75 protein-coding genes and 12 pseudogenes are annotated in these 91,757 nt (G+C 60.7%); 51 read left to right on the top strand and 36 right to left on the bottom strand.

Going from position 1 to position 91,757, the window contains the following annotated elements:
• Positions 1–153 (bottom strand): annotated as a pseudogene (locus IB265_RS37130) (molybdate ABC transporter permease subunit); the annotation flags it as partial.
• A gap of 419 nt (positions 154–572) precedes the next feature.
• On the opposite strand from IB265_RS37130, the gene IB265_RS34375 reads away from it, so the two are divergent.
• Complete coding sequence (locus tag IB265_RS34375) at positions 573–1,184, top strand: alpha/beta hydrolase (RefSeq protein WP_057252129.1); 612 nt, start codon at positions 573–575, stop codon at positions 1,182–1,184.
• Between the two features lie 322 nt (positions 1,185–1,506).
• Entirely contained in the window at positions 1,507–2,913 is a 1,407-nt protein-coding gene (locus IB265_RS34370) for an FAD/NAD(P)-binding protein (protein ID WP_057252130.1), read from the top strand.
• Between the two features lie 25 nt (positions 2,914–2,938).
• Here the strand turns inward: IB265_RS34370 and IB265_RS34365 are convergent, their stop codons facing one another.
• The 4 genes from IB265_RS34365 to IB265_RS34350 form a co-directional block, all read right to left on the bottom strand.
• Positions 2,939–3,790 carry an ABC transporter permease subunit gene (locus tag IB265_RS34365; RefSeq protein WP_113133758.1) on the bottom strand — a complete coding sequence of 284 codons (852 nt, stop codon included), beginning with the start codon at positions 3,788–3,790 and terminating at the stop codon, positions 2,939–2,941.
• Positions 3,787–4,578, bottom strand: a complete 792-nt coding sequence (locus IB265_RS34360) for a taurine ABC transporter ATP-binding protein (RefSeq protein ID WP_112997242.1) — start codon at positions 4,576–4,578, stop codon at positions 3,787–3,789. The genes IB265_RS34365 and IB265_RS34360 overlap by 4 nt, the downstream gene beginning before the upstream one ends.
• A 79-nt stretch (positions 4,579–4,657) precedes the next feature.
• Positions 4,658–5,665 (bottom strand): taurine ABC transporter substrate-binding protein, encoded by a 1,008-nt coding sequence (gene tauA, locus IB265_RS34355; RefSeq protein WP_057252132.1) that lies wholly within the window; start codon positions 5,663–5,665, stop codon positions 4,658–4,660.
• A 180-nt stretch (positions 5,666–5,845) separates the two neighbouring features.
• Positions 5,846–6,394, bottom strand: coding sequence for a flavin reductase family protein (locus IB265_RS34350; RefSeq protein WP_082615924.1), 549 nt, complete (start codon positions 6,392–6,394; stop codon positions 5,846–5,848).
• A gap of 185 nt (positions 6,395–6,579) precedes the next feature.
• Here IB265_RS34350 and ssuD point away from each other — a divergent pair, with 185 nt between their 5' ends.
• Positions 6,580–7,761 carry an FMNH2-dependent alkanesulfonate monooxygenase gene (ssuD, locus tag IB265_RS34345; RefSeq protein WP_057252133.1) on the top strand — a complete coding sequence of 394 codons (1,182 nt, stop codon included), beginning with the start codon at positions 6,580–6,582 and terminating at the stop codon, positions 7,759–7,761.
• On the top strand, positions 7,758–9,242 hold the full coding sequence (locus IB265_RS34340; RefSeq protein ID WP_244495663.1) for an FAD/NAD(P)-binding protein: 1,485 nt from the start codon (positions 7,758–7,760) through the stop codon (positions 9,240–9,242). Before ssuD ends, IB265_RS34340 begins: the two co-directional genes overlap by 4 nt.
• On the opposite strand, the gene IB265_RS34335 is transcribed toward IB265_RS34340, so the two are convergent.
• From IB265_RS34335 to IB265_RS34315, 5 genes are all read right to left on the bottom strand, one after another.
• The gene (locus tag IB265_RS34335; RefSeq protein WP_057252134.1) at positions 9,232–9,945 is read right to left on the bottom strand and encodes an MOSC domain-containing protein; all 714 of its coding nucleotides are present in this window, start codon (positions 9,943–9,945) and stop codon (positions 9,232–9,234) included. The genes IB265_RS34340 and IB265_RS34335 overlap by 11 nt on opposite strands.
• Positions 9,938–10,645 carry a glutamine amidotransferase gene (locus IB265_RS34330; protein ID WP_057252135.1) on the bottom strand — a complete coding sequence of 236 codons (708 nt, stop codon included), beginning with the start codon at positions 10,643–10,645 and terminating at the stop codon, positions 9,938–9,940. The genes IB265_RS34335 and IB265_RS34330 overlap by 8 nt, the downstream gene beginning before the upstream one ends.
• Before the next feature lie 12 nt (positions 10,646–10,657).
• Positions 10,658–11,221, bottom strand: coding sequence for a redoxin domain-containing protein (locus IB265_RS34325; RefSeq protein ID WP_112997240.1), 564 nt, complete (start codon positions 11,219–11,221; stop codon positions 10,658–10,660).
• Positions 11,222–11,269: 48 nt separating this feature from the next.
• Positions 11,270–11,818, bottom strand: coding sequence for a carboxymuconolactone decarboxylase family protein (locus tag IB265_RS34320; protein WP_057252136.1), 549 nt, complete (start codon positions 11,816–11,818; stop codon positions 11,270–11,272).
• A 211-nt stretch (positions 11,819–12,029) separates the two neighbouring features.
• Positions 12,030–12,686, bottom strand: a complete 657-nt coding sequence (locus tag IB265_RS34315) for a MarR family winged helix-turn-helix transcriptional regulator (protein ID WP_057252137.1) — start codon at positions 12,684–12,686, stop codon at positions 12,030–12,032.
• Positions 12,687–12,838: 152 nt separating this feature from the next.
• Here IB265_RS34315 and IB265_RS34310 point away from each other — a divergent pair, with 152 nt between their 5' ends.
• From IB265_RS34310 to IB265_RS34295, 4 genes are all read left to right on the top strand, one after another.
• A complete protein-coding gene (locus IB265_RS34310; protein WP_082615927.1) occupies positions 12,839–13,285 on the top strand; it encodes a pseudoazurin in 447 nt (148 codons plus the stop codon).
• A gap of 115 nt (positions 13,286–13,400) precedes the next feature.
• Entirely contained in the window at positions 13,401–13,931 is a 531-nt protein-coding gene (locus IB265_RS34305; protein ID WP_192496014.1) for an MgtC/SapB family protein, read from the top strand.
• Between the two features lie 431 nt (positions 13,932–14,362).
• A complete protein-coding gene (locus IB265_RS34300; protein ID WP_162733741.1) occupies positions 14,363–16,243 on the top strand; it encodes a patatin-like phospholipase family protein in 1,881 nt (626 codons plus the stop codon).
• A 328-nt stretch (positions 16,244–16,571) separates the two neighbouring features.
• A complete protein-coding gene (locus tag IB265_RS34295) occupies positions 16,572–17,042 on the top strand; it encodes a hypothetical protein (protein ID WP_057252140.1) in 471 nt (156 codons plus the stop codon).
• Positions 17,043–17,263: 221 nt separating this feature from the next.
• Here IB265_RS34295 and ppk2 read toward each other — a convergent pair whose 3' ends face one another.
• From ppk2 to IB265_RS34245, 10 genes and pseudogenes are all read right to left on the bottom strand, one after another.
• A complete protein-coding gene (ppk2, locus tag IB265_RS34290) occupies positions 17,264–18,109 on the bottom strand; it encodes a polyphosphate kinase 2 (RefSeq protein ID WP_113133760.1) in 846 nt (281 codons plus the stop codon).
• On the bottom strand, positions 18,078–19,874 hold the full coding sequence (locus tag IB265_RS34285; protein ID WP_112997236.1) for a SulP family inorganic anion transporter: 1,797 nt from the start codon (positions 19,872–19,874) through the stop codon (positions 18,078–18,080). Before IB265_RS34285 ends, ppk2 begins: the two co-directional genes overlap by 32 nt.
• A 716-nt stretch (positions 19,875–20,590) precedes the next feature.
• The gene (locus IB265_RS34280) at positions 20,591–20,791 is read right to left on the bottom strand and encodes a hypothetical protein (protein WP_143033022.1); all 201 of its coding nucleotides are present in this window, start codon (positions 20,789–20,791) and stop codon (positions 20,591–20,593) included.
• Positions 20,792–20,856: 65 nt separating this feature from the next.
• On the bottom strand, positions 20,857–21,309 hold the full coding sequence (locus IB265_RS34275) for an amidohydrolase family protein (protein WP_057252142.1): 453 nt from the start codon (positions 21,307–21,309) through the stop codon (positions 20,857–20,859).
• A pseudogene (locus tag IB265_RS34270) lies at positions 21,305–21,550 on the bottom strand (transposase); the annotation flags it as partial. The pseudogene IB265_RS34270 and the gene IB265_RS34275, both read right to left, overlap by 5 nt.
• Positions 21,551–22,586: 1,036 nt before the next feature.
• Positions 22,587–22,880, bottom strand: a complete 294-nt coding sequence (locus IB265_RS37435; protein WP_309140582.1) for a glycosyltransferase — start codon at positions 22,878–22,880, stop codon at positions 22,587–22,589.
• A 55-nt stretch (positions 22,881–22,935) separates the two neighbouring features.
• Complete coding sequence (locus tag IB265_RS37900) at positions 22,936–23,091, bottom strand: glycosyltransferase (RefSeq protein WP_375293107.1); 156 nt, start codon at positions 23,089–23,091, stop codon at positions 22,936–22,938.
• Between the two features lie 356 nt (positions 23,092–23,447).
• On the bottom strand, positions 23,448–23,699 hold the full coding sequence (locus IB265_RS34255; RefSeq protein ID WP_113480109.1) for a hypothetical protein: 252 nt from the start codon (positions 23,697–23,699) through the stop codon (positions 23,448–23,450).
• 80 nt (positions 23,700–23,779) lie between these two features.
• The gene (locus tag IB265_RS34250) at positions 23,780–24,778 is read right to left on the bottom strand and encodes a nucleotidyltransferase family protein (protein ID WP_192496013.1); all 999 of its coding nucleotides are present in this window, start codon (positions 24,776–24,778) and stop codon (positions 23,780–23,782) included.
• On the bottom strand, positions 24,778–25,938 hold the full coding sequence (locus tag IB265_RS34245; RefSeq protein WP_192496012.1) for a PqqD family peptide modification chaperone: 1,161 nt from the start codon (positions 25,936–25,938) through the stop codon (positions 24,778–24,780). Before IB265_RS34245 ends, IB265_RS34250 begins: the two co-directional genes overlap by 1 nt.
• A 371-nt stretch (positions 25,939–26,309) precedes the next feature.
• On the opposite strand from IB265_RS34245, the gene IB265_RS34240 reads away from it, so the two are divergent.
• From IB265_RS34240 to IB265_RS34220, 5 genes and pseudogenes are all read left to right on the top strand, one after another.
• Positions 26,310–26,972 carry a transcription termination/antitermination protein NusG gene (locus tag IB265_RS34240; protein WP_244495610.1) on the top strand — a complete coding sequence of 221 codons (663 nt, stop codon included), beginning with the start codon at positions 26,310–26,312 and terminating at the stop codon, positions 26,970–26,972.
• A gap of 243 nt (positions 26,973–27,215) precedes the next feature.
• Positions 27,216–28,826: a hypothetical protein gene (locus IB265_RS34235; protein WP_057251176.1), complete on the top strand. Its 1,611-nt coding sequence runs from the start codon at positions 27,216–27,218 to the stop codon at positions 28,824–28,826.
• A 1,065-nt stretch (positions 28,827–29,891) separates the two neighbouring features.
• On the top strand, positions 29,892–31,643 hold the full coding sequence (locus IB265_RS34230; RefSeq protein ID WP_057251192.1) for a type I secretion system permease/ATPase: 1,752 nt from the start codon (positions 29,892–29,894) through the stop codon (positions 31,641–31,643).
• A gap of 28 nt (positions 31,644–31,671) precedes the next feature.
• Positions 31,672–32,985, top strand: coding sequence for an HlyD family type I secretion periplasmic adaptor subunit (locus IB265_RS34225; protein ID WP_057251175.1), 1,314 nt, complete (start codon positions 31,672–31,674; stop codon positions 32,983–32,985).
• 91 nt (positions 32,986–33,076) lie between these two features.
• Positions 33,077–33,374 (top strand): annotated as a pseudogene (locus tag IB265_RS34220) (transposase); the annotation flags it as partial.
• Positions 33,375–33,518: 144 nt separating this feature from the next.
• Here IB265_RS34220 and glmS read toward each other — a convergent pair.
• Positions 33,519–35,342 carry a glutamine--fructose-6-phosphate transaminase (isomerizing) gene (gene glmS, locus IB265_RS34215; RefSeq protein ID WP_057251173.1) on the bottom strand — a complete coding sequence of 608 codons (1,824 nt, stop codon included), beginning with the start codon at positions 35,340–35,342 and terminating at the stop codon, positions 33,519–33,521.
• Between the two features lie 902 nt (positions 35,343–36,244).
• Here glmS and IB265_RS34210 point away from each other — a divergent pair.
• From IB265_RS34210 to IB265_RS34200, 3 genes are all read left to right on the top strand, one after another.
• A complete protein-coding gene (locus tag IB265_RS34210; RefSeq protein ID WP_156414641.1) occupies positions 36,245–37,681 on the top strand; it encodes a right-handed parallel beta-helix repeat-containing protein in 1,437 nt (478 codons plus the stop codon).
• A 269-nt stretch (positions 37,682–37,950) separates the two neighbouring features.
• Positions 37,951–39,690, top strand: a complete 1,740-nt coding sequence (locus IB265_RS34205; protein WP_057251170.1) for a type I secretion system permease/ATPase — start codon at positions 37,951–37,953, stop codon at positions 39,688–39,690.
• Positions 39,687–41,129 (top strand): HlyD family type I secretion periplasmic adaptor subunit, encoded by a 1,443-nt coding sequence (locus tag IB265_RS34200; protein WP_113737423.1) that lies wholly within the window; start codon positions 39,687–39,689, stop codon positions 41,127–41,129. Before IB265_RS34205 ends, IB265_RS34200 begins: the two co-directional genes overlap by 4 nt.
• A 271-nt stretch (positions 41,130–41,400) precedes the next feature.
• Here the strand turns inward: IB265_RS34200 and IB265_RS34195 are convergent.
• Positions 41,401–41,571: pseudogene (locus tag IB265_RS34195) on the bottom strand (IS3 family transposase); the annotation flags it as partial.
• 24 nt (positions 41,572–41,595) lie between these two features.
• Between IB265_RS34195 and IB265_RS34190 the strand changes: the two are divergent.
• Positions 41,596–42,014 (top strand): annotated as a pseudogene (locus IB265_RS34190) (IS110 family transposase); the annotation flags it as partial.
• A 254-nt stretch (positions 42,015–42,268) separates the two neighbouring features.
• Here IB265_RS34190 and IB265_RS34185 read toward each other — a convergent pair.
• The gene (locus IB265_RS34185) at positions 42,269–44,434 is read right to left on the bottom strand and encodes a Wzz/FepE/Etk N-terminal domain-containing protein (protein WP_057251169.1); all 2,166 of its coding nucleotides are present in this window, start codon (positions 44,432–44,434) and stop codon (positions 42,269–42,271) included.
• A gap of 548 nt (positions 44,435–44,982) precedes the next feature.
• On the opposite strand from IB265_RS34185, the gene IB265_RS34180 reads away from it, so the two are divergent.
• Both IB265_RS34180 and IB265_RS37655 read left to right on the top strand, forming a co-directional pair.
• Entirely contained in the window at positions 44,983–46,314 is a 1,332-nt protein-coding gene (locus IB265_RS34180) for a polysaccharide biosynthesis/export family protein (protein ID WP_192496011.1), read from the top strand.
• A gap of 583 nt (positions 46,315–46,897) precedes the next feature.
• Positions 46,898–47,608 (top strand): response regulator transcription factor, encoded by a 711-nt coding sequence (locus tag IB265_RS37655; protein ID WP_057251166.1) that lies wholly within the window; start codon positions 46,898–46,900, stop codon positions 47,606–47,608.
• Between the two features lie 26 nt (positions 47,609–47,634).
• Here the strand turns inward: IB265_RS37655 and IB265_RS34170 are convergent.
• Positions 47,635–48,302, bottom strand: a pseudogene (locus IB265_RS34170) (IS5 family transposase).
• A gap of 284 nt (positions 48,303–48,586) precedes the next feature.
• Here IB265_RS34170 and IB265_RS34165 point away from each other — a divergent pair.
• The 5 genes from IB265_RS34165 (at position 48,587) to IB265_RS34145 (ending at position 54,783) form a co-directional block, all read left to right on the top strand.
• The gene (locus tag IB265_RS34165) at positions 48,587–49,306 is read left to right on the top strand and encodes a sugar phosphate nucleotidyltransferase (RefSeq protein WP_057251165.1); all 720 of its coding nucleotides are present in this window, start codon (positions 48,587–48,589) and stop codon (positions 49,304–49,306) included.
• Positions 49,266–50,498, top strand: coding sequence for a DegT/DnrJ/EryC1/StrS aminotransferase family protein (locus IB265_RS34160; protein ID WP_082615849.1), 1,233 nt, complete (start codon positions 49,266–49,268; stop codon positions 50,496–50,498). Before IB265_RS34165 ends, IB265_RS34160 begins: the two co-directional genes overlap by 41 nt.
• 34 nt (positions 50,499–50,532) lie before the next feature.
• Positions 50,533–51,285 carry a sugar transferase gene (locus IB265_RS34155; RefSeq protein WP_082615848.1) on the top strand — a complete coding sequence of 251 codons (753 nt, stop codon included), beginning with the start codon at positions 50,533–50,535 and terminating at the stop codon, positions 51,283–51,285.
• The gene (locus IB265_RS34150; RefSeq protein ID WP_112997145.1) at positions 51,282–52,244 is read left to right on the top strand and encodes an AAA family ATPase; all 963 of its coding nucleotides are present in this window, start codon (positions 51,282–51,284) and stop codon (positions 52,242–52,244) included. Before IB265_RS34155 ends, IB265_RS34150 begins: the two co-directional genes overlap by 4 nt.
• Positions 52,245–52,437: 193 nt before the next feature.
• Positions 52,438–54,783 carry a Calx-beta domain-containing protein gene (locus IB265_RS34145; RefSeq protein WP_192496010.1) on the top strand — a complete coding sequence of 782 codons (2,346 nt, stop codon included), beginning with the start codon at positions 52,438–52,440 and terminating at the stop codon, positions 54,781–54,783.
• Positions 54,784–55,189: 406 nt separating this feature from the next.
• Here the strand turns inward: IB265_RS34145 and IB265_RS34140 are convergent, their stop codons facing one another.
• The 4 genes from IB265_RS34140 to IB265_RS34125 form a co-directional block, all read right to left on the bottom strand.
• Positions 55,190–56,212 carry an SDR family NAD(P)-dependent oxidoreductase gene (locus IB265_RS34140; protein WP_057251161.1) on the bottom strand — a complete coding sequence of 341 codons (1,023 nt, stop codon included), beginning with the start codon at positions 56,210–56,212 and terminating at the stop codon, positions 55,190–55,192.
• 110 nt (positions 56,213–56,322) lie between these two features.
• Positions 56,323–57,480, bottom strand: a complete 1,158-nt coding sequence (locus IB265_RS34135; protein WP_057251160.1) for a glycosyltransferase family 4 protein — start codon at positions 57,478–57,480, stop codon at positions 56,323–56,325.
• Positions 57,481–57,504: 24 nt separating this feature from the next.
• Complete coding sequence (locus IB265_RS34130; protein WP_156414640.1) at positions 57,505–59,046, bottom strand: hypothetical protein; 1,542 nt, start codon at positions 59,044–59,046, stop codon at positions 57,505–57,507.
• Between the two features lie 605 nt (positions 59,047–59,651).
• Positions 59,652–60,914: an O-antigen ligase gene (locus IB265_RS34125; protein ID WP_192496009.1), complete on the bottom strand. Its 1,263-nt coding sequence runs from the start codon at positions 60,912–60,914 to the stop codon at positions 59,652–59,654.
• Positions 60,915–61,164: 250 nt separating this feature from the next.
• Here IB265_RS34125 and IB265_RS34120 point away from each other — a divergent pair, with 250 nt between their 5' ends.
• Together IB265_RS34120 and IB265_RS34115 are read left to right on the top strand one after the other, a co-directional pair.
• Positions 61,165–62,460, top strand: a complete 1,296-nt coding sequence (locus IB265_RS34120; protein WP_192496008.1) for a hypothetical protein — start codon at positions 61,165–61,167, stop codon at positions 62,458–62,460.
• A complete protein-coding gene (locus IB265_RS34115; protein WP_246806133.1) occupies positions 62,450–63,949 on the top strand; it encodes a lipopolysaccharide biosynthesis protein in 1,500 nt (499 codons plus the stop codon). Before IB265_RS34120 ends, IB265_RS34115 begins: the two co-directional genes overlap by 11 nt.
• Positions 63,950–64,539: 590 nt before the next feature.
• Here the strand turns inward: IB265_RS34115 and IB265_RS34110 are convergent.
• Positions 64,540–64,939, bottom strand: a pseudogene (locus tag IB265_RS34110) (transposase); the annotation flags it as partial.
• Positions 64,940–65,362: 423 nt separating this feature from the next.
• Here IB265_RS34110 and IB265_RS34105 point away from each other — a divergent pair.
• Both IB265_RS34105 and IB265_RS37895 read left to right on the top strand, forming a co-directional pair.
• Positions 65,363–66,220 carry a response regulator transcription factor gene (locus IB265_RS34105; protein ID WP_192496007.1) on the top strand — a complete coding sequence of 286 codons (858 nt, stop codon included), beginning with the start codon at positions 65,363–65,365 and terminating at the stop codon, positions 66,218–66,220.
• Positions 66,139–66,456: pseudogene (locus tag IB265_RS37895) on the top strand (hypothetical protein); the annotation flags it as partial. The gene IB265_RS34105 and the pseudogene IB265_RS37895, both read left to right, overlap by 82 nt.
• On the opposite strand, the pseudogene IB265_RS37890 reads toward IB265_RS37895, so the two are convergent.
• Positions 66,340–66,669 (bottom strand): annotated as a pseudogene (locus IB265_RS37890) (hypothetical protein); the annotation flags it as partial. The pseudogenes IB265_RS37895 and IB265_RS37890 overlap by 117 nt on opposite strands.
• A 258-nt stretch (positions 66,670–66,927) precedes the next feature.
• On the opposite strand from IB265_RS37890, the pseudogene IB265_RS34095 reads away from it, so the two are divergent.
• Positions 66,928–67,584, top strand: a pseudogene (locus tag IB265_RS34095) (aldehyde dehydrogenase family protein); the annotation flags it as partial.
• Between the two features lie 240 nt (positions 67,585–67,824).
• Here the strand turns inward: IB265_RS34095 and IB265_RS34085 are convergent.
• Positions 67,825–68,571: an SDR family NAD(P)-dependent oxidoreductase gene (locus IB265_RS34085; RefSeq protein ID WP_246806135.1), complete on the bottom strand. Its 747-nt coding sequence runs from the start codon at positions 68,569–68,571 to the stop codon at positions 67,825–67,827.
• Between the two features lie 107 nt (positions 68,572–68,678).
• A complete protein-coding gene (locus IB265_RS34080) occupies positions 68,679–69,719 on the bottom strand; it encodes a LacI family DNA-binding transcriptional regulator (RefSeq protein WP_112994744.1) in 1,041 nt (346 codons plus the stop codon).
• A gap of 252 nt (positions 69,720–69,971) precedes the next feature.
• On the opposite strand from IB265_RS34080, the gene IB265_RS34075 reads away from it, so the two are divergent.
• The 12 genes from IB265_RS34075 to IB265_RS34025 all read left to right on the top strand — a co-directional run bounded on the left by IB265_RS34075 (position 69,972) and on the right by IB265_RS34025 (position 80,039).
• Positions 69,972–71,255, top strand: coding sequence for an amino acid ABC transporter substrate-binding protein (locus tag IB265_RS34075; RefSeq protein ID WP_192496004.1), 1,284 nt, complete (start codon positions 69,972–69,974; stop codon positions 71,253–71,255).
• 97 nt (positions 71,256–71,352) lie between these two features.
• The gene (locus tag IB265_RS34070; protein ID WP_112994742.1) at positions 71,353–72,099 is read left to right on the top strand and encodes an ABC transporter ATP-binding protein; all 747 of its coding nucleotides are present in this window, start codon (positions 71,353–71,355) and stop codon (positions 72,097–72,099) included.
• On the top strand, positions 72,099–72,827 hold the full coding sequence (locus tag IB265_RS34065; RefSeq protein WP_112994741.1) for an ABC transporter ATP-binding protein: 729 nt from the start codon (positions 72,099–72,101) through the stop codon (positions 72,825–72,827). Before IB265_RS34070 ends, IB265_RS34065 begins: the two co-directional genes overlap by 1 nt.
• Positions 72,828–72,838: 11 nt before the next feature.
• Positions 72,839–73,717: a branched-chain amino acid ABC transporter permease gene (locus IB265_RS34060; RefSeq protein ID WP_057251151.1), complete on the top strand. Its 879-nt coding sequence runs from the start codon at positions 72,839–72,841 to the stop codon at positions 73,715–73,717.
• Complete coding sequence (locus tag IB265_RS34055; protein ID WP_192496003.1) at positions 73,717–74,760, top strand: branched-chain amino acid ABC transporter permease; 1,044 nt, start codon at positions 73,717–73,719, stop codon at positions 74,758–74,760. The genes IB265_RS34060 and IB265_RS34055 overlap by 1 nt, the downstream gene beginning before the upstream one ends.
• Positions 74,761–74,771: 11 nt before the next feature.
• Positions 74,772–75,545, top strand: a complete 774-nt coding sequence (locus tag IB265_RS34050; protein ID WP_192496002.1) for a glutathione S-transferase family protein — start codon at positions 74,772–74,774, stop codon at positions 75,543–75,545.
• 106 nt (positions 75,546–75,651) lie between these two features.
• Positions 75,652–75,861, top strand: a complete 210-nt coding sequence (locus IB265_RS37885) for a dioxygenase (RefSeq protein WP_200964178.1) — start codon at positions 75,652–75,654, stop codon at positions 75,859–75,861.
• Positions 75,816–76,520 (top strand): catechol 1,2-dioxygenase, encoded by a 705-nt coding sequence (locus IB265_RS34045; protein WP_210334677.1) that lies wholly within the window; start codon positions 75,816–75,818, stop codon positions 76,518–76,520. The genes IB265_RS37885 and IB265_RS34045 overlap by 46 nt, the downstream gene beginning before the upstream one ends.
• A gap of 39 nt (positions 76,521–76,559) precedes the next feature.
• The gene (locus IB265_RS34040) at positions 76,560–77,438 is read left to right on the top strand and encodes a 3-keto-5-aminohexanoate cleavage protein (protein ID WP_057251149.1); all 879 of its coding nucleotides are present in this window, start codon (positions 76,560–76,562) and stop codon (positions 77,436–77,438) included.
• 27 nt (positions 77,439–77,465) lie between these two features.
• Positions 77,466–78,470 (top strand): zinc-binding alcohol dehydrogenase family protein, encoded by a 1,005-nt coding sequence (locus IB265_RS34035; RefSeq protein ID WP_057251148.1) that lies wholly within the window; start codon positions 77,466–77,468, stop codon positions 78,468–78,470.
• 10 nt (positions 78,471–78,480) lie between these two features.
• The gene (locus IB265_RS34030) at positions 78,481–78,813 is read left to right on the top strand and encodes a cupin domain-containing protein (protein WP_057251147.1); all 333 of its coding nucleotides are present in this window, start codon (positions 78,481–78,483) and stop codon (positions 78,811–78,813) included.
• Positions 78,814–78,983: 170 nt separating this feature from the next.
• Complete coding sequence (locus IB265_RS34025; RefSeq protein ID WP_192496001.1) at positions 78,984–80,039, top strand: S9 family peptidase; 1,056 nt, start codon at positions 78,984–78,986, stop codon at positions 80,037–80,039.
• A 79-nt stretch (positions 80,040–80,118) separates the two neighbouring features.
• Here IB265_RS34025 and IB265_RS36545 read toward each other — a convergent pair whose 3' ends face one another.
• Positions 80,119–80,256, bottom strand: coding sequence for a hypothetical protein (locus IB265_RS36545; RefSeq protein WP_156414639.1), 138 nt, complete (start codon positions 80,254–80,256; stop codon positions 80,119–80,121).
• Between the two features lie 25 nt (positions 80,257–80,281).
• Positions 80,282–80,436 (bottom strand): annotated as a pseudogene (locus IB265_RS37880) (NAD/NADP octopine/nopaline dehydrogenase); the annotation flags it as partial.
• A gap of 260 nt (positions 80,437–80,696) precedes the next feature.
• Here IB265_RS37880 and IB265_RS34020 point away from each other — a divergent pair.
• The 9 genes from IB265_RS34020 (at position 80,697) to IB265_RS33980 (ending at position 89,756) form a co-directional block, all read left to right on the top strand.
• On the top strand, positions 80,697–81,731 hold the full coding sequence (locus tag IB265_RS34020) for a LysR family transcriptional regulator (protein ID WP_110881189.1): 1,035 nt from the start codon (positions 80,697–80,699) through the stop codon (positions 81,729–81,731).
• Between the two features lie 23 nt (positions 81,732–81,754).
• Positions 81,755–82,855: an extracellular solute-binding protein gene (locus tag IB265_RS34015; protein ID WP_112994736.1), complete on the top strand. Its 1,101-nt coding sequence runs from the start codon at positions 81,755–81,757 to the stop codon at positions 82,853–82,855.
• A 77-nt stretch (positions 82,856–82,932) separates the two neighbouring features.
• On the top strand, positions 82,933–83,913 hold the full coding sequence (locus IB265_RS34010; protein WP_082615841.1) for an ABC transporter permease: 981 nt from the start codon (positions 82,933–82,935) through the stop codon (positions 83,911–83,913).
• A 10-nt stretch (positions 83,914–83,923) separates the two neighbouring features.
• Positions 83,924–84,715, top strand: coding sequence for an ABC transporter permease (locus IB265_RS34005; RefSeq protein WP_057251144.1), 792 nt, complete (start codon positions 83,924–83,926; stop codon positions 84,713–84,715).
• A 5-nt stretch (positions 84,716–84,720) separates the two neighbouring features.
• Positions 84,721–85,791 (top strand): ABC transporter ATP-binding protein, encoded by a 1,071-nt coding sequence (locus IB265_RS34000; protein ID WP_112994734.1) that lies wholly within the window; start codon positions 84,721–84,723, stop codon positions 85,789–85,791.
• 13 nt (positions 85,792–85,804) lie between these two features.
• Positions 85,805–87,277, top strand: coding sequence for an NAD(P)-binding domain-containing protein (locus IB265_RS33995; RefSeq protein ID WP_057251142.1), 1,473 nt, complete (start codon positions 85,805–85,807; stop codon positions 87,275–87,277).
• Between the two features lie 33 nt (positions 87,278–87,310).
• Complete coding sequence (locus IB265_RS33990) at positions 87,311–87,817, top strand: CMD domain-containing protein (RefSeq protein WP_057251141.1); 507 nt, start codon at positions 87,311–87,313, stop codon at positions 87,815–87,817.
• A 1-nt stretch (position 87,818) separates the two neighbouring features.
• The gene (locus IB265_RS33985; protein ID WP_192496000.1) at positions 87,819–88,397 is read left to right on the top strand and encodes a peroxidase-related enzyme; all 579 of its coding nucleotides are present in this window, start codon (positions 87,819–87,821) and stop codon (positions 88,395–88,397) included.
• Positions 88,398–89,756 (top strand): MATE family efflux transporter, encoded by a 1,359-nt coding sequence (locus IB265_RS33980; protein WP_309140576.1) that lies wholly within the window; start codon positions 88,398–88,400, stop codon positions 89,754–89,756.
• Positions 89,757–89,878: 122 nt separating this feature from the next.
• On the opposite strand, the pseudogene IB265_RS33975 reads toward IB265_RS33980, so the two are convergent.
• Positions 89,879–90,354: pseudogene (locus IB265_RS33975) on the bottom strand (RidA family protein).
• A gap of 192 nt (positions 90,355–90,546) precedes the next feature.
• On the opposite strand from IB265_RS33975, the gene IB265_RS33970 reads away from it, so the two are divergent.
• The gene (locus IB265_RS33970) at positions 90,547–91,245 is read left to right on the top strand and encodes a TetR/AcrR family transcriptional regulator (protein WP_057251137.1); all 699 of its coding nucleotides are present in this window, start codon (positions 90,547–90,549) and stop codon (positions 91,243–91,245) included.
• Between the two features lie 165 nt (positions 91,246–91,410).
• On the opposite strand, the gene IB265_RS33965 is transcribed toward IB265_RS33970, so the two are convergent.
• On the bottom strand, positions 91,411–91,757 hold a 347-nt coding region (locus IB265_RS33965), incomplete at its 5' end, for an IS30 family transposase (RefSeq protein ID WP_192495999.1).

Below are 91,757 nucleotides of genomic sequence, written 5' to 3'. Positions count from 1 at the left end.
GCCGAGCCCGCTTGCCCGCCACACCAGCCCCGACAGCGGGATCAACACGATCAGCACCAGCCAACTCAGCGTGATCCCGAGCGACAGCCCAAAGCCAGGCAAAACACTCGGCTGGCGAAATCGCCAGCGGCTCCCATTGCGTCGGTCCGTCAAATTCCAGTCACCTTTTCAGCCCTGCAACCGCAAACGGTCGCGCCATCCCCTCATCCAAACCGATCATCAAGTCGCCGGTTGGCCGGCTTGTCAGAGCGCCGGTGTATTTCGGCGCCAAACTAACAATTTCACGGGCTCCAACAACGCAATTTTTTGACGCTGGGACGGGTCACAAGGAAACTGATTTCGCTTTTGAGCCGCGTCGATGGAAACACTCTACTGCGAATATAGTTCCATGCCGGATTGTCGATCGTGTGGACGTGAACTTCAGATAAGAAAATAAATACTATCGAATTTATAGATATTAGGCATTCCTTGCTTCTCCACCATCTGTCGCTTGCGCATAGTCGATCCAGAACCGGACCTGCTTGCAACGGGTCGTTGTAACTCCCGGATCGCCTTCGCAAGAGATTGATGTCATGGCAAAAACGCTCATCATTCCGGGATTGTTCGGGTCCGACGAGGGACACTGGCAACGCCATTGGTTGAGAGATCACCCGGATGCCGCACTGGTCGAACAGGTCGATTGGAACCGGCCGAGGCTCGATGATTGGCGCGATGCTCTCGAACGCGAAATCCTCCGGCATGGAATCGTCGACCTGGTGGCCCACAGCCTCGGCTCGGTTCTTGTTGCCAACCTGGCGCGGCGTCCCCTGGCAAGACATGTGCGCAGCGCACTGCTTGTTGCGCCCTGCGACCTTGACCCCACCGATCGCCTGCATCCCGGCGCCATCGATTTCGGCGCGATGCCCGACCTGCCGCTCCCTTTTTCCAGCCTCGTCGTCGGTAGCCTCAACGATCCCTATATGCCTTTCGATCGCCTGCGGCACGTTTCGACACGATGGGGGAGCCGTCTCGTCGACCTTGGCTATGCCGGCCATATCAATATCGCCAGTGGCTTCGGCCGCTGGTCGCATGGCTATGATCTGTTGCGCGTGCTGAACGGCATCGCGCGCCGGGAGCCGGCGCGTGCGCAACCGATCGAACTTGAGGTCATGGACCGCTCACCCGTGCCGAGCGGCCTGGCCTGAAGCCCTGTAAGGAGAGCTAGCCCGACGGGCTCTTCCACATGGCACTTGATGTTCAGATCGTTTCGCGCTCTAATAGCGCACTAACTTTATAGAGTATGCCGTCTAGGGATGACCATGCACCAAAGTGCCAGGCCAACCAGAACAACGGATACGGGCTCGGCCGCTGCCGCGGCGGGCGCTATGTTTTCCCGACCCCGCGACTATGTCGTATATCGAGACCTTGGTCGGCAATATTCACAATTCGGTCGGTGTCCGCGTTCCGAACCGAAACAGCCATGCATTTGAGACTTCGCCGGGGAGAACCGGCCATGGGAGAGTGCAGATGACTGTCCATGGATTGTTTGCGAAGGTCGCTCCCGAGGGAGCCGCTGCGAGAGCCAAACCGCATATCGCTATCATCGGCCGAGGCTTTTCCGGCGTGATGATGGCCATTGCGCTGATGAAGTCGGTGCGGACTGCGTTCCACGTCCACCTCTTCGATCCGCAGCCGACGATCAGCGGCGGGCAGGTGTTGGCCGCCGCCCAGAGTGGCGAGATCCTCAACAGCCGAGTGCGCGACCTTTCGGTCGCCGCCGGCCAGCCGGAGGATTTCAATGAGTGGCTGTTGGCGAATGCCGAATTCCGCGCGGCGGTTTCCGCCGCAATTCCCGGCTTTCAGCAGATCTTCGTGCCGAAGAGCATCTTCAGCGACTACGTCTATCAGCGCTTTTCCGAAGCGCTGACCCGCCGCCCCGATATTTCGATGCAGCTTTCCTGTCAGGCGGTACTGGGGCTGCGCAAGCAAGCCAATGGCCGCTTCCTGGTGGTGCAGGAGGAAGCAACGGTGGAGTGCGATGCCGTCGTGCTGGCAACCGGTTTCGGCCTGCGCCAGGGCGAGATGGAGATCGCCGAGGAGGAGAAGCCGCTGGTGCGCGCCCGCCGCCTCGTCGTGCCGCGTCATACGGTCCTGCTCGGTAGCGGCGTTCGGGTGGTCGACCGCCTGCTGCAATTGCGCGACAACGGCTTTGCCGGCGAGATCACCATTCTCTCCCGGCACGGCTTTCTGCCGCAGCCACACACGCGCCTCGCTGCGGCGCCGACCTTCCCTGTCGAGCCGATGCCGACCCGGCTCGGCGATATCGTTCGCTTCGTCCGGCAGGCTTGCGCGGAGGCGGAAGCTTCCGGCCTTGGTTGGCAGGCGGCCATGAACGGCCTGCGCAGGCGCGCTCGCTCTCTCTGGCAATCTTTGCCTGAGGAGGAAAAGCACCGGTTCAACCGGCACCTTCGGTCGATCTATGACAGCCACCGCAACCGCCTGCCGGCGCCCCTGCACCTGCGGCTCCAGCAGGAGCTTGCCGGCGGGCAAACCACCATTCGGAAGGGCTGGGCGGGCAAGCGCCGTCCTGATGGCTTGATGGTGCGCTGGGCGGGTGAGAGCGAGGAGACGTTGCTTTCCGCCGATCAGGTGATCGACTGTCGCTGCTCGGCGCCGGACCTTCGGGCACCGCTGATGCAGAGCCTTTTTGCCGGTGGCCTGGCGGAGCCGGACGAACTCAGTCTTGGGATTGCCGTCAGCCCGGCTGGCGAAGTTCTGGCCGCCGGGCAGCCGACGCGTAACCTCTATGCGATCGGACCGCTCGGCGTCGGCAGCCTGCCGGACATCGACCTGGTGCCCGAAATCGTGACTCAGACCTATGCGGCGGCGCGATTGATCGCCACCCGACATCGCGTGACGCTGAAAACCGGGTGACGGTACAACGCGATCTCCCGGGGCGTCAGCGTCGTGTCGCCCACGGTACCAGCCATCGCTCGAGCAGGCGCGCCGTTATCTCGAAGACGAAAGCGACGGCCGCGATAACGACAATGCCGGCGATCACCACATCGGTCACCAGAAACTGGGCAGCAGACTGGATCATGAAGCCGAGGCCGCGCGTTGCCGCGACAAGTTCGGCGGCCACCAGCGTCGACCAGCCTGCACCAAGCGCAATCCGGGTCCCGGTCAGGACCGAAGGCAGGGCGCTTGGCAGGATGACGTGGCGTAGCACCTGCAGCCGCGACGCGCCAAAGGCGCGGGCCGCGTTGATGTGATCGCTCGAGGTGGATTTGACGCCGGTCGCCGTGGACAGAATGATCGGCGGCAACATTGCGAGCGCAATGACCGCGATCTTGGAGGCCTCGCCGATTCCCAGCCAGATGATCACCAGCGGCAAATAGGCGAGCGGCGGCAGGGGGCGCAGGAATTCCACGATCGGATCGAGGATGCCTTTCCCGAGCCGGCTTGTGCCGATGGCAATACCGCCCGGCACGCCGAGGAGGATTGCGACTGCAAGAGCCCCGAAAATCCGCAGAAGGCTGGCGCCTACATGCTGGGCGAGGGTCGCGTCGACGAAGCCTGTGACGGCGAGGCTTTGCAGAGCCTTGTAGACGGCGAGCGGCGAGGGCAGGAAGAGCGTCGAGACGAGACCATAGCTTGAGGCAAGGCTCCAAAGGGCAAGCAACGCGACGATCGTCGCCAGGGATATCCAGGCGAGCGGTAGCGGCGATCTCGTCGTGCCCCGTTCCGGTTGCTCGACGATGCCCCGCGGTTGATGCGTCGTCGACGGGGCGCTTTCGATCGAGAGGCTCATGCGGCGATCCCTTCGTCTTCGGCATGGATGAGAGCGGTCAGTTCGTCATGCAAGCGCCGGAACGCAGGCGAACTGCGTATCTCGGCGAGCGATACACCGGTCAGAAGATCACGACCGAACGTGGTTGCGATCTCGCTGGCGATGCGCCCGGGATTAGGCGCGAGCACAATGATGCGGGTCGCGAGCAGAAGCGCTTCCTCGATACTATGGGTGATCAGGAGTGCGCCGACGCCGCTCTTCTGCCAGACATCGAGAAGAAACCCTTGCATCCGGCTGCGCGTGAGTGCGTCGAGTGCGCCGAGCGGTTCATCCATCAGCAGGAACTTCGGGTCTGAGGCAAGCGCCCTGGCGATACCGACCCGCTGGCGCATGCCGCCGGAGAGCTCCCAGACGTGTCGGTCCGCCGCATCGGGCAAACCGACCCGGTTGAGGAGGCTCCGCGCTCTCTCCAGCCGCTCCGGCCTCGCAACGCCGCGCAGGTGAAGCGGAAAGGCGACATTGTCGAGAGCGGTCAGCCACGGATAGAGCGCATCGTCCTGGAAAACCACGGCCCGATCTGCACCCGGACCCGCAACTGGCCGGCCATCGACGCAGACCTGACCGCTGCTTGCCGCCACGAAGCCAGCCGCCAGATTGAGAAGACTGGTCTTACCCGAGCCGGAGCGGCCGATGACGACAACGAATTCGTCGCGGGCGATCTTGAGGTCGATGGAAGCGAGAACAGGGGCGGCCCTGCTGTCGGAAGCTGCATAACGCAGCGTGACCTTTTCGAGGGAAAGAACGGACATCCTGCTGTTCCATATTGGGTGGCACGTCGGACACTCGCCCGGCTCTTTGAGACGGGCGAGCTATCGAACGGGGCGGGTCTCAGAACGAGAGCTTCGCTGCCTCCTGCGCCCATCGGGCGGAGACGTAGGGCGTGTAATCCGGAAGCACCGCGGGAATCTTGCCCTGCTCAAGCAGGAAGGCCGAGGTCTCGGCGATGGCCTTGGCCGTCGCTCCGCCCAAGAGATCGGAACCTGCCTGCTCTTCAAGCGAAGGGAAATAGTAGCCCTTGAGCAGGTTCGGCACCTCCTCAGGCTTTGCACCGGTGAGGCGGGCGATCTTCTCCACCTGCGGCGAACCGGCGTTCCAGCTTTCCGGCCTTGCGCGGTAATCCGCATAGGCGTCGCCGGTCACCTTGACGAAGCCGGTCACGACATCCGGATGCTCCTCGGCAAACTTCTTGCTGACGATCCAGGCATCGAAGGTAGGACCTCCCCATTTCGCCACGTCGCTCGAGGTCGCAAGCACGGTCGCGGTTTTCTTGATCTCGGAGAGCACCGGATCCCAGACATAGGCGCCGTCGATATCGCCGCGCTGCCAGGCAGCCGCGATTTCCGGGGGGCGAAGGTTGAGGATTTCGACCGACTTCGGATCGATGTTCCAGTGTTTCAGGGCCGTGAGCAGGCTGTAATGCGCCGTCGAAACGAAGGGGGTCGCGATCTTCTTGCCAGCAAGCTGCTCCGGCTTGTCGATGCCCTTGACTGCGAGGGCCTCGGCTTCGCTGATCAGTCCGACGACGAAGATGGTTTCGAGGGGGAGTTGCCGGCTGGCGGCAGCGGCGAGCGGCGACGAGCCGACATAGCCGATGTCGATCGACCCGGAGGCGAGCGCGGCGATCACGTCGGCGCCGCCATCAAACTTTTGCCAGGCGATCTTGGCTCCGGTGACCTTTTCGTAGGTGCCATCCGCCTGCGGCACCCGAGACGGCTCGACGATCGGTTGGTAACCGATTGTCAGCGTCGTTTCGGCGGCGTGAGCGGGGAAAGTGGCCTGGCTGGCCAGAAGCAGGGCCGCACTTGCGGCAAGAAGGGTGCGTCTGCGGATCGTCATTGTGTGCTCCTCAACGGTTGGGTCCTGGCCCCGCTGCGGAGCCTCATCACAATGCTGATTAAAAAGGTGGATTTTATATAGATAATTTATTTCCGCATTTCTCTGAACCGCAGTGGTCCCATTCCAAAATAGAGCCGTTTCGGCGCAGCTTCGTGCGCCTGCCGGGGCCTTGCCGAGAGGCTAGAGATCAAGGCCGCCGTAGCGGCCGTTGTGGTAGACGATCGGCTCGCCGGAGCCCGCGCTGATCGCCACGACCCGGCCGAGGATGATGGCGTGGCTGTGGCGCTCGATGATTTCCTCAACCTCGCAGTCGATCGCGGCCAATGCCCCGCTCAACGCTGACGCGCCGCTTGCCAGCCGAACCCAGTCGGCTCCCTCGTAGCGGGCAGGGCCCTTGGCTCCATCCAGGCCGGAGAAGCGCTCCGCCACCCTCTGGTGCTCTCGCGAGAGGACGTTGACGCAGAAATGCCGGTAGCGCTGGATGATCGGCCAGGTCGAAGACGTCCGGTTGATATTGACGATCATGGTCGGCGGGTCCACCGACAACGCCGTCGCCGAGGTGACGGTAGCTCCCGTCCGGTCGTCCCCGATGCCGGCAGTAATCACGGAGACGCCCCCTGAGAAATTGCGCATCGCCACCTTGAGGGCGGGCGCCGTGATCGGCTCGTAGCCGTTGCTGGTTGGAATACTTGCGTCGAATGCTGGAGATGCGGCGAGCGCGATCGTCATGGCCAGTCCCTCGAAAATTTCGCCTAATTCCCGATCGCAAACCGGCGATACGAGAAAAATTTTTCCTCGCATCAAAAATGATAGCCTGATTTTTGATTGTCAATAAATTTTATAGAGTTTATGTTTTTTGCAGTCGGCAAGGCGATCATGGCTGCCGAAACGAACTTACGAGGAGGCATTTGCCGATGAACACTGCGCCCGTAAAAATCCCCGAAAAGATCAATGTTCTCTGGTTTCTGCCGACCCATGGCGACAGCCGCTATCTCGGCACAGCGCGCGGCGGCCGCAATGTCGATATCAACTACCTGAAGCAGGTGGCTCAAGCGGCCGATTCGCTCGGCTACTACGGGGTTCTCATCCCGACGGGGCGCAGCTGCGAAGACAGCTGGGTGGTAGCCTCGGCACTAGCGCCGCTCACGGACAAACTGCGGTTTCTGATTGCGGTGCGGCCAGGCCTTCTATCACCGACGCTGGCGGCGCGCATGACGGCGACGCTCGACCGGCTCTCGAATGGGCGGCTTCTGATCAACGTCGTCACCGGTGGCGACCCGATCGAAAACAAGGGCGACGGTATCCACCTCTCGCACACCGAGCGCTACGAGCTGACCGAGGAGTTCCTCAACATCTACAAAGCCGTGCTTCGCGGCGAAGAAGTCGATTTCAAGGGAAACCACTTCGATATCGAGGGCGGGAAGCTCCTGTTCCAGCCGGTGCAGAAGCCGCATCCGCCGCTCTATTTCGGCGGCTCCTCAGGCAAGGGCCAGGAAGTGGCGGCGCGCACGATCGACAAGTACCTGACCTGGGGCGAGCCTGTCGAGGACGTTGCCAGGAAGATTGCCGAAGTTCGTGCGCTCGCCGATGCCGAGGGCAGGGACGTGACCTTCGGCATCCGCCTTCATGTGATCGTGCGCGAAACCGCCAAGGAGGCATGGCAGGCGGCTGACGAACTGATACAATATGTCGATGACGACACGATTGCCGCCGCACAGAAGGTGTTCGAGCGTATGGATTCGGTTGGTCAGAGCCGCATGAGCCGCCTGCATGGCGGCCGACGGGACAAACTTGAAGTCGCTCCGAATCTCTGGGCCGGGGTCGGCCTGGTGCGCGGCGGCGCGGGCACGGCCCTTGTCGGCGACCCCGACCAGGTGAAGGCTCGCATGGAGGAATACCGTCAGGCGGGCATCGATAGTTTCATCCTGTCCGGCTATCCGCATCTGGAGGAGGCCTATCGTTTCGGTGAACTGGTGCTGCCGAACCTGCCGCTTGCCCATGCGGTTCCGGCCCGCGAAGCGTCGATCAACACCGGGCCGTTTGGCGAGACGATTGCCGGCGATCATCGTCCGAAACTGAAGGTTTCCCAATCGTGACAGGACCGACGCGCCGAACCGTGATCGCAATCGTCGGCGGCGGCTTCACCGGTGCGGCGGTCGCTGCAAATCTCGCGCGGAACGCAGCAAGCGACGGCGCGAGCATCATCGTCTTCGAGCCGCGGGCGCGCCTCGGCGCGGGCCTCGCCTATGACACGGACAATCCTGCGCACCGTATCAATGTGCCGGCCGCGCGCATGAGCCTGATCCCCGATGATCCCGACGATTTCCTCAACTGGATGGCTGCAAAAGGTGAACCGCGCAGCGATCCCGAGGCTCTGGCGGTCGATGGCAATCTCTATCCGCGCCGAGCGGTCTTTGGTCGCTACGTCTGCGAGTTCGTCGCACCGTTCCTGAAAAGTGGAAGGGTCGAGCATCGGCGCGAACGTGTCGCGCATATCGAGCGCCACGGGGATCGTTGGCGTCTGAGTAGCTCAGCCGGCACCGAACTGCTGGCCGATATCGTCGTTATCGCCACCACCCATCCGGCGCCCTGTGCCCCCCGGCGCCTGGATCAGGCACTTGACGGCCACCCGCGCTATGTGACCGATTCCACGGTCGCAGGTGCCTTGGCTTGCATCCGCACCGATGATCACGTCCTTGTCGTCGGAAACGGGCTGACGGCAGCCGACGTGATTGCCTCGCTGGGGCTCGCCGACCATCGCGGGCCGGTCGTCGCCCTTTCACGCCGGGGCTTGCGGTCACGCGGCCATGCCGCAGTGCCCCAGGAGCCGTTCGGCGATTTCACCAGCGACCCGGTGCGAACCGCGCTCGAACTACTGAAGCGGGTCCGACGTGCCGTGCAGGACGCGGCAGACATCGGTACGAACTGGCATGGGGTTTTCGACGCGCTTCGCAGCCAGGGTGGCCAGATCTGGCGGGCCCTGCCGGTGGCGGAGCGCCGCCGCCTCGTGCGCCATCTGCGTCCCTTCTGGGACGTTCACCGTTTTCGCGTGGCGCCGCAGATCGATGGAAGGATCCTGCATGGGCTGGAGCAAGGGCGGCTCCGAATTCTCGGAGCTTCGATCGAGGAGGTGGAGAGACGCGGTCATGTCATCGCCGTCGATATCCGTCACCGACACACCGGTCACCGGGAGCGCCTGCTGTTCGATGCCTGTGTGGTGACGACCGGCCCGGCCCATACCGGCATCCTCTCGAGCCAGGGCTGGCTTGCAGACCTTGCTTCACAGGGATGGCTACGTTTGGATGACGTGGGTTTGGGGCTCGCCTGCGACGAGGCAAGCCGCGCGATCGGGGTGAACGGCACGGCTGAGCCATCGCTGATCGTTGCCGGACCGCTGGCGCGCGGTACCTTCGGTGAACTCATGGGCCTGCCACAGGTCAACGATCACGCGATTTTCGTCGCCGAAGAGATTGCAGGCATGCTGCTGAAGCCTGAGCGAAGCGGCCGACGTGTCGCTTCCGTGGCAAAAATCCAGCGAAGGCCGGTAACGACCGTCCGCGGCGCTGCTAGCCATTGACCGGCGTGGTTTCACCATCGAGACGCCGCGACCAGTCCTCGACCATGCGCGTCTGCAGGCGCTTGGCCGCATAGTCCCGCCAACTAGACGGGAGAATGGCAAGATTGGCGATCTCTTCAAGCGCGTGGCGATTGAGCGTATCGACGTAGAGAAAGTGCCAGAGCCGGGCGATCGTCCACTCGGGATGACGGCGCTCGACGAGGTGCATTCGCTCGCCGGCCGAAACCAGTCCGGCTTCGATGACGCGATAGTACCAGCCGGTGCGGCTGGATTGCTGAAGGCGCCGCGCCATGTCGGGCAAGCCGAAGCGACGGTTCAGTTTCCAGCAGGGCTGCCGGCCCTGGCTCACTTCCAGAAGGGCGCCGCCGAGGCGAAACCGATCTCCGACCGCGACATCGCCCTCCGTCAGGCCCAGGGTCGAGAGATTTTCGCCGAAGGCGCCCGGCTGTTTTAACAGCGGTATGAAGCCGATTTCGTCCGTCCAGGCCCGATAATGATCCCGCGGGTAGTGATGTACGGCCTTGTCGACACCGCCGTGCCTTTTGAGATCGCCCTGATGATCGCCGGAAAAGCCAGTGGCACAGAGCTCAACGGCGCCGTCCAGCGGATGTTTGTCGATACCGCTCAGGGTTCCCCGATCGTCGATCGGCGCGAGGCTGCCGACGAGCAAGGCGTCGAGCGTGATCGGCTGCCGATCAATCATCGATCTGCTCCAGCCAATCGCCAATCATCGCTGCGGCGGCGCGCTTCAGACCGGGGCCGAAGCGCTGGGCATCGGCACGAAGATCCGGCACGCTCAATCCTGCTGCCGCCAATTCGCAGGCATGGCCGACCAACCAGCGTTCGAAGGCAGCACCCGTTTCAGCCTCAGGATGAAACTGCAGGCCGAGGACCTTCCGTCCACGCATGAAAGCCTGCTGTGCGATCTGCGGCGTCGACGCCAGCAAGTCAGCGCCGGGCGGCAGGTCATAGGTGTCGCCATGCCAGTGCAACACGGAAATGTCGGCGAGATGACGGAGAGGTGAGGCGAGGCCTGAAGCAGAGAGGCTCAGCGGCGAAAAGCCGATCTCCTTGATGCCGGAGGAATAGACGCGAGCATCGAGCGCTCGAGCGATCAGTTGCGCACCCAGGCAAATGCCAACGGTCGGCCGATCGGCAGCAAGACGCGCTTGCAGCATCGCGACCTCGTCCGCAACGAAAGGATAGGTCGTATCCTCATAGACGCCGATCGGGCCACCGAGCACGATGAGAAGGTCCGGTTCGGGCGGATCGAACGAAAGATAGTCTGCATCGCCGACATCTCGATACTCGATATCAAACCCTGCCGCGTGCAGCGGAGCCGCAAAGGTGCCAAGGTCTTCGAAATGCACGTGCCGCACGGCAACGGCCTTCTTTGCAGTCATCATCCGTCTCCTCTAGCGGCGTCCATCATGCGTGTCGGGGACCGAGCAGCCGTCGCTCGTGCACCCGAGCGTTTCCGGACCTGCTGCGGCGAAATTCGGGATCGGCGCGGCGAGCAACGTGGCAAGGCGGGCGCCGATGACCATGTCGTCTTCGATCCCGAAGCGATGATGTTCAACGTGACCGTCACGGCCGATGATGATCGCTGTTGGCGTGCCGCGCATGCCGTAGCGCTCCATCGTCTTCGGTATTGGCCCTTCATCCGATGGTTGATCGACGGCGATCGGGAAGGTTAGGCGGTATTCGTGAATGAAGGCCTTGAGCGCGTCCGGCGTCATGACCGCGTGATGCTCGAACACGGAATGCAGGCCGATGACCTGCAGGTCGGTCTCGCGAAAGACGGTCTTGACGCGCTGAGTCTGCGGCAGGCCGTGCGATACACAGGCGGGGCAGAGCATCTGAAAGGCATGGAGGAAAACGACCCGGCCGCGCAGCCGTTCGAGGCTGAAGGGCGCAGGCGTATTGAACCAGGTCGAAACGGCGAGTTCCGGGGCGGCGATCCGATAGTTGCTGTTCATTGTCATCTCCGGAGATGGCCGGACGGGCGCTGCCGTCCGGCCGCCTTGTCAGGCCGCTTCGCGAACGAGCTTCACACCGGGGAAATCGACCGGTACGGCAAGCGCGACGTTGATGTAGTTCGTGAAGAGATTGAGCGCGACATGGGCGATGATCTCGACGACATCCTGATCGTCGTAACCGGCATCACGCAGCGCCCGCACTTCGGCATCAGTGATGTGGCCGCGTGCTTCGACGAGTTTTTGGGCGAAGGTCAACGCCGCCGCCGTCTTCGGGTCGGACGACTTGCCCCGTTGCGCATTCGCCATTTCTTCCGCGGTCGCCCCGGCCTTGCGGCCAAGCGCGGTATGGGCGGCCAGGCAATAGTGGCAATCGTTGCGGTCGGCGACGGCAACGGCGATCTGCTCGCCGAGCTTGGCGCCGAGACGGCCGTTTCCGAGCGCGCCGAAAGAACCCCACATGCTGGCAAGGGCAGCCGGCGAGTTGGCGACCGCCCGGAACATGTTGGGGGCGATGCCGAAGGCGGAGCGGATCTCGCCAAGCAACTCGCCACTGGCGCCGGTTGCCGAATTGGGGTCAACTAGATTAATTCTGCTCATGGTTTTCTCTTTCTATTTGCGTGGAGGGAGAAAATTGCCGGTCCGCCGATGGCAGTCGTCGGACCGGCGCCGACATCATCGGCACCCGCTCGCGGTACTGAGAACGGTGCTCGCGGGCTCCGATGTTGAAGCTGGTGGCGAGAGCATGGCCGCTCGCTCGGTCTTGCGCCGGGCTCGGCTGCCGGCGCGTGTGTTTCCTTTCATTCTCATTTCAGGCCGCGCCGCGGTTGAAAACCCGCCAGGCAGCGTCCCGGTCCGCATCGTCGGCGCTTTCAAATTCACCGCAGTCGACGCGTAACTCCGCCGGCCCGAATGCGGCATCGACGAAGGCGCAATGGTGCGGTGCCTTCGGATCGTCGTAGACATGGGGGCGGAAGTAGCGACAGTTGACGCACATGCGCTGTTCCGGAATGGCGCCAGCCGACTGCAGGCGGCGGATGATCCTGACGAGATGCATCAGCAGGTCCTCCTGCTCAAGCTTGGAGAGGCTCGCGATGGCGTCCTCCGTGGCCGATGCCAGTTGACCGGCCTGGCGAACCGCGGCCTCGCCCTGCAGCGTCACGGCCACTGAAAGGGCCCGCGCGTCGTTGGGGTCGGCCCGTTTCTCGACAAGCCCCTTGCGCAGGAGCGCATTGACCGAATCCGTCGTCGTCGGCTGGCTGACGCCGAGATAGGCGGCGATCTGTTTGACGCGCATACCGCTCCGGTCGCGGGCGACGAGAAAGGTAAGTATCTGCAATTGCGTCGGATTGAGGCCGATCGCCTCGGCGGCCGTCCAGGCCTCGCTGCGCATGGCCGTTGCCACGCGCGATAGCCCGTCACCAATCCGGCCGACCAAGGTGGGTGTATTGCCAGGTTCGTTGCTCATGGTGTCATTAGTATAGGAATCCTATGTATTGTCAACGAGCGTTAGAAAAGCGCTGCGAATTTGACGCGCATCAAAGTAGAGGGGGCAGCGCGGGCCTATTTCTCTGCTCGAACAACCCGAGCCACGGGCTGGTCGCTCAAATGGAGAAGACGATGTTGAATGCAATCAAGAGCGGATTGGGTATCGCCATCGCGGCAATGCTTGTCGCAGCACCTGCAGCCGCCGCAGACTTCGAAGTGCACATGCTGAACAAGGGCAAGGACGGTGCGATGGTGTTCGAGCCGGCGTCGCTGAAAGTTGCGCCCGGCGACACGGTCACCTTCATCCCGACCGACAAGGGGCACAATGTCGAATCCATCAAGGGCATGATCCCGGATGGCGCCGAAGCTTTCAAAAGCAAGATCAATGAAAACTACAAGGTGACCTTTACCGCTCCCGGGGTCTACGCCGTCAAATGCACGCCGCACTACGGCATGGGCATGATCGGCGTTGTCCAGGTCGGCGACGCTCCTGCCAACCTTGACGCCGTGAAGGCTGCCAAGAATCCGAAGAAGGCGCAGGAGCGCCTGGATGCCGCCTTGGCGGCGCTCGGAAACTAAGCGCCTGGCTACGCTTCGGAGCGGGGTGGGGACAGGCCGCTCCTGGCGACCGCGCACTGGGTGAGGCGCGACGCCATCATGCGGAACCAATGCGAAGGCTTCGCGTTGGTTCCGCATGGATCAGATCACTGCCGAGTTGTTCCCGCCTTCACAGATTCCCTATCCCGTCATATTTGCGCGCATCCTCGGTGCGCTGTTTTTAGGTGCCGTCATCGGCTTCGAGCGCGAGGCAAAGGCGCGGCCGGCGGGGCTCAAGACCCATATGCTCGTCTGCCTTGCCGCCTGCACCTTCGGCATCATCTCGCTCGAAAGCGTCCGTCTCGGGGGTTTCTTCGACGATCGCGTCCGCCTCGATCCGTTGCGGGTTGTGGAAGCGGTGACGGCGGGCGTCGCCTTTCTCGCCGCCGGTACCATCGTGCTTTCCAGGGGTGAAGTTCAGGGGATAACGACTGGCGCCAGCCTGTGGCTCGCGGGGGCCATCGGTCTTGCGGTGGGCTTCGGTCAGTGGGTTGTTGCCGGTTTTGCAGTTGCCTCCGCCTTCTCTGTCCTCTTCGTCATCGGCTCCATCGAGGCGCGGGCCATGCCCCACCAAAGGCCGGACGTCGAACCACGGGACGAGGCGAGCAATACCCAGGCCAGGCGTTAGGATTGACCTTCACGCGATTTGATCGAGCGCCCGGTCATCTCGAAAAGTTATCAATTTGCATGAGTTAACGACGATACTATTCTGATGTTTATAGATATTATCGATTGCTGTACGAGATCGTTATCCCAGCTCATTCTCGTCAAATCCCAGGCCGACAGAGCGTTATGCAGGGAAAGATTCTGGCGCGCCGGAAGCGTGCTGCTTCTCGTCCGCATGGCAGCGATCGGCCTCACCGAAAAATAGAATATACCTATCTAAACAATATATTGCGCCATTTATCTCATCTAATTTGTGGCACGATGGCCGAACGCGCCGCGCGTGGACGGTTTGAGCACAGCGCGCTCCTGGTCGATGGCGGATCGCACCAAATCTGTTCGGCAATTCCTGCCGAAACCGCTAAAGTCGACAGACGCTGTATCAAGGAAGGTTCGATGGACTCCACCGGTTCCCTTGCTGCCAAATTGCTATCGGCGACGCTGTTGTTCGACCAGACGTCTTTGTCCGCATTGGAGGCTTTGGCCGCCAACTCCGATCGCAGGATCTTGCGCCGCGGCGAAGTTCTCGTTCGTGAGGGAGACCGCTCGGACCGGTTCTTCGTCGTTCTGTCGGGCCGCTTCACGGTGCACCGGGAGGGAACTGCCCAGCCTGTCGCCGAGATCGGCCAGGGCGAGCTTGTCGGTGAGGTCGGCTTCTTTGCCGCGCTGCCCCGTATTGCCACCGTGATTGCAGCGCGTGATTCCATCGTACTCGAGATTCGCGACGACCAGTTCGAGAGGGCTGCCAAGGCGTTGCCCAGCCTGCGCCAGTCGGTGACGACGTTTCTCGCGCGCCGGTTCGCCATGCAGTCTCCAGCGCCGGCGCATACCAAGCATCCCTGCAGGCTTCGGACGCTGGCGATCGTTCCTGCGGGCAGCAGTCGTATTTCCCCTGATTTCATCGCACAGCTCCGTACCGCATTTGCTGCGGACAAGCGGGCCGTGTTCCTGACGCGAAGGGATCTCGAAGACCGCTTCGCCAGGCTTCCGATCGACGATCAGCCGGTGCTCGACTGGCTGAACCATCTCGAGATCAAGGCGGATATCATCGTTTATGTCGCCGATGACGAGCCAAGCGACTGGACGCGTGTGTGTATCCGCCAGGCTGACAACGTCCTGCTGTTTGCCGATGCATCCGACCCGCCGGGCCTCAGCCCCTGCGAGGCGTTGGCGCTCTCGGTCCATACGCCGTCCAACCTTCGGCTTGTGCTTGTTCACCGGACGCGCGCGGCAACGGTTACCGGAACTGCCGCCTGGCTCGACGCACGGCCCGGCGTTCGCCAGCATCACCACGTTTCGCTGGAAGATCGGTTGGATGTCGAACGTCTGGCCCGTTTCCTCTCAGGTAAGGCCAGGGGCTTTGTCGCTGCCGGCGGGGGCTCGCTCGGCTGCGCGCATATCGGTGTCTACAAGGCATTCGTCGAGGCGGGTGCGTCCTTCGACTATCTTGGCGGCACCAGTTCCGGAGCCGCTATCATGGCTGGCTTCGCCAGCGGATTGGACGCCGACGCCATCGATCGGGGAACACACCTCATCTTCGTCAAGAGCCGCGCGTTTCGTCGCCTCACCTTGCCGCAATATGCGCTGCTCGATCACAAGGTGCTCGACCGCACGCTGCACGCGGAATATGGCGACGTTCTGATCGAGGACCTCTGGCTTCCGTTCTTCGCTCTATCGACCAATCTCAGCAGCCGGCAGGCGCATGTCCATCGCCGGGGAAAACTTTGGCAGGCTGTCAGGGCGTCAGGCTCGATCCCCGGCGTCCTGCCGCCGTTCTTTACGGCCGAAGGCGATATGCTTGTCGATGGGGCCATCATGAACAATCTGCCGCTGGAGCAGATGAAAGAACTCAAAACCGGCCCCAATGTGGTCGCGAGCCTGGGATCCGACGGACCACGGAAGCATCATGTCGACTATGACAGTATTCCGGGAGCGTCCGAACTGGCGGTGCGGATGCTCACACCCTTCGGTCGTGCCAACCTGCCGAAGGTCCCGAGCGTGATCCAGGTGATCACGGCGAGCGTGCTGGCCCACAGGCCGGAAGAAGTCATGCTCGGTGAATGCGACCTGCTCGTCTCCCCGCCAATTTCGAGCGCAATCGGGTTCATGGACTGGAGCCGGCATTCCGAGCTCTACGTCGAAGCTTACGACTGGACGAAACGATGGATCGAGGGCCGCCTCAGCGAGAGCGACCCGAAGCTGCTGCAGATACTTGGCATTCCGTCTGGGCACGAGCTATCGCAGGCAATCGGTAGCAGGGGCGTATTCGGTGGTTGAAAATGTGGCGGTGAAACGTGATTGTCTTGGAGTTCCGCGTGAATATCATCGCTCATTCCGAATTGTCACCGTCCTCTTGCGGTTGTAGTATTTTAGGATAGCCTTGTGGGGGATTGGCCCGCATCGGCTATTCCGTTTGGTGGTGAGAAAGATCAATAAATAGAGAGCCCTCGGACAGGCAGCGGCTCGAATTCGAAATGCTTCGTCCCCGGATTGGTATGCCGATCGGGTTCCCTTGGATGTACCTGCGGGACGTCTTTGGCATACGGCGCACGGCAAGCGTGTGCCCCGCCACAGTGTTCCCATTTGCCTGAAGTGGATCGACACGATGCCTGAGAAAAAAGATCTAGACCCGACCGCAAAGCCCTTAAGCGCCCAAGATCTGAGAAAGCAGATGCTCCAGCGCGAAATGGAGGAGATGGACAAGGAGCGGCGGCTGAAAGCCCTCGAAGAACAGAAGCATGCCGACTTTGCCGCTGATTTTCTCAAAGAACATGTGACGGAAGAGGAAATTGGTATCGTCCGCCGCCTTGTCACAAACGCCGTCAAGGCCGGTAAATTCGAGGCGTTGGTCTATAGCTTCCCCTCCGAGCTTTGCACGGATAGCGGACGCGCCATCAACAGCGCTGACCGTGACTGGCCGCAGACCCTGCAGGGCAAGGCGAAGGAATTTTTCGATCGCTATCAGACATACGGCAAGCCGCAGGGCTATAAGCTGAAGGCGATGATCATCAACTTTCCGGGCGGTGTGCCCGGCGATGTCGGGTTCTTCCTGAACTGGGCTCCGGACAAGGCCTGAAGCTTGTCGCGCAAAAGTGCGCAGCGGTTTTGCGACAACGACATTTGAAATATCAAGAACTTAAAGCGCAAGGAGCGAATCTGAAAGATCGCGACGCGCTTTAGGCGCGACCATACCCGGTGTCGAATGACCCGCCGGCATCGGTGGTTCCGCATTCCTACTATCAGGGAACGCTCAACCGTTTCTGTAAGCCCGCGCCAGAAGGCGCGGGCTTATCAGCCTTAGAAAACGTCAGGTACGGTTCTGCGAATGTGATCGTCGTCTGCGAAGCCGTCCGGTCGCTTCTGGCGCTTGCCGAGGTCCGGTTCGGAAAACTTCACGCGCTCATAGGGGATCGAGGCGAGAATATGCGAGATGCAATTGATCCGCGCCCGCTTCTTGTCGTCTGACGGTACAATCCACCAGGGCGCATACTCCGTGTCCGTCATGCGGATCATCTCGTTATAGGCCCGGGTGTAGTCCCACCAGCGCTGATAGGATTCGACATCCATCGGGCTGAGTTTCCACTGGCGCAACGGGTCTGCGATGCGTTGACGGAACCGGCGCTCCTGTTCCTTCTCGCTGACATCGAGGAAGTATTTCAGCAGGACGATGCCGCTTTCGACCATTGCCGCTTCGAAGCGGGGTGCGAGTTCGAGGAAACGTCGGGCGCTGTCATCCGAGCAAAAGCCCATGACGCGTTCCACGCCCGGGCGGTTGTACCAGGACCGGTCGAAAATCACCACTTCGCCGGCCGCCGGCAGGTGTTGAATGTAGCGTTGCATGTAGATCTGCGATTTTTCCCGCTCCGTTGGCGCGGGCAGGGCCGTGACCCGGAAGACACGGGGGCTGACGCGCTCGGTAAACCGCCTGATCACGCCGCCCTTGCCAGCGGCATCGCGTCCTTCGAAGACAATGACGATGCGGGCGCCGGTCTTCTTAACCCAGGCCTGCAGGTGTGCGATCTCTTCCTGCAGCCGGGCGAGTTCCTTGGCGTAACCACTGGATGATCGTTCCTCTGATGCCGCTGCTTCGGCAGCGGCGCCGTTCTTTTCCTTATTCTTTTTCTTGCCTTCGTGTTTTCCCATCGTTCCCTCCCGTTTCGATACTGCGCGCTGTTTTCATGGCGTCGGAGTTCGCAGTGATTTCCCCGTCCGCCGTCTTACCTTCGCCGTATCGGGCCTCGTAGGCGTCGAGCGCGTCCTCCATGCCCTCGAAGACCATGCTCGGGCCAATTCTTTCGATGATGCCCGCCCGGTCGAGGAGGGCGCGGGCATCCGTGTGCAATTCCGCCAGGCCGAGCGCAATGTCGCGCGCCTTTAGTTCGTCGGCCAGTTCCCCGAGCATCTCGGCGGCGGTGCTGTCGATCTGGGGGATCGCACTGGCATCGATGACCAGCCAATGGGCCGGCGGCGGCAATTCGTCGGCAATGGCCGTCAAGCGCTCCCGCACATAGTCCGCATTGTAGAAAAGCAGGCTGTCCTGGATCATGCAGGCGCCGAAGCCCGGCACAGGACGTGCATCCGGTGCGCGATGCAGCTTATAGAAGCCGTCCCGACCAGGAATCCTGCCGAGTAGGGCGTCGTGCGGATACATGGCCTGCAGCAGCAGATAGATCAGCGTTGCGGCAATGGCGATGACCACGCCGTTCAAGACGCCGAGCCCGATCGGTCCCCACAAGGCGATCAGAGCGAATACGAATTCGATCCGGTTGACGCGCCATATGCGCCTCAGGCCTTCGAGGTCGATCAAACTGAGTGCGGTTGCCGCGAGAATCGCACCCAACGCGGCGATCGGCAGGATGCGCAGAACGCTGCCGAGAAACACAAGCACCGCCATGAGGGTCGCGGCCGCGACCAGGCTTGCGATTTGTGAACGACCGCCGACGGCAAAGTTGACGGCGGTGCGGGAATCCGAAGCCGTGACCGGAAACGTGCCGAACAGCCCGGCGGCGAAGTTTGCCGCACCGAAGCCCGTCAGTTCACGGTTCGGATCGACGCGGTAGCCGCCGAGCGTTGCGAAACTACGCGCGGCAATGACACCGGAGCCGAAGCTGACGAGGAAGATGGCGGCTCCGCCGGTCAGCAAGGCATCAATCGGCAGGTTCCCAATGCGCGGCAGGACGAGCGACGGCAGCCCTTGCGGTATGTCGCCGACGACCGCCATTCCGTGTCCCTCGAAGTCAAAGAGAAAGGAAAGCAGCACAGCCAAAAAAACGACTATTACCGGGCCAGGTATGGGCGAGCGATAGATGCGGGCCACTTGCAAGAGTGCAAAACAGGCCAAGGCGAACGCCAGGGTGGGCCAATGGATCGAACCGGCTTGCCGCAGGAGTTCGAGCACAGGTGATACCAAGCCCTCGGACTCGATATTGACGCCGGTAAAGCGCTTGATCTGCCCAACCAGGATCGACAGCGAGATGCCGGCGAAAAAGCCGGTCAGGATCGGGCGTGACAGAAAGGTCGCCAGCACCCCGAGCCGTACAAGGCGCGCAATCAGGCATAGGATGCCGACGATCAGCGCCAGCAGCGCGGCTGCTGTCACGCGGTCGACCGTCGCGCCGGATGTAGCGAATACCGTTGTCAGAACCGCTGCCAACACGGTCATCGTGGCAGCGTCCGGACCAACGATGAGCTGGCGCGACGGGCCGAAGACCGCATAGGCGATGAGCGGCGTGATGCTGGCATAGAGGCCGGTTTCGGCGGGCAGTCCGGCTATGGCCGGGTAGGCGATGGCGCTGGGAAGGCCAACGGCGGCAATTGCAAGTCCGGCGGAGATATCGTTGCGTAGCCATCCGACGCGGTAACCTTCCAGGTTCGCGAGCAAAGGCAGGCGAGGCAGAGTAAATGCCATGCTCGGGCCCCCGGACTATGCCTCCTCCAGCCGGCAACGATTCCGCGCCGAACAAGAGGGCCAAACGAATGAACCATAGCATCGCGAATATTAGAGATGCAAAACTTTTCGTTTTGCCTGGCCACGCACGATGCGCAAAAGTTGCAGCGTCCGCTCAGTGAAAGCCTCCACAACGTGTGCCTGATACTGATCTCACCGCGGAGCGGCTTGAGACCGCTCGTCTGCAGATGCGCCTACGCCGGACACCCGAAGCCCAGGTCGCCTTAATTGGACGCGCGCGCCCGCCCCGCAGGATGCCCGAAGGGCGGTGAGGGCGGGCTCTATCCCTTCACGTATCGCGGGCTCTCAACGATCCTTCCATCCCGAATGCGCATGTTAACTCCGCGAACCCGGTCCGTCTCGTTTTTGCTTCAACGCAGCTGCCGGCGGATGATCCCGCGGTCGTTGCTGGCCTGCTCGAAGTCGCATATCTGGACGATCCGACGCGAATTCCTGCCTTGGTCGACGAAGCGCTGGAAAGGCTGCTCGTCCGGCGCAAAACTCAACATAGCGCGTGAGAGTGCCTGCGAGATTTCCCGCCGGCGAAGGACGTTCCGCAACGCGGGTGTCGCCGGATTGCAAGGCTTCCGTGACAGAGCGCTGCGCGCAACTGAGGCGCAAGATGGCGCACCACACCGAACGGCGCAGTCCATGGAAATGCCGTCCGGGCGTCGCTGTTAAACCTTGGGCATGACGCCTTTGTTGACCAGCCATGTCTCGAAGGTGCCCGGGCATCCTTCGTTGAGCCATCTTCCCCGGTAAGAGAAACCGGGGGTGGCGCGTCCGCCGCTGACGAAGCCTTCGTCGTAACGACCGATCGCACCAACTGTTTTATGCATCTTTCCGGGATGTTTCTTCTTGGCCTTTGAGAATTTCACTGGATACCCCCACGCATTACAACCGTGAAGTCATAGCGTCTCACAGTGCACGCAGCCGTCAAGGATTAGACAAATGCGTAAATGGGGTTAGAAAACTGGCCAAGTGCCGCTCCGCCGATAGCCACATGCGGAAGCCTGCCGCGCCGACAGGCTTCACATCGTTCTCGGCTCCGAAGAGTTCGGGCCACGGTTCGACCGTAGTCCGTATTCGTGGTTGCCGAATTCATCCTAATTGCCCCCGGATAATCCGCCGCCGCTGGCGGTGATGGTCTGGCTGCCTTGATGACGTCCGCGTCGTGCACGACCTTGCCGCCGAGCAGGGTCAGGACGGAGCGGACCGTGTCGATCTCGCCCACCGGCATGGTCATGTGCGGTTTGTCGAGCACGGCAAGGTCGGCGAGCTTGCCCGCGGAAAGCGTACCGCGATCCTCTTCCGCAAAGCCGATCCATGCGGCGCTTCGCGTATAGAGACGAAGCGCTTCTTCGCGCGTCAGCAACTGATCATCCGCCTTTTGCACCGTACCTCCGGTCGAACACACCCTGTTCGATCCAGCGGTAATAACGCCGTTTGACTGTCTAATAGGGGCCGAAGCGGTCTTCGGGCATGTCACGCCAGCGGGCACCCGATCGGGCAAGCCACAACACCGAGTCGAAGAACCGGCGCCCGTCGCTGCGCGGGCCGCGCCTGCCTTTGCGACCGCCGGGCGCAAACGGCTTCAGCCGCTCCCACTGATCATCCCTGAGAACCTCACCATCCATCGCCAACCTCCAAAAGTCAGCGTTGAATCTGATCTGCCCCCAAAACGGAATCCCAAATGGTTAATTCGTCACCACAGCCTAATCCATTCTGGAGGAAATTCTCAGGGGCAGGTCAGGCGGCGCTGAAATAGTTTGTGCATTCGGCTGGAACAGGGCACAAGAGTTTCACTCTCCGTGGGTCGGGGGCCAGTTGCCCGAGTAGACGGTGGCCAGGATGGTCTGCTCCCGGACTTTCTTTATCCGCTTGCGGAACGGATCATGGCTCGCGATTTCGAGCATCAGTGAAAGACGGGCCGAGCGCATCGCATCGCTGAGCCTACGTTTCGGCGGGTCGGCCAGGATTGGCGGTAGATGTCGAGTTGCAGATCCGCTGCTCATTGCAGGCTAAAGCGTTTGGTGACCATTTCTCGCCCGAAGTGAGCAAGCGCTGCCCGACGATCGGGTATCATTGATTAAGCTCTCCATTTGTGCGGCAAGGCGGCTGGCTCCAGCTGCGCCCTCAGCCAAGCCGTAAAAACCTTGCCGCAAGGACAGCTCGCATGTCGAGGGCTCGAACGCTTCAGAGAACGCCTCTTCTACCCTAGACGATCAGCGGGGGACCAATGGAAAGCGCGCGCAACGCCGAACCCCACGAGATCGGCAGCGGCGTAGACACTTGTGGGTAAGATCGGCGCCGGGAAGCACTCTCACCTCTCGGCCGTGGTTCACCGCACCTGCTCCTGTTGCCACCGCGGCGCCAAGCTCTCAAGCTCTCGCGTTCCCATGATCGACGGAACCGAGGCTGGAACGTGAGACATCACCTCGTTGGCAACGTGCTGTGCAAGATCTGAACATCGCTGCCACCGTTAGCGGCGCCTACCTAAGAATTACTACCTATGAATTAGTTGTCTTGGATAAGGGCCGGCTCCAAGACGGTTATGCCGTTCTCGACGCCACGGATGTTGCAGTGCAGGTTTGTTCGAAATCCGTAGATCCCGTTGCTCGTCGAGCCGCCGCCATTTCGCTGTCCTAAGCTCGCACCGCCGGACATCGGCAATCATGCTGTTGCCGACCGGCGGACGCTTAACTCGCCAAGGCGCCGCGCCTTCGTCGTGGAGTCATGATAAGCGACGGCCTGCGTGCGGGCTGCGCTTCCCAATTGCTTACGCAGCGCCGGGTCCGACGCCAATCTCTGCATCGCCACCGACATGCCGGCAACGTCGCCCTCGGAGACAAGGTATCCTGTCCGCCCAGGGACGACCTGGCTGGCAATTCCGCCGATCGCAGTGGCGATGACTGGTAAAGTGCAGGCCATCGCCTCGACGATCGACACCGGCGACCCTTCCTTGATGCGCGAATGCCTGGATGAAAATGTCGTGCCGTGGCAGCTCCTTGGCCAGGCTCAATTAAGGCGGAGTTTCTTGACCAAGTCTCTCTAGACTTTCGCGCTCTGGCCCGTCGCCGAAAACATCAAGCCTCGCCTTCGGATTGAAAATGGCGACGCGCGAAAAGGCGCTTATCGAGATATTATAGCCTTTTTCCTTGGACAATCGGGAGACCATCACAAACCGCAGCCTCGCGCATTCCGAGAACCTGAACCGCCTCGGCATTCTGCCCCGGCGCCTCGGCTTCCCGGCCAATGGGCCGAGGCGGGTGTCCGGGAACGCAACTGGTTTGCCAATGTCAGGACGATCAGCACGAGCCCGCCACCGCTGGCGACCTATCCGAGAGCGTTGGGTGAAAAAGGAAGATCACGCTCAGAAAGAGCGGCGTCCAAGGAAAATCAACGCCAAGCGCGAAATTCCCCGCGCCGTCTTCTCTTGAGTAAGCTGACGCATAAGGTGTCCACCAAAATAGGTGGACACCAAGTCGTGGAAGAAGATGATCAAAAACTGAGTGTGAGGCGAAGGACCACCGATCAGCCGCCCAACCGCTTCCAGAGACCCGGAGGTCCGTTGTGGGTATGGTTCTTGTCCCCAAAACCCCAGCCGGGACGTGTGCCATTGGACTTGGCAATGGCGCGCGAACTCAGGCTCGTACCAAGGAGGAGGGTAATCGCCGGAGGTGTTACAACGGCAAAACGCCCGGCCTTCTTGAGAAAATCTCTTCGAGCCTGCGCTTCAGTTTCCAGTCCCTCAGGGATCATTTCTGAGTCGTTTCTCTTCTCCATTGCCCTGGCTCCTTTGGAAACACTCATGAACAGTATACATCCTGTCCGTGTAGGAACCATCCAGACCTTAGATTTGATCCCTAAATCTTTGAGCGTAGCCCCTTATTCGAAAGGATGAGGCCTGCGCGACGCACCAGTTCGATCGGGTTGCGACGCGCCAGCTCAAGGGAACGTGTGAGCCGGCTGAGGCCCCATGCCAGGTTGCCGGCGAGGCGTAGCGGAGCGCCGGAGACAGGATGCCTGACCGTATAGATGCGCCTCCAGTGCTGGAGGCGGGGCATCGGGCGCCCTGCGGCGTCTGCCGGAATCTTCGTCCCAAAGAAATGGTGCAAGGTCAGCAGTTGGGTGTCGAGCGCATTCCGGGTGGTTTTGTTTGGCATTGCCGTGCGCAGCGCCGCCCAATCCAACTGTTCGCTTTCGGCGAGTTGTGCCAGATCGTGCAGGTGCCGCAGATCGATTCTTCCGCGCCAGTAATCTCCTTCCTTGAGGAGGTCATGCATGATCCAGTGCATTGCGCGGGCCTCAAGGGAAGGAATCTTCACCCGAAGGCCATCCCGTTGGACGGGCTGGGGGCATCCGAATCCGTCCGGCCGATACCGCCGGAGTTCCAGGATGCCCGCATCCTGCGGACGCGCCATGCCACGAACGTCCGGCACCTCACGATAGCCAAGCTCTTCGAGGCAGCCCTTGGCGGCAGCCTCCTCGCCCGCTTCCACGGCGATATCGAGATCGCTCGTCATCCTGCTGGGCAACCGGCCGGGCGGGGAAACAAAGAGCGGAACGGCTCCCTTGAGCAGAATCGGAACGATCCCTCGGCTGTTGAACGCGGCGACGGTCTCGATCAACTGTGCCCTCAAGCTCAGGTTCCGGTTCCGATTGCAGTCATCGATAAAGGCAAGATAATCGCGCACGTCGCCTGGCAGCCGCTCGATCTGGCCCGATTGGGCGAGCGAGGAGAATAGGGCGGGCGTGAGCAGCGTGTGGTTCGCCAGTGCGATCAAGGCTTGCCAGTCGACATCGGCGACGAGGTGCCCCTGAAGGCCGGAGACCAGGGCGTCAAGAGCGGTGTCGGCACGCATCACCGGCAAGCTCCCCGGATCAATTCCAACGCATCTTCCAGCGAGGAATAGGTGAGGGAGCAGGTCCTGGCCGATCCAATAACCTGTGTCAGCATTTCGAAGGCGGTGCTGCCGAGATCTCGGCCGGGCGCAAACGCACCGTTGAGCAAGCCGCGCAACGCACCGACCGCATCGACCGGATCCAGACTGGGACGGGAGCCGCGGTCGCGGTTAAGCAGGATCACCCAGCCTATGGCTCGGGGGGCCTGCGACACCGGCGAAAAGTGTTTCGGCACGATGTAGCGCACTCGCTTGCCATCGGGGCGCCTGAAGATCGGTGCTGCAGCGAGCTCGGGATAGTATCCGGCAAGAAGAGGCCATGCGCCGGGCTTGACGCCGGCGGCGAAGGGAAGTCCGATGCCAAGCCCGCCGCAGTTCAAAAGGGTCACATCATCCGAGACGAAGCCGAAGCCCGATTGGGCCAGGGCCAATGTCAGCGTCGTCTTGCCTGCACCGGGATCGCCGCAGAGCAGGATCAGGCGTTCGCCTGAGGAGAGGGCGGCTGCGTGGAGTGCAAGTTCATAGATGCCATGCTCGAGCGCTTCGGACAGCAACTCCCCCTTCAGCACGGTGGGGATCTCCTCGGGGGAGCAGGTCCGAAGCCAGTCACTATTCCGGAACACGTGGATCCGATCCCCGTGCTCGACCAGTTCCAGGAGAGTGTCGGTGGCCTCCGGCTGGACTTCGAGGTGCCTGAAGACGGTGATTGCCGGAAAGGCATGGGTCGCTGGATAGACAATCCGGATGCGACGGTCCGCCACGGCCAGCGTTTGGACCACATGCTTGTGAAGCGAAGCGGAGGCCGATGGTGCGTGTGGCCGGATCAGGCCCAGGCGCTCCCAATCCCTTAGCGCGGTTTGAACGTATTCTTTCGCATCGAGGGCATCAACGTGACCGCGCATGATCCTGCGCGGGATAGCATCCGGTGAAGTGCCTTCCTGCAACGAGCGCCAGATGTCGGCGGCCGTGTCGTTAAGGGCGAAGATGGCGCGCTGGGTTGGGCTGAACAGGATGTTCTGCCCACGGATGCGTACGAGCCGGGCCTGGGTCACGAGGCCCGCCGCCACGCCATCAGGGGAAACTTGCACGACAGCTCCTTCATTCGCTTCTAGTAAGGTCATCGTCGTGGCCTCCTCCGTGCCTTCCCGCGTCATAATTGCCGACCGCACCCCGTGTCTTCACTCTGCCGGCAGCCGCGCCAGAGGGGCAAAAATCATGGTGCACCCCAACTCGGCCTCACAAAGCCGGTAATCCGCTTGAGAAATAGCACATTTGAAAGTCTGTAATCAGCGGGCCGATCCGTCTAATCCGTCGTAAGCTCGCTCCACTACGGTGGTATGCGCCTGCGCCTTTTTGCAGGGTTGATCGGCAAAAAGTATCTATCTGCTAATCACTTGCTCCCAGCCTGTTACGCTCTAGTGCTGATGGCACGCAGGTCCGCGAACCTGATACATTCTCGGGTGGCTGGCGCCTCGGTGTGCAATGTTCATGGATGTTCGCGACAACGGGTGGCGGAACATGGATGGTTCACGGGCATGAGCGCGGCCATGCAAAATTGTTGATTTTATTTGCTTGTGGCGGCCCATCTGCATTCAGAGGGTTGAGTATGCTAAAAATGGAAAGTTCGGTAGCGGAACCACTGGACAGCCAGGATGCGCGTAGTGCACGTTGGTATGTGGTTCAGACGCACCAGCACTGCGAAGTCCTGGCCGAACGACACCTGTCGTCTCAAAACTTCCGAACCTATTTGCCGAAAAGACGGCGAACTGTCCGGCATGCGCGCAAAATCAGACCGGTTTGTTCCGCATATTTTGAAGGTTACCTGTTCGTATCATTCGATATTCGCGAGCAAAGGTGGTCGCCAATCAATTCCACCGTGGGCGTTCGCAAGCTCGTCATGACAGATTGCGCGCCGATTCCGGTTCCATTCGGCGTCATTGAGACCCTCCTGTCAGCAACCGATGACGAGGGGTTCCTGCACCCGAAGAGTCTTTTGGAGCCAGGGCAGAAGATACGGGTCACGAATGGGCCATTTGCGGACCAGCTTGGTACTTTGGATTATGTTGGACGGTCTGGAGCAGTAAGAATACTTATTGATGTTATGAATAGATCCGTTCCTATGTATATTGATAGGGATCAATTGCTTATAACATGAATGTTAATGTAGAGTATTGTTCTTGTTTGGTATAGTTTCTATTGGTGTGGGGGCGCAGTCACACGACTCACCCTAAGTGCGGCAGCTTGCGAAGAAATCCGCAGTAGACGTCCCCTTGGCAAAATGGCCACACATGCGCTTCATGCAGAGATCGCGAAGCGAAGCCCGCCCGGACAAGCACATTACCGTCACTCCTTCGAACACGGCGCGCGCCATGGTCGGCAAGCGGCCCGGGAGCACGATATGAACCCACATCAGGTAATCGCTGGGCGCCGGAATCTGACCGTGGATGCGGCGGACAAGCAGAATGACGTACCAGGCATGGACCTAGCTGGCTCGGACGCAATCGCGCCGTTGCACGCAGCCGATACGGCTGCCGCGTTTCCAGTGGCGGCAACCTTGTTTCGCGCCCTGGATGAGGCAGGGGTGAGATACGGGATTATCCAGGATCTCGCGAGCCTGCCTGAGGCGGTCGCCGGCTGCGACGATCTGGATGTGCTCCTCGATAAGCAGGACTACCCGATGTTCTGTTCGATAATGGCTGAGTTGCATGGTCGCCGCGGGGTAAGCCTCTCTTGCTACGACAATGTTTGCGCCGGCAGAGAGGATTGGTTCGTTGCCGATTTTTCATGCGGTGCCTATCTCCATCTCGACCTCCACGTCGGAATTCGTGTCGGCTGGGAGTTTCGCAAGCGCTACCTGGCTTTCGATCATGCGGCGGTCGGGCGGTGGGAGCATGTATTCGTTGGGGGGATTTCCATCCCCGTCGTCTCCCCTGAGGACGAGGTTCGGATATCGATCGCCCGCTTCGCGTTCCGTCTGTGGACGCTTCCGTGGAAACGTTGGGTGGCGATACGTGGCAGTCGCAAGGAGCAACTTGCGCGCCTGTCCCCCGCCCCCGGCGAACCGAATTCCTACATCATTGAATACAAATTTGGCCGTGGCAGAAGCGTCAGCTGCAGGATTCGGCCGAGCGAGGACGGTATTCTGGTGCACAGCGGCGACCTTGCAAGACTGAGGCTTTCGCTCCGGCAGAGATGCGGCTTCTCGAGAGCCAGCGGTATCGCGGATGCTGCGGTTCATTTCGTGCGCAAGGCCTCCTATCTCGCCCTGAGGCTCGCAGGTCGCGTCATGCCCGGCGCCGTACCGCCAAAACGGTGGCCCTGGGCCGGTGGGGTCGTGGTGGCGCTCGTCGCTCCGGACGGACTGGGAAAGAGCACGCAGGTCAGCCTGCTGACACGGATATTTCGATGGAAGTTCGGCTGCGCCCAGGTTTATGTCGGCACCGGCGAGGGAAGAGGATGGCGGTTGCGCAAGGGGCTGCAGCGCCTGGCTTTTTACCGCCGGCGCGAGCTCAAGGCGATGATCCGGACCGAGGGCCGGGAAAGCCGCGCAATGGGAAGGATACTATCGGTCGGTTTGGCGCTCTGGGGAGTTCTGATCGCAATCGAACGGTACGCCGTTGTGAACCGTGCGCATCGATGGGCAATGCGCGGCATGATCGTTATCAGCGACCGCTGGCCACAGAAGCTTCGGCACGGATATCTGGACGGGCCGATGATACCGCCAAATCTCTCATCCGCGCCTGGCGTGGGCATGCTGGCGCGGCTTGAAAAGAAGCTATACGAGCGGATGGATTCTTGCAGGCCGCATCTGACGCTGCATCTCGTCTCCGATTATTCGGTTTCCGAGGCGCGAAAGCCCGGAGAAATTACCAGGGAGGGGTTCGACGCGCGGCTGGCACTCATGGCCGAACTGCGGGCCTTGGACAACGACATCAGGACCATCGACGCCAGCGCTAGCGCTGAGAGTGTCAAGCGGGAGCTTTTCAAGGAGATCTGGTTGTCCTTGTAGAAGGCTTCGCCGCTTCGCAAAGACGCCTCATGAGATGCAGCGCGCGCGCTCATCGATCTAGCCTTTTCAGGGACGAAAATGATCCCCTGCAAAGCCGGGCTGCAGCGCATTCTTGAAATCCGGACCTTCCTTTTTCGACCCGCGGGCTCCCGGTCGAGGCGTCGTCTCAGGCACACAGGTTAGTGGAGGTATTCGCAAATGAAGATCGTGCATGTGTTGACCCGACTGCTTCGCGGCGGTTCCGAGGAGAATACTTTGGCGTGTTGCAGCGCGCAGGTAAGGCGCGGCCATGCAGCGGGTCTGAGGTCTATTCGAACGTCCTCTTCGCGCTCTTTGTCGAAATACTTGCTGCTTTGATGGGCGATCATTTCGATGCCACCGATCCGGTCCAAATTTTCATGCGCGATGCCCGCAAAAGACAAGGGAGATAAACAGGTGCGGCGAATCGCCCGGCTCGGCACGGGCGTGGGCTTTGTCTTGCTGCTGTTTGGATTTGCCTGGTTCGTCCAATCGCGGTTTCTTGATCTTCTCGTTGCAGTCAAGGCGCTGTCGGAGCCCTTGGGGATCTATCTTCCCGACGGTGTCGAACCCGGGGGCGCGGAGCTCGGCATCTTGGATCTCATCCCTCCGGCTTTGACGATGTTTGTCGGAACCGCACTGGTGGTTCTGGCGGGCCATCTGCGCGCGGAGCCTCGCCTCGCAGAGCCCGGTGGATCGGCGCTGTTGCGAGCCGGATGGCGCCGGAAAAGGCCGCGCTATAGCCGTCGTCGACGCAGCCTCACAAAGTGGCAGACTGCCGGTATGGTTCTGATCTTCATCGCTCTCGCGCAGGTCGGACCTTTGGCTCTGCTGTTGCCTCATCAAATCGGCGATCCCGGCGGTAGCGCGCTTGCGGCCCTGACGGGGTACCTGCCCGATCCTTTGTTGTTTCAAGACCTGCAGAGCGCAGCGGACGGGCTCCCGTTCTGGCTGATGATCGGAAGTCTCGGCCTGTTGCTGTTATTCGGGCCGGCACGGCGGAAGCGGACGGGACCCTCGCCACAGCCATCGGCGGCTGCGCGGCCCATTTCCCTTGCCGGTAATCCGGCAGCGGGCTCGGAACTGGCCAGCGCGCTTGGCTCCTGCAAGGGAGCGCTCGCCGGTGTTGCGGCGTTCAGTGGCGTGAGCAACATCCTCATGCTGAACGGTGCGCTTTTTATGCTGCAGGTTTATGACCGCGTGTTGCCGAGCCGCAGCGTTCCGACGCTGGTCGGCCTGGCAATACTGGCCGGCATTCTCTTCGTCGGGCAGGCCATCATCGACCTCGTGCGTGGTCGCATCATGGCCCGCATCGGCACCGAACTGGACGAGGCGGTCTCCGGACGTGTTTTCACCGCGATAACCAGGCTGCCCCTCTTGGTCGGCTATCAGGGCGACGGGCTGCAGCCGCAGCGCGATATCGACAGCATCCGCTCCTTTCTTTCGGGGCCGGGACCCAATGCGTTCTTCGAACTGCCGTGGCTCCCCTTCTATCTGGCAATCATCTGGAGTTTCCATCCGGTTCTCGGGATAACCGCCATTTGCGGCGCAATCATACTGGTTCTCCTCACAGCGACCACCGAGATACTCACGCGCAGGCCAGCGAGCGCGGCGGTCTTGACGGGCGCCCGCCGCAATATCCTCGCCGAGGCGAGTCGCCGCAATGCGGAGGTCCTCGCGGCGATGGGGATGGGGAGGCGCCTCCATGACCAATGGCGGGACGCAAGTCGCCAGTGCCTCGCCCAGCAGCAGCGTGTCAGCGATGTCACGGGCGGCCTGGGTAGCGCTTCGCGCGCATTGCGGCTGATGCTGCAGTCCGCAATGCTAGGCGTAGGTGCCTGGCTCGTGATCCATGGCGAGGCGACCGCCGGGATCATCATTGCAGGTTCGATCCTGGTCGGCAGGGCGCTTGCCCCTATCGACCTTGCCATCACCCATTGGCGCAATTTCGTGGGTGCACGCCAGAGCTGGCGCAGGCTCGGGCAACTGCTCGCCCGCCTGCCCCAGGACGTGCAGCCAATGGCGCTTCCGGCACCGAGATCGAGCTTGACCGTGGACCGGCTCGTGATCGGCGCGCCAGGGACGCAGCGGGTTGTTGTCCAGGGCATCGAGTTCAATCTGGATGCCGGCTCGGGGATCGGCGTCATAGGACCAAGCGGCTCCGGCAAGTCGAGCCTCGTTCGCGCGCTGGTCGGCGCATGGCGGCCCCTGGCGGGGCGGGTAAAGCTGGATGGCGCGGCGCTCGATCAGTGGCCATCGGAACAACTCGGCAGACACGTGGGCTATCTGCCCCAGGATGTCGAGCTTTTTGCGGGGACGGTGGCGGACAATATTGCCCGCTTCGACCCGTACCCGGACCCTGGCGTCGTCGTTGCCGCCGCCCGAGCGGCGGGCGTCCATGATCTGATCGTCAGCCTGCCCAACGGTTACGAGACCCAGATCGGGGAAGGCGGCGCCGCTTTGTCGGCGGGACAGCGTCAGCGTGTGGCGCTCGCGCGCGCGCTCCACGGGAACCCGTTCCTCGTTGTCCTCGACGAGCCGAATTCCAATCTCGACGTTGAAGGCGAAATGGCGCTTGCCGAGGCGATCCGGGGGGTCAAGGCCCGCGCCGGGATTGTCGTGATCGTGACGCATCGACCGAACATCCTCTCTGAGTTGGACTTCGTTCTGGCGATGAAGGAAGGACAGATGCACATGATCGGGCCGCGAGAACGGGTCCTGGCAAAACTCTTGCCATTGCAGCCGGCCAACAACGCCAACCCGAAGCCCGTTTCGATCTCGCCGAAACGGCCGAATTGACAGCGCTCGAGAAGAGGCAGGCGCAAAGATGGCAGATACTCGGTCGACGCACTGCAACCGGCGGTCCATTCGACGCAATCTCATGGGAGGGGTGACGTTCATCACCCTGCTCGCCGGCATCGTCGGCGGCTGGGCCGCAACCGTGGACATTTCGGGCGCGGTCATCGCGCATGGCGCGGTGGTCGTCGAGGATAATGAGAAGAAGGTGCAACACTCCACCGGAGGTATCGTCGGCGAGATCTTCGTGCGTGACGGCAACCACGTAAATGCCGGCGATGTTGTGGTCCGGCTTAGCGACGTTGTTCCCCGTGCCAATCTCGCGTTCGTGACCAAGAGCCTGGACGAGCTTTACGCCCGCAAATCCCGTCTCGAGGCCGAGCGCGATGGCGGCGAAGAGATGACGCTCGCTCCATTGCTTGCGAGCCGGATGGGCGTCCCCGAGGTGGCGGCGCTGGTTGCCGGCGAAAAGCGACTGTTCGAACTTCGCCGGATCGCGCGATCCGGCAACAAGGCACGACTTCACGAAAGGATGGAACAGTACCGCAAGCAGATCGAAGGCCATTCGGCCCAGGAAGTGGCCAAGGCTAGGGAGATCGAGCTGGTCAACAATGAGCTCGACGGGGTTCGCAGCCTCTTTGAACAGAAGCTGGTGCCGATATCCAAGCTGACGGCTTATGAACGCGAAGCTACGCGGATCGAAGGCGAACGGGCCCAGCTTGTTTCGAGCATTGCGCAGACAAAGGGAGCGATCGCGGAAGTGGAGCTCCAGGTCCTGCAACTGGATAAGGAATTCTCGAGCGAGACGGGACGCGAATTGCGCGAGGTCGACGCCAAGATAGCCGAGTTCGAGGAGCGAAACGTCACGGCCGAAGATCAGCTGGCGCGCATCAATATTCGTGCTCCTGCGAGCGGTACCGTTCATCAGTCGATTGTGCACACCGTCGGCGGTGTCATTGGTGCCGGGGAACCGATCATGCTGATTGTCCCTGATGCTGACGCCCTCACGGTCGAGGCAAAGGTGGCTCCGCAAGACATCGACCAGCTTCTGGTTGGCCAAGCAGCCCTGCTTCGGTTCACCGCCTTCAATCTGCGCAGCACGCCTGAGCTTATCGGAGTGGTCTCCAGGGTCGCCGCCGACATCACGCGGGATCAGCGCACCAACGAGAGTTATTACGTGGTGCGCATCACCCCGGTTCCGGAGGGATTGCAGAGACTCGGCCAGCTAGCGCTCGTTCCCGGCATGCCGGTCGAGGTTTTCATCCAGACCGGTGAGCGCAAGGTGCTCTCGTATCTGATGAAGCCGTTGACGGATCAGATGATGCGGGCTTTCCGGGACCAGTAGATTGAGCGGTTTGTCGCGCCGGATCCTGTTTCAGAAGTCATTTGAAGGAGGATTTTGCCAATGATGCCAACGAAGCTATCCCCTGGGCTCCGAAGCCTGTCGGCTGGTCTTTCTCGATGAAACCATCAAGACGAATATGGCGCCACTGCGGGGCTGGGCGCCGCGCGGCCGGCGGCTCGCTGCACCGGTCCCGCACGGCCACTGGAAAACCATGACCTTCATCGCTGCTTTGCGCTGCGACCGTATCGATGCGCCTTGGGTCGTCGACGGGCCGATCAACGGCGAGTTTCGCCAAGGGCGACATCGTAATCCTCGACAATCTCGGCAGCCACAAGGGATAAGCCGTGCGCCGCGCCGTCAAGGAGGCACGCCTCTTCTTCCTGCCGCCCTAGAGCCCGGACCTCAATCCCATCGGGCAGGTCTATCTTGGAGCGGCTGGATACGCATTGCACTGCGTGCCTGGTGGCATCGTATTCCATATGAGCGCGTCCGATAAGCAGCCCCGCCCACCGGCTCTCGGTCCTGCGCGAGAGCTATTCCACTGTGACGGATTTTGCCAGATTGCGCGGCTGATCAACGTCGGTGCCCATGTGCACGGCGGTATGATAGGCCAGCATTTGGATCGGCAGGGCGTAGATGATCGGCGCTATGATCTCCGGCATGTCGGGCAGGATGATCGTTTCCATCGTCTTCAGGCTTGCCTGCGTGGCCCCCTTCCGGTCGGTGATCAGAATGATCCTGCCGCCGCGGGCTGCGACCTCCTGCATGTTGGAGACAGTCTTCTCGAAAATCCGGTCATGCGGCGCGATGACGATGACAGGCATGGTTTCATCGACCAACGCGATGGGGCCGTGTTTCAGTTCGCCCGCGGCATAGCCTTCGCCATGGATATATGAGATCTCCTTGAGCTTGAGCGCGCCTTCCATGGCGAGCGGATAATTGGTGTCGCGCCCCAGATACAGCACATGCCGCACCTGCGTGAGTTCGCGCGCGACCTTCTCGATCTGCTCTCCGAGCTTGAGCACCTGGCTGGCGAAACGCGGCGCTTCCGACAACTGGCGGATGAGCCGCTTTTCGTTTTCCCCGCCGATGGTCCCCCGCACTGCGGCCGCACGTACCGCGAGCGCTGCAAGCACCGAAAGCTGGCAGGTAAAGGCCTTGGTCGAGGCGACGCCGATCTCCGGCCCGGCAAGCGTCGGGAAAATGCAGTCAGATTCGCGCGCGATCGTCGATTCACGGACATTGACGATTGCGCTGATCGGAATGCCGGCGCTGCGGCAATAGCGTAGCGATGCCAACGTGTCGGCAGTCTCGCCGGACTGCGAGATGAACAGGGCTGCACTCGACTTCGACAGCGGCATTTCCCGATAGCGGAACTCGGATGCGATATCGATATCGATCGGCAACCGCCCCAGGCGTTCGAACCAGTATTTCCCGATCAGGCCGGCAAGATAAGCGGTGCCGCAGGCCGAAACCGCCATACGGTCGAGCTTCGCGAAATCGAATGGCAGATCGACCGGCTTGGCCTTTCCCTGGGCGAAGTCGAGATAATGCGCAAGGGTATGCGAGATCACCTCCGGCTGTTCATGGATTTCCTTCTCCATGAAATGCCGGTAATTGCCCTTGTCGACCAGGAAGGAGGAGCCGATCGACCGCTGCCGCTTACGTTCGACCGGCGTGCCGCTGATGTCGAATATCTGCAAGCCGCCACGCTGCACGACAGCCCAGTCTCCATCCTCCAGATAGGTGATAGAATCGGTGAAGGGCGCGAGCGCGATGGCGTCGGAGCCCAGATACATCTCGCCTTCGCCGTGGCCCACCGCAAGCGGGGGCCCGTTGCGCGCCCCGATGATCAGATCCTCGTCTCCACGGAACATGATTGCCAGCGCGAAGGCGCCCTCGAGCCGCTTCAATGCATTGTGTGCGGCCCCGACCGGTTTCGTGCCGCGCGCCAGTTCGCGCGAGATCAGATGGGCGACAACTTCGGTATCGGTTTCCGAAGCGAATTCGAAACCATCTGCGATCAGTTCCGCGCGCAGTTCCGCGAAATTCTCGATGATGCCATTGTGTACAATCGCCACATCCCTGGAAAAATGCGGATGGGCATTGGTCTCGTTCGGGACGCCGTGCGTGGCCCAGCGCGTGTGCCCGATGCCGATCGTGCCGCCCAGTGGTTCGGCCTGCAACCGGCGCTCGAGGTTGACCAGTTTGCCTTCCGCACGTCGGCGGGCGAGCTGCCCGCCCTCAACAGTGGCGACACCGGCAGAATCGTAGCCGCGATATTCCAGCCGCTTGAGAGCGTCCACGATAAGTGGCGCAACGGGCGAGTGCCCGACAATCCCGACGATCCCGCACATTTTACTTGCCTTAAGCCTTCCATTGCTAGTTTTCGACGAACTCGGAAGCTGCGACCGACATACGAGGGGCAGCGGTCATCCGCGGACCGCTGTCCGGTAGCAGGATCCAAAACTGCACCAGCAGGGCATCTACCAGAGCTGTCATTCCGACCCCGATGACCAGTGCGAGCAACATCAACTCAAGCCTATGGCATTGTGTTCTCCTGGCCGGCACGCTTCAATTTGCCTGTTAGGGCTATTGCCGCAGCCACATGGGTTACTTGACTTTCTGACCGCGGTCCGAAGCAAGTGGCACGGCCTTGGCGGGCCTGTTGTGTCTCTATCGGTCGGTGCAAAACTGGAAGTGGCGCTGACGAACCTGGCTTCGCTGAAGCAGATCATCGAGGATGACGACGCCGTGGAGACCGACGCATTTACCTTGAACCGATCGAGGCGCTCTCTTCCCGGATTGCCAGCTTGGAAAAGGCGCTCAAGTCGGAGTGGGAAGCACTCCGAGAACGCAACCCAATTGATGTCCATGCCTGGAATGTGACCGATCACGGCGATGGTGATCGAGGCTTTCCCTATGGCGACATTCCGCAAAGGTCGAGATTTGTGGCCTGATTGGGGCTCGTGCCCAAACAGCGACGGCGAGCGCTTCGCCGAATTGCCGGCCGCTGCGCCGGTCGTGGATGCACCGCTGGCCAACGAACCGAAGGCGAACGTCGTGCACTATCATGCCTTTGCGCCGGACCCGGGAGGTGCGTCGTGCGTCATGATCCCGCGAGTGCGACCAAGGTGATCGGAAACGCCGCAGGTTTGCCATACTCCGCTAATATACGAATTGGGCGGCTGCAAATCACAGCCGTGTATTGCCTCCCCACTCACTCCTGGGGAAAGAGGGAAACTGGAGAACTTTCATAGTGACTACAATTACGCTGACCGGAGACTACGGCTCCAAACCTTACAAGGCTTCCGGCCTTGCCGCGGGAACTCTGATCGATGCCGAAAATGCATCCTGGACACAAGACAACGATGGGAGCGACGGCAGTCCGTACCCCTTTATGGTCTACGACTCACCGGGTGCGATACTTGATGGCGGCACGATCAACGGCAAAGTCGACATGACCGGTGATTGGCGTGACGTCTACAACGACGGCAACTCGGCTGGCATCAGGACAGAGGGCACGCCAGGCGTCGTGATCCGCGACTGGCATATCACGAATACGTGGGACGCTGTCCGCGTATCTTGGGACAGCCCTAACTTCCTCATCGAGGACGTCTGGGTCACCAACGCCCGCGACGACGCGGTCGAGAACGACCGCCTCCAGACGGGCACTATCCGTGACAGCCTTTTCGACGGGGTGTTCGGTGGCATCAGCGTAGACCCATCGTCGTCAAGCCCTGTCGACGGCCATAACAACACTGTCACGCTGGACGGCGTGCTGATGCGGATGCAATCTTTCCTTTACGAGGGTGAGATGACGCACTCCTCGATGATCAAGACCGACTCTGCCACGGACGGCGAGCTCACACCGAACCTGCGCTTCATTAACACGGTCTTTGCCATCGAGGACGTTGAGCACCACAGCTACCGCAGCATGCAAGACGCTTGGAACAACACCGTCGAGTCCAGAGGCAACGTCTTCCTGAATCTGTCGGACACACCGCTCCCGGACGATTACCCGATGCCTCCCGAAGGGTGGACGGTCCTGCAGGGCCAGGCGGCGCGCGACTATTGGCAGGAGGCCAAAACCGAGTGGATCGAGCGACACAGCGGTGAAGAAGGCATTACCCCCGATTCACCTGCCACCGAGCAGCCGATAGCCGAACAGCCGCCGGTAGCCGAACAGCCCCCGCTCGCTGCCGAGCCTGCTTCGTTCAACGGCGTGAGCTTTAAGGGGTCCAGCGACGGTGAGACCATCATCGGCAACGGGCTGGACAACATCATCGACGGAGCCAATGGGAACGATGTCGTGAAAGGGTCCGCCGGAAACGATGTCATCAGGGGCAATGATGGCGTCGACAAGCTGTGGGGCGGCAGCGGGAACGACACCTTCCTCCTGGAGCGCCTCGGCGACTCGCGCGAGAACGGCGGCGTCGACACGATCATGGATTTCGCCGCCGGCGACAAGATCAAACTGTCAGCAATCGACGCAAACAGGGACCTGACGGGCGACCAGGCCTTCCATCTGATCCAGGGCGACTTCAGCGACGCTCCCGGCCAGCTTAAGGTGTCCTACGATGCCGGTTCCGACACAACCGTTGTGAGCGGGAACGTAGACACCGACGTTCAGGCTGAGTTCACGCTCTGGCTTCACGGCGAGGTCAACCTGACCTCGGGTGACCTCGTGCTCTAGACTCCCAGCCAATGGGGACGGTGGAACTTCTCCTCCAGATTCATTTGGTTTCTGGAGGAGAATACGCCGTTGCTGTGAGTGACTCCACGGCTAAACGCTTGAGTATCTGTGGCTGACATTCGCACGGGCGGCGAAGGTCAGGCAGGGGATTATGCGTGCCGCTGGCCGATCAGAAAACTAACCAAGCGCCAGTAGTGTTGAAGGCCCGCATCGCGGGCTCACACATGCAGTTGTTTGAGGGGACGGAAATGTCACAATCCGGTTTAGGAATGCTCCGCACGTCAGGGGCGAAGTCCGAGTTAGCTGCCTGTCTGCGGCGATTTCGACGGGCTTTTCTCGTGGTGGCGGCCTTCAGCGGTCTTCTCAACGTGCTGACGCTATCCGGCTCGATCTTTATGCTGCAGGTCTATGACAGAGTTCTGCCCAGCCGCAGCGTGCCGACACTCGTCGCACTGATCTTCCTAATTTTAATACTTTACGTTTCTCAGGGCGCGCTCGACGCCATACGCGGCCGCGTGCTGGCACGTATTGGCAGCGGACTCGATGAGCGCCTGAACGAAGCGACCTATCGTGTGATGTCGAAGTTGCCCCTGATGAGGGGCAACTCGGGCGAAGGCCTACAGCCAGTGCGAGACCTCGACCAAATTTCCGGATTCCTGTCGAGCGGCGGTCCCGCCGCTCTCTTCGATCTGCCGTGGATGCCGCTCTATCTCGGGCTTTGCTTCGCTTTCCATCCTTGGCTGGGCGCGGCAGCGTTGATCGGTGCGATCCTGCTTTTGGCGGTAACCGTCGTCACGGAAAAAACGGTCCGCCGTCCGGCAACTGAAATGTCGGGCTATGCTCAGGCACGCAACAACGTTGCACTGGCAAGCATGCGCAACGCCGAAGTCATTGAAGCGATGGGGATGCGATCCAATCTTGCCGCGCTGTGGAACAATGCAAGCACGAACTACAGGCAGGCGCAGATACGGGCCAGCGATATCACCGGCTCCTTCGGGGCGCTTTCGCGGGGCCTCAGGATGATGCTGCAGTCGCTCGTGCTAGCGACCGGCGCGTTCTTGGTGATCCGCCAGGAGGCCACTGGCGGTATCATCATCGCGAGTTCAATTCTTACGGCGCGGGCCCTGGCGCCTGTCGAACAGGCTATCGCGCATTCGAAAAGATTTCTTGCCGCCAGACAAAGCTGGCGCCGGCTGGATGAGCTTTTTGCGCTGGTTCCTCCCGCCGGGGATGCACTGCAGCTGCCGCCGCCGCAATCGGAACTCTCGGTGGAAGGTGTCGGCGTCATTCCTCCGGGCGAGCGCCGTTTTGTCGCTCAGGATATTGCATTTTCGCTCACCGCGGGCTCCGCGCTCGGCATCATCGGTCCGAGTGCTTCGGGTAAGTCGTCCTTGGCGCGGGCGATCGTCGGCGTCTGGCAGACAGCGTATGGCAAGATCCGCCTGGACGGGGCCGCGATCGGGCAGTGGCCGGTTGACGCGCTGGGGCGGCATGTCGGGTATCTACCACAAGATGTCGAGCTATTTGGAGGCACGATCGCTCAAAACATCGCTCGCTTTGATCCCGCGCCGGATCCAGCGGCCATCATCGCGGCCGCCAAGGCCGCGGGCATGCACGAGACGATCCTGCTCTTGCCTGGCGGATATCAGACCGAGATCGGCGAAGGCGGAGCATCGCTCTCAGCAGGCCAGCGGCAGCGCATCGGACTGGCTCGCGCGCTGTATGGTGATCCCTTCCTCGTGGTTCTGGACGAACCCAACTCGAACCTCGATGCCAATGGGGAGCATGCACTGAACCAGGCGATCCTTGCCGTGAAACGCCGCAAAGGCGTGGTCATCATAATTGCCCATCGCCCGAGCGCGCTGGCGGGTGTCGATTTCTTGCTCGTTCTTCAGTCCGGCCGCCAGAAAGCTTTCGGATCCCGGGATATGATTTTGCGGGAGCAGACGCGGCTTGCGCCCGAGAGATCAATTCGAGCGATTCCAGCGGGGGAAAGGGCGTCCGGATGATGAGTATTCGCGACTGGGCTCAGCGCGCGCATGGCGTCGCTAATCTGTTGACTAAGGACAAAAGCCATTTGACAGCAAGTGCTAAGGGCAGAATTGATCGGCCGACATTGCCTGCGGCCTACGCTCCTGCGAAGGGTGTATCCGCGCCCACGCAGAACGATATCTCCCTGCGCAGGCACATCGTCCTCGGCGCGGCGATCGTGGCACTGCTGTTTGGCGGGCTTGGCGCATGGGCCGCGACGACGGGGTTGTCAGGTGCCGTGATCGCCCCGGGACATATCGCGGTTGAATCCAACGTGAAGGCGGTGCAACATCTAAGCGGCGGCGTTGTGGGCGCAATCAACGTGCGTGATGGCGACGAGGTTAAGGCAGGTGATATCTTGGTTCGCCTCGATGACACGGTCACTCGCGCTAACCTTGCCGTCATTACTAAGAGCCTGGACGAACTCTCGGCCCGACAAGCGCGCCTGACTGCAGAGCGCGAAGGTGCTGAAGCGATCCTCTTTCCCCAGGATATTGTGAGGCGCTCCTCCGCCGCCCACGTGGCGCAGGTCCTCCAAGGGGAACGGAAATTGTTCGCACTGCGCCGCGCGGCCTATCAAGCAGAGATCGAGCAACGCAGGGAGCGGATTGGCCAGCTCACAAAGGAGATAGCGGGACTCGAGTCTCAACGGGAGGCTAAGGAGCGGGAGCTTGGTCTGGTCCGCGACGAACTCAGCAGCGTGAAAGTCCTGTGGGAGAAAAAGCTTGTCCAGCACTCACGACTGCTGGAGTTGGAGCGCCAGGAAGCGCAGCTCCTGGGAGGCCGCGGCCAGCTGATCGCTGCGATCGCCGAGGCCAAGGGCAAGATTAGCGAAACCGAAATAGCCGTCATTCAGATTCAGGAGAATTGGCGCAGCGACGTCGCAAAAGAACTTCGCGATACGGAGGCCCAAATCGCGGGGTTGGAAGAACGAAAGATCGCCGCAGATCAGCTTCTGAGGCAAACCGACATTCGTGCGCCTCAGGCCGGACGCGTACATCAACTTGCGATCCACACGGTAGGAGGCGTTGTTGCCGCGGGCGAGCCGATCATGAAAATCGTCCCCATTGCCGACAAGTTGGCGGTGGAAGCGCGCATCGCGCCTCAAGACATCGACCAAGTCCAGCCCGGCCAGCCAGTCCACCTGCGTCTGTCGGCCTTCAATCAGCAGATCACGCCCGAAATCGGGGGACATGTACTAACCGTTTCACCGGACCTCGTCGAAGACGAGCGAAATGGGTTGTCCTTCTACAGCGTGAGAATCAAGCTCGATAAAGGTCAGCGTGGCTCCTTCAAACCGGAAAGCCTCAAGCCCGGCATGCCAGTAGAAGCGTTCTTGCTTACTGGTGATCGCACGGTCATCTCCTACTTAGTGAAACCACTCACAGATCAGATTGAGCGCGCTTTCCGGGAATAGGAAATTATCCGCTCCGCTCCCCGGGACCAGAAATCAACGGACCGCATCGATGGTGAAGTTTATCGGTGATAGAAGGCGTGCTCTCGCACCTCAACCTGCGTTATTACGCCGAGCACGCGCTGTGGTACATCTTTAAGGCGCGGGCTTCAGTTGCCTCAAGCAAGGATGGACTGTCGATCACTATGCAAGCGTAGCTTCTTTCAGATTTTCCAACATCGGCGCGCCGCACAGCGCGGAACCTGCGATCAACTTCCATCGCCGTCGCAGCATGGTTCCGGCGGTATTCCGCGGGGCTAAGGCCACCGAGTGAGATTTTTGTGCGATGCTGATTGTGCCACCAGATATAGGAATCCACTTGCTGCATGAAGTCGTCAAGCGTCGTATTGATCCGGTGGTAGTACATCTCGTTTTTTAACCGTCCAAAGAAGCCCTCGCAGGCTGAGAGCTCCCTGATGAAACAGGCAAGATTTGCCGGGAGACAAAGGTTGCTACTCACCCCGAAGATTTGATCTTGGTGATGAAGGATCCGAAGTGGCAGATTGAGCGGGTCGGTCTTGAAGCCCGACCACTGTCGCAATGGTTTTATGAAGGACTGGCTAAGGCAGAATTACCCGTGATCTGCATTGAGACCAGGCATGCCAAGGCATTTTTGAAGCTCAATCAAATATGACGGACCGCAATGATACGCGTGGAATCGCCCAGATGATGCGCGTCAATCTCTATTGGCCTGTGCATGTGAAGACACTGACGAGCCAGAAGCACCGGGCATTGCTGACCGCGCGCAAACTCTTGCAGGAAAAAGCCATCGCCATCGAGTATGACATTCGCGGATTGTTGCGAAACTTCGGCCTGAAAGTCGGATTGGTCGGTAAGGTCAAATTCGAAGAGGGAGAGCTTGCCTATTGCTGCTTAATTAGCAACCAGAGTGACGAGAGCGCCAGAGGAGACAAGAAGATTCCGCCGCCAGTGGAAAGATGTCCTCCGCAGTACGATGGATGGGGTAAGCTCGCGTGGTTGTCTGTTATATTCGCTCATCGCGATCAGGTCGCCGATTGGATTGTTCCGCCCCATTCTTCTGGTCGCATAATGGGAGGGCCACACAGGCCGAGCCCGGAGAGAAGCGCGATACTGCGAAGACATCAATCACCAGAGGTACGGGTAGTCAGAAGGTGCTTGACCTCACCACGCCGAATAGAGAATCCGAAATGGTGCTTTCGCATGTTAACTTGCGTCAGTACGCCAAACACCCGCTCGTGTGCATCTTTGATCCCGACATGTCCGAGCTGACTTATCGCGCGGCGGGCGACGTCGACCTCCGTAGCGCTCCACTCCAGTGCAAGGATGACGTTATCTACAACGGAAGCAATGACGCGTGCTTCCGTTGCACCAAGGAGCGGTGGGCTTACGATCACAATGCAATCATACTGGTCCTTGAAGTTGTCCAGCATGATTGTAAGCTGGTTTGTTGAAAGGAACGAAAGAGCATATTCCCGCCTGCAGGAAAGCGGGAGAAAGTCGATTCCGAACTCGGCGATCGTCTTGACAATTTCCTCAGCGGGTACCGTTTCCTCGCGGAAATACGTCGCCCTGTCCTTTCCGAATCCCTCAAGACTATGCGCGATGCTGGGGTTGCGAAAATCAAGATCGATGAGCAGGACCTTCCGCCCAATCGTGCCCGCACTCAGGGCAAAGCTAAGAGCAAGCGCGGTCTTTCCGTCGTCCTTGTCACTCGATGTGATGGCGAAGACGGCAGAATCACGGACTCGGCCCTGATGCGGGAAAATACGCCGTCGCGACAGGGCCGTCGCCACGACTGAGCGAACCGCCTCGCCATAGCTGTTGAACGGATCGTCAATCAACGCGCGTCGCGCGCTGCTCATCCGGAAGCGGTTGGGCACGAGCCCGATGCACGGTACTCCAACCGATTCTTCGACATCGCGCTCGCTGCGCACGCGACGGTGGAAACGCTCCAACAGCACAGCCGTCAATCCGCCGCCGATGCCAAAGGCAACGAATGCCGGCAGCACGAACAGGGCCGCCGAAGGCGAGCTCGGAAATGCGGGTGGCAATGCAGCAGAGACAATATGTGCTTCCTCTTGAATTCGGTCTTGGGCAAAGATTTCGGTTTGTCGCCGCAGAAGGCTCTCGTATAGCTGCGCCGATGCAGTGGCCTCACGCTCCAATTCGCGCAGCTTTGCCTCAGCTTCGCGGAGTGTTTCCCGAGATTGGTCGAGTGAATCGAGGCGTTCCCGAGTGCGGTGGAGGCGCTCCCCAAGCGCCCTACGATCGAAGGGCAGTTCGGCAAGGACCTCATCGAGGAGCCGACTCAACTCTTCACGCTGTAACGAAACTGCTTGGTGACGGGTATCGGCTGCGTCTGTTTCGGCCTCCGTAGCGAGTGGGAAGGCATTTGCGGACTGGCCGTCACTCAAAACGTCGACGCGAGGCCCTTCCTGATCCTGTTGGGTCAGCAAGGCTGAGAGACGCACTCCCCGTTCTCCAAGTCTGGCCAGATCAATTGCGAGCTGTCGCCTCAGTTCGGCAATCTGCTGATCCATCGATTCGACGCTCTTCTGGTCAATAAGTCCTGAGGCCATTCGATGGTCACGAACGGCTGCTTCCGCACGCTCGACAGCGGCCCGCGCGGAAGGAATGCGTTCGGCCAGTTCCTTCTCCAGCCGCTCACGCCGCGCCTGAAGGCGGTCGCGACCTCTATTTACGTACATCTCGGCCACTCGGTTCGCAATGACTGCGGCCATCTGCGGATTCTCTGAAGTGAAGGTTACGGCAACTACACGTGAGTGCTGTTCCTTATAAACATTGAGGTTTTGCTGGAGGTCCTCGAAATCGATGGGCTCCGACTCTTCGGGCACGGCTTCTCCCGATGAACCCGTCGTTGGGGCGGAGGGCGGCTCGTCGTTTGCACCAAAGATGGCGTCTGAAAGCATCTTGCTCCATGGCCGCTGCGCCCGATCACTAAACGGGGGCGGGGACGCAACGGTTGCGGGACCGCTGGTGCCGGGATCCTCGGCGAGGCTTTTCTGCACCGCACGCAGATGGCTGGGCGACAGGATGAGTTCCACGTGGGTGTCGACGACAGCCTCATCGAAAGAGCCCTCCGGCCCGGACTCCGAGCGCGCCACGAGCAACTGCGCTTTCGCCGTATAGCGGGCCGGGATGCTGGTGCCAATCAGCATGGCCATCAACGCACCACTCGCGGCGCAAACGGCGACTAGCTTCCATCGCCGTCCCAACAGTGCAACAAGATCGAAGAGATGGAGTGTACGGTCTTCTTCGTAGGTCATTGCTCGTCCTGGAGATTAGGGGCGCGAAGGCGCCGCTCTTGTTAATTTTGCGGTTCGTCGGCATCGATCAAAGCGTCTTGAGAAGACATTGGATGCCACGGAGGAGCGGGCCCGAGAGCGGGTGGGCAACACCACGGTCAACGCCGTTGGTCGGCGAGGGGACCTTGGTAGCCTGTGTCGTGCCACTCCTCAACCATTCCATCCACCCGGGAGCACCCGTTCTCGGCTGCTTGACTAGCCGACGGCAAATGCGATGATGGGGATGCGAGTGCTCACCCACCCATTCAGAACATTTCCAGCGTACAGAATTTCATTATTTGTACAACGCGTAAATTGATGCAAATTGAGTAAGGATTCGGCGAGGATTACCTAATCATGGTGCTTGTGGCGTACCCACTTATGTCGCTCTGCCTGAATGAGCATACCTATTCTCCATTTATTGATATTGGGGCTTTTGCGATCATTTAGATGATGTTGGTGAAGCGCGCCGGGCCAGTCTGCCGGCCAGATGCACTGACTCCAGCAAATCTTCAGATTGGAGTACGCCGATGGTCCTTCGTCCCCGACAGCGCACGTTTTTCAAGTTGTTTGGTCTGGCGGCCCGCACCGCAGTAGCAATGGCCTTGGGGCTGTCGTGGTCGGAGGCCTCCGAGTACCGGCTGCATGCGGGCGATGTGATCGAGGTCTCGCTCGCTGGGCTTCCGCAGTTCGGCCAACGCGCGCCGGTTCAGCTCGATGGCAGCATCACAATTCCGACCATCGGCACGCTCGACGTCGAGGGCGTCACGTTGGCCAATGTTCGCGAACTTATTCAGGCTGCCTACACCAGCCGGCTCCTGACCCTCTATGCCTCCGATGGTCGGGAGTTGACGCGTACGGTTGAACGCGAGGATGTATCGGCAGCAATCGTGCAATATGCGCCGATATGGGTATCCGGAGATGTTGTTCAGACCGGCGAGCATCGTTTCCAGCCACGGATGACGGTACGCCAGGCGATCGCGTCTGCGGGCGGGCTCCGTCCACCGATTATGACTACCGGCACGCTGCCGCAATACGATCCGATCCCGCTGCAGAGCGACTACATTGCCAGCTGGCTCACATTGGCTGGCCATGCCGTCCGCGCCTGGAGGTTCCGCACCGAGCTCGGCGAGACGGCCGAATTCGACAAGACATCAATTCCAGCCGCACCGGTGCCTGAAGACGCGTTGACGCGCATTCTGGCGACCGAGAAGCAGATTCGTGAGCTTCGGCAGGTGGATTTCGATCGCGAGCGGGCCTTTTTGGACCGGAGCGCGGCTCTTGCTGAGGAGCAGATCAAGTCGCTATCCCAACGCGTCGAACTCGAGACTCAAGGCGAACGCGAGGACACTCAAGTCTACGAGACCGCGAAAGAACTTCTACGGCAAGGCAAACTCACCAATTTGCGGGTAGTGGATGCCCGACGCTCGGTGCTTTTCTCATCCACGCGCCGGCTGCAAACGGAAAGCGAGCTCATGCAGATGCGCAGACGGCTGGACGAGGCGCGCCGGTCGTTGGAAAAGCTCGAGGACCAGCGCCGGCTCGGCATCCATGAAGAACTGCGGTCCATAGATCTGAAACTGGCCGACGAACATGCCCGCCTAAAGAGTCTGCGGGCGAAATTGGACCTCGCTGGCATCGCCGTCCCGCGCGGCCAGGAGGCCAGCCAGGAGGCCAGCCCGGCGGTTACCATTTTTCGCAGGATCGAAATGAAGCCCGTCGCTTTTGAAGCGGGGTATGATGAAGAGGTCGAGCCGGGCGATATCGTGGAAGTCGCGTTACGCCAAGGGTCCTTATCGACGGGCACTGATGTCGGCGCACTTGGCATTGACCGGCCTCAATATGCCCAGAGCGCGAAATAACCTCTCAATCCCTCAAGTTCTACTTGGTCTTCCGGATCGATGCTCGAGCGGGGCGCGGATAGACGAAGAGGCCGAGTCTTCGCTCGGCGATGGCCGCTGTCATTTCATCTCTGCCGCCAACTTGAGTGAGTTCGTCAACCTGCTGGTGTTGGCCGGACCGCTGTCCATTTCCGTGGTCGAAGCGCTTGCGGCAGGACCTTAAGGCTTTGCGATGGCCGCCGACGGCGAGACGCAGCGCTTCGCCAAAGTTTGCGGTCGGACCGAGAGCTCTTCCAACCCCCGTGCCCATCTCGCGGTCGCTTTATTTGCCATCGGTGGCCGCATCGACAACTCGCTCGTCGAGCAAGAGCCTGCTTTCCGGCATTGGGCAATATCTACGTCAAAAGCGGTAACAGTATAAGGGCATTGGCGAATAAGTGTAAATCCATTGTGCTATGTATACAACCCTAGAGATGACCATTGAAACGTCATCGTTGACTTTTTGGGGCTATCCCGGTTGATTGCCCCGCTGCGCGTATGTGGTACCATTTCTTTTTTGACATGAGGAATTATTTGAAAAATTCTCTCCGGAAGGGGGTGCAACGTGAACAAGAAGAAAACGTGGAATTTTGCAATCGTCGAGCCGAACTACATTGTATGCGCAGGGCTGGCACGAATATTTGCACGAACGGCATTCAAAGAACAAATCGAATGCGCCAATATGGCCCAGTTGTGGGAGTTGATAGAAAAGGGTCAGGAAGTCGATTTGTTTTTGATAGACGTGGGGCAAAATATCTGCCGATTTAAAGCGGACGTCGAGAAGCTCAAAACGCAATTTCCAAAGTCATTTGTTGTTCTAATGGCGGACTCTGTTGAGGAAGCTGTAGTCACCCAGGCCGTCCAAGCGGGTGTTCATGGTTTGATTGACAAGGGCATGCGCGTCGAAGCCATGGTGAAATCGCTGGAATTGGTCCTGCTCGGCGAACCTGTTTTCCCTCCCCCCGCTCCGGTCAAGACATCGCTTATCACAAAGGAGTATGTCTTGCCGAAGCACAACCAAAACAATGGTCACAACGGGGATTCAACTCATATAATTTCCCTGGCGCCTAATCTTTCGTCGCGAGAAATTGAAGTATTGATGTCACTTAGTCGGGGAAACTCCAATAAGGAGATTGCCAGGAAGCTCGAGATCTCGGATGCCACCGTGAAGGTACATGTGAAGGCAATCTTGCGGAAGCTTCGGATAAAGAACCGGACCGAGGCGGCCTTGTGGGCAACGAGTGCAGGGCAGCAGACCTCACCGTACCAGCAGTGATTGATATCCGTCCTGATCAAGCCGCCTCAGCAAGCCTTAGAAAAATAAGGGCTATCTAAAAGCCGTCGACACCATATTCTCGTGGCGACGAGCTTTACGGCGGCGAGGGTTTCGGGACGCTTGTATCGGGTTGCGATGCCGCGGAATTGTTTGATCCTGTTGAAGAATCGCTCGACGATGTTCCTCTGCCGATAGACCCAGCGCGAGAATACGAAGGAGCCTTGCGGTTTGTCTTCGGCGGGATGTTGGCCCAGGCCTTTCGCGCGGCGGCCTTGGCCCGAATGGCGTTGCTGTCATACCCCTTGTCGGCCAGGAGGATGTCTTCCTTGCCGAGTTCGTTCGTCAGCGCGGCGGCCTCGGTGCAGTCGGCGATCTGTCCGCCGGTCTGGCGCAGGGTAACGGGGCGACCTTCGGCACCGACGAGCGCGTGGATTTTGCTCGTAAGCCCGCCGCGGGAACGTCTCATGCCGCCATCATCTCCATCCCCTTTTTCCCGTGGCCGCATGCTGGTGAACGCGGACACAGGTCGTAGCGCTCGGGATTTCCGCCCTGGGCGAGCCCGTTCGGAACCGCCAGAGGATGCCATTCAGCACTCGCCGATCATCGACCCGAGGAACCCCGCGGGCTTGTTGGGCAACAGCGGCGACAGGATCGACCATTCGTGATCGGTGAGTTCGTAGCGGCGACGCGTCATAGAGGCTCCCTCATTCGGAAATCTTGAATCACGACGGCGAAAAACACCAAGTGATTTTAAGAGTTTACGTCCAAGTAATACCCCTTTTGGAGCGGTCACCCCGCTTGGGTAGCGGCTCCACAAAAGGATGCTCCACAAAGTATGGCTTTGCCGTTCGACTGCCTTCTATCCTTATGCGCAATTGCCGAGGACTGATCGACTGTTAGATTCCTGTCATCGATCTGTCACATCTCTGCAAACGCGGATTTTGAGGCAGTACCGAGTCAACTTCAGGGAGAGATTCGATGAAAGCCGTAATCCAGTGTGGCGGTCAGGGAACGCGCCTGAGACCATACACTATGGTGCTACCCAAGCCGCTGATGCCAGTCCGCTCTCAGCCGGTACTTGAGCTTCTGCTGAAATGGCTTCGACGAAACGACCTGACAGAGGTCTATATCACCACCGGTTATCTCGGCCAGCTGATCAAGAGCTTCTGTGGCGACGGGCGGCGGTGGGACATCCGGATCCGCTATACGGATGAAGCGGCACCCCTGGGGACGATCGGGCCACTCGGCTTGCTGCGCGATGAACTCGACACCAGCTTCCTGGTGATCAATGGGGATGTCATTACCGATCTGAGCCTCGGTGCGTTCGCGCAGTACCATCACAGCACGGGCGGAATACTCACGGTGGCTACCATGCACCGGCAGACTCGAATGGATTTCGGCGTCATCGAGGCACATGACGGGCGGATCACCAGCTTCAAGGAAAAACCGATACTCTCGAACCTTGTGAGCATGGGTGTCTACTGCATGGAGCCCTCGGTGCTTCAATACATTCCTGCTGGCGTCCCATTCGGCTTCGATGATTTGATCCTGTGCCTCCTTCGGCGAGGCGTTCCGACCCACAGCTACATTCACGAGGGCATGTGGCTCGACATTGGCCGGATCGAAGATTTCCAAACCGCTCAGGAGCTTGATTGGGATGTCCAGTCACCACCGTTTGAACGCGTCCACGCAGCCTGAGGCTGTTCTGCTGAATGCGGCCGCCCCGGGCGGAGGTGCCGCAACGGCGCGTGCCGGCAGCGGGGCCGACGATCGCTCAGAGATTTACGTCGCGCGACCAATCTTGGGGCGTCAGGAGCAGGTCGCCGTTTCCGAAGTCTTGGACGACGGCTGGGTCACGATGGGCTCGCGTGTACGCGATTTCGAGCTAGCCTTCGCCGAGCGGCATCGCACGGACGATGCCGTGGCAGTCAGCTCTTGCACCGCCGCACTTCATCTTATCCTCCATGCACTGGGGATAGGGCCAGGCGACGAAGTCCTCGTGCCCTCGCTCACATTCGTGGCGACGGCCAACAGCGTCTTGTATACTGGAGCGTCGCCTGTCTTCGTCGACATCGAGTCGCTCGCCATGCCGCTGATGTCCCTGGAGGACGCTGCGCAAAAGTGCTCCCCGAGAACGAAGGCTGTCATTGTCGTGCACTATGCTGGCTGTGTCGCGCAGCGCAGCGCATGGCGCGAGTTCGCCTCCCGGCGGGGCCTGTTCCTCATTGGGGACGCGGCGCATGCAGTGGGCCTCGAGGACGCCGCAACCTTCGGCGACGCAGCTGCCTTCAGCTTCTACGGCAACAAGAACATGACGACCGCAGAAGGCGGCATGGTGGTGTCGACTCAATCCGACCTTCTGGAGCGAGTCCGACAAATGCGCAGTCATGGGATGACAAGCGGCACATTCCAGCGCCACCATAGTGGCGCGCCGCGCTACGACGTGACCATGCTCGGCTACAATTACCGAATGGACGAACTCCGGGCTGCCATGGGTCTGGTTCAACTCGGTCGCCTGACAGCGTGGAATGAACGCCGGCGCGTCCTGACGGCCAGATATGCAGAAGTTCTGGCAGCCGATTGCCCGACCATCCTCGTCCCCAGCCTGCAGGGTTGCGATTCGGCTCATCACATCATGCCGGTCGTCTTGCCGGCCGAAGCCGACCGCGATCGGATCATCGCTTCCATGAGAAGCGATGGCATCCAAACGAGCATCCATTACCCGCCTGTTCACGACTTTTCTTTCTACAGATCTCAGCTACCCGACCTTCGGCTCCCGAAGACGGAGGAATTCTCTCGTCGCGAGCTGACGCTCCCGCTGCATCCCGGCATGGATGACGGTCACGTCGAGCGCGTAGTCGCCGCTCTGGCCGCTGCTGCGCAGGCATGAAGGACGTCACGAAACAAATGTGAGGAGATACGTAATGAGCCATGACGACCGTCCGCCAGCACGTCTTATCGGCTGGATTGCCCGCTCCCTCGACGTTCTGTTCGCCGCCGTCTGCTTGGCGGTTCTAAGCCCCGTGATGCTGCTGATTGCCGTGGCGATCATCGCGGAGAGCGGCCGTCCGGTGTTCTTCTCGCAGGTGCGCCTTGGACAGGGCGGCAGGCACTTTCAGATTTACAAGTTTCGCAAATTTCGTGCGGACTGCAGCCCCTTCGGCCTTCCATTGACGGTCAATAATGACGGTCGAACGTCCAGAATTGGACGATTACTCGCAAAAACGAAGTTCGACGAGCTCCCGCAACTCTATAACATCCTCCGGGGAGATATGGCCTTTGTCGGCCCGCGGCCAGAGAGCCTCGCTTTTGCCGACTGCTTCGACGACAAGCACCGGGCAATCTTGGACTATAGGCCTGGAATATTCGGTCCCAGCCAGGCAGCGTTTCGCAATGAGGCGAGCCTGTACCCGGTGAATACCGACCTGATTAAGGTTTATCGAGAGGTGATCTTCCCGCTGAAGGCCTGTCTCGATCTCGAATATTACCCGCGTAAGACCATGCTCAAGGACCTAGTGTGGATTGTTCGCGGAGTCATGGCGGTGGCTGGCCTCCATCCAACATTGACCAAGCTTCCGACGCAGCTGCCCACGCTGCGGACCAGCCAGGCGCCTGTGACGGAAGGCGCTCTATCGCCACCTTCGAGCTGGAGCCGCGCGAGGAGGATGCAACTATGAGCTGGGTAACTCCGCAGAGGCCCTTTGAGCAGGGTCCCGCGGACGCGACGCAGGGATCGTCCCACCGGACAGCAGCAACGCCAGTGCCTCGTGAAAAGTGGTGTTCGGGCGCGCTCCTCGGTGCGGAAAGCCCGATCCCCTCGCGAGCATGCAATCCCGGCGCGATTCCATCGCTGTGGGCAAGGACACCGACGGCGCCAAGGCGCAACACCATCATCATCGAGCTTTTCGGGCCAGCTGCTTCCGGGAAGACGACCCTTGCCCGAGCCCTCGAGGCGGCGCTCGATGCTAGGGGCATCGCGGTGCAGCTCGTCGGGAGCTCGCGTCCTGCAGAAAAAGGTTCTGAGCCACCAGGAGCTGGGACTAAGCCGTCCTCCGCGCTGCCCGCAGCCTTGGCCCGCGCCTCGAAAGTCTTCACCGCTCTGGACGCGCTGGTGCCAGGGGTCTCCATCGACCCACTCGTCGAGCAATTGATGGAGATCCTGCCGCCAAAGAGCTGGACCAGAGCCATCCGGGCTCGACGTTATCTGCGGAACATCTGCGGCTCCTGGAGCGCGGCGCTGACCTCGGACAGCGTCGTCATCTTCGATCAGGGTTTTATGAATTCGCTCTGCTCGCTCGCCCTCTTTTCCGGTGCGGTAAGCCAGCGTGCTCTGTCGCGAGGACTATCGCTTGTCCCGGCGCCCGATTTGCTCATTCGCGTGGAGACGCCGCGCGAAGTGCTGCAGGCGCGCCTTGAAAAGCGGCTGCGTCGTCAAGGGTTGTTTGAGCGACTGTTCGAGAGCGACATCCAAAGATCGCTTCGGCAGATTGAGATCTCCTCAATGATTGATGATTTGCTGAAAGCGCGCGGCCGGCATTCGATGCGTGTGAGTTGGTGGGACCAAGACACCCTCGCAATGGCCGTTGAGACGATCGCGGACGAAATCATCTTGAAGAAGGGACACGGATCGCGATGACCTGACTTAGCGCGAAATCGCCTTGTACCCGCGACGCTGAATTGACGGAGCAAACAGAGCCGTTTTCATCGGTCGCGTCCGGCACCGCTTGACCGAGTGCAACGCTCACTGCGGAAACAATTGCCGCGGGTGATGCAAGAGCTGCCCCCGCCATAGCGGCTTTCGGAGCCGGTTGCAGAAAGGAGAACTAGCTATGGTAGATAAGATCGGCACGGATGCTGGCGAGGACCTCACTGGCGGCGCTGAAAACGATCTGCTCGATGGCAAGGGGGGAAACGACAGGCTTTACGGCAAGGATGGCAATGACATCCTTTATGGCCGGAGTGGGGATGACCTGCTCGACGGCATGGCCGGCGCGGACGCCATGTACGGCGGAGCAGGCAACGACCGCTACAGGATCGATAATGTCGGCGATGTGATCAGCGAGGATGAAAACAACGACGGCATCGATGATGGCGGAATCGACCTGGTCGAGAGTTCCGTCACGTTCACCCTTCCCAAGTTCTTTGAAAACCTGACGCTGACGGGAACGGACGCCGTCAACGCAACAGGCAATGAACTCGACAACAAGATCAAGGGAAATGCCGCTGCGAACGTCCTGACTGGAGACGGGGGAAAAGATATACTTACTGGCGGTGGCGGCGCCGACACGTTCCTATTCGGTCCAGCTGCGGTCAGTAGCACGGACCGGGTGGTGGACTTCGACGCGGACGACCGACTTGGATTCTTCGCCGCCGATTACGGCCTGAGCGAGGGCAGCGGTCTGACCAATGGGAAACTGTCGAGCGACTACTTTACCATTGTGAGTTCCGGCAATCAGGCGAGCACGTCTCACGGGCAGTTCATCTACTCGAGTGGGACTCGGACTTTGATGTGGGACGGAGATGGTGCCGGCGGCGCCGCCGGGATCGCGATCGCCACCTTCGATACGGATATTGCAAGCCTCCTGAGCGCCGACCGCTTCACGATTTCCGGGTCTGGCGGTTCAGCACCACCGCCGCAGATATCGATCACGGACGGAGCGCCCAACCCGCAGACGGAAGGCAGCACGGCCACGATCAAGTTCATGATCACGCTGTCGGAGGCGGCGTCCGAGGCGGTGCGCATCGTCTACAGTACGCAAGACGGCACGGCGACAGCCAGTGAGGACTTCGTGGGCGTGAGTGGTGGCGTGGTCGAGATCCCGGCCGGGCAGACAAGCGTCGAAGTCACCATCAATCTGCGCGACGACACCATCGTGGAGAATGCCGAGTCCTTCAAGGTCCTGATCAACTCGGCAAAGCTCGTCACGAGCGGCACGGCGCTCACCCTTGCCGATTCCTCGGGAACGGGCAGTATCGCCGACAATGATGCCAGCCCGCCTCCGAATCCGACCGTGGTCAACATCACGGACGGAGCGCCCAACCCGCAGACGGAAGGCAGCACGGCCACGATCAAGTTCATGATCACGCTGTCGGAGGCGGCGTCCGAGGCGGTGCGCATCGTCTACAGTACGCAAGACGGCACGGCGACAGCCAGTGAGGACTTCGTGGGCGTGAGTGGTGGCGTGGTCGAGATCCCGGCCGGGCAGACAAGCGTCGAAGTCACCATCAATCTGCGCGACGACACCATCGTGGAGAATACCGAGTCCTTCAAGGTCCTGATCAACTCGGCAAAGCTCGTCACGAGCGGCACGGCGCTCACCCTTGCCGATTCTTCGGGAACGGGCAGTATCGCCGACAATGATACCAGCCCGCCTGCGAATCCGACCGTGGTCAACATCATTGACACCAGCATCAAGGCAGGCGGGATCAACAGTTCGGATCCGTCAGGGCTGGCCTATGTGCCAGGCCAGGGGCTTTTCCTTTCCGATTCGGAAGTGGATGAGAGTCCATTCTTTCGCGCGAACAATCTGTTCCAGATCAGCACGAGTGGTGTCCTGGAGAAGTCGCTCAGTCTTGCGGGCTTCACGAAGGAGCCGACGGGTCTGGCGTTCAACCCGGTCACCGGTCATTTGCTCATCACGGACGATGACAAGTACTCGATCTACTGGGTCGATCCGAAGAACCCGACAGCGAGGCTCGGGACGCTGTCGGTCAAGTCCCTCAACTGTGACGATCCGGAGGACGTCGCCGTCAACCCGAACAATGGCAACGTGTTCATTGCCAACGGGACTTCCCGTACGATCGTCGAGACCGACAAGGCATTCAGCCAGGTTCTCTCCAGGATCACTCTTCCCACGATAATCAAGGATCCGGAGGCGCTGGCCTATGACGCCCAGCACGACGTGTTCTTCGTGGGCGGCGGCTTTAGCAAGAATATCTGGGTTGTCGATCGCGGCGGCAACATCCTGCAGACCATCGACCTTCTTAAGGATTACCGTAACCCGATTGGCGACACCAGCGCCAAGATCAAGGACCTGGAATTCGCGCCGAGCAGTGATCCCAATGACGATCCGGGTAAGATGAATCTCTATGTCGCCGACTACGGGAACAGCCATGTGAATGACGGGCGCGTGATCGAAATCGACTTGGGCAATGATTGGCTCATTGTCGCTTAGCACTTCAGTTGCGGCTGTCGTGAGCTTTGCGCCATTGCCTGGTGCGCTCGGCACTGCAGCGCCGCGCGTCTTATCAGACGCGCAAAATTCGCGGTAGCACTTTGAATTGGCGCAATGTCTGTCTCCTTAAATCGAGAGCGATTTAAGGAGACATGCAATAGGCGGGCCAGGCGACCACGGCAGCCAGCGGCATGGCGGCGGTGGCAAACCCCGGCAGGGCATGCGTGGCGGTGAGACAAGTGAGCGACCTGCGTTCCTTAGTCTCCTCGTCGCACCGCACGAGCTGCGCAATGCCAGGTCCAACCGCATCGCCCGTCAGGTCACGAAGGCCACGCCGCATCTGCGCAATGGCGAAGCAATGGCGCTGGAAGCCATTGCCCTCGTAAAGCGGCGAGGGCCAAGCCTATCACGTCAGATAGCTCAACTCGGGGCGAACCCGCCCGGCTGCGATTCGGTAGCGCCACCACTCGATCGTCTTTTCGAGGCCGCTGTCGAGCGTTTCGCGAGGCGCCCAGCCCGTCAACTCTCGCAAACGATCCGAGTCGGCGATTAGGGCCATCACTTCCGATGCAGCCGGCCGCTTGCGAACGTCTTCCGCGATTATCGGTTTGGCGGGCCCAGCCACTAGTTCGCGAATGCGTTCGACGGTCTCAGAAATGGTAACTGCAAACCCCGAGCCTGCATTATAAGCGGCACCCCATTCCAGCTGTTCCGCTCGGCCGATGGCTAGAAACGCACTGACAGTATCGTCAACGAAATTGAAATCTCGTATCGGGCTAAGGTCACCAATCCGGATCTCTTTCGATTCCGGCTGGAGGGCCTGCCGGATGATTGTCGGGATGACGGCGCGCTCGCTTTGACGCGGCCCGTAAGTGTTGAAGGGGCGCATGATGACGGCGGGCGTCTCGAATGATCGGGCATAGGCCTCTACCATCTTGTCCGCACCAATCTTGCTGGCGGAATAGGGTGACTGACCTTGAAGTGGGTGTTCTTCGGTGATTGGTGTGAACAGCGCGGTGCCGTAGACTTCGGAGGTGGACGTGTGGACTATCCGGCCGACCCCGCCTGCGCGACAAGCTTCGAGCACGTTCACCGTGCCCGTTATGTTGGTGTCCACATAGGATTGCGGCGCACTATAGCTGTACGGGATCGCGATCAACGCGGCGAGGTGAAATACGACATCTGCGCCGTCGACCAGCTTGCGCACGAAATGGGAGTCGCGGACATCGCCAGCCACGAGATTCATGGCTTGGCGAAGCTCGGCGGGGGTATCATCTAGCCACCCCCTTTGCCCGAAAGAGTTGTAGAGACTGAGCGCGGTGACCTTTGCACCCTGACGTACCAAGCTCTCCGCCAGATGCGAACCAATGAATCCATCGGCTCCAGTGATCACCGTCTTTAGTCCGTCGTAGCGCGTATCGATAGCCATGGCACTCAGTTCCCCATCGTTGCGTTATTTCTGCTTGAACCCGCGAAGTTCAAGATGGCGGCGTACCCACGGAGGCGACAGGGGATTGCCACCGAGGCCCCCACTTCCATTCACGAATCCGAAAGCACAGAATCATAAACAGCAGTTGTCTCCGCCACCAGGCGGTCGAGGGAGAAGCGCTTCTCGTACCAAGCCCGTCCGGCCTCTCCCATCTGGCGACGATACAGTGGAGCCGCAATAAGCAAGCGCAGACGGTCGCGGAGGACATCAATATTTCCCCGCGGTACAACGAATCCGGTCTCGCTCTCGCGAACCGACTCGCGCACTCCTCCAACGTCTGACGCAATCACGGGCAGCCCCGCTCGCATAGCCTCGAGGATCGAGCGCGGGAATCCCTCCCAATTGGAAGCGAGCACAAATATCTGCCCATCCGCCAAACGCTCTGCCACATCCTGCCGATAACCCGCAAAGCGAACGCGCGACGCGATCCCCAGCGAGGCGGCAAGCCCCTCGACAGAGGAGAGCAAGGGCCCGTCACCAACCAGCTCCAGCTGCCAATCGAGGTCCGTTAACTGCGCAAGAGCGCGCAAGAGCGTCGCATGGTCTTTTTGCCAGGCCATGCGTGCCACCATTACAATCTTGGGTGGCGATCTTTCCGGTCGGGCGCGAAGCGATTCCTTGACGTCGGGCATGGCATTCGGAATTGCCACGAGCCGATCTTTGCGAGTCAGGAAGCTCCGTTCGGCGGCACTGAAGTCAGATTCACATACCGTGATGATACGAGACGCAAGCGGTGCTGCGGCCCATTCGACCAGCCAAAAAATAACACGCTGGATCCATGGATGCCCCTTCGTGAAACCCCAGCCGTGGGCGGTAAACAGAGCCGGAATACCAAGACTGTATGCGGCAATCCGACCAAGCAGGCCCGCAGTGGTAGAGTGCGTCGATACGATGTCGGGGCGAAGCTGACGTAATAGTTCTCGGATCTCAAGTACAGCTTTCACGGCCTGGAAGGGCCCCACGCTGCGATGCAGGTTTTGTATGCAATGAATGGGAATTCCACACTCTCTGAGGTGATTGGCAAACCGACCGTCGCGACCAGCCAAAATCGTCACCTCCGCACCTCTGGAACGAAGCGCAGTGGATAGATCGCGCACGTGAATGTGTGCCCCCCCGATTTCGTCTCCGCGCGAAATCACGAAAACGATCCGTAGACGATGGTCGACCTGCTCGGTCGTCCGCTGTTCGTGTGACGTTAGAATAGACATCGGCACCCCCGGCCACAGCTACAGTTAGACACTACTCCACAGAGCCTGCATCACGGCTTTCACCGTATCCTCGAGCGGCTGGTCCGTATCGACGGAAATCACGCGCGAATTGGGGAACTCAGTCTCCATCTCGATCTTTCTGCGCCTCTTTACGGCTGCGGGATCGGGTCCTTCTTTCTTAATGCGAACCGCGTCCCTTCTCAGCGACGTCTCGATCGGCGCAGTTAAACGGATGACAAGCGTCGGCTGCGGGAGCCCGGTGTAGAGCGCCCGCTCGCGCCTCATCAGCCACTGCTTCGGGCCACGTCCGCACCGCGCAAGCGCCTCATCATCGAACCGACTGCTGTCGACCGCGCCAAGGGTTGCGGAAGGGTAACGATCGGCAATCACAATCGACCCCGCGGCGGCATAGCGCCAGCAACGGCTCAGAAGCGCGCGGCGGTCGTGGGCCAGAACAGTGAGCCACAGAGTATTCAGCAAAGAAGGCGGCACGTTTTGCTTCTGCTCACGTTCCGCACGCGCGCTGGATCGGTGACCGGGCAGGATCCGCCGGGCCAAAGGAAGGATGAGGCGCGGGAGGAGCGAAACGAACGTCGCGGGAGGTTTGCCGACATGGACGGCGCGGACATCGAAATGATGGCCCAGAATGCGGGCGGAGGCCAGACTCAAGGTGGATTTTCCCGTGCCCATGGGACCGACAAAAGCGATTACGAGCCCTGCCGCCGTAGGGATAAGCCTGCGGCGACGCCTCAGCAGCAACAGTAGGACACGTTGCATGCGTGACAGCGCTTCCGAGAGTGTGTTGAGCCGTCGCCAGCCACGGAGCTGGCCCGCTACCTGACGACCAAGCAGGATTCGGCGAACCATGGCCCGCGGCTCGGCGATGGCTTCGATCAGGTCATGAAGAAGCGAAACAGGCGCACCCGGAAACCAGGCCGTCCAGAGCTCCTCGGCCTTGTCACTGTTCGCGCTTGCACAGAGCCATTTCAGCTCCTGCAGCACGAGGTCGTAGTGGCGCTGAAGCAAAAACAGCTCCGCAAGACTGGTATGCTTGAGCGCAATTCGGAGCGCAAAGAGCACCAGTTCGGCCTCGACCGTGGGGACAGGAACGCCGTGCAAGCGACGCGTATTGGCCAGTAGCGCCGATTCCACCGGGAGATGGTAGGCCTTGACCAGACTGTCACCGGTGACGATCTGGAAATAGGCGTGCACGTGGAGCAGCTGCGGCGCATCGGGGTCCAGAGCAAAGGCGTGGAAGACACCGGGATGTCCGGCCCCGTTCGCTGAGACCGCGAGCTTGAACCCGCTTTCGACCAGCGCGGTTTGGAAGCCGGCGGCGTCCTGGCGGTCGATGAGCAGGTCGAGATCCCCTTCGCCCGCAAGGCTCTCGCCAAGCCGCAGATTGCTCTTCCAGTGGCAGTACCGCAGCCCCATACGGTCCAGCGAGGCGAGCAGGCGACGTATCGGCTCCTTCGGTGGGGGGAGGGCCGACGTTGTTTCGGGGCCGGCTGCTCCAGCGAGATAGGCTTTAGGCTGCATGGACGTCAAATGACGGCGACTGAACATCCTCAATCGAGCTCCTGGGCGGTGTGGAAATCGTCTATACGGCCAAATTCGAGCCAGACGGCAGCAACTCGAGCACCGGCTGTGATTGAACCGGCACCAGCGGCATCGGGAGGACCATGGTATACGGGCGCAGGCGAGTTCCCTGACCGCCACATCGCATTACGGCTTTCATCAATGGACTCCCTCCGCTCAACAGGCCGATGCCACAGCTCCGAAACCCGCCTCTGAGGCGAGTTTGACCCCTTGCCGTTTCCAATCTAGCGCGCCGGCTAACGATCAACTTAATGCTAATAAGGGTGAGAAGGTTTTTCCGGCAGGAAGCTGGCTTTGGCAAACCTGAATACCCAAGAAGAGTGCCGCTCACTAAGCCCGAATGTAAGCATGAAGTATTGGCGGAGCAGGCAAGACGCACTCGACACGATCCCGTACACCGCCTACAGCGCCGCGCGTCTTATCAAACGCGCAAAAGGTCGCTGTAGATGCACGGCGCTGTAGTGGCACCACGAGTGCAATTTGGTGGATGGCGCCGGGGAAGCAGACGGGACGGGCGTCTGGGGCCGTAAATCGTCGTTGGCAGCGCTGCGAGCGAATATTCGTCAGTTGATTTAGGCTCGGGTGCGAGGGGCGCTGGGGCTGATGTCGAGCGGTCGCGCACTCGTCAACTTTCGCGGTGCGACTGAGTGCATGGCCGCGAGACCGAGCACGACCGAGAACCAGAAAATCGGGTGACGAACAACCAGGTGAAAGTTGGAATATACGAACAGCGAGAAAATCAGACTTGCCAGCGCTATGAGCCCAGCCCGGTAGGCAGCGATGAGTGCCGCCGTAATGATCCAGAAAAAGATCAGCACAGCTAGGATGCCGCCCTGAGTGATCAAGTCGAGGGCAGTGTTATGCGCTTCTGCCTTTTCAGGGGGCGGTAGTTTCGTCCGCTTTCCGAGAAGATGCGGGCCTGGTCCGAGGCCCAACATTCCTGATTTCAGGCCAATATCCACCGCTTCACTCCAGAGTCGAAATCGATCTTCAGCTTGATCATTTTCTGACATGGTCTCGACGATCGCTTGGCGCGCATTCTCCGCGATCTTCGGAGTGAACGGGGTTACGGACGCAAGCAGCAATGGAAGTGACAGGATCATCAGACAGGCGACGGTCATGACCAGAGACGGGTGACGCTCGGCGCGCATGAACCTGATTAGAAACTTGCTCCCCACGAAAAGCGGTACCGCAAAGCCAATGGCCACGGTAAACGAGTCACTTCGGGTCAGAATTCCGGCAATGAAAGGAGGGACCATGCAGCTAAGCGCGAAAATTTTGGTGTGCGGGCGAGCCGCCGCTTCTGCCCTTTGAAGCGACAGCAGCACAAGGACAGTGCATAGAAGACCAAATTGGTTTGGATTCATTGACCAGCCAATGAACCGGTTCCACTCCCAAAAGCCAAGGCCTGGCATGGGAACCATGCCATAGCCGCCGGCGATTAACAGAATGACCGCGACGGCGCCGCCGACCGAGAATGTCCACGCCACGCGGTGAAGCCGCCAAGCAGGGAGAATGACTAAGAGAAGCGACAAAATAGCCACGAAGGCGTAAGCTTGTCCGGTGTGCAGGGCGCCCGATGGATAGATATTGTCTGTGGCCAATCCCAAAAGCAAACCTATGCTCTGGGCGAAGGTGAACACCGCCCAGAATAGCAGCATATGGGAAAGGGGCCTTGTAAGCGCCGGAGCGCCCCGATAGGCGAGGTCAGCCAGCGCTCCAATAATCCATATCGTGAGCAGCGCTTCGCCGGCTCCCCAAGGCGTGCCGGGCAGACGGAGCTGCGTCGCAGTCGACAACAACAGTCCAAATGCGAGCAGTCTATCATTAATCATTGACACGACCTGATTAGACCAAACCCAAAGCAGCAAGTGCCCGCCCTTTGGCCTCCGGGCGCACGAGCCGACGGCCCGATCTTCTCACATTCGCCTCGGTCTGGAATGTGCAAATTGGATACTGACGACGCCCAAAAAGGGCTAGGCCGCAACGCTGCTTACCCACTAAGGGGGTATTTACATCCACAACGCTGCGCCAGCATTTTAATGGGAGTGTTGCAGCAACCCCTAAAGACCGCCGGAGGCCACAATGAACCCAGGCAAGCCCAGATTGCTGGGATTGATTTTGTTGACGGGCTCGATCTTGGCGCTGTCGGTCAGCGGCAAGGTGCTTGCCTTCGACAATCTGGCGGACACACGGGTGGTCGCGGTGCCAGAGATGGCTGCCCCTGGCTATCTCGAGCGGAGCACCGATCCAGTATTTGGTACTCCTTTCGTTCGAGTGACGGATCCGGGCAAGGAGCTCATGACGGGCATCGCGTGTGATCCGGCCTTTTGCAGGCATCGCTATTCCAGCGCGCAGGCATGGAATGCCGATCAGAGTCTGCTGGTTGTCCAAAAAGGCTGTCCGGGGCTGTGCTTTCTGGACGGGCAGAACTATCGGCCGCTGTTCCAGCGCCGCCCGTCCGGTGTGTGCGAATGGCACCCGACAGATCCTGAGCAAATGATCTGCGTCAGCAATACTGAGATATTTCGCTGGATAGTGCGCAGCGATGAGCGGATGACGATCTATGCTCCCACAGAGTACCGAAAACTGGAATTCGGCCCCGGGAAGAACAACCTTTCGCGCAATGGTGATCGACTGGTGATCCGGGCTGTCAAACCGTCTGGCGAACGGGTCGCCTTTGCATACGACATACGATCGGCGACAAAATACCCCGATATCCAGCTTGATCATGAGGGCACCAACAACTACTGCACCATTTCGCCTTCGGGCCAGTACATCTTCTGCCATGAAGACATGCCTGACGGCAGTGACATCGCCGACATCTTCAGTTTTGACGGCCATCCGATCCAGCACTGGCCTGAGCATCATCGACCTGGCCACGGCGACATGACGATCGACAGCGACGGCAGCGATGTCTATGTCGGAATAAGCAAGAGCGAGCCGGACAAATATCAAGTCATCAAGAGGCGCCTCTCAGACGGTAAGGTGACGGTCCTGACACCGCCCGGCTTTGCGCAGCACGCATCAGCCCGCAGCATCAACCGGCCGGGCTGGGTATTCCTGACATACAGCGGCTCACACGAGCGGGCAGGGCGAAGCGGAACGACGCCCTTGTATGGGGAAATCGTCGCATTAAAAATTGACGGAAGGGGCGAAATCCGGCGTATCGTCCATCATCGAAGTGTGAAACACGACTATCTGAGCGAGGCGCATGCATCGCCTTCACCTGATGGCTCGCAGATCATTTGGGCGAGCAATTGGGGGCAACCCGGTGGACCTGTTGCGGCTTACGTTGCCCGGCTTACCTGGCCAGAAACGATCACGGCAGATCACTTGTCCCCCCCTGTTCCCAAGAAGGAAACGCGTCTTGACGAGTGACCGGCGAGGCTTGGCAGCGCGCAGCGCGATTGGCCTGATGTGGACTGGCCTTTCTATGGGCGGGCTAGCCGTTGCGGAACTCGTCGCCCTCATCGTTTTGGCCAGATTGCTTGCTCCGAGTGAGTTTGGGCTCTATGCCGCAGCGCTGGTCGTCATTAATTTTTCCGCAATATTCGAAGGTCTGGGCGTCGCTCAGGCGATTGTGCAGCGACCTGTTGTGGAAGAATCCCATCTACGTGTTGGGTTCACCCTGTCGCTCATTTTCAGCCTTTCCATGGCTGGGCTCGTCTGGTGGGCAGCGCCAACTATCGCGGACCTGTTCCGCTTAACCGAACTTGCTCCCGTGGTGCGCGCGGCCTGCGCCGTATTCCTGTGTCGTGGAATATCGATGGTGGCGCAGGCCTCGGCCCAGCGCGCGTTGCGGTTTCGGTGGCTCGCGGGTATCGAGGCGGGCGCCTTTGCGATCGGGTTCGTTCTCGTCGGTCCCCTATTAGCCTGGCGGGGGCTTGGGATCTGGGCCCTTATTGGCGCCCTGGTGTGCCAGCATTTCGTGCGCATGCTTGCGCTGCTCATCGGACAGCCGCACCCGAAACGGCTTCTGCTGGAACGACGCGCGATCGGACACCTGCTCTATTTTGGAGGTGGCTTTACCATCGCTCGCATATTCAATTACCTGGCCGGTCAGGCCGACAAAGCGGTCGTAGGGCGTTGGCTAGGAGCTGAGTCGCTGGGGCTGTATGCGCTCGCATCGCAGCTGATGACAGCACCCGCAGTCATTGTTGGCCAGACCCTCGATATGGTCTTGTTTCCGACGATGGCGCTGATCCAGCAGGAGCCGGCGCGATTGGCACGCGCATTTCGCGGCGCAGTCGCGTCCTGTGCATTGCTTGTGCTTCCCGCCAGCGTGGTGGTAATGGCTGTCCTGCCGGAACTGGTACAGGTGCTGCTCGGCCCGGGATGGGAGAACGCGGTACTCCCGCTTCAGATCCTGGCGGCGGGAATGCTATTCCGCACCAGTTACAAGCTCAGTGATTCGATTACCCGGGCAACCGGGGCCGTATACGCCCGCGCGTGGCGGCAAGCCGTTTTCGCCTTCGCAGTCGGGGCCGGCTCATTCATCGGGCAACATTGGGGTGTGACAGGAGTGGCGCTTGGGGCCGTCATAGCGGTGGCGAGCAACTTCCTTCTCATGGCGCAGCTCAGCCTCCGCCTTACGGGACTTAAGTGGTCGGACTTTGCCGTCGCGCACCTACCCGGCGTGGCGCTAGCGGTCACGGTAGGAGGCGGCGCCTGGATGTTTGCGAATTTATTGCGAGAACTTCACACGCCGCCGCTCTCCCTGCTGGGAATGATCGTGCTTACCACGGCCCCTGCCAGCGCGCTGTTGTGCTGGTGCGCACCAGCGTTGTTCCTTGGTCACGATGGCAGGTCGGCATTGCAAGTCCTCATGAGCCTTGCCCCAGCTTGGCTCCAGCGCCGCCCAACATAGCGGCGGGGCGGCAAGGCGGGTAGGAGGCCCCCCATGCCTGTCACCCTTCAGGACTAGTCCTGATTTGAAATGGGTCCGCTTTGCCTCATTTCCTATCATGCCTGGGTCCCCACTCGGCTGGCCTGCGGCGCTTTAAATGCTTGGCCGCTTTGACGGGCCCGACCAGCATGACAACAGTCCCCTCGGACACATTAGCGATGTGGCGATCGGGCCTGCCAAGAGAGATTTCAAGTGACTAGATTCAGCGATGTGGAATCCTTCAGTTTAGACGTCACGAGCGACTCGCCTCGTCAGTTGCCGACATCCACGACCTTGGTGAGGACCACCGAAACCTCGACCTAGTCGACGCGCAGCACCGACTCTTCAGGCGTTACCTACATCGCCAACCCACTGCTGATCATGGGGCGCTGCTGAGCCCGCTTACCGCCTTCGCCTTTTCCGATGACCCGACCGGTGTCGCCTACAACCCGATCAACAAACACCTCTACTTCTCCGATGACGCCGGCACGAGGGCCTTGTACGAACTCGATCCGGGTCCGAACGGCCTATTCGACGGAGTCGTCGACATAGAGTCACTCGCGCACATTGGCGCCGGTTGTGACGTCATCTGGTCGCTGCACGATCACCATGACAGGCGTCTTCTGGGTATTCGGTAGACCTTTTTCGGCCTCGCAGCATCAGCCACATGCCCTTCAGCCAGACACGCAGAGGAAGCTTTGTGGAATGCAGCGGTGTGTGTGTCGTCACCGTAAACTGGAACCGACATCCGCCGCTGGAACATTGATAGAGACCCGGATGCGCACGCCGCTTGCCCATATCGCGCCCGGCGATCGCGATCGAGCGCTTGTAGCCACAGGCAGGGCAAACTCTTCCGGCCGGCCACACCATGCTTTCCAGCAATCGCCGACACTGCTCCTCATCGCGAAAGGCCACGATCATATCTTCCGCCGTCCGAATGTTGGTAAGCGCTGCAAGCATCGTTTCCGACATTCTCATCTCCTTCGGATCATGCCCGAAGAATCGCATGGAAGTCGTTGGCTATCAAGGTTATTGCTATTTTTGGTTGATAAAGGCCGCGTGTTTGAGGGAAACAATTCTTGTTCCGACCTCTACTACGCAAGTAGCATATATAATACTAATTTCACCGCAGTATCGTGTAATCTACTTCTTTTTTCACTCGCAGCGCCCCAATTTGTATGTGTTCTGTCGCCAGCCTTTGTAGTACGCTATTCTTTAGGCAGTAGAGTACCGCCGAGAATTTCTGCGGTAGTTTGGCTTGGCGTATTCGCCGAGTATTCCTTTAATCCGTTAGTACAAGCCGAGGGCGATTGGCAGTACTGTTGCGCGGCGACGATAATATTTAAGGCGGAGGGCAGTATAACCACTATCTCCAAGATCCCGGGAGCAAGGCGTATGAAAGAAAATGATATTGACTATCCCCCATTCAATGAGCTTATCGGCGCTGTCAGCGTGCGTGCGGAACCTCAACGGGAGCGCCTGCTTGTGATAATCGACACCCGTGCGCTCGATCGACAATGCCTCGCGCAGAGCATTGTTGCTCACAAGACGGACCTGCTCGTGTTGGCCTTTGGATCAATTGAGGAATGGAGGCAGCATCGCGGGCAATACCCGCCATTGTCGGCGATTCTCTTGAATATCGGGGGCAGAAATATTGCCGAGCGGGATGTGGCCGAGGAGATCCGCCGGCTCTCGTCCGAATTCGCGTCGACGCCGGTCATCGTGCTGGCCGATACGGACGAACTCGCGCAGATCATGAAAGCCCTCGAATGCGGCGCGAAGGGCTATATCCCTTCCTCGGTCACGATAGATGTCTGCATCGAAGCGATCTATCTTGCTCTCGTTGGCGGGGTCTTCGTTCCCGCCAGCTGTCTGTTCGCAATGCACCAGCTGTTCGAGTCGAGCAACACGGTCCCACACCCGCTGGCGGGTATGTTCACTTCCCGCCAAGCCGAAGTGGTCGAGGCGCTGCGGCGCGGCAAGGCCAATAAGATCATTGCCTATGAACTCAACCTGCGCGAAAGCACCGTCAAGGTTCATATCCGCAACATTATGAAGAAGGTCAAGGCGACAAACAGGACCGAAGTCGCCTACAAGTTAAACGATCTGTTGCCCAACGATCGAAGCGTGGAACGCGATCCGCAGCACCGCACGACCAGCGAACCCGATCAGCCTACATCTTCGGCGCCATCTGCCCGAAGCTTGGGAAAGCGGCAGCGCTGGTCATGCCATGGTGCGACACCTACGCCATGACACAGCATTTGGCCGAAATTGCCCGTCATGTCGCCGACGATGCGTATGCCGTCCTCATCATGGATCAGGCTGGTTGGCATATGTCCAACACTCTCGTCGTACCAGACCGTGCCGCCGGCAACCATGATTCCCTTGTCGATTGCGAGCCGCGTCGGTGGCGAGACCGCGGCCACCGCGGCACCGTTCGCTTCCCTGATGGCAGGGGCCTCGAAATAGGGCCCATCTGCACGGTATAGGCGAGACCCATCCTCTGCATCCGGTCGAGCGTCCGTTCCGATCCGGTGTTGGGCGATCGACCAGCGCAAGTCGTTGAACGGATGCGTCTTGTGCACCGCTTCGAAGACGTCGAGGATCGCGTTTGCGGCGTCATCGGTATAGGCATGGATCTCGATGGGGATGCGCCGTTCTGCGGCGAAAAGCGCGACTTTCATGAGTTCTTCGCGCGCCTCCTTTGGTAGCCCGGCCCCATCTGCACGCCGTCGTTATCCGCGGGCGTCGGGGCAATCTGAGGGAGTGGAGCGATTGAGACGGAGCCCATCGCTCAAATGCTTCCGATGCCGCGCAGAAAATCCACGTCGAATTGGACGATAGTTCACCAAAAGAGCACGGTGAGAACCTCACTGGCACCGAGGCAGCACGCTACGAATCTGAGGGCAGGAAGAGGAACCCGCCAGAAGAACCAAGGGAGCGAGAAATGATTCACGCCGATGACGGCTCACCTGTCCCAGGAGCAGCGATTGATGCGCGACAGTTGCCGCGCGTTCGTCGACGACGCAGTGACGCCTTTCATTCGATCGAACTGGCAGCGCGAATGGGACATGAGCCCGGGCGAGCGACTGCCGCGCTCGATCCTCGAGGGAGCCGAAACGATCGGCATCCGCACGATCGATGTCGCGCTCTACCAGGGCGAGGCATGCACGTCGACGTCACGCATACTCGTGCACGATGCGCTGCATGACGAGTTCCTCGAGCGTTTTGCACGTGCGACCGAGAAGCTGGTCGTCGGTGACGGCCTTGACCCCGCGACAGATATTGGGGCCATGGTCGATGCGAAGCACCGCGACAAGGTGCTGGCCTATCTCGATATCGCGCTGAAGGAAGGAGCCCGCCTAGTCACCCAGGGTAAACTTCCGACCGAGGGGTCGCCCCCACGGTCCTTGCCGATGTGACGCCCGACCTGGCGCGAAGAGATGTTCGGCCCGATCGCCAGCATCATGCGGTTTTCTACCGAGGAAGAAGCAATCCGCATCGCCAATGACAGCGAGTACGGCCTGACGCCGGCAATCTGCACGACCGACGAAGCCCACGCCGGCAAGAGTGCGGCCAGGCTCGAAGCCGGCATGATCTTCGTCAACAACTATATGGCCGCGCCTTCCTCGGCTCCCCCTTCGGCGGTCAGAAGGGAAGCGGCTTTGGAAGGGAAAACGCCGCGGAAACTCTGCGGGAGTTTACGCGCTCCAAGAATGTGCGGTTCCCCTCGGGCAGAGGCACCATTCCGATCTGGCCGCCGAGGGACTGAGCTCTCCCTGAACCAGACATTGAACACGGTGACGGAGCCGGGCTTTCGGGCCCCGTCGCTCCATCGCGCGGATATTGCTGCTGCGTCAGAGCGCGCGACCGCCATCCACCTGGATGATATGACCGGTGGAAAAACCGAGCAACGTCGCACAGGCCAGGATGGCCGCAGTAATATCGTCGACCTCGCCGATGCGGGCGAGCGGGGTCGAGGCCGCGACCTTCTCATTGAAGCCCGAACCCCGCCCAGAAACGAATTGCGTGTCGACGACGCCGGGAGAAACGGCAAGCACCCTGACCTCCGGCGCCAGCACGCGGGCGAGGGGCTTGGTCATGACGTCGATACCAGCCTTGGCTGCGCAATAGGCGATATTCGACCCTATGCCGGTGAAGGCTGCGATCGACGAGATGGAGACGACGAGCCCATCGCCGGACTTTTTCAACAGAGGGGCGAAGGCCCGGATGGCTGCGAACTGGCTTCGCCAATTTACCTTGAAAATGTCGTCGATCAGTTCGTCGGTCAGTGCATCGAGATCCCGGTGGGCGATTGGCTTGGTGAAACCGGCCGCATTGACGAGGATATCGAGCCGGCCGAATTTCTGTTCGATGGTGCTGGCGAGGCCGCTAAGGGCGCTGGAATCCGTGATGTCGGCGGCGTAGCGCGCGTGACGTTCCGCGTTTGCAAAGGAAGAATGCGCCGCATCCGCGCTCAAGACGCTCTGTTCGCTCGGCGTATGGGTGATGAGAACCGTTGCGCCTGCCTCCGCAAACAGGCGCCCTGTCGCGGCGCCGATCGCACCGTTTCCGCCGATAAGGAGAACTGTCTTTCCAACCAAGGACCGCGGATACGCCATAAGGCTTGAGCCTGGAGAGGAGAGGGGCTCTCCAATGAAATCCGACACTGTTGACAACCAGCGCGCGACCGTTCGGCAGGGAACGATTGTCAGCGACTTCGCGCAGCTACCGGCCCTGTGCTGTCGCGCTCCATGAGTTCCACCGGCAACACGGTCTCCAAGGGGATATCGTCGTCTGCGCCGGAATTCATCAGGCGCAGCAAGATCGACGCGGCGGTGATGCCGGCATCGTATTGCTGGATCCTGACAGTTGTCAGCCGTGGACGCGCCAGATGGAGGAATGGCATGTCGTTGAAACCACTGACGGAAATGTCCGACGGGCAATCGAGGCCATTCTCTCGCAGAACGTCGATGCAGCCGAGCGCCAGGCGGTCGTTTGCGCAGAGCACGGCCGTGAAATCGTGCCCGGAGGCAAGCAGGTCGCGCGTGCAGCGGGCGCCTTCGTCTTCGTCGAAGCGTATGGCGGTAACGATGAGTTCCGGATCGAAGTCGATCGACATTCTCACGGCGGCGCTGCGAAACGCCGCGAGGCGCAGCTGGCCGGTCGAGAGATCCTGCGGTCCGGCAAGATGCGCGATCCGCCGGTGGCCGAGCTTCGCCAGGTGGCGCAGCATCTCGCAGATGCCCATGTCCTCGTCATTGATGACGTAGGGGATGTTCGAACGTTCCACGCGTCTGTTTAGCGTCACCACCGAGAGACCATCCTGGGCGGCTCTGGCAATTGAGGGATCGCTTCTGAGCACCGCCGCGTGAATGAGGCCGTCGACGCCACGGTCCCTGAGCACTTCGAGAAGACGAACTTCCCGCTCGCGTTCGCTATCGGTGTTGACGATGATCGACGCGTATCCGAGCGGTTCCAGAACGCTTTCGATTCCGCGCAGGATCGGTGGGAAGATGGGGTTGGTGATGTCGGGGATGACCACGCCGACCGTCATCGTCCTGTTGGTGCGGAGCCCGAAGGCAATGCGATTGGGGCGATAGTCCAACCGTTCCGCCGCCGCCTGGATCTTTGCCACGACTTCCGGCGTGATGCTCTTTCGCTCAGCGGGATCAAGCGCGCGCGACACGGTCGACACGTGAACGCCGGTCGCGCGCGCAATGTCCTTCAGGGTGGTTCGTTTCTTTTGCATGTATCACCTCGCTCCTCCATTTAAAATCTTGCCAGGAGTTTTGCAATCGTTCGCATGGGCGCTTGACAAAGCGCAAGCGGTACGCATAATCGCGGACGTGCAATCGTTTGCACACTTGGTTTTCGGCAAGGAGTTGAGGAGCTGCCCTGCCGTCGATCGAACACACGGCGTGCGTGGCGTCCGGCGGAGCTGGGCGATTTGTCTTTTACTCGAATGCAAACGATTGCACGCAAACCTCTGGGAGGAGAAGAAATGGGAATCAATCGGCTGATCGCGGCAGCAACCATCAGTGTGCTTGCAGCAAGCACCGTTGCCAGCGCTGCGGAAACAATACGGATCGGAGCGTCACTGCCGATTACCGGTGGCCTTTCGGTCAGCGGCGAGAAGCACAAGCGGGGCTATGAGCTCTGCAACAAGCTCATCAACGAAGCGGGCGGTATTCTCGGCAAGCAGGTGGAATTGATTGTCAGCGACAATCGCTCTGATCCGGCAACGGCCATCAACCAGTACGAACGCTTCATCAATGTCGACAAGGTCGATGCCGTCTACGGCACCTTTTCGAGCCGCCTGACCTTTCCGGTCGGCAACGTTCTGTCCAAGTACAACATGGTTCACCCGGTTCCCTCGGGCGGGGCACTCCGGATCTATGCCCAGGGCTACAAGAACCTCTTCTACTTCCAGGTCAATGCCGCCGAATATACAGGCAAGGACGTGATCGGCCTCCTTAAGGAGATCAAGGACCCGGCGGATGCGCCGAAGACTGTCGCGGTCGTCCACGCGGACGACTTCTTCGCAAACGCGATCGCCACCGGCCTCCTCGGCCAGGAGGTGATCGATCCGGCCAACGACAAGGAAATCGCCGACCTCGCTCCCGGTTACTTCAAGGAAGCCGGTATCGAAGTGGTGATGGAGGAAGAGTGGCCCGAAGAAGGGTTCAATGACTGGCTGAACCTTGCAAATTCGATCAAGCGCTCCGGCGCGGAAATGATCGTCGGCCTGACGGCTTCTGCGGAAGAAGCGGTTCAGCTCATGCGCGCCTTGAAGACCGTCGGTGCATCAGCGAAGCTCGTCTATCTCAGCCAGGGCGCGCAGACGGAATTCATCGAGGGTGTCGGCAAGGATGCGGCCGAAGGTGTCGTCATCCACACCACCTGGCACAAGGATGTTCCCTTCAAGAGTACGCTCGCCGGAAAGCCGTTCGACAATGCGGATTTCGTGAAGGCATTCGAAGCCGAATACGGCGTCGAGCCGGATGAGGACAGCGCCATTCCCTTCGCCGTCTGCCAGGGCATCGAGCAGGCGATCGTCGGGGCCGGTACCACGGATAACGCCAAGATGGGCGAATGGCTGCACGGCCGCACAAAGGAGCAGCCGGTTCAGACGGTTCTCGGTAATTTCAGCTGGAACGATCTCGGCCTACCCGTCGACAAGGCGCACATCATGACGCAGTGGCAGGACGGCAAGCTGACCTTCGTTTACCCGACCGGTCAGTTCGAGGGTATCGTGCCGTTCCGCTATCCCAAGTCCGGTTTCTGACCGTTTGCCAGATAGGGGAGGGCGTTCCGCCTGCGGCGCGCCCTCCCGATCGGCAGGCATCTACTACTGAGATATCTACTGAAAGGAGATCGCGCGCATGCTCGAGGTTAAGAACCTGTGCAAGCACTACGGCGGAATTCGCGCCGTGGATGGCGCAAGCTTCACGGTCGAGAAAGGCTCGATCACGGCACTCATCGGTCCGAACGGCGCCGGCAAGACCACGGCCTTCAATTGCATCAGCCGCACCGTTGTTCCGACTTCCGGCGAGGTCTGGCTGGACGGAGAGCGGATCGACAATCTGCGCCCGCACAAGATCACCGCAAAGGGTCTTAGCCGGACGTTCCAGATCTCACGCAATCTCGCCGACATGACGGTGCTGGAAAACGTGATCGTCCAGGCGCGCTGCCGCGGGTTCACGGAGCTGTTTCGGCCCGCGATCTCGGCGGAGGAGCGGGACAAGGCGATGTCGATCCTCGATTTCCTCGGGATCAACCGCATTGCCTACGAGGACGGGCACAACCTGTCCTACGGCCAGAAGAAGCTGATGGATCTGGCCGCGCTGCTGATGGCCGATCCGAAGATCATCCTGCTGGACGAGCCGGCCGGCGGCGTCAATCCGACGCTGCTCGAGGAGATCGTCGGGCACATCAAGGCGCTGAACGCCAAGGGGCTGACGGTCCTCATCGTCGAACATAACATGGACCTGATCATGCGGCTTTCGCACCGCGTCGTCGTCATGGCGCATGGGCGGGTGATCTGCGACGGCACGCCCGATGTGGTGCGTCGCGATCCGCATGTGCTCGAAGCCTATCTGGGCGGCATACTGGAAGAGGAAGCGGCCTGATGAACGATCTTTTGCAAGTCACCAACATCACTGCCGGCTACGGCGACGGCCCTGCCATCCTTGATGGCGCCCGTCTGACGGTCGAGCCTGGCAAGGTCCACTGCATCATCGGCCCAAACGGCGCCGGCAAGTCCACGCTGTTGAAGGCAATCTGCGGCATGCTGACGATCCGCAAGGGTGATGTCGTCTTCAAGGGCGAGCGTCTGAACGGGCTGCGCCCGGACCAGATCCTTCGCAAGGGCATCTGTTTTGTGCCGCAGGAACGCGCGCTGTTTCCGAAGATGACGGTGCGCGAAAACCTGCGCATGGGCGGATACGTGCTCGACGACACGAAACTGCGCGACCGCCGCATCGACGAAATCCTCGAGCGCTTCCCGGTCTTGCGCGAACGGGCCGATCAGCATGCCGGAACCATGTCGGGTGGCCAGCAGCAGACGCTTGCCATGGCGCGGACGCTGATCGTCAAGCCGGACATCGTCATGCTGGATGAACCCTCCCTCGGACTCGCGCCGAAGGTGGTCCAGGAGATGTTCGACATCATGAAGATGATGTCGAAGGAGGGCGTCACGGTGCTGCTCGTCGAGCAGAACGCGATGATGGGCCTCAAGAATTCCGACTGGGGCGTTGTCCTCGACCTCGGCCGCACCCTCTTCGAAGGGCCGGCCGAAGCGGTACTGGCGGACCCGCGCATCCAGGAACTTTACCTCGGCGGCCGCAAGGTCGCGTAGCGGAGGACATGATGACAGACATTCTTCAGATACTGATACTCGGCCTCGCCCTTGGCGGCGTGATCGCGCTGATGGGATCCGGTCTTTCGCTGGTCTTTGGCGTCATGCGCATCGTCAACCTGGCACACCCCTCACTGATCATCTGCGGCGCCTATGTTAGTTACTGGGCATTCAAGCTTTGGGGTCTCGACCCGATCGCGACGTTGCCGATCGCGGCACTGATCATGGCTGCAATCGGCGTGCTTCTCTACCGCCTCATGTTCGAAAGCCAGGCAAAAAGCGCGCGCTACTCGGAAATGACAGTGCTTTTGACCTTCGCACTGGCCATGATCGTCGAAGGTTTCCTCGGTGCCGCCTTCACCAACACCCAGCGCGTGACTTCGCCCGATTACGCGACGGATGCCTTCTTCATCGGCAGCCTGTTCATTCCGAAGGGGCAGTTCTATGCCGGGGTAGTGTCGCTGGCGATCATCGGTGCGCTGACGCTGTTCCTCAACTACTCGCGGCTTGGCTACGCCATCCGCGCAACGACCCAGAACCGTGAGGCTGCCGAGCTTCTCGGCGTCAATGTCAACCTGATCAGCATGGTGGCCTTCGCGATCGGGATCGGGCTTGCCGGCGCTGCAGGCTCTTTGGTGAGCTTCGTCTTCAGCTTCTTCCCCGCCAAGCAGTGGGAATGGATCGCGATGCTGATGTCGGTCGTCGTCCTCGGCGGCATGGGCAGCGTGCTCGGCACCGTCGTCGCCTCGCTCCTTCTTTCGGTCGTCGCCGCCTTCGTCGGCACCTGGGTGGGCGCCACCTGGTCGACAATGACCTTCTTTCTCGCACTCTTCGTCATCCTGCTGATCCGTCCCCAGGGGCTGTTCGGCGAAAAACCGGAGTTGGCATAATGGCCGCAAACCTGCAACAAGCCGACGCGAGCTCGGTGCTCGAGGCCCGTCGCATTCACAATCAGAAGCTTGCGCGCCAGCATGACCAGACCCGCGCCACATGGTTTCCCGTGGCCGTGCTCGGTGTCCTGCTCGCCCTGCCGCTCCTGCAGCTGACCGGCAACTACAACTACCTGCTGCATCTCGTGCTGTTCACCGCCTCCTATGCGGTCATGGCCAGCGGCTGGAACATCATCGGCGGCTTCGCCGGCTACATCTCGCTCGGACACGCGGTCTTCTTCGCGATCGGCGGCTATTTCTCAGGCGTGCTCCTGGCGCGATACGGGATCTCATCGCTGCTGATGGCACCGCTCGCCGGGCTGGTGGCTGCCGTCTGCGGTTATCTCATCGGCCTCATCACGCTGAAGGTTCGCGGCCCGAGCTTCATCATCTCCTCCATCGCGCTCCTGATGATCGCCCGTATCCTGTTCGATCACTGGGAGTTCATCGGCGGCGCCAATGGCTTGTCGCTGCCGGTTACCGACCTGCCGGTCGAGACTGCCAAATTGCCCTATTACTATGCCTTTGTGCTGATGGCTGCCTTCACCGTATGGGCGACCTATCGCATCAAGCATTCCAAGTTCGGGCTCGGCCTGCGCGCGCTCTCCAAGGACGAGGTCAAGGCGGAGAGCGCCGGCATCAACACCCGATTCTACAAGGTCCTTGCCTTCGCGTTGTCGGCATTCTTCGTCGGCATGGCGGGTGCTGTCTGGGGCGAATACCTCACCTATCTCCGGCCGAACATCTTCCTGATTATCCTCGTTTCGGCAAACCTGGTGCTGATGTGCATCCTCGGCGGCAAGGGCACGATTGCCGGGCCTGTCGTGGGTGCGATTCTGATCGTCGCCTTCAACGAAATCTTCGTGGCGACGCTCGGCGCGTCCGAGATCAACATCATGGCGACCGGTTTCGTCATGGTCCTGGGACTGATGTTCTTCCCCAACGGCGTGATCGGGACGCTGGCCCGCAAGGGCAAGCTGCCCCGCGTCCTCGACTGGGATTGATGGAGGCGACCATGCAGGACTTCATTCTCTACAACGCTCCTCAATCGACGTGCAGCCAACGGGTGCGATACGTTCTGCACGCGAAGGGCCTCGCATTCGAGGAGCACAAGCTCGATCTGTTCAACGGCGATCAGCTGAAACCCGAATACCTCGCGATCAATCCGAACGGGGTGGTGCCTTCGCTCGTTCACCAGGGCCGTGCGGTCACCGACTCCGCCGTCATCATGGATTATCTCGAGGACATTCTCCCAGGTGCGTTTCGACCATGGGACGCCTTCGAAGCGGCGAAGATGCGGGCGATGATGCGCTTCATCGACGAAGTACCGACGCCGGCGATCCGGGTGCCTTCCTACAACCTCGCCTTCCTGCCGCACTACCAGGCGATGACGGCAGAGGAGTTCCAGGCGGTCTGTGACGCAAAGCCGCTTCGTCGCGAGTTCCTGATGAAGATGGGGCGCACCGGCTTCCCGGAGCAGGAAATGAACGAAGCGCTCGGCCGCCTGCAACGCGGTGTTCAGCGCATGGCGAGCTGGCTTTCCGACAATGGCGGACCGTGGATCATGGGCGATAAGATGACGCTGGCGGATATCGCGATCATGCCGGTGATCGTCCGGATGGACGATATCGGTCTCTCCTCGATGTGGGCGGATGCGCCGGCGATCCAGCGTTGGCTCGAAGCCATCCGCGCAACCGATGCGTTCACCGAGACCTACTACTACGGGTCGCTGCTGACCGAAAAATACCCGCACCTGAGGTCGGCGAAGCCCGAACTTCGGGTCTCCTAGTCAGGCCAGTGATGCGGAAAGGAGAACAGGATGAACAGCCATATCAGCCCCGAAGTAAAAACTGATCTCGAAGGAAACCGACGTCGCGCCGACGGTGCTTGCCGCCATGTCGCACGGAGACGATCCGCGGCTCAAACAGCTCATGGATGCGATGGTCAGCCATCTGCATGCATTTCTGCTGGAGACGCGTCCGACAGAGGCAGAGTTCGAATACGCCCTGCGCTGGATCACGGCGCTCGGACAGGCGACCAACGAGGCCCACAACGAACGGTGCTTGCCGCCGACGTGCTCGGCGCATCGACGCTCATCGATCTGATCAACATCGACGGGACGCAGGGCGAGACGCTGTCGGCGCTTCTCGGGCCTTTCTATCGCGGTGGCGCGCCGAAATGTGTGAACGGCGACTGCATCGCGCGCTCCGATACGCCTGGGCCTAAGCTCTATTTCACGGGTCGTGTGACGGATCCCGCCGGTCGGCCCGTCGAGGGGGCAACCCTCGATGTCTGGCAGGCGTCCCCAGTCGGGCTCTACGAGAACCAGGACGAGACGCAGGACGACTTCAACCTTCGCGGCCGGCTCACGACGGATAGCGATGGAAACTTTCATTTCGTGTCCGTGAAACCGGCAGGCTATCCGGTTCCAACCGGTGGCCCGGTCGGCGACCTCCTGCGGGCACAGAAGCGGGCGCCGATGCGTCCGGCCCACATCCACTTCATCGTCTCGGCACCCAGCTACAAGACTCTCGTCACCCAGATCTTTTCCGACAGTCACGAAGCCCTGCTAACCGACGTTGTTTTCGGCGCGAAACAGCAGATTGTCGGGAAATTCTTCCGGCACGACAGTCCGGACTCCGGATTTCCGGGCGCCCAGGCGCCATTCTACAGCTGCAACTATCACTTCAAACTGGTGGAGGGCCAATCGATCCTGCCGGTGCCTCCGATCTCCGGAAAGAAGGTGGTGGCGCATCATGGCTGACGGATCAAATGGATCATTCCTTGGGAAGGAGAGTCTGTGATGCAGCAGAACGTCATCATTACCTGTGCGGTCACGGGTAACCTTACGACCCGGGAGAACACCCCCGCACTTCCCGTCACGCCCGAGGAGATCGCCAATTCCTGCCTGGAAGCGGCCGATGCCGGTGCGGCGATCGCGCATATTCACGTGCGGGACCCGGTTACGGCGAAGCCCTCCATGGAGCTTGGATACTACCGCGAGGTCGTCGAGCGCATACGGGCCAAAAACACGGCGCTGATCCTCAACGTGACGACCGGGCCGGGCGGACGCTATCACCCGAGCGACGAGAACCCGGCGGTCGCCGGACCACGAACCACGCTGATGCGGCCGGAAAAGCGGGTCGAGCACATCGTCGCGCTGAAACCGGACATCGCCACGCTCGATCTCAACACCATGACCTTCGGGTCGGAAGTCGTGATCAACACGCCGGCCAACGTAAAGATCATGGCCGACATCATCAACGAGGCGGGTTCCAAGCCGGAGCTCGAGGTCTTCGATACCGGGCATATCCAGCTCGCACAGGACCTTTTGAAAGCGGGCGTGCTGAAGTCGCCGGCGATGTTCACGATCGTGACCGGCGTCAAGTACGGCTTCCCGTCGACCACCGACGTCATGGCGACCGCCGCCCGAATGCTGCCCGGCGACGCCGTCTGGACCGGGTTCGGTGTCGGTCGAATGTCGTTCCCGATGGCCGTCCAGGCCTATCTGCTCGGCGGTCACGTTCGCGTTGGCCTGGAGGACAACTCCTACATCGCCAAGGGCGTGCTCGCCAAAGGCAATGGCGAACTGGTCGAACGGGCAAGAGACCTGATCGAGAAGCTCGGCGGAAGGATCGCCGAGCCTTCCCAGGCCCGTGAGATCCTCGGACTGCGCGCATAAGCATCGACATCTCCAAGGAGGCATAGAATGAACATTCAGGTGGACGCCAAGATCGCCCGGGCATTGAGGGTGACGGAAAAATCCCCCGATCTCGACAATCTCAAGATCGACGTCGTCGACGTTGCAGTCCCGCGACCGGGACCGGGCCAGGTGCTGGTGGAGATCATGGCCGCAGGGGTAAACCCCAGCGACGTGAAAGCATCCCTCGGACATATGCCGCACGCCGTCTGGCCACGCACGCCCGGTCGCGATTTCGGCGGCATAGTGCGCGAAGGACCGTCGTCGATGATTGGCATGGAGATCTGGGGTGGCGGCGGCGAGCTCGGCATCACCCAGGACGGCAGCCACGCCAAATGGATGGTGCTCGATCAGAAGGCCGTGCGTGCCAAGCCCGCGAATTTCACGATGCAGGAAGCAGGCTCGATCGGCGTGCCCTTCATCACGGCCCATGAGGGCCTGCGCGAAGCCGGCGGCGTGCAGCCGACGGATGTCGTGCTCGTCTGCGGCGGCAATGGCAAGGTCGGGCAGGCGGTCATCCAGCTGGCGACCATGGCGGGGGCCAAGGTCTTTGCGGTCGAATACAACGAGCAGCCGCTGCTGGCGCATAGCAACGCGCCCGTCGAGATGCTGAACAGCGCCAAGGATGATGTCGCCGCGATCGTGCGCGAGAAGACCGGCGGCCACGGCGCCGACATCGTCTTCAACACGGTCGGCAGCCCCTATTTCGAAATCGCCAACAACGCGATGGCGAAGCAGGCTCGACAGGTGTTCATCTCCACCTTCGATCGCGCAGTGCCTTTCGATATCTTCAACTTCTTCCGAGGCCGCCACAAATATATCGGCATCGACACGCTGGCACTGTCTTCCGTCGAGGGCGCGCGCATCTTCGACAGGCTCAAACCGAAGTTCGAAGAGGGCAAGCTCAAGCCGTTCCCCATCAATCCGGCGACCGTCTACGGCCTCTCCGATGCCGCCAAGGCCTATGCTTCGGTGTTGCGCGGCACGCCCGAGCGCGTGCTGCTGGTACCTTAAGGAGCGGGCGATGCAGGTGACACGCTATGGCGGCGCCAAGCCATACGAGGCGGCAGAGCATTACGGCATGCATTGTCTGCGGCTTCAGGGAAAGGAGGCGACGACGACCGATACGATCTGGATCGGCCTGTCGCACCTCCTGCCTGGCGGCCATACCTCGCTGAAAGACGCCACGGTCGAAAAGATCTACATCGTCGTTGCGGGCGAGGTGACGGTCGAAACCGGCACCGAGAGCGCCACGCTCGGCTTTCTCGACAGTTGCCGGCTGGCACCCGGCGAGGCGCGCGCGCTCGTCAACCGCACCAATGCGCCGGCGTCCATCCTGCTCGCCATGCCGACCTGAGAGCGTCGCCGAAGACTGGTGGAGAGCATTGATGGGGTCATCGGGTCGGTACAGGCTGGGGGTGCGTGAGCCACGCATTCCCAGCGACGGTCGATTTTGTATCGCGCCGGGAGCAATGGTGATCGGTGACGTTCGGCTCGATGAAGATTTCAGCATACGGGAGGACGTGCATGGTGCAGAGTGAAAACCGGTTGGCCAGCGTCGTCGAGCACTGGCTCCCGCGCATGGAGGTTGCCGGGATACCGTCGGTGACGGCGCGCGCGGTGATCGAGCGCGCCGGAGTATGGCAAAAATGGCTTTCGACTTGGAGCGAAGAGGGCGAGCGTCAGGCCGAACTCGGCGATATGGCTCTTGCTGTCGGTCGCCACTTAACAGCGGGCGAGGCCTATGCCCGCGCGAGCCTTTTCTATCATTTCGGACAGTTCATGGCGTTCGAGGACCTTGAAGCCAAGGCGAGGGCAGCCGCTCGGAAGGTGGAACTCTACCGCCTCGCCGCTCCCTTGCTCGATCCGCCGGCCGAGATGATCGCCGTACCGTTCGAAGGCGGGGTCCTGCAGGCGTCCCTGCGGATCCCGAAGGGAGAAAGCCGCTATCCGCTGGCGCTGATCATCCCCGGCTCGGATTCGACCAAGGAGGAGTTTCCGGCATTCGAGCGGCATTTCCATGCCCGCGGTGTTGCCACCATGTCTCTCGACGGTCCCGGGCAGGGCGAGGGGCGTTCGATGGGAGCGTTGCGCCCGGATATCGGTCCGGCCGTTCAGGCGGCAATCACGTCGGTAGAAGCGCATCCGAGACTTTCGGGAAAGGTCGCCCTCGTCGGCATGGCCTTCGGCGGTTTTCTCGCCCTGCGTGCGGCTGCGTCGGTCCCGACCGTGGCTGGCATCGTCTCCATCAACGGCTTCTTCGATCTCGGCGGGTTCTGGGGCGAACTCCCGCAAGTCTATCGAGACAACATGCGCTTCTCACTTGGCGGCGAGAACGTCCGCGAGCGCGCGGATTGCTTTACGCTTAGGGGCTGCGCTCCGCCAACTGTGCCGGCTCTCATTCTTCACGGCGGCCGTGACAGGATCTTCCCATCCTCCGAAGCGGCGAAGTGTGCCGACATCTGCTCTCGTGGAGCCGGGCTACACATATTCGAGGAGGGCAACCACGTCTGCAACAACATCCCTTGGCTCTATCGCCCGCTCGTCGCCGATTGGGTGGCGGAGCGTTTGAGCGGGCAATAGCCGCAAGGTCTGTTATTATGGCCGTCTCGGCTGGCCCGGCCGGGGCGCCCGACCAAAGCACGCCGCTTGGGCGGTCGCTTTACGCGGACGGCCATTCCTCACAAAGCGCAATCAGTGCCGTCGGCGAAAGCTTGTCGAGCGCGAGGTCGGGCAAAAGGTCGTTGTCGCCCACGAGATTGCGGCCCATCGCCGCCGAGAACAGGCTGGCCTCGAGCAACGATGCGGGTTGGCCGACGATGCGGCAGAGAAGGCTGGTCAGCTTGCTGACGGCCGGTCAGAAGCGTCATGCCCCAGACGTTGATGGGTAAGCTTACGCCCTCCGTGCCAGCCGCCGCGGCAGATAGAGCGTACCGAAGGAGCTGTGCGAACTGATAATGACCGGCCTTGGCGAGGAAAGGCGCCATGTCGCAAGCGATCGCACCCGCGCCGAGAACACCGAGACGCATAAACCCCTCCCTGCAATCGCTCCCGTCGCTCTCGCAGATCGGCCCTCGCGGTCATTGAAACGGACCAAGAGCCGATGTGTCCCGTTAGGAGCCGGCTGAGCGGATTTTCTACGAACGGCTCCAACAAAGAAACTTGTCTTTTGTCACTAGCGCATAGAATGCGTTTTATGCAGTATGAGTCAGTCACAATGCATGGGGCGCATGATAGTCCATGGAAGTTCGCGATCTCGAGGCCTTTCTCGCAGTCATGTCGACAGGCAGCATCACCGGCGCCGCCCGCATGCTTGACCGATCGCAGTCGCAGGTGACGCGGCTTATTCAGGATCTGGAAACGTCGCTTGGATTTGCGCTGTTCGAGCGAAATGGACCTAAGATCTCCCCGACCGACAAGGGGATTGCCTTCCACGAAGATGCCGAACGCTTTCTCAGCGGCATCGGCCACCTGCGCAATCGAGCCAAGGCGATTGCCGGCAAGGAACCCGAGCCGATCGAGATCGCCGCAACGCCGGCTTTTGCGAGTGGCATCATCCCGATCGCGCTTGCGGAACTACCCGAGCATTTTCTGCCGCACACAATCCAGCTTCGCAGCATGCCGGCGGAAGCGGCCGTGCAGTCGGTGCTCGCGCGCACTGCGGATTTCTGCGTGACCTCTCTGCCGGCCGATCAGCCGGGGCTGGAAGTGCAGGGGTTTTTCGAGGGGCGCTGCGTGGCCGCGGTAGCGCCGCATGATCCTCTGGCTGCGAAGGACGTGATTTCGATCGCGGACCTCGCCGGACGCACCCTCATAACCATGGCCAATCCGTTTCGTTTGCGCCGCCGTGTCGATGAAGCACTGGAGGCGGCCAACGTGCGGCCCAATCGCGTCATCGCGACCAATGCGGCCAACAATGCCGTGCAGATCGCATCGCTCGGGCTCGGCGTCGCGATCATCGAGCCAGCGACGGCCTATGGCCTGCAATCGGCGCCCGTCGCAGTTCGCCCGCTTGATGTCGAGATTCCCTTCCTTTGGGCGATCCTGTCGGCGGCCTCGCGCCCGCTCTCGGCCGGCGTCCAGGAACTGGTTCAACGCATCGCGCGGATCGCATCGGAGCGCATGCCGGATTTCACCGTCCACGATCCGCGACAGATGGCGCGCATCGCCGAAAAGACCTTCGCCGGCCGAAATGCCGGCGATGGCACGCTGTCGGACAACCGGCAGCGAAATAAAGGGGAGCAAAAGCTCGACACGCCCGAGAACGAAAACTGAGCTCGTAAAATGAGGAGAACGACATGAAAAATTTGGACGTAACCCGCCGCTCGACTTTGAAACTGCTGGCGACGGGCGCAGGCGTATTGGCCGCGCCATCGATCATCCGTCCCGCCTTTGCTGAGAGTAAGGTCGTCAACATCACGACCTATGACAAATTCGTACCGCAGTCCTTCATCGACCAGTTCCAGAAGGATACGGGCATCGAGGTCCGCATCCGGCTGACCGACGACCAGGGAAAGCAGTACAACCTGCTGACCGCCGAAGGTGCCACGCCTTCCACGGACATCGTGACCGTTACCGGCCACCGCCTGTCTCAGTTCATGAAGTCCAACTTGCTGGCGTCCCTCGACACCGCGCGGCTCAAGAACTGGGACAAGCTTGCCGCCGCCTACAAGGGTGCGCCGCAGCTCACCGTGGACGGCAAGACCTTCGGCGTGCCGCTGCTTGCGGGCTTTGAGGGTCTCGTACGCAACACGGAATACGCCAAGGCCTCCGATAGCTGGGGCATCATGTTCGATGACGAGAACAAGAACCTGACGTCGTACATCGTCAGCGACTTCCTCTCCATCGTCATGCGCTACCAGGGCAATGACGGCGACTATGTGACCTATGGCGACAAGCCCGATGTAGCGCAGACCGCAACGAACCAGGCGCGTGACTTCCTGATCCAGCACAAGGACAAGGCGCGCAAATACTACGATGCGGGCTCCGAGCTGCAGCAGATGTTCGTCAACGAGGACATCTATCTGGCGCAGGCCTGGTCCGGGCCGGCCGCCAAGCTCGTCATGGACGGCCATCCGATCGAGATCTCGGTGCCCAAGGAAGGGACCTTCGGCTTCCTCTATTCGTTCAACGTCGTCAACAACGCGCCGAACGCGGACGCCGCCTACACCTTCCTTGATGCGATCCTGTCCTCGCCGGAAATCGGCGCGGCGATGACCCGTCAGTCCGGCTTCTCTTCGGCCTTCGACGGGGTCGACAAGGTGCTGAACGACAAGGAGCGCGCGGCCCTGTCGCTGCCGCCCGAGCAGGTCGAACGCATCCAGTTCTTCAGCTCGATCAACCGCGACATGAAGAACGACATGATCGACAAGGCCGCTGCGGAGATCAAGGCAGCCTGACTGCGGCCTTCTGGGTGACCGGTCTTCCGGCCGGTCACCCATAAAAAATGGACTCTTCCAGAGCCGGGAACAAAAGAATGCTGGATACGACAACGCAACCGCGATCCGTCGGTTTGCCGACGGCACCGCGCTACGCCGGATGGATCGGCAGGGCGGCGAGTTCGGGACTCTATCGCAACACGATCGGGCTTCTCGTCGACAGCCGACGTGTGCGTCTCGCCGTGCTTGCGGGCGTGCCGCTTCTGTGGATCGCCATGCTGCACATCGGGCCGATCTTGCAGATGGCCAATATCAGCCTTCTCGCCAACTATCCGCCGCAACCCGACAAGAGCAGCGAGTACACGCTGGCAAATTACGGGCTTTTCTTTTCCGACCGGCTCTATTTCGTGCCCTTCGTCCGCAGCCTGGTCTTTGCCGCGGTGGTCACGATCTCGACGCTGGTGATCGTCTATCCCGTCGCCTACTACGTCGCGAAGGTGGTGCAGCCGAAGAACCGGATGCGGGCATTGTTGCTGTTGCTCATTCCCTTCTGGGCCGGCGAGCTGATCCGTACCTTTTCGGTCATCATGTTGCTTGCCAATCGTGGAGCGCTGAACGTGCTCCTCAGGGAATTCGGCTTCATCGACCGGCCGATCCCGATGCTCTACACCTTCTTTTCGCTGAGCTTCGGCGTCATCTATCTGCTTGCGCTCTACATGCTCCTGCCGCTCTATTCGGCGATCGAGAAGATCCCGACGCCGCTGATCCAGGCGGCGGCCGATCTTGGTGCCGGACCCTTCCAACGGTTCCGCCGGGTCATCTTGCCGCTCTCGAAGGACGGCATCGTCTCCGGCTGCAGCCTCGTCTATCTGACCGCCGTCGGCGTCTTCGCCGCGCCGCTGCTGCTGGGCGGCCCGAATTCAGTCATTTTCCCCGAGGTCATCGCGACGCTGTTCCACGGGTCGAACGACAAATGGCCGGAAGGCGCTGCGTTCTCGATGATAATGCTCGTGGTGTCGCTGACGACCGTCGGACTTTTCATGCGGATCGTCGGCGGCCGCTCGGTCCGGCTGATGTAAGGGCGGGCCGATGCGAACCTATTTCAACGATCTCCCCAAAACAGCGCTCGGCGCGTCCTATTGGATCTTCGCCGTCTATCTGGTCTTGCCGCTGACGCTGATGACGGCGATGAGCTTCAAGGACGCGAACTTCATCGCTTTCCCGATCGGCAACTGGACCCTTTCCTGGTACGCCAAGGTGGTCCAGGACAAGCAGTTCCTCGAAGCCTCGCTCTATTCGATCGGCATCGCGCTCGCCACCACCGTTTCGGCAACGATCATCGGCGTTTGGATCGCGCTTCTCGTTTCGGCGGAAAACATTTGGGGCAAGGCGGTCATCTTCGCGCTCGCCTGTCTGCCCGCCGTGGTGCCGGGGCTGATCAACGCCATTTCCATGCGCATCTTCATCCGCACCGTCGACATTCCGACCGGCACCTTCGCGATCATCCTGGCACACACGGTCCATGCCGTGCCCTTCGTCGTCATCATGGTGCTGACGCGGCTGCGCTCGATGCCGGCCAATCTCGTGGATGCGGCGCGCGATCTCGGTGCCGATCCCTTCATCGCCTTCCTCCGCGTCACCATCCCCTATCTGATGCCGGCGCTCTTCGGCGGCATGATCTTCTGCGTGCTGACCAGCATCGACGACTTCGTCCGCACCTTCTTCCTCGGCGGCTACCAGCCGACATTGCCCATGCTGATCTTCGCCAAGGTGCAAGGGGGCATGTCGCCGGAAATCAACGCCATGGCAACGATCGTTCTCGTCGTCACCACCGCCATCGGCATCTATGCCGAGCATTTCACCCGCCGTTCCAGGAGCTGACGCGAATGCAGCCTGTCGTCCATTTCAAGAACGTCAACAAATCCTATGGGGCCCTTACCGCCGTCGACGATCTCGACCTGGCGATAGAGCCGGGCCAGTTCGTCACGCTGCTCGGCCCGTCCGGCTGCGGCAAGTCGACGACCCTGCGTATGCTCGGCGGTTTCGATAGCCCGACCTCAGGGGAGATCTATCTCGAAGGCAAGCCGATCTCGCACCTGCCGCCCAACAAGCGCAACGTCAATATCGTCTTCCAGGACTACGCGCTTTTCCCGCACCTGACGGTCGGCCGCAACATCGCCTTCGGCCTGGAATTGAAGGGGATGCAGCACGCGGCGATCCACAAACGGGTCACCGAGCTTCTCTCCCTTGTCTCGCTCCAGGACCATGCCGAGCGCATGCCCGCCCAGCTCTCCGGGGGACAGCGCCAGCGCGTGGCCCTGATGCGGGCGCTGGCGCCCGATCCGAACGTGCTGCTGCTCGATGAGCCGCTTTCGGCCCTCGACGCGAAGCTGCGCCAGCAGATGCAGATCGAGCTGAAATCGATCCAGCAGAAGACCGGCAAGACCTTCATCTTCGTCACCCACGACCAGGAGGAGGCGCTGACCATGTCCGATGTCATCGTCGTGATGAACAAGGGCAGGATCGAGCAGATGGGCGGCCCCGATGAGCTCTATGCCCGGCCCCGCAGCCGCTTCGTCGCGGATTTCATCGGCCAGAGCAATTTCCTCGAGGGTGCCGTCGTCTCTGTTTCGGACGGAATCGCTGCTGTCGAATGGCGCGGCAATGTCGTGCACGCGGACGTGAACGGGACGTCGCCCGTGCCCGGTGAACGCGCCACGTTGGCGCTTCGGCCGGAGGCGCTTTACTGCCTGTCGAGCAAGCCCGAGGGACGGCCGGCGCTCAAGGGACGCGTCGATCAGCGTGTCTTCAAGGGCGCGCACACCACGCTGACCGTCGCTCTCGAAAACGGCAGCAGCCTTCTTGTCCAGATCGATCCCGTCGCGCTTTCGCATATCGAGGGTGACGACGTGTGGGTGGGCTGGCGCGACCGGGACGCCGTCCTGCTGGCGAATTGAACTGGAGACCGGGATGATCAACAATCTACAACAACAGCAACGGCTTGCGGAGCTGAACGCGCGGGTAAGGCAGGATCTCAGCTATCTCAACTACCCGCCAGCCAATTGGTCGAAGCTCGTCACCACCTCGGCCGGCGACCCGGTGAGCGATGTGGTCGTCATTGGTGGCGGCATGTGCGGGCTTGTCGCCTGGCATGCCCTGACGCGCGCCGGCATCGCCAATCTGCGCATCGTCGACCGTGCGCCCAGGGGTTTCGAGGGGCCATGGGTAACCTACGCACGCATGGAAACGCTGCGCTCGCCGAAGATCCTTCTTGGCCCGGCGCTCGGGGTTGCCTCGCTCAGCTTCCGTGCCTGGTTCACGGCACTCCATGGCGAAGCGGAATGGGAGGAATTGTTCCGGATTCCGCGCCCGATGTGGATGGACTATCTGCGCTGGTATCGCGATGTGATGGACATTCCGGTCGAGAACGACACGCACGTCACCCGCGTCGTGCCGCGCGCCGACGGGCTGCTGGAACTTGAAATCGCCGGTGGGGCAAAGCCTGCGATCGTCACCCGCAAATTGGTGATGGCCACCGGCCGCGACGGTCTGGGTGAGCCGACTATTCCCGACTTCGTCAGGGGCATGGAGCGGCATACCTCCTGGGCGCATTCGGCCGACGACATCGACTTCGATCGACTGAAGGGCAAACGCGTCGTCGTCATCGGCGTCGGCGCTTCGGCGGTCGACAATGCGGCAGAAGCGTTGGAGCAGGGGGCAGGGGAGGTGCGCCTTCTCGCCCGCCGCAAGGAGATGCCGACGGTCAACAAGCTGATGGGCATCGGCTCCTACGGGGTCACCGCAGGTTTTGCCGAGATTTCACCGGAATGGCGCTGGCGCCTGATGGATTATGCGGCCAAGCAGCAGACGCCGGCGCCGCACAACTCGACGCTGCGCGTCAGTCGGCATGCGAACGCCTATTTCCACTTCGACTGCGGTATTCGGTCGATGAAGGAGGAGGGCGGCGAGGTCGTCATCACCACCACCAGCGGCCGCGTCTTCCGCACCGATTTCGTCATTCTCGGCACGGGTTTCACCATCGATCCATGGAGCCGCGGCGAGCTAGCGCCCTATCAGGACCAGATCGCCTGCTGGGAGCACCGCTATACGCCGCCGGCAGGCGAGGAGAACCCCGGACTTGGGCGCTTCCCCTGGCTGAACGGAGACTTCTCCTTCACCGAGAAGGAGCCGGGTGCAGCACCCTGGCTGATGGATATCCATTGCTTCAACTACGGCGCATCCGTCAGCGTCGGCAAGGTCAGCGGCGATATCCCTGCCATTAGCGAGGGCGCCCTGTGGTTGGCGCGCGGTGTTGCCGCCTCGCTCTTCATTCGTGACGTTGATTACCATTGGGAAGCGCTCATCGCCTACGAGAAGCCGGAACTCGACGGGACCGAATGGGTCGATGCCGATGCGCCAACGCCGGCACAGAAGACGGCATGAACCCCTCCGAATTTCAGACGACTGGAAAAGCCAATGACCGCTCCATCGACAAACGACGTGATCGATACCGTACTAGGCCTTGATCGCTTCCCCGACCTTCAGGCGCTGCGCGAACAGCGGGCAAAGCTGAAGCACCTGAGCCAGACGAGCTACCAGGCGGCCCTTCGTCCCGCCGAAGCGCGCAACTTCTCCTATGCGCTGAGGGCAGCGCTTGCCGCACGCATGGCGGCACTGTGGAAGTCGCAGGAGCTCGCCGCCCACTTCCGGGAATTGCTCGAGAGTGAGGAGGGGGGCTCCGCCCTGGTGTCGATCGCCAATCCAGGCAACGGGGCCGAAGGTGCGGATACGCGCCTTGTTGCGATCCTCGCCCATGTCGATCTTGTCACGCTTTCCCCGAAGGAGGCGACGCGCGCCAACATCGAAAAGCTCACCGCCGCAGGGCTCGACGACCGGGACATCGTTACGCTCGCCGGCCTCATCGCTTTCGTGAACTATCAGGTGCTGGTGGTGGCCGGCCTCAAGATGCTGAGGGACAACTGAGATGTCGCAACCCGTACACGAATTCACCATCGAGCCCCTCGACTGGAAGCCCTATGTCAAACCGGTCGATGTCGAAACGGCGACGGTCGAACAGCTCGATGCGCTGAAGATCACGCCCTCCAACAAGAAGATCTCGGACTATGTCCTGGTGCTCGCCAACGAGCCGGAAACCTTGAAGGAGCGCACGCCGCTCTTCAACGACATCATGTATAGCGAGGGCGGGCTCTCCCGCGGCGGGCGGGAGATCGGAGCGCTCGCCGCCTCCTTCGTCAATCGCTGCATCTATTGCGCGTCCGTCCACGCGGCTCGCTACATCCAGCTCGAAAGGCGGCCGGAGGTGGTGGACGAAATCTATGACCGCGGCCTCGACGCGAACCTGCCGGAATTCGAGCAGGCGCTGTTCAATTTCGGTGTTGACCTTACGGCCCATCCCGACAATGTCGGTGCCTACCAGTTCTACCATTTGCGCGAGATCGGTCTCGACGACCTCCAGATTATCGATCTCATTCATGCGGTCGCGATCTTCGGCTGGGCCAACCGGCTGATGCATACGCTCGGCGAACCGCACCGGCTGGATTGAGTGGGACACGCGCCTTCCGACCACGCGGGCTTTACGGTCCGCCCCTTCGACATCACCCATCGCGACGTGCTCCGCATCGCGCTGCCGATGATGATCGCCTATCTGTCGAGCCCACTCGTCGGGCTCGTCGCGACCGGCGTCATTGGTCAGTTGCGCGATGAGGCCCTGATCGGGGGCGTGGCGCTTTCCACCGTCATTTTCGACGTCATCTTCGTCACCTTCAACTTCCTGCGTGGTGCGACCACAGGTTTCACCGCGCAGGCGCTAGGGGCGGGTGACCGGCGCGAAGAGCAGCGCATGCTCGCCAGCGGTCTCATTATTGCGCTCGTCGCGGGGTTGGCGCTGCTCGCGCTGCAGAAGCCGCTCGGCGCGCTTGGCCTTGCCGCAATGGGAGCGGAAGGAAAGGTCGCCGAGGCGGCCGCCACCTATTTCGCCTGGCGTGTCTGGTCGGCACCCTTCGTGCTGTTCAATTTCGTGGTCTTCGGCTGGATCATCGGACGTGGCGACGCGCTCTGGGGCATGATCCTGCAAACCCTGCTGAATGCGCTGAATGCAGCGTTGAGCATCTACTGGGCCCTGGGCCTCGGCTGGGGCGTGGCGGGTGTTGCGGCCGCCTCGCTGGTGGCCGAGGCGGTTACTGCGCTGGCTGGACTTTATCTCGTCTGGGCGAAGACCGACCGAACCGCATGGAACCTGCCGAACCTTGCTGCTTTCCGTCGCGCCTTTTCGGTCAATGGCGACATGATGATCCGCTCCTTCGCGCTTCTGATCGGCCTGTCCTTCTTCACGCGCCAGAGCGGCATGCTCGGTATCGAGATTCTTGCGGCGAATACGATCCTTCTACGCTTCTACTTCTTCGGCGTCGCTTTTCTCGACGGGGTGGCAACAGCGGCGGAGCAGCTTGCCGGCCGCGCGGTCGGCGCACGCTATCGGCCGGCCTTTGATCGTGCGGTGGGACTGACGACATTGTGGGGCTTCGTCTTCGCCGGTCTTGTGGCACTCGCGCTGCTTGCCGCCGGCGACTGGGTGATCGGCATCACCGCCCCAACGGAGAGCGTGTCCGCGCTCGCGCATAGGTATTTGCCCTATGTCGCAGCACTTCCGATCTTCGGCATCGTCGCCTTTCAGATGGACGGCGTCTACATTGGCGCCACATGGTCGCGACAGATGCGAAACCTGATGGTGGCGTCGCTGGTCATCTACTTTGCAGCCTGGGCGGTCCTACAGCCTGTCTTCGGCAATGACGGACTATGGATCGCGCTGATCCTGTTCCAAAGTGCCCGCAGCCTTGCGTTTCGACTTATGCTGCCACGGTTGGCCGACCGTACGTTTCAGACAGGTACGGTAGCGCCTCGTTGATTGCGTCGCTCGGGTGCGTCGTTCCAGGGCAGGGCGCAAGTCCAGCGGTGCGGGTTGCATCTCACGCCCCGCTGGAAGCGATGCTCTATAGACAATTTCTCGCGGACCTTGTCCGCGCATTCCTACTGCAGAACGACGACGGCTTCGACCTCGAACAGCATAGGGCAAGCTTGGGAACGGGAACCAGGGTCTGTGCCGGCAGCGCCGTGCCGAACATTTCCTTGACGTTCTCGGTCAATACGCCAAGCTTTGACATGTCGTGGTCAACCACGAAGATCGTGAGCTTGGCGACCTGATCCGGGCGTGCGCCGAGCGCATCAAGGGCCGCGCGCAAATTCGCATAGGCTTGCTTAACCTGAACGGCGAAGTCGGGTGACAAAGCGCCCGTGCCGTCTTGGCCGCCCTGTCCGGAAATGTAGGCCACCCGAGCACCGGGGGGCGTGACCACCGCGGTGCTATAGCCGTTCGGCGTGGGGTCGTAGAGGGTCTTGGGATTGACAATGGTCAGCTTGCTCTCATTCGCCGTTGCCGCACTGGGGATTCCGATATTCATGATGATTAGCCCTCCGATAAGCACATGCTTGACTGTGCGTGACATGATTTTCTCGCTCCCAACGCCATGAGCACGGCTCTCCCGCCGGCATGATTTGACCATGAGCCCGATCATTGACGAACGACTCGTACGCTGTACGATTTATTTGCATCGTACAGCGTACGAGTCAACGGGCGAGGGTCGACATTCATCGTGTTTCCGGCCAAATTCGATGGACTGATTGACGAGGAAGACGGAATGGCGGCCAAAAGTAGCGGCACGCGGACGAAACGATCACCACGGGCAAATGTGAAACGCCAACCCGGGCAGGAACCGCGTAGCGACGCCTCGCTCTCTCTAGAACGTATCGTAACGACCGCGGTGGAACTGCTGGACGCTGAAGGCGTCGACGGGTTGACGATGCGTCGGCTGGCCGATCGCTGCGGCTCGGGGGTGATGAGCCTCTATTGGCACGTCGACACAAAGGAGGATGTCTTCGATCTCGCGCTCGACTCGGTGCTCGAATATCGCGGCCCTTGGCAAACAGGTGAGTCCCAGGACTGGCGTTCAGAAGTCGTCCATATGCTCGAAGACTGGCGCGCCAGCATGCTGCGTCATCCTTGGTCGGCATTGCTTTTGCCGAGCCGGGCACTTGGCGCAAACGTCCTCGGCCGTCTGGAGCTGCTCGGCACGGCCTTGTCCAGAGCCGGTGTCGCAGACGCGGATCTAAACGTGACAATCTGGTCGCTTTGGAACCATGTCCTGGGCGCCACCGTCACGCTCGCGAGCTTCGACCGATCGGACGAAGACAAAGCGGCCGCGCAGCAGCGCCTTACGCAGCTCAGTGAACGCTATCCGACGATCGAGCGCTCGCGGCTGTTGCTGGACAACGATTGGGACGGCACCTTCAGGAAGGGCCTCGATTTCCTTCTCGATGGCCTGACCCCGAAACAGTGAGGACGCTCGCGGCGAGGCAATCTTGTCGACGTGCTGTTAGCGGCGAGGACAAGAGGGAGAACGGGGCGACGACTGTCGCATCTCTAACTGGCCCAACTGTCGCATTACTAAATAGCCAGGGAGATCCTAACTGAAGTGCAACACGCCGATTTTCAGGGTAGGGGTTCAGCGTCCCTCTTGCAAATGTGCCCGGAACACTTCGGCCGGTGTTCTGTAGTCGAGGCACTTTCGCGGCTGGTCGTTGAGATGGCGAGCAAGCTGGATGAGCTTGCGTTGCGACACGCCTGCAAGGTCGGTATCGCCTGGCATGAAGCGGCGGATGCGCTTGTTGGCGTTCTCCACCGCGCCTTTCTGCCACGGCGCGCTGGGGTCGCAGAACCAGCTCCGCGCGCCGATGCCATCTTCCAAAGCCCTGAAGCCGGCGAACTCCGTGCCGCGATCAAAGGTGAAGCTCTGCCGGGCAAAGGCTGGCAAGGGAGAGAACGTTTCGATGATCTTGTCCATGATCGGTC

This window comes from Ensifer sp. ENS10, from assembly GCF_014852025.1.
Taxonomy (GTDB): domain Bacteria; phylum Pseudomonadota; class Alphaproteobacteria; order Rhizobiales; family Rhizobiaceae; genus Ensifer.
This window is presented reverse-complemented; position numbering and strand designations above follow the sequence as displayed.

Coding starts and splice junctions, on each gene's coding strand:
- IB265_RS34375 (WP_057252129.1), top strand. CDS start 573: ATGGCAAAAACGCTCATCATTCCGGGATTGTTCGGGTCCGACGAGGGA.
- IB265_RS34370 (WP_057252130.1), top strand. CDS start 1,507: ATGACTGTCCATGGATTGTTTGCGAAGGTCGCTCCCGAGGGAGCCGCT.
- IB265_RS34365 (WP_113133758.1), bottom strand. CDS start 3,790: ATGAGCCTCTCGATCGAAAGCGCCCCGTCGACGACGCATCAACCGCGG.
- IB265_RS34360 (WP_112997242.1), bottom strand. CDS start 4,578: ATGTCCGTTCTTTCCCTCGAAAAGGTCACGCTGCGTTATGCAGCTTCC.
- tauA (WP_057252132.1), bottom strand. CDS start 5,665: ATGACGATCCGCAGACGCACCCTTCTTGCCGCAAGTGCGGCCCTGCTT.
- IB265_RS34350 (WP_082615924.1), bottom strand. CDS start 6,394: ATGACGATCGCGCTCGCCGCATCTCCAGCATTCGACGCAAGTATTCCA.
- ssuD (WP_057252133.1), top strand. CDS start 6,580: ATGAACACTGCGCCCGTAAAAATCCCCGAAAAGATCAATGTTCTCTGG.
- IB265_RS34335 (WP_057252134.1), bottom strand. CDS start 9,945: ATGATTGATCGGCAGCCGATCACGCTCGACGCCTTGCTCGTCGGCAGC.
- IB265_RS34330 (WP_057252135.1), bottom strand. CDS start 10,645: ATGACTGCAAAGAAGGCCGTTGCCGTGCGGCACGTGCATTTCGAAGAC.
- IB265_RS34325 (WP_112997240.1), bottom strand. CDS start 11,221: ATGAACAGCAACTATCGGATCGCCGCCCCGGAACTCGCCGTTTCGACC.
- IB265_RS34320 (WP_057252136.1), bottom strand. CDS start 11,818: ATGAGCAGAATTAATCTAGTTGACCCCAATTCGGCAACCGGCGCCAGT.
- IB265_RS34315 (WP_057252137.1), bottom strand. CDS start 12,686: ATGAGCAACGAACCTGGCAATACACCCACCTTGGTCGGCCGGATTGGT.
- IB265_RS34310 (WP_082615927.1), top strand. CDS start 12,839: ATGTTGAATGCAATCAAGAGCGGATTGGGTATCGCCATCGCGGCAATG.
- IB265_RS34305 (WP_192496014.1), top strand. CDS start 13,401: ATGGATCAGATCACTGCCGAGTTGTTCCCGCCTTCACAGATTCCCTAT.
- IB265_RS34300 (WP_162733741.1), top strand. CDS start 14,363: ATGGACTCCACCGGTTCCCTTGCTGCCAAATTGCTATCGGCGACGCTG.
- IB265_RS34295 (WP_057252140.1), top strand. CDS start 16,572: ATGCCTGAGAAAAAAGATCTAGACCCGACCGCAAAGCCCTTAAGCGCC.
- ppk2 (WP_113133760.1), bottom strand. CDS start 18,109: ATGGGAAAACACGAAGGCAAGAAAAAGAATAAGGAAAAGAACGGCGCC.
- IB265_RS34285 (WP_112997236.1), bottom strand. CDS start 19,874: ATGGCATTTACTCTGCCTCGCCTGCCTTTGCTCGCGAACCTGGAAGGT.
- IB265_RS37900 (WP_375293107.1), bottom strand. CDS start 23,091: ATGGTCTCCCGATTGTCCAAGGAAAAAGGCTATAATATCTCGATAAGC.
- IB265_RS34255 (WP_113480109.1), bottom strand. CDS start 23,699: ATGGAGAAGAGAAACGACTCAGAAATGATCCCTGAGGGACTGGAAACT.
- IB265_RS34250 (WP_192496013.1), bottom strand. CDS start 24,778: ATGCGTGCCGACACCGCTCTTGACGCCCTGGTCTCCGGCCTTCAGGGG.
- IB265_RS34245 (WP_192496012.1), bottom strand. CDS start 25,938: ATGACCTTACTAGAAGCGAATGAAGGAGCTGTCGTGCAAGTTTCCCCT.
- IB265_RS34240 (WP_244495610.1), top strand. CDS start 26,310: ATGTTCGCGACAACGGGTGGCGGAACATGGATGGTTCACGGGCATGAG.
- IB265_RS34235 (WP_057251176.1), top strand. CDS start 27,216: ATGAACCCACATCAGGTAATCGCTGGGCGCCGGAATCTGACCGTGGAT.
- IB265_RS34225 (WP_057251175.1), top strand. CDS start 31,672: ATGGCAGATACTCGGTCGACGCACTGCAACCGGCGGTCCATTCGACGC.
- glmS (WP_057251173.1), bottom strand. CDS start 35,342: ATGTGCGGGATCGTCGGGATTGTCGGGCACTCGCCCGTTGCGCCACTT.
- IB265_RS34205 (WP_057251170.1), top strand. CDS start 37,951: ATGCTCCGCACGTCAGGGGCGAAGTCCGAGTTAGCTGCCTGTCTGCGG.
- IB265_RS34200 (WP_113737423.1), top strand. CDS start 39,687: ATGATGAGTATTCGCGACTGGGCTCAGCGCGCGCATGGCGTCGCTAAT.
- IB265_RS34185 (WP_057251169.1), bottom strand. CDS start 44,434: ATGACCTACGAAGAAGACCGTACACTCCATCTCTTCGATCTTGTTGCA.
- IB265_RS34180 (WP_192496011.1), top strand. CDS start 44,983: ATGGTCCTTCGTCCCCGACAGCGCACGTTTTTCAAGTTGTTTGGTCTG.
- IB265_RS34165 (WP_057251165.1), top strand. CDS start 48,587: ATGAAAGCCGTAATCCAGTGTGGCGGTCAGGGAACGCGCCTGAGACCA.
- IB265_RS34160 (WP_082615849.1), top strand. CDS start 49,266: ATGTCCAGTCACCACCGTTTGAACGCGTCCACGCAGCCTGAGGCTGTT.
- IB265_RS34155 (WP_082615848.1), top strand. CDS start 50,533: ATGAGCCATGACGACCGTCCGCCAGCACGTCTTATCGGCTGGATTGCC.
- IB265_RS34150 (WP_112997145.1), top strand. CDS start 51,282: ATGAGCTGGGTAACTCCGCAGAGGCCCTTTGAGCAGGGTCCCGCGGAC.
- IB265_RS34145 (WP_192496010.1), top strand. CDS start 52,438: ATGGTAGATAAGATCGGCACGGATGCTGGCGAGGACCTCACTGGCGGC.
- IB265_RS34140 (WP_057251161.1), bottom strand. CDS start 56,212: ATGGCTATCGATACGCGCTACGACGGACTAAAGACGGTGATCACTGGA.
- IB265_RS34135 (WP_057251160.1), bottom strand. CDS start 57,480: ATGTCTATTCTAACGTCACACGAACAGCGGACGACCGAGCAGGTCGAC.
- IB265_RS34130 (WP_156414640.1), bottom strand. CDS start 59,046: ATGTTCAGTCGCCGTCATTTGACGTCCATGCAGCCTAAAGCCTATCTC.
- IB265_RS34125 (WP_192496009.1), bottom strand. CDS start 60,914: ATGATTAATGATAGACTGCTCGCATTTGGACTGTTGTTGTCGACTGCG.
- IB265_RS34120 (WP_192496008.1), top strand. CDS start 61,165: ATGAACCCAGGCAAGCCCAGATTGCTGGGATTGATTTTGTTGACGGGC.
- IB265_RS34105 (WP_192496007.1), top strand. CDS start 65,363: ATGAAAGAAAATGATATTGACTATCCCCCATTCAATGAGCTTATCGGC.
- IB265_RS34080 (WP_112994744.1), bottom strand. CDS start 69,719: ATGCAAAAGAAACGAACCACCCTGAAGGACATTGCGCGCGCGACCGGC.
- IB265_RS34075 (WP_192496004.1), top strand. CDS start 69,972: ATGGGAATCAATCGGCTGATCGCGGCAGCAACCATCAGTGTGCTTGCA.
- IB265_RS34070 (WP_112994742.1), top strand. CDS start 71,353: ATGCTCGAGGTTAAGAACCTGTGCAAGCACTACGGCGGAATTCGCGCC.
- IB265_RS34065 (WP_112994741.1), top strand. CDS start 72,099: ATGAACGATCTTTTGCAAGTCACCAACATCACTGCCGGCTACGGCGAC.
- IB265_RS34060 (WP_057251151.1), top strand. CDS start 72,839: ATGACAGACATTCTTCAGATACTGATACTCGGCCTCGCCCTTGGCGGC.
- IB265_RS34055 (WP_192496003.1), top strand. CDS start 73,717: ATGGCCGCAAACCTGCAACAAGCCGACGCGAGCTCGGTGCTCGAGGCC.
- IB265_RS34050 (WP_192496002.1), top strand. CDS start 74,772: ATGCAGGACTTCATTCTCTACAACGCTCCTCAATCGACGTGCAGCCAA.
- IB265_RS37885 (WP_200964178.1), top strand. CDS start 75,652: ATGTCGCACGGAGACGATCCGCGGCTCAAACAGCTCATGGATGCGATG.
- IB265_RS34040 (WP_057251149.1), top strand. CDS start 76,560: ATGCAGCAGAACGTCATCATTACCTGTGCGGTCACGGGTAACCTTACG.
- IB265_RS34035 (WP_057251148.1), top strand. CDS start 77,466: ATGAACATTCAGGTGGACGCCAAGATCGCCCGGGCATTGAGGGTGACG.
- IB265_RS34030 (WP_057251147.1), top strand. CDS start 78,481: ATGCAGGTGACACGCTATGGCGGCGCCAAGCCATACGAGGCGGCAGAG.
- IB265_RS34025 (WP_192496001.1), top strand. CDS start 78,984: ATGGTGCAGAGTGAAAACCGGTTGGCCAGCGTCGTCGAGCACTGGCTC.
- IB265_RS34020 (WP_110881189.1), top strand. CDS start 80,697: ATGGAAGTTCGCGATCTCGAGGCCTTTCTCGCAGTCATGTCGACAGGC.
- IB265_RS34015 (WP_112994736.1), top strand. CDS start 81,755: ATGAAAAATTTGGACGTAACCCGCCGCTCGACTTTGAAACTGCTGGCG.
- IB265_RS34010 (WP_082615841.1), top strand. CDS start 82,933: ATGCTGGATACGACAACGCAACCGCGATCCGTCGGTTTGCCGACGGCA.
- IB265_RS34005 (WP_057251144.1), top strand. CDS start 83,924: ATGCGAACCTATTTCAACGATCTCCCCAAAACAGCGCTCGGCGCGTCC.
- IB265_RS34000 (WP_112994734.1), top strand. CDS start 84,721: ATGCAGCCTGTCGTCCATTTCAAGAACGTCAACAAATCCTATGGGGCC.
- IB265_RS33995 (WP_057251142.1), top strand. CDS start 85,805: ATGATCAACAATCTACAACAACAGCAACGGCTTGCGGAGCTGAACGCG.
- IB265_RS33990 (WP_057251141.1), top strand. CDS start 87,311: ATGACCGCTCCATCGACAAACGACGTGATCGATACCGTACTAGGCCTT.
- IB265_RS33985 (WP_192496000.1), top strand. CDS start 87,819: ATGTCGCAACCCGTACACGAATTCACCATCGAGCCCCTCGACTGGAAG.
- IB265_RS33970 (WP_057251137.1), top strand. CDS start 90,547: ATGGCGGCCAAAAGTAGCGGCACGCGGACGAAACGATCACCACGGGCA.